Source organism: Dactylosporangium sp. NPDC005555 (genome assembly GCF_040605635.1).
In the GTDB taxonomy this organism is placed as follows: Bacteria; Actinomycetota; Actinomycetes; order Mycobacteriales; family Micromonosporaceae; genus Dactylosporangium.
In genome coordinates this window covers 1-100,234 of the sequence record NZ_JBEXDG010000037.1, presented here as the reverse complement: position 1 = coordinate 100,234, position 100,234 = coordinate 1, and the positions used below count along the sequence as shown (strand labels likewise).

The window sequence follows — 100,234 nt, the reverse complement described above, 5'->3', positions numbered from 1 at the left end:
CCCGGCCGCAAACAACGAAGCTGGACAGCAACCTTCACAGTCACCATCCAGCCCCATCCATCACCCTGAACGCTTAACTCACCGGCATTGCGTCATAGCAGCACAACCTCTTCCGGATCACGGAAAACCGTGCCCGGTCAGGGGAGGCGGCTGCCCCAGAGGAGGCTCAGGCCGCCGGCGAGGAGGGCGAGGAGGAAGCCCGCGCCGAGGTACCACTGGGTGATCTCGCGGGGTTTGGTCTTGAAGCCGATGGAGCTGCCCATGTCGGTGTAGACCCGCTTGAGCTCCTCCTTGCTGGCCGCCTCGTAGAAGTAGCCCTTCGTCGTCTCGGCGACCTGCTGCAGCGACGCGCGGTCGACCGGGACCCGCTGCGGGGTGTTGCCGATGCGGACCACACCCTCGTCGGTGCCGAAGGCGATGGTCGACACCGGTACGTTGGCGGCGGAGGCGGCGGCGGAGGCGTCCTCCAGCGAGCGGCCGGCGGTGCGGAAACCGTCGGACAGCAGGACGATGCGGGCCGGGGGCGGGCCCGCGGCGCCGTCGGCGGGGACGGTGCGGATCGCGTCCAGGCTGGTGAAGACGGCCTCGCCGGTGGCGGTCGACTCCTGCAGGGTGAGGCCGTCGATCGCCTGGAGCACCGAGTTGCGTTCCTTCGTCGGGGAGACCAGGACGCTCGCGGTCTTCGCGAAGGACACCAGGCCGACGTTGAAGGACGCCGGCAGCTGCTTCACGAAGTCGGTCGCCGCGGACTTGGCCGCCTCGATGCGGGTCGGCTGCACGTCGGTCGCCTGCATCGACAGTGAGACGTCGATGGCGAGCATGATGGTGGCCCGCTCCAGGGGCTCCTTCGTGTCGACCGACGGGCGGGCCATGCCGAAGCTCAGCACGAGCAGGCTCAGCAGGAACGCGGCGGCGCTGACGTGCCGGCGCACCCCGATGCCCTTGGGCACCAGGCTGCTGAGGAGGTCCACGTTGGTGAACTTCACGGCGAAGGCGCGCCGGTGCAGCTGGCGCCAGATGTACACGCCGATGACGGCGAAGACGGGCAGCAGCGACAGCAGCCACCACGGTGAAAGCAAACGGATCATCGGGTCGTCCCCCTCGTCCTGGCATGCCGCTGGGCCGCGACGAACCGGACGATGTCGAGCAGCCAGTCGGAGTCGGTGCGCAGTCTCAAATGCGCGGCGTTGGCACCGCGCAGTGCCGAGGCTATCTCGGCGCGCTGGGCGGCCGCCGCGTGTGCGTAGCGGTGGCGCAGTTTCGGGTCGGCCGTCTGCACCTCGTGCATCCGGCCGGTCTCCGGGTCGACGAGGGCGATCACGCCGACGTTGGGTAGTTCGAGCTCGCGCGGGTCGACGATCTCCACGGCCAGGAGGTCGTGGCGGACGCCGAGCTTGCGCAGCGGGCGGGCCCACTGGCTGACCGGGGTCATGTAGTCGGAGATGACGACCGCCATGCCCCGCCGCCGGGGCGGCCGGTTGAGCATGTCGATGAGCGCGCCCAGGTCGGCGCGGCCGGGCTGGGCCGGCGTGTGGGCGATCGCCCGCAGCAGACCCTGCGCGTCCTTGCGTCCGGGGCGGGCCGGCAGGCGGTGCATGTCGCCGGCCGTCCCGACGACGGCGCCGATCCTGTTGCCGCCGCGGACGGTGAGGTGGGACACCGCGGCGGCCGCGGCGATCGCCAGGTCACGCTTGAGGTAGCGGGCGGTGCCGAAGTCCAGGCTCGCGGACAGGTCGACGGCGAGCCACGTCTCCAGCTCGCGGTCGGCGACGGTCTGCCGGACGTGGGGCAGCGTCGTGCGGGCCGTGACGGGCCAGTCCATGCGCCGCACATCATCGCCCGGCCGATACTCCCGGGACTCCCCCGCCTCGGTGCCGGGGCCGGGCAGCAGGCCCAGGTAGTCACCCTGGAGCAGCCCGTCGAGCTTGCGGGTGACGAGCAGCTGCATGCGGTTGAGGACAACCTCGGCGCGGGCGTCGTCCGTGGCCATGGATCAGCGGCCCGGCCACGTGGTGATCGTGGTCGGCGGCGGCCCCGCCGGACCGGCCCCCTGCGCGACGGCCTGCTGGCGCGGCGCCACGGTCGGTGGCGGCACGGCGGCGAGGACCCGCTTGACGATGTCGTCGGCCGGGATGTCGTCGGCGAGCGCGTCGTAGGACAGCACCAGCCGGTGCCGGAGGATGTCGGGGGCGATGTCCTGCACGTCCTGCGGCAGCGCGTAGTCACGGCCGCGCAGCAGCGCCAGGGCCCGCGACGCGCGGACGATGCCGAGCGAGGCGCGGGGGCTCGCACCGTACTGGATGAACTGCGCGATGTCGGCGAGCCCGTGCTCGGCGGGCGCGCGGGTGGCGACCACGAGCCGGACGGCGTAGTCGACGAGCGCGTTGTGCACGAACACGTCGTCGGCCTTGTCCTGCAACGCCATCAGCTCGGTCGGGGTGAGCACGGCGACGGGCTCCGGGGTCTTGACGCTGACCCGGTAGACGATCTCGCGCTCCTCGCTGTCGGTGGGATACCCCACCTGGATCTTCATCAGGAAGCGGTCGCGCTGCGCCTCGGGCAGCGGGTAGACCCCCTCCTGCTCGATCGGGTTCTGCGTGGCCATGACCAGGAACGGCCGGGGCACCTCATAGGTCTGCCCGCCGACGGACACCTGCTGCTCGGCCATGACCTCGAGCAGCGCGGACTGCACCTTGGCGGGCGCGCGGTTGATCTCGTCGGCGAGCAGGAAGTTGACGAACACCGGGCCGAGCTCGACGTCGAACTTCTCGTTGGACTGCCGGTAGATGCGCGTCCCGACGATGTCGGCGGGCACCAGGTCCGGGGTGAACTGGATGCGGGAGAACGTGCCGCCGACGACCCGCGCGAGCGTCTCCACCGCGAGGGTCTTCGCCACGCCGGGCACGCCTTCGAGCAGCACGTGGCCGCGCGAGAGCAGCGACACGAACATGCGCTCGATCATGCGGTCCTGACCGACGATGACCCGCTTGACCTCGAACAGTGCGCGCTCCAACACGGTCGCGTCCTGAGCGGGTGTCGAGACCTGCCCGCCTGGCGGCGAGACGGGGTTGCTCGGCTGGGTCACCGGTCCTCCACTGCATGCTGGCGATCAGAGCCCTCCAAGCCTCGCACGCCGGACCAACCGAACGCGATCCGACGTCACTGGGAAGCTTCTGAGAGTCCTACTCGCGACCGATTTTTACCGATTTATCGGCTAAGTGACCAGTGATTGTGCGGGATTTTCGGATCGGACACCTCGGGTGACTGGACATCACCCGTACCCGGGTGGGTACGATTCACCCCGTCGCCGGGCGGCTTCCCCCGTGGCCGCCCGGCGCTCATCCTCCATTCGCACGCTGGCAGACTTGCCGTGTGGATCCCCTCATCTGCTCCGCCAAGGGCTGCCGCGCCGAGGCGATGTGGCAGCTGCGCTGGAACAATCCGAAGCTGCACACCCCCGAGCGCCGCAAGATCTGGCTCGCGTGTGACACCCACCGCACGACTCTCGGTGACTTCCTGACCGCACGCGGTTTCCTCCGCGACGTCATCCCCGTGACTCCGGATACGCTCGACACGTGATGGGACCGGAGCGCGGCGGAGTGGCCAGTCACCATGGGCGCGGCACCTGGTCGCGGCGGCACCGGGGCGCGGCGGCACCGGGGCGCGGCGGCACCGGGGCGCGGCGGAGATGACGGCGTGACCGCGCCGCCGCTCGACATCGCCTGGAGATCGATCTCCCCCCGCTATCTCTGGCTGCGCCTTTCGGTGCTGGCGCTGTGGACCCTCGCGTCCGCGGTGGCGGCGACCGTCGCGGCGCTGCTCGTCAGCACGTGGTTCTTCGTGCTCGCCGTCGCCGTGCTGGCACTGGGTGCGCTCCGCGCCGTCTTCATGCGCCGCTCGGTCCGCGCCTGGGGCTATGCGGAGCGCGCCGAGGACCTGCTCGTCCGCCATGGACTGCTCGTGCGGCGGCTGTCGATCGTGCCGTATGCCCGCATGCAGTTCGTCGACGTCACCGCCGGCCCTCTGGAGCGCGCCGCCGGCCTCGCCACCGTCACCCTGCACACGGCCGCGGCGGCCAGCGACGCCAGCGTCCCGGGCCTGGAGGCCGCCGAGGCGACCCGGCTGCGGGACCGGCTGGCCGCCCTCGGCGAGATCCGCGAAGAGGGCCTGTGAGACAGCGCCTCCACCCGCTGACCCCCCTACTGAAGGGGGCGAAGCTGGTGGCGTTCGCCGCCGTCGCCGTCTCCTGGCGCGGCCTGTCGGACCTGGGCCCGCTGCACTGGCTCCTCGCGATGGGCGCGATCCTCGTCGCCGCCGTGCTCGTCTCCGCCGTCGTCTGGACCGTCACCGGCTACGAGGTCGTCGGCCGGGAGCTGCGCGTGCACGAGGGGCTGATCTCCCGGCGTACACGAACCATCCCCCTGGAGCGGGTCCAGGCCATCGACGTCGTCCGGCCGCTCCTTGCCCGCATCTTCGGCCTCGCCGAGCTGCGGCTGGAGGTGATCGGCGCCGGCAAGACCGAGGCGCCCCTGGCCTACCTCACCGTCGCCGGCGCCGCCACCCTCCGCGCGCGGCTCATCGGCCTGTCCACCGGCATCCCGCACACCCCCGCCGCCGACACGGACGTGCCCGCCACCTTCACCGTCGTCAACCGCCGCCTCCTGCGGGCGCAGCTGCTCACCCCGCAGGCGCTCGCGGTGCCCGTCGGCATCGTCTTCGTCGCCTGGCAGGCCTCCCTCGACCCCACCTGGACGCTGATCGGCGCCGCCAGCACGATCACCGCCTTCCTCGGCGCCTTCCAGGTCCCCGTCCGGCGCGTCCTCGACGAGTGGGACTTCACCATCGGCACCGACGCCGCCGCCCTGCGCGTCCGCCAGGGCCTGCTCAACAAACGCAGCCAGACCGTCCCGCCCCGCCGCATCCAGGGCCTCAAGGTGACCTGGCCACTCCTGTGGCGCCTCCCCGGCTGGGCCCGCGCCCGCATCGACGTGGCCGGCTATGCCGGCGACGGCGAGCAGCAGCTGCGCGCCGGCACCCTCGTCCCGGTCGCCGCCTCCGCCGACACCCTGGTGGTGGCCGCCGCGATCCTCGGCACCGCCGTGCACGCCGCCGTCACCGCACCCCCGCTCGACGCCGCGGCCCTTCCCGTCTCCGGCCCGCCCCGCCGCGCCCGCTGGCTCGCGCCCCTGGCCTGGTCCCGGATCGGCGTCGCCGTCACCGACGCCGTCGTCGCCGTCCGCGAGGGGGTCCTGACCCGCGAGCTGGTCGTCGTGCCCCTCGCCCGTGTGCAGAGCGTCCGGGTCGTCCAGGGTCCGCTGCAACGCGCCCTGGACCTGGCGACGGTCCACGTGGACACGGCGGGCGGGCTGCACGCGGTGGCCAGGCACCGTGCCGCCGCTGAGGCGTATGCGCTCGCCACCGACCTCGCCACCCGCTCCCGCACCGCCCGCCGCGCGGCCGCACCCCGGCTTTCGTTGCTGAAGTCCCCTGCGGCACCGCTCCCCGACGGGACGCCCGCAGGCAGGGTCACGGACCAGCACCCCGCGCCGCATCCGGCCCAGCCGCCGACGCCGTCCACCGACCGGGGTGCGCACGAGCCGCCCGCAGGCCCGGTCACGGACCAGCACCCCGCGCCGCATCCGGCCCAGCCGCCGACGCCGTCCACCGACCGGGGTGCGGACGGGCCGCCCGCCGCACCGCGTCCGGGACAGGTGCCGGGTCCGTCCGCCGACCGGGGTGCGGACGGGCCGCCCACGGCACCGCGTCCGGGGCAGGTGCCGGCGGCCGGCCACGGACAGCACCCACGGCCGGACACTGACCGCTGACCGTCCGCACCCGTCGCGCTTGCCCGGGGCGACAGACGCCGAAGCCCCCGGTCAGGTCAGCGGGCCGCTGGGACCAGCGTGGGGAGGAGCTCGCCGATCGGGGTGCGGATGACCAGGTCGGCGACGGGGTCGTACGGGGTTTCGGCGGCGTTGACGATGACGATCATCGCGCCGGATCTGCGGGCCACGTCGACGAGGCCGGCGGCCGGGTGCACGGTGAGGGAGGTGCCGACGGTGAGCAGGACATCGCAGCCCATGGCGGCCTCCGCCGCCGCTTCGAGCGTGGTCAGGTCCATGGCCTGGCCGAAGGAGATCGTGGCGGACTTCAGCAGGCCGCCGCAGGCGAGGCAGGCGGGGTCCGGGTCGCCGGCCGTGACCCTGGCCAGCGTCTGCGGCATGGGGAGGCGCTGGGCACAGCCGAGGCACTCGGTTTCGGACAGGGTGCCGTGCAGCTCGATGACATTGACGGCGCCGGCGCGCTGGTGGAGGCCGTCGATGTTCTGGGTGACGGTGGCGGTGAGTTTGCCGACGCGCTCCAGAGCGGCGAGGGCGTGGTGGGCGGCGTTGGGCTCGGCGGTCCACGCGGGGTTGTGCAGGCGCTCCTGCCAGGCGCGGCGGCGGACCGCGGGATCGGCGACGTAATGGTCGATGGAGGAGAGCTTCATCGCCTCGGGGTCGCGGGTCCAGACGCCGTCGGGGCCGCGGAAGTCGGGGATGCCGGAGTCGGTGGAGATGCCGGCGCCGGTGAGGGCGACGACCGAGCCGGCGTCGATCCAGGCCGCGAGGTTGCGCATGCGCCGACTGTAACCACGGCGTTGTCGGCACGAAACCGCAATACCGCGGGGATACGCGGCGGCCGGACACCCGGTGCCACGCGCATGCAACAGTCTCGAAGTTCACTAGTCTGGTAGGTATGGGCATCTCTGTGGACGCGGCACCCTGGGTCGGCGCGGTCGCCCGGGTCGAGCTGACCGTCACCGACGCCGACACGGCGCAGGCGCTGGGGTCGGGTGACGTGCCGGTGCTCGGCACGCCGAAGGTGCTCGCGCTCGCTGAGGCGGCGACGGTCGGCGCGCTGGTCAGGCGGCTGCCGCCGGGGTGGACGACGGTCGGGACGCGCGTGGAGCTGGAGCACCGGGCGGCGACCCCGATCGGCGGCCGGGTCACCGTCGAGGCGCGCCTGGCGAAGACCGACGGCCGGAAGCTGGTGTTCGAGATCGTCGCCCGCGACGGCGGCAGGACCGTCGCGGAGGGCCGGGTCGAGCGGATGCTCGTGGACCGCCACACCTTCCTGGAGAAGGCGCTAGGCGGGGACTGACGACACGTCCCGGTCGAAGTTGCGGTGCCTCCCGAGCGCCGCGATCAGCGCGTCCGACGAGAAGTCGGACAGCAGCGCGACATCCGGGACGTCGAGCGGGATCTGCGCCCGCAGCAGCACGTCCGAGCCGGTGCCGGCGAACGCCAGCGTCTTGCCGTGCTTGTACGCCGAAGCCACGAAGTGCACGGCCAGACCGTCGGCGGCGAGACCGAGCGCGCCGTCGGGGACCACGACCGCGTCGTACAACACGGAGGCGACGGTCTCGAGGGCGCGCGTCACCTCCATCGGCAGCCCGTCGTCCGTCGTGACCGTCCCGTCGACCGGGCCGAGCAGGTCCACGACGACACCCCGCGCGGTGAGGTCGTCGCGCAACCGGGCCACCCACCGGGCCGGCACCCCGTCCCCCACGAGCACGGCGACCTTCCGGGTGGCGACCGGCCCCGGCGCGGTGACCGCCTGGCTCAGGGCGGCCGACGACCGCCCGTGGTTGTCGACCGACTTGACGGGCTCCTCCACGCCGATCCCCCCGGCGACCGCGACCGCGAGATCGTGGTCGATCCGGTTGAGGTGCTCCACCATCCGCACCCGGATCGCCATCGAGGTCACCTTGCCGAGCTCGAACCGGTACGCGGCGACGATGTGCGACCGCTCCCACCCGGACATGCTGTTCCAGAACAAGGTCGCCTGGCTGTAGTGGTCGGCGAAGGTCTCGCTGCGCTTGCGCTCCTTGGGCCCGTCGACCGTCTCCGGGAACGGGACGAAGCCACCGGACGACTCGCCGGCCGATGAGCTGGGCGAGTAGTTGACCGGGGAGACCGGCACCCGCTGCTGATGGAACCCGTCCTGCTGATGGTTGTGCACCGGCGCGAGGGGCCGGTTGATCGGCAGCTGCGCGAAGTTCGGGCCGCCGAGCCGGGTCAGCTGCGTGTCGAGGTACGAGAAGAGCCGCGCCTGCAGGAGCGGATCGTCGGTGAAGTCGACGCCGGGCACGATGTTGCCGACGCTGAACGCCACCTGCTCGGTCTCGGCGAAGAAGTTGTCCGGGTTGCGGTTGAGTGTGAGCCGCCCGATCGGCGTGACGGGCACGACCTCCTCGGGCACCAGTTTCGTCGGATCGAGGAGGTCGACGTCGTCCAGGACGAACTCGCCGAGCAGCTGCACGCCCAGCTCCCACGACGGGAAGTTGCCCGACGCGATCGCCTCCCACAGGTCCCGGCGGTTGAAGTCCGGGTCCTTGCCGGAGATCTGCTGCGCCTCGTCGAAGACCAGGGAGTGCGTGCCGAGCGCCGGCGTCCAGTGGAACTTCACGAAGGTGCTCCGGCCGTGGCCGTTGACGAGCCGGAAGGTGTGCACGCCGAAGCCCTGCATCATCCGGTACGAGCGCGGCAGGGCCCGGTCGGACATGAGCCAGATCAGGTGGTGCATCGTCTCGGGCTGCAGCGTGACGAAGTCCCAGAACGAGTCGTGCGCGGACGCCGCCTGCGGCATCTCGTGACGCGGCTCCGGCTTGAGCGCGTGGACGAGGTCGGGGAACTTGATGCCGTCCTGGATGAAGAAGACGGGCATGTTGTTGCCGACGAGGTCGAAGTTGCCCTGCCGGGTGTAGAACTTCGTGGCGAAGCCGCGCACGTCGCGGGGCGTGTCGGTGGAGCCGCGGGAGCCCTGCACGGTGGAGAACCGCACGAAGACCGGCGTCTCGGCGTCGGGGTCGGTGAGGAAGTCCGCGGTCGTGTACTCGTCCAGCGGTTCGTAGACCTTGAACACGCCGTGCGCGCCGGCGCCGCGGGCGTGCACGACACGCTCCGGGATCCGTTCGTGGTCGAAACGCATGAGCTTCTCCCGGAGGTGGAAGTCCTCCAGGAGGCTGGGTCCGCGGGCCCCGGCGCGCAGCGAGTTGCCGGTGCCGGCGACCGGGATGCCCTGGTCGGTGGTCAGCACGGTCATACTCCAGGGCTACCGCGATCCGCCGGTTTTACACACGTTTCGCGGCGGCTTCCCCGGTCCGGAGGCCGTCCGCCACCTCCAGCAGCGCTGCCGCCAGCCCGGCGCCGTCGATCCCGCGGCCCGGTGCCAGGAGATGCTGCACGACCACGCCGGTGAGCATCGCCTGATAGAGCGCGCCGGTGCCGGGGCCGCCGCCGAAGAGCGCGGCGAGCCCTTCCTGGGCCTGCGCGAGGGAGTGCTGCCAGCGCTCGTGCAGCTCGGGCAGGACGGCGAGCTGCGCGACGACCTCGAACTGGAGCTTCCACAGCGCCGGCTGCGCCTCGACGGAGGCGATGATCCGCGTCCAGATGGCCTCGAACCTGGCGGCCGGCCCCAGCAGTGCGTCGCCGTCGTCGACCAGCGCGGCCTCCAGTGCGCCGCCCCACGCCTCCAGGGCCTGGTCCAGGGCGGCGTTGAGCAGCGCGTCGGTGGTGCCGAAGTGGTAGCCGATCGCGGCGAGGCTGACCCCGGCGGCGGAGGCGACGTCGCGGGCGGTGGTGCGGGCGTAGCCCTTGTCGAGGAGGCACTGCAGGGCGCCGTCGAGGAGCTTCTCCTTATTTCCCATGCGGTCGAGCATAGCGCGCGTCTGACACGGACGTCTCACACAATCATCTTGCACATCTGTGTGAGACGTGCGTACAGTTCTGGGCATGACGCTGATGCTGATCGCCCCCGCCGCCATCGCCGCCCTCGCCGCCGCTCCCCTCGCCGTCCGGGCCGTCCTCAAGCACCGCACCGCCGCCCGGGCACGCATCACCTCCCTCAACGGCATCGTCGAAAGTCGCTACGTGACGATCGGCGGCGTCGAGCAGTGGCTGCAGATCCGCGGCGAGGACCGGGCCAACCCGGTGCTGCTGGTCGTGCACGGCGGCCCCGGCTCGCCCTACTCGGTGTTCACCGCCGCGCTGCGCGAGTGGGAGCGGCACTTCACGGTCGTGCACTGGGACCGTCGCGGCTGCGGGCGCACCCTGCGCCGCAACGGCACCCCCACCGCCGAGGAGCTCACCTTCGAGCGCCTCGCAGCCGACGGCATCGAGGTCGCCGAGCACGTCCGGGCCCACCTCGGCAAGGACAAGGTGATCCTGATGGCGGGCTCGATGGGCACGATCGTCGGCCTGCCGATGGCCCGGCAGCGGCCCGACCTCTTCAGCGCCTACGTCGGCACCGACTTCTACGTGAACATGCTCGACAACGAGCGCCAGGGCCGGCTCGACACCCTGCAGCGGCTCCGCGCGGCGGGCAACCAGCGCGGCGTGCGGACCCTGGAGGCCCTCGACGAGGACCCGCGCACCTGGGACGTGAAGGCGTGGGGCAGGCGCATGCAGTGGTCGATGGGCACCGACCCGGCCAACCCCAACGGCGGCCTGAAGACGCTGTTCAAGCTGCTGCTGACCAAGCCCGACTACTCACTGCTGGACGTGTTCGCCTGGCTGAAGGGCTTCGCCGCGGTCCGCGACGCGATGTTCGACCAGTTCATGCGCTTCGACGCCCGCGCGGCGGGCACCCGCCTGGAGATCCCGTTCCACCTGTTCCAGGGCGCCCGGGACGTGGTCACCCTGACCGGCCCCGCAGTGGAGTTCTTCGCCGAGGTCGACGCCCCGGCGAAGTCCCTGGTCCTCATCGACGGCGCCTCGCACTTCGCCGCCTTCACCCACCCCGCCGAGTTCCTGGCGGCACTTCGTTCCAACGCCGCCCGCGTCTAACCGTCGGACATCGGGCCGACGGCGGTGACGCGGATCGCCGCGAAGCCTGTGGCGTCGGACTCGGCGAGGTCGACCTCGGCGGTGATGCCCCAGTCGCGGTCGCCGGCCGGGTCGTCGAAGATCTGGCGGACGAACCACCGGTCCGGCTTCTGCTCGATGACGAGCAGGGCCGGACCTCTGGCGTCGGGGCCGACGCCGAGCGAGTCGTACTCGTCGAAGTAGTCCTCGATCGCGTCCTGCCAGTCGTCGGCGTTGAAGCCGTGCTCGCCGTCGATCTCGCCGAGCTCGTCGAAGCGGCGCAGCGCGGCGAGCTCGACCCGGCGGAAGAGGGCGTTGCGGACGAGGACGCGGAAGGCGCGCAGGTTGCGGGTGACGGCCGGCGGCCGGTCGTCGAGCACGGCGCGCTCGTCCTCGGCGCCGGGGTTGCGCAGCCGCTCCCACTCGTCGATGAGGCTGGAGTCGACCTGCCGGACGAGCTCGCCGAGCCACTCGATGATGTCGGTGAGCTCCTCGGTCCGCGCGTCCTCGGGCACGGTCTGCCGCAGCGCCTTGAACGCGTCGGCGAGGTAGCGCAGGACGAGTCCCTCGGAGCGGGACAGGCTGTAGAAGCCGACGTACTCGACGAACGTCATCGCCCGCTCGTACATGTCACGGACGACGGACTTCGGGTTCACCTGGTAGTCGGCGACCCACGGATGCCCCTGCTTGTACAGGTTGTACGCGTTGTCCAGCAGCTCGACGAGCGGCTTCGGGTGCGTGACGGAGTCCAGGAGCTCGAGGCGCTGCTCGTATTCGATGCCCTCGGACTTCATCGCGGCGACGGCCTCGCCGCGGGCCTTGAACTGCTGCGCGGACAGGATCTGCCGCGGGTCGTCCAGCGTCGACTCGATCACCGACAGCACGTCCAGCGCGTACGCCGGCGCCTCCTTGTCGAGCAGCTCGATCGCGGCGAGCGCGAACGGCGACAGCGGCTGGTTGAGCGCGAAGTCCATCTGCAGGTCGACGGTGAGCCGGACCCGCCGGCCCTCCTCGTCGGGCTCGGGCAGCTGCTCGACGACACCGCCGGCCAGCAGCGCCCGGTAGATCGCGATCGCGCGGCGGACGAGGCGGCGCTGCGAGTGGACGTCCTCGTGGTTAGAAGTCAGCAGGTGCCGCATCGCGGCGAACGCGTCGCCGGGGCGGCCGATGACGTTGAGCAGCATCGCGTGGGAGACGTGGAAACTGGAGCGCAGCGGCTCGGGCTCGGCGTCCACCAGGCGGTCGAACGTCGGCCTGCCCCAGCCGATCGAACCCTCCGGCGGCTTCTTCCGCACGACCTTGCGGCGCTTCTTCGGGTCGTCGCCGGCCTTCGCCAGGGCGCGCTCGTTGTCGATGACGTGGTCGGGCGCCTGCACGACGACGGTGCCGATCGTGTCGAACCCGGCGCGGCCGGCCCGGCCGGCGATCTGGTGGAACTCCCGCGCGTACAGCAGGCGCGTCTTCTGCCCGTCGTACTTGGACAGCGCGGTGAACAGCACCGTGCGGATCGGCACGTTGATGCCCACACCCAGGGTGTCGGTGCCGCAGATGACCTTCAGCAGCCCGGCCTGGGCCAGGGTCTCCACGAGTCGCCGGTACTTGGGAAGCATGCCCGCGTGGTGGACGCCGATACCGTGCCGGACGAGCCGGGACAGCGTCTTGCCGAACCCGGCGGTGAACCGGAACCGGCCGATCGCCTCGGCGATCATGTCCTTCTCGGCGCGGGTCGACACGTTGATGCTCATCAGCGCCTGCGCCCGCTCCAGGGCGGCGGCCTGCGTGAAGTGCACGATGTAGACCGGCGCCTGCTTCGTGCTCAGCAGCTCCTCGATCGTCTCGTGCAGCGGGTCCATCGAGTAGCTGAACATCAGCGGCACGGGCCGCTCGGCGTTTTTCACCACCGCGGTCGGCCGCCCGGTGCGCCCGGTCAGGTCGTCGACGAAGCGGGTGACGTCGCCGAGCGTCGCCGACATGAGCACGAACTGGGCCTGCGGCAGCTCGATCAGCGGCACCTGCCACGCCCAGCCGCGGTCGGGCTCGGCGTAGAAGTGGAACTCGTCCATGACCACGACGCCGACGTCGGCGGTCGCGCCGTCGCGCAGGGCGATGTTGGCGAGGATCTCCGCCGTGCAGCAGACGATGGGCGCGTCGGCGTTGACGGACGCGTCGCCGGTGAGCATCCCGACGTTCTCCGGGCCGAACATGGCGACGAGGGCGAAGAACTTCTCCGAGACCAGGGCCTTGATCGGCGCGGTGTAGAACGTCGTGCGGTCGCTGGCGAGGGCGGCGAAGTGCGCGCCGGCCGCGACGAGGCTCTTGCCGGAGCCGGTGGGCGTGGACAGGATCAGGTTGGCCCCGGAGACGATCTCCATCAGGGACTCTTCCTGGTGCGGGTACAGCTCCAGACCCTGCTCCTTGGCCCACCCGGCGAACGCATCGAAGACTGCGTCGGGGTCACCACCACGCGGCACCCGAGCCGCGAGTCCCCCGCTCATGCCTTCACGAACATGAGGTCGGCCGGCGCGCGGCCGACGGCGAGGGCCCGCTGCTCGAACTTCGTGACCGGCCGGTGGCCCGGCCTCGGCGCGTAGCCGTCGTGCCGGTTGCGCAGCACCGGCGAGGCGGTCAGCGTCTCCAGCATCCACTCGGCGTAGCCGGCGTCGTCGGTCGCGCAGTGCAGCAGCCCACCGGCGCGCAGCTTCGCGCTCAGCAGTGCCACGTTGGCGGGCTGGATGAGCCTGCGCTTGTGGTGCCGGGCCTTCGGCCACGGGTCGGGGAAGAACACGTGCACCGCTTCCAGGGACGCGTCCGGGATGTGCTCCCGGCACAGGTCGAGGGCGTCCACGCTGACGACGCTCAGGTTCGTCAGGGCGCGCTGCTCGATGTTGGCCAGGAGGTTCGCCACTCCCGGCGTGTGGATCTCGACGGCCAGGTAGCGCCGCCCGGGGTCCGCGGCGGCCATCTCCAGGGTCGCCTCGCCCATCCCGGACCCGATCTCCAGGACGTCGACCCGGTCGCCGGGGGTGAACCCGTAGGTCTGCGTGAGCCGGTCCAGGGCGTCGAAGTGCCGACCACTGAGCCGCCCCCGGCGCGGATGATATGTCCGGATGGGCTTACGGATGCGCTCGATGGTCTTCACGGGGTCCAAAGCCTACCTGGCCCTGACCCTCCCACCGTTCGTGCGCCGTATTGTGGGCTTATGTCCTACCCACCGCCGTACTATCTCGGACCAGCCGGTGAGATCTCCGCCACCTACCGGCCGGCGGACACTCCGCCGGAGTTCACGTACGCCAACGGCAACACCGTGCACTACCTCGCGAAGGGCACGACGACCCACGGGCAGTTCGGCCTCTACCGCTGGGAGATGGGCCCGCAGCCGAGCGGCCCCGACCCGCACTACCACCGCTCGATCTCCGAGTCGTTCTACATCCTGTCCGGCTCGGTGCGCATCTACGACGGCAAGGAGTGGATCACCACCCGGCCGGGCGACTGGGTCCACGTCCCGGAGGGCGGCGTCCACGCCTTCCGCAACGAGTCCGGCGAGCCCGCCTCGATGCTGCTGCACTTCTCCCCCGGCGCACCCAGGGAGGCCTACTTCGAGGGCCTGCCGGCCCTGGGCGGCCTGACCCCACTGGAGCGCGACGAGTTCATGCTCGCCCACGACACCTTCTGGATCGAGTAGCCCCTAACCGGGCAGGCGGGGGCCCGCCTCGCGCTGGGCGGCGAGCCACGACTCGACGGCGTCCGGGGAGCGGGGCAGGCCCTGCGACATCACGACGGTGCCGGTCGGGGTGACCAGGACGTCGTCCTCGATGCGGACGCCGACGCCGCGCAGCTCGGCCGGCACCAGGTCGTCGTCGGGCTGGAAATACAGGCCGGGCTCGACGGTCAGGACGTAGCCGGCCTCCAGGACGCCCTCGCGGTAACGCTCCTTGCGGGCCGCGCCGCAGTCGTGGACGTCGATGCCGAGCATGTGCCCGAAGCCGTGCAGGGTCCAGCGGCGGTAGAAGACGCAGGCCGGGTCCATCGCCTCGTCGACGGTGACCGGGAGGATTCCCAGGTCGGCCAGGCCCTCGGCGAGCACGCGCATGCAGGCCTGGTGCACGTCGTCGAACCTCGTGCCGGCCCTGATGACGTCGATGCCCGCCTGCTGGGAGCGGAAGACCAGGTCGTAGACCTGGCGCTGCAACGGGGTGAACGTGCCGGTGACGGGGACGGTCCTCGTGACGTCGGCGGTGTACAGGTTGCGGTTCTCCACGCCCATGTCCATGAGCAGCAGGCCGCCGGGGCGGGTGCGGCCGTCGTTGCGGGTCCAGTGCAGGACCGCGGCGTGGGCGCCGTTGCCGACGATCGAGTTGTAGCCGACGGTGTTGCCGTCGTGGCGGGCACGCAGGTTGAACACGCCGTCGATGAGTCGCTCGCTGACCGGGCGGTCCGCCGGCAGGACCCGGGCGACGTCCTCGAAGCCGCGGGTGGTCGCGTCGATGGCGTCCTGGAGCTGCTCCACCTCCCAGGCGTCCTTCACCAGGCGCAGCTCCGCCAGGACCGTGACGAGATCCGCGTCACGATCGGCGGAAGCGGACCGGACGGCCCCGTCGACCGACGGGTCGTAGCCGCGCAGGACCCTGGTCCGGCCCGGGGCGGCGTCGTCGAGGGCGGTGCCGAGCTCGTCGAGGTGCGCGGTCTGCAGCTGCAGCTCGGTGGCCTTCTCCGCGAGGGTGTGCCGGCGGCCGATCCACAGCTCGCCGGCGTTGCGGTCGCGGAAGAACTCGTCGGTGTCGCGGGGCGAGCGCGGCCGCATGTAGAGCGTCGCGTCGTGGCCGCCGTCGGTGGGACGCAGGACGAGGACCGCGTCGGGGTCGTGCCCGCCGGTCAGCCACACGTGCTCGGTGCCGGGCCGGAACAGGTGATACGCGTCGTTGGAGCGGACCTTCTCCACGCCGGTCGGGATGATCAGCGTCTCACCGGGGAAGGCCGCGGACAGGTCCGAGCGGCGTTTCGCATGGTCGGGCGCCTCGGGGCGGGGTGTCACGTCGAGCGTCGAGTCGCGCCAGCCGGTGCGCATGAACTCGACGAACCGGTCCGGAAAGTCCGGATCGTGCGACTGGCCACCCGTTGACTCGCCCATCTCCGCCCGTCCTATCGCTGCGAATTCGTGCTCCTCCTGCGACGGTACCGCGTGCGAGACTTTCTCCCGAACGAGCGGAGGACGGATGGCTGGGCTGCTCACCTTCGTCAGCGCCCGCGGGCGGGCGGCGGCGCACCGGGACGCGGTCGCCGACGCCCTCGAACTGCTGCGGCACCGGGGGCCCGACGACAGCAACGTGGTCGTCACCGACGACGTCGTGTTCGGCGCGGCCCGCCTCGCCGTGCGGGACCTCACCGGCGGGCGGCAGCCGATGTCGTTCCCGCCGATGGGCGTGACCCGCGGGCGGTATCTCATCGCGTTCGACGGCGCGGTCTACAACGCCGACGCGCTGCGCGCCGAGCTGGTCGAGGACCGGGGCGCCGATTTCGCCACCGAGTCCGAGGCCGAGGTCATCCTCGCCGCCTACCACCACTGGGGGCCGAGCGCGGTCAGCCGGTTGCGGGGCATGTTCGCGTTCGTGATCTGGGACGGCTCGGCGCGCCGCGCGTTCGGCGCCCGCGACCCGTACGGTGTCAAACCGCTGTACCAGCTGACCACCGACGACGGCGTCTACCTCGCGTCGGAGCGCAAGGCGCTGCTGCCGTTCGTCGCGCAGGAGCGCCGCGCCGAGGTCGACCCGGCCAACCTCCAGCACTACCTGACCATGCAGTACGTGCCGGAGCCGGCCACCATGCACCCCGACATCCGGCGGCTCGGGGCCGGCGAGTCGTTCGTGTACACGCCCGGCGGCCCCCTCGCGAACCGCCGCTACAGCCAGCTGGACCTGCGCCCCACCCCGTCCGGCGACGAGGACGGCCTGGTCCGGCGGATCACCGAGAGCCTCCGCGACAGCGTCCACGCGCACCTCAAGGCCGACGTGCCGGTCGGCGCGTTCCTGTCCAGCGGCATCGACTCGACCGCGATCGTCGCCCTCGCCGCCGAGGTCGACCCGCGCATCCGCACGTACACCGTCGGCTACGACCTCACCCAGTTCTCCGAGATCGAGATCGCCGAGCAGTCGGCCCGGGCGCTGGGCGTGCCGAACACGGCGACGGTCGTCGGCCCGGCCGACCTGATGCGGGCGCTGCCGCGGATCGTCTGGCACCTCGACGACCCGGTGGCGGATCCGGCGCTGGTGCCGCTGTTCCTGCTGGCGGAGCGCACCGCCCGGGACGTGACCGTGGCCCTCGGCGGCGACGGCGCCGACGAGCTCTTCGGCGGCTACCCGATCTACCGGGAGCCGTTGTCGCTGTCGAGCGTCACCCACCTGCCGGACTCCATGCAGCGGGGCCTGCGGGCGGTCTCGCGCGTGATCCCGCAGGGCATGAAGGGCAAGAGCTTCCTGGAGCGGGGCACCACCCCGATCGAGGAGCGCTACTACGGCAACGCGCGGGTCTTCACCGAGGAGGAGAAGGCGGCGCTGCTGCGGCACTACACCGCCGGCATCCGGCACACCGACGTCACCGCACCGGTCTTCAAGGAGGCCAGCGCCCTGGACGACGTCACCACGATGCAGTACATCGACCTGTACACCTGGCTGCGCGGCGACATCCTCGTCAAGGCCGACCGGATGACGATGGCGCACGGCCTGCAACTGCGGACGCCCTTCCTCGACAAGGCGGTGTTCGAGGTCGCCTCGACGCTGCCGAGCGACCTGAAGGTGCCGCCGCGCACGCAGGAGACGAAGGCGGCGCTGCGCCGGGCCCTGGCCGGGATCGTGCCGGAGCCGATCGTCAACCGCAGGAAGCTCGGCTTCCCGGTGCCGATCGGGCCGTGGCTGCGCGCCGAGATGCACGACTGGGCGCACGGCATCCTCGACTCCTCCGGCGCCGGCGACCTGATCGACCTCGACGTCGTGCGGGGGCTGCTCAAGGCGCACCGCAAGAAGGAGGACGACCACGCCCGCAAGATCTGGACGGTCCTGGTCTTCTGCCTGTGGCACGCCGTGTTCGTCACCGGCACGCTCAAACCGGTCGTCCCGGACACCGTACGGCTGGGGTTAGATCCCTGGTGATCTTCACGCCTTCGTCGCCGGGTGCTCAGCGAGGGGCCTAGCGTCGCTAGGCGATGCTGCTCAAGTTCAGGCTTCAGAACCACCGCTCGGTCCGGGACATCCAGGAGCTGACGCTGCTGTCCGGGCCCGACGCCGGCTTCGGCGTGCCCCTCGGCCATGGGGGCACGCTGCGGGTGTCGCCGCTGTGCGGCGTGTTCGGCAGGACCGCCGCCGGCCGGTCGACCGTGCTGCGCGCCCTGGCCACCACCCGGGACCTGGCGGTGTCCGGCAGCGACGTCCAGGCCGCCACGCAGCGCTTCGACCCGTTCCAGCTCGACCCGGCCGCGCGGCTGCTGCCGACCCGGTTCGAGGTCGAGTTCCTCGTCGACGGCGTCCGGTACGTCTACGGCTGCGCCTACAAGCGCGACGAGATCGCCGGGGAGTGGCTGCACGCCACCGACCGCGACCGGCGGCGGGTCTGGTTCGAGCGGGACCGCTCCGGCATCCGCTGCCTGCCGGAGAGCCGCCTGGAGCGGCTCGCCGCCGCCTGCGACCCCGGCGTGACCCTGCTGTCCATGGGCGCCGACGTCGAGCACCCGTGGCTGGCGCCCGTCGCCGCCTGGCTGCACGGCATCCGGACGGTCCGGCTGACGCCCGGCACCCGGCTGTCCGGCGGTCTCGCGCACCTCGCGGACCGCTGGAGCGAGCAGCTGACGCTGCTGGTCAGCCACGCGGACCTCGGCATCGTCGGGGTCGAGCAGGACCTGCTGCGCCTCGTGCACGCCGGCCGGTCCGGGCCCGTGCCGCTCGGCGGGTGGGCGGAGTCCGACGGCACCGTCGCCTGGCTCGACCTCCTCGCGGCCCTGCTGCCGATGCTGGAGCGCGGCGGGGTGCTCCTCGTCGACGACCTCGACGCCGCCGTGCACCCCGACCTGGCCACGGAGGCGCTGCGGCTGCTGCGCGACCGGGACCTCAACCCGGCCAGGGCGCAGCTGGTCTTCACCGCGCGGGCCCCGTTCGGGCCGGGCAGCGACGGCCTGCCGGTCCTGGACCCGGAGCAGATCTGGTACGCCACGAAGGACACCGACGGCGCCACCGTGCTCAGCCGTGCCCCGGCCGCCGGCCAGCTCGGCCCAGGTGACCTCGCGCGCGAACTCTGGCTGGCGCGTCAGCCGAAATGATGTACTGGCGCGATGACGGGACATGCGGTGGTCATCGGTGAGGCGCTGGTCGACCTGCTGGAGTCCGGCGCTCCCATCGTCTACCACCCGGCGATCGGTGGGGCGCCGCTGAACGTCGCCGTCGGCGTCGCCCGCCTCGGCGCGCCGAGCGAGTTCGCCGGGTCCGTCGGCGACGACCCGTGGGCCGGCCGCATCCTCGACTTCCTCGCGGGCAACGGCGTCGGCACGAGCGGCGTGGTGACCGTGCCCGGGGTCGCGACGACCCTGGCGGTGACGACGTTCCGCGGGATCGAGCCGACGTTCCGCTTCTACGGCGACCCGCCGTCCTACGGCCTGCTCGACGCCGGCGACGTCGACACCGGCCTCATCGGCGCGGCGGGCCTGCTGTACTGCGGCTCGATGTGCCTGCTCAGCCCGCCGGTCCTCGCCGCCGCCCGCAAGGCCTGGTCGACCCCCGGGCCGGTGCGCGTCTTCGACCCCAACGTGCGCCCCGTCGTCGGCGTCGACCCGGACGTGGTCGCCGAGTTCGCCGCGACCGCCGACCTGGTCAAGCTCAGCTCCGCCGACGCCGCCGCCCTGTGGGGCGAGTCCCCCGACCGGGCCGCGGCCCGCCTGCTCGCGCTCGGCGCGGGCGCGGTCGTCGTGACGATCGGCGCGGAGGGCGCGCTCGTCGCGCACGACGCCGCCACGGTACGGGTGGCCGCCCCGTCCGTCACGGCGGTCGACGCCACCGGCGCGGGCGACGCGACCATGGCCGGCCTGTCCTGGGGCATCCTCACCCGGGGCCTGCCCGCCGACCTGGCCGGCTGGGAGGCGCTGACCCGGGTCGCGGTGCACGTCGCGGGCCTGGTCTGCGAGTCGCGCGGCGGCGCCGTGTCCATGCCGACCGTCGCCGCCCTGCGCGCCCGTTTCCCCGCACTGGAGCTGTGACCCGGCCGAACCACAGCGTGATCCATGCCGGCGGATGGGCAGGTTCGTACACTGGCCGATGTGACACCTGAGCAGCTGGGTCGGTACGTGCGGGGCAGCCGGATCGCCGCCGCCGCTGTGGCCGTGGCGCTCGTCGGGCTGCGGGTCGGCTACGAGTTCGGGGTCGACGAGGCCGACACGCCGGTGTGGCTGGCGGTCACCCTGCTGCTGGCGCCGGTCGTGCTGCTCAGCGGGGCGTTCGTCGGGTTCGGGATCGCGTTGCGGCCGGTCATGCAGCCGCCGCCCTCGGCGCTTCGCGTGCGGGGCGACGCGTTCGTGGTGCCCGGGTCGCCGGTGTGGCTGGGCCGGGCGACGATGGCGTGGGCGCTGCTCGGCACGCTGTTCCTGGACAGCGACCCCGCCACGCCGCCCGGTCTGAAGATTACGCTGAACGCGGTCGCGGTGCTGCTCATCGGGCTCGCCGCGGTGCCGTTGCTGCGCGGGCCGCGCATCGTGGTGAGCCCGGAGGGGCTGACGATCCGGGCCGGCGGCCGGCGCAGGGTGCGGTGGGACGACCTCGTCCGGGTGCCGCAGCGACCACTGCCGCTGACGGTGCGCAGCCCGAAGCTCGCCCTGAGCATCCGGCGGCCCGGGCGGCACGAACCCGGATGGCTGCTGGTGCCGCTGGAGATGCTCGCCGTCGAGCCGGTGTTCCTCGGATCGGTCGTCGAGCACTACGTGGAGCACCCGGACCGGCGCGCGGCGATCGGGACCGAGGCGGAGTACGCGCGCCTCACCGGCGTCACGTGAGGCTTCCGGTCGTTGGGTATGAGGATCTGGTTCAGGACTAAAGCCCCAGCACTAGGAGAGTGCGCATGACCGACCGACTCCGCCCGCCGTCGCCCTTCGACTCCCTGCCCGCGGTGCCGGCATTCGCGGCGACCAGCGAGGACCTCACCGACGGCGGCACGCTGCCGGACGCGCAGGTCTACGAGCGCGGCAACACCTCACCCCACCTGAGCTGGTCGGGCTTCCCGGCCGGGACGAAGAGCTTCGCGCTGACCTGCTACGACCCGGACGCGCCGACCGGCGGTGGGTTCTGGCACTGGATCGTCTACAACCTGCCGGCGGACGCCACCGAGCTGCCGACGGGCGCCGGCACCGGCGACAAGGACGGCCTGCCCGACGAGGCGATCCACGCCCGCAACGACTACGGCACCCGCGACTTCGGGGGTGCGGCGCCGCCGCCGAAGGACGCCCCGCACCGGTACTTCTTCGCGGTGCACGCCCTGGACGTCGACGCGCTCGACATCGGCGCGGACGCGTCGGCGAACGTGGTGGGCTTCAACGTCACCGCGCACACGATCGCCCGCGCGGTGCTGGTCTCCGAGTTCGGGTTCTGACGGTTGCCACCTGGCCGGGGCTTCCCGCCGCGGCCAGGTGGCAAATCGATGGCAAGGCTCCTGCAAGACCCGTCCCACACAGTGGTGGTGTGGATCCCCTGCTCCTCGTCCGGCGTGTGCCGGCGCACCGTCTCGCCGTGACCCGGCGCATCACCGCCCACTGGGGCGCGCCGGCCGCGTCCGGAGCACGGTCCGGGGTGCAGTGGTGGGAGCTCATCGACCCCGCCGCCGGTGACGAGGACCCGGCCGCCGCCCTCGCCGCGGTCCGGCCGGACGGCTCCACGGTCAGGCTCGTCGGGGTCGCCGCGCCGCCGGGGCGGCACGACCTCGCCGTCCAGGTGCTGCAAGGGCTCGTCGACGCGCTGCGCGCAGGCTCCGCGCACCGCCTCGCGGCGGCGCTGCCCCCGGACGGTCACGACCTCCTGCGGCGGGCGGGTTTCCACCCCGTCCCGGGCGACTGGTGGTCCGTCGACCTCTAGCGGCCCGGAGCCCGCCCGGCGGCCACTCCGGGCGTGGTGAATCATGTTTCACAGCTTGGTACACGCTTGCGGGTTTAACAAGACGGACGTACGGTTTTCTTGGTTGATGACGACCGGGCGTCCCGGTTACGGAAGACTTGCCGTGAGACACCCGCCTGATGACTTAAGGGAGCAACGCCGTGGCGAGCCTCGACACGTTCGGAGCCAAGAGCCAGCTGAGCGTCGGTGACGCCAGCTACGAGATCTTCAAGGTCGACAAGGTCGAGGGCGCCGAACGCCTTCCGTACAGCCTGAAGATCCTCCTCGAAAACCTGCTGCGCACCGAGGACGGCGCCAACATCACCGCCGACCACATCCGTGCGCTCGGCGCGTGGGACGCCACCGCGGAGCCCAGCGTCGAGATCCAGTTCACCCCCGCCCGGGTGCTGATGCAGGACTTCACCGGCGTGCCGTGCGTCGTCGACCTCGCCACCATGCGCGAGGCCGTCGTCGAGCTCGGCGGCGACCCGACCCGGGTCAACCCCCTGGCCCCCGCCGAGCTGGTCATCGACCACTCGGTCATCGCCGACCTCTTCGGCCGCCCCGACGCCTTCGAGCGCAACGTCGAGCTGGAGTACGGGCGCAACAAGGAGCGCTACCAGTTCCTGCGCTGGGGCCAGACGGCGTTCAACGAGTTCAAGGTCGTGCCCCCGGGCACCGGCATCGTGCACCAGGTCAACATCGAATACCTCGCCCCGGTGGTCATGCCGCGCAAGGGCCAGGCCTACCCGGACACGGTCGTCGGCACCGACTCGCACACCACGATGGTCAACGGCCTCGGCGTCGTCGGCTGGGGCGTCGGCGGTATCGAGGCCGAGGCCGCGATGCTCGGCCAGCCCGTGTCGATGCTGATCCCGCGGGTCGTCGGCTTCAAGCTCAGCGGCGAGCTGCCCGAGGGCTGCACCGCCACCGACCTGGTCCTCGTCATCACCGAGAAGCTGCGCAAGCACGGCGTCGTCGGCAAGTTCGTCGAGTTCTACGGCCCCGGCGTCAGCGCCGTCCCCCTGGCCAACCGGGCCACGATCGGCAACATGAGCCCCGAATACGGCTCGACCGTCGCGATCTTCCCCGTCGACGACGAGACCATCAAGTACCTGCGCCTGACCGGCCGGGACGAGGCGCAGGTCGCGCTCGTCGAGGCGTACGCGAAGGAGCAGGGCCTCTGGCACGACCCGGCCGCCGAGCCCGACTACTCGGAGCGTCTCGAGCTGGACCTGTCGACGATCGAGCCCTCCCTCGCCGGCCCGAAGCGCCCGCAGGACCGGGTGCCGCTGAAGAGCGCCAAGCCGCTGTTCCGCGGCGTCCTGGGCGACTACGTCACCCCCTCCGCTTCCGGCGGCATCGAGGGCCCGGCGGACGAGGCGAGCGCGGAGTCCTTCCCCGCGAGCGACCCGCCGGCGAACCACATCCAGTCCAACGGCGACAAGCCGCACGATCTGGTGTCCGCCGCCCGCGGCGCACGGGGCCGGCACTCGCAGCCGGTCAAGGTCGGCGACTTCGAGCTCGACCACGGCGCCGTCGTCATCGCCGCCATCACGTCCTGCACCAACACGTCCAACCCGCAGGTCATGATCGGCGCCGGGCTGCTCGCCCGCAACGCCGTCGAGCGGGGCCTCACCACCAAGCCGTGGGTGAAGACGACGCTCGCGCCCGGCTCGAAGGTCGTCACCGACTACTACGAGCGGGCGGGGCTCACCGCGTACCTGAACAAGCTCGGCTTCAACCTCGTCGGGTACGGCTGCACCACCTGCATCGGCAACTCCGGCCCGCTGCCGGAGGCGGTCAGCGCGGCCGTCAACGAGCACGACCTCAGCGTCGTGTCGGTGCTGTCCGGCAACCGCAACTTCGAGGGCCGCATCAACCCCGACGTGAAGATGAACTACCTCGCGTCGCCGCCGCTCGTCGTCGCGTACGCCCTGGCCGGCACGATGGACCTGGACCTCACCAGCGAGCCGCTCGGCACCGGCTCCGACGGCGAGCCCGTCTACCTGCGCGACATCTGGCCCACGCCGAAGGAGGTCGAGGACACCATCGCCGCGGCCATCGGCAGCGACCTGTACACCTCCCGCTACGCCGACGTGTTCGCCGGTGACGAGCAGTGGCAGTCCCTGCCCACCCCGACCGGCAACACGTTCGAGTGGGATCCTTCCTCGACCTACGTGCGCAAGCCCCCGTACTTCGAGGGGATGGCCACGTCGCCGTCGCCGGTCACCGACATCAGCGGCGCCCGGGTCCTGGCGAAGCTCGGCGACTCGGTCACCACCGACCACATCTCGCCCGCCGGCTCGATCAAGGCCGACTCCCCCGCCGGCAAGTACCTCGCTTCGCACGGCGTGGACCGTAAGGACTTCAACTCGTACGGCTCCAGGCGCGGCAACCACGAGGTGATGATCCGCGGCACCTTCGCGAACATCCGCCTGCGCAACCAGCTCGCCCCCGGCACCGAGGGCGGCGTGACCGTCAACCACCTCACCGGCGAGCAGACCACGATCTACGACGCCTCGGTCGCCTACGCCTCCTCCGCCACGCCGCTGGTCATCCTGGCCGGCAAGGAGTACGGCTCGGGCTCGTCCCGCGACTGGGCCGCCAAGGGCACCGCCCTGCTGGGCGTCCGCACCGTGATCGCGGAGAGCTACGAGCGCATCCACCGCTCCAACCTCATCGGGATGGGCGTGCTGCCGCTGCAGTACCCGCAGGGCCAGAACGCCGAGTCCCTGGGCCTCACCGGCACCGAGACCTTCACGGTCACCGGCGTCGTGCAGCTCAACGACGGCACCACACCCCGCACCGTCACCGTCACCACCGACACCGGCGTCTCCTTCGACGCCGTCGTCCGCATCGACACCCCCGGCGAGGCGGACTACTACCGCCACGGCGGCATCCTCCAGTACGTCCTGCGCAAGATGATCGAGGCGTAATCAGGGGTTTTCCAGACCCGACGGGCCGGTCACCAGCACGGTGACCGGCCCGTCCGCTGCTCAGATGTAACTGCAGGGCGCATTCTTGCCGGGGAACAGAATGGTGCTGGCCGCACAACACTTCGCCCCGCGTAAATATTCACATCGAACAGTGTCACCGGACAGGCCGCGGCCCACCGACCGCCCCGGCAAACCGCGCGATTCCGGCGCCCGGCGTCAGGTCGGGATGGTGTAGCGCTGGACGACGCGGGTTTTCGGGTTCAGGGCAACGACGGTGTTGTCGGTCATCGAGACCTCCTGAATGATGTCGTCCTTCGCGACATCGGCGGCACCGACGATCTTGTTGTCGGCGACGTTGACGATCGCGACCTGCACGGCGGAGGCGGCGTTGCGGAAACAGACGATGGCGACGCGGCCCGCGGCGGTGGCGGCGACGTCGTGCGCGGCGAGGCTCTCGCCGAGGTAGAACTGGTTGTTGCCGTTGCCCGGGTCGATGACCGCACCCTCGCCGATCTCGCCGGACGAGCCGAAGCCGCCGATCAGCTTGCCGCCGACCGCGGCCCACTCACCTTCGCTGGTGATGAGGCTCTTGCCGTCGGCGGGCGGGGTCTTGGTCCATTTCGCCGTGCCGGTGGCGGTGTCGACGGCGACGATGGCGTCCTTCGAGGACGACAGCTCCGCCTGCACGCAGACAAGTTTCTCGCCGCAGGGCCGCACGTCGCCGAGCTTGGTGCCGGCGGTGCCCCGGTATTGCCACTTCTGTTTCATGTCGGACAGGCCGTAGGCAACGATGGCGTTGCCGTCGTTCTCGGGTTTCACGATCGCGAGGTCGTTGTAGACGGTCCACGCCTTGTCGCCCTTGGTGATGGCGCCGGTCGCCTTGACCTTGCCCGAGCTGAGATCGATCGTGCTCGCCTTGCCGTCCCCCTGCAGCTGCACGGCGACTGCGGTGTCGGCTGTGAGCGACTGCCTGTAGGGCACCCGGCTGGCGAATGTCAGCGAGTAGGTGGGCACGATCACGTCGGCGGGCGACTCGGCGGTCGCCCACCGCACCGAGGGGCGCACCGCGCGGTCGCCCAGCGTGTAGACGCCCTTGCCCCCGGGGTGCGACCAGCGGGCCTTGCCGTCGAGCAGGTTGACGCGCTCGAGTGCCGGGGTGTTGAAGCCCCGATACTCGGTGATCGCGTCGGTGCCGATGTACAGGACGTCGAGGCGGTCGATCCAGGGGCCCAGCCACTGCTGGGAACCGGTCGCGATGTCGATCACCGCGCGACTGTTCTTCTTCTCGGCCTGCTTGATGTCCCCCTCGCCGTCGACGATCAGGAGGCCGCCCACGACGGTGAGGTGCACCTCCTTCGGCTCCATCCCGAGCTTGGCGCGGAACTTCTCGCCGCCGGTGGCCTCATAGCCGACCACGTCGGTCGAGCCGACGGTGACCGCGGCCGTGAAGATCATGCCGTTGCCCGCGACCGCGGCGACGGCACCGTCGCTCGGCAGCGTGATCGGGGTGCCGGCCTTGAGGCCCTGGATCTTGGGGTCCTTGACGGTGCCGTCGTCGTTGCCGGAGGTGGTGTCGGGGATGCCGTCCTTCAAGGACTCGAACTGGTTGCCGATCCAGCTGAAGATCTGGGTGCCGCCCCAGAGGCAGCCGCCGATCAACGACAGGACGATGATGAGGGCGATCCACGGGCCGGTGCGGCGGCGGGGGCGGACGATGACCGGCGGGGGCGGGGTGAACGTGGGCTGGCCGGCCGGCGCGAACGGGGCGCCGCCGAAACCGCCGGGTCCGCCCGGGCCGCCAGGACCGCCGAAGCCACCCGGACCGCCCGGGGCACCGGGTGCGCCGATGCCGGCGGGGACGCCGGGGCGGGCCAGGTTGACGGGTGGGGGCTGAGCGCCGGGTCGGGTGAGGTTGACCGGCGGGGGCGGAGCGCCGAACGCCGCAGGGCCGCCGTAACCGGGGCCGCCGGGCATGCCGCCGCGAACTCCGGGGCCGCCGGGGACGGTCTGGTTGGGGATGTAGGCGCCCGGGGAGACCGGGGGTGAGACGTTGTAGGTCTGGGCCAGGCCCGCCGGGGAGCCGTGGGCGGCCGGCGAGATCGGGGACGTGACGCCGCCGCCGGTCGCGGCGAACTGGACCGAGATCGGATAGGGGCCGGGGCCGCCGGAGGAGACCGGGGTGCCGGAGACCGGGTGGGGCGCGGGCGCCTGGCCGCCGTCGAAGAGCTGCTGCGGCGGGGTGGCCACGGCGAGCATGCCGCCATAGGCGACGGGCAGCTCGGGCTGCTCGGGCACGACGGGGGCGACGCCGAAGCGGGCGTGCAGCCGGCTCGCGACGAGCGGGATGCGGGACGAGCCGCCGACGAGGAAGATGCCGGCGAGCTGGCGGACGTCGACGCCGGCGCGCTCCAGGACGCGGCGGGTCTCGTCGACGGCACGGTCGATGAGGGGGCCGGCGACGCGCTCCAGCTCCTCGCGGGTGATGTGCAGTGCCTCTTCGGTGCCGGGGACGTGGATGGGGGCGGACGCGGCGCGGGACAGCATCTCCTTCGCGGCGCGGACCTCATTCCACAGGGCGCGGCGGTCGCGGTGGGCGGCGGTGCTGTCGGGATTGGCCAGGCGCTGCCAGATCTCGGGGTTGCGCAGGTTGATGAGCTGGCCGAGGTGGCCGACGAGGGCCGCGTCGATGTCGATGCCGCCGAGGTCGTCGAGTCCGCCGACGCCGAGGACGCGCAGGCCGCCGCCGCCGGGGCCGGTGGGCTCGCGGCGGACCACGGACACGTCGAGGGTGCCGCCGCCGAAGTCGAAGACGGCGAGGGACTGCAGCGGCGCGACCTGCTGGCCGAGGACGCGCAGGCAGTAGGTCGCGGCGGCGATGGGCTCGTCGACGAGGACGACGGGGCCGAGGTTGGCGGCGCGGGCGGCCTCGAGCAGGACCCCGCGGCGCTGGCCGCCCCAGTCGGCGGGGCAGGTGAGGACGGTGGAGCCGACCGGGTTGACCCCGGCCTGCAGCGACTCGTCGGCGACCCGCTTGAGCAGCGCGGAGAGCATCTCCACGACGGTGACCTCGGAGTCGCCGAGCAGGACGGCGCCCTCGTCGACGCTGCGCTTCGGGAAGGGCTCGAACCGCGACGGCGAGACCTGGGCGAGCCGCTCGGCGTCCCGGCCGACGGACAGCCGGCCGCTCTCGTCGGCGTAGATGCCGGACGCCATGACCGGTGAGCCGTCGAACAGCAGCGCGCGCGGGGCGTCGTCGCCCCGGCGGACGACCGCGACGGTGTGGCAGGTGCCCAGATCGATCGCGAGACGATGGGTCGGCCCCACGTGCTCACCTCCAAAGACCCCGGGATCGTACGGCAGCGGTACGACATTTCCGATCGGCGGTTTGGGGTAGACAGGAAGCCGACATGATGAAGAGCTTCAGTGCGACGCTCGCGGCGCATGGGGGGTGTGGGGTGGGAACCCCCCACGGAACCGCGGGCGTCAGCCCGGGGAGCTAGGAACAGGGGGCTCGATGCGCGCGGTGGTGTTCGAGGAGCACGGCGACCGGGACGTGCTGCAGGTACAGGAGAAACCGGTCCCGGAGCCCGGACCGGGTGAGGTCCTGGTGCTGGTGGAGGCCAGCGGGGTCAATTTCATCGACGTGTACCAGCGCACCGGCACCTACCAGATGCGGCTGCCGAGCGCGCTGGGCAGCGAGGGCGCCGGCACCGTGCTCAGCTACGGCGCCGGGGTCGAGGGCCTCTCCCCCGGCGACCGGGTCGCGTGGACAGGCATCCTGGGCAGCCACGCCGAGCAGGCGGTCGTCCCCGCCGAGCGGCTCGTGCCGGTGCCGGAAGGGATCAGCACGGAGCAGGCCGCCGCCGCGATGCTGCAGGGCCTGACCGCGCACTACCTGACGCACGACTCCTACCCGGTCCGCGCCGGCGACACCGTCCTCGTGCACGCCGCCGCCGGTGGCGTCGGCCGCCTGCTGACCAGGATCGTCACGCACCTCGGCGGCCGGGTCGTCGCCACCGCCGGCACACCCGCGAAGCGGGAGATCGCCCTCGCCGACGGCGCGGTGCGGGCCGTCGCGTACGACCAGGCGCTGCAGGCGGTCAAGGAGGTCAGCGAAGGCGTCGCGGCCGCGTACGACGGCGTCGGCAAGGACACGTTCGACATCAGCCTGGCGGCGCTGCGCCCCCGCGGCGCGATGGTGCTGTTCGGCGCGGCCAGCGGGAAGGTGCCGCCGTTCGACCCGTTGCGCCTGATGGCAGGGTCGTACACGCTGACCCGCCCGACCCTCGGCCACTTCATCGCGAAGCGGCACGAGCTGCTCGAACGCGCCGACACGCTGTTCGGGTGGATGGCCGACGGCGTGGTCACGGTCGACGTCAGCGGGAAATACGGACTCGACGCCGTCCAGGACGCATATGCCGACCTTGAGGGGCGCAGATCGACCGGGAAGCTGCTCGTTATTCCGTGATCGTGATCTCAGGCGCCAGACCTGCGTGAAGACCGGAAAAGGTCCCCGACTAGACCTTGCAGACGACGTGCCCGCGGAGGGCACGGTCCACATGGGCTGAGCCGGGTTCGACACCCGGCACAGACGGAAGCGGCGGAACGACCCTCCCCGCCGCTTTCAACCGCGGCCCGCCCGGCCACAACACCGGGCGGGCCACGCGCTTCTCTAGACCCGCATGCCCGCGTCGTGCAGCAGCTCCACGATCAGCGGCTCCGGGTCGACCGGGAAGCCCTTGCCCGTGAACCACTTCGCCATGGTGGCGACGTCGCGGGCCAGGAACTCCGGGCCCTTCGGATTGATCACCACGTCGACGATCTGCGGCAGGTCGATGATGACCAGCCGCCCTTCGTGGACGAGGGTGTTGTACGGCGAAAGGTCCCCGTGCGCGACGCCGGCGCGGGCGAGCACCCGCAACGCGTCGACCAGCTGCCACCACAGGTCGGTGAGGAGATCGGCGTCCGGCCGGGTCTGTGCCAGCCGGGGCGCGGCCGTGCCGTCGTCGGCGCCGATGAACTGCAGCATGAGCTCGGTGCCGAGCAGCTGCACCGGGTACGGGACGCAGACGCCCAGCTCCCACAGCGAGGCGAGCGCGCCGAACTCGGCGTTGGCCCACTGCCCGGCGATCGCCTCCCGGCCGAAGGCGGTGCGGCCCGCCATCGCCCGGGTGACCCGGGACTCGCGGACCCGGCGGCCCTCGAGATAGCCGGAGTCGCGGTGGAAGAGGCGGTGCTCGGCGGCCCGGTAGCGCTTCGCGGCGAGCAGGACCCGCCGGTCGGTGCCGGGGACGGCGCGCTCCACCAGGTGGACGTCGGCTTCCTTGCCGGTCTTGAGGATGCCGCGGTCGGTGTCCTTGGCGGCGTGTTCGGTGATCACCCAGTCGGGGATCGGGTCAGGTCCGTGCTGCACGCCGGGCGCGCTCCACGAGGACCAGCCGGTCTCCTCCTCCACGACGTCCCAGACGGGATCGGTGGACGGTGAGGAGCGCTTTACGAAGGTCGGGTCGTCGTCGTCGAACTTGCGACGGCGGCGGGCTGACGCACCAGAAGAGTCGTTGTCGCGCAACGCGAGGTCTCCAGAGCTGGAAGGAAAACGGCAGTCGGCATGATCGATCGCGCCGTGACGGCAGCCATGCGAACCAACCCCCTTCCAACTCGAAGTACCGACGCACCTTCTCCCACGGGTCGCGGACGCGCAACCGATTTATCGCGCCGCCATGACCTCGGCGATCGCGGCGATCACGCCGTCGGCGGTGCGGGTCGGCGCGTAGCGGGGCTCGGACCAGCGCCGCCCCCGGTGCAGCCAGACGCTGCGCAGCCCGACCCCGGCCGCGCCGCCGATGTCGGCCTCGGGGCTGTCGCCGATGAGCCAGGCGCCGCCGAGGCGCATCCGCGCCCGCTCCGCCGCGATGGCGAAGATCCGCGGGTTGGGCTTGCGCACGCCGACGTCCTCGGAGATGACCCAGTCGGCGAGGTACCGGTCGAGCCCGGTCTTGCGCAGCTTCTCCTCCTGCTGACGGGTGTCGCCGTTGGTGACGACGACCGGCACCCAGCCGGTGTCCTCGGCGATCGCCAGTGCGCACGCGGTCAGCGGGTCGAGCCGGACCCTGGCCATCAGCTCGCCGCGGATCTCCTCGACCAGGTCGATCGCGGCCTCGCGCATCCCGTACCGCTCGCGGATGGCCTCGGCGACGTCCCAGGTCGAACCCATCCCGTCGGCGTCGACGGACAACAGCCAGTCCAGGTCGTATTCGGGCGCGCCGATGCCGCGCAGGAAGTCGGCCGCCCATGCGCGGAACGCCCCGGCCCTGTCCAGCAGGGTGTCGTCCAGGGAGAGCAACAACAGGGGCACGCGGGCAGGTTACGTGACCGGAATGACATAAAACAGATCCCGATTTTCCGGCGGTCGCCGCGGGACCGTGAAACCGCTCAAACCGGACCGAACCGCACGCCGTACACCGGAGGATGTGCCAAACCGTATGTACGGCTTGCATAATCAGTCCCGTGCCCAGGGTGAGCCAGAACCAGCTCGACGCACGCCGGAAGGAGATCCTCACCGGCGCGCGGACCTGCTTCGCTCGCCACGGCTACGAAGGGGCGACGGTCCGGCGGCTCGAAGAGGAGATCGGCCTGTCCCGCGGCGCGATCTTCCACCACTTCCGGGACAAGGACTCGCTCTTCCTCGCCGTCGCCGAGGACGACGCCGCGACCATGGTAGCCACGGTCGCCGAGCACGGCCTCGTCCAGGTCATGCGGGACCTCCTGGAGCGGGCCGGCACCGAGGACGTCGCCGGCTGGCTCGGCAGCCAGCTGGAGGTCTCACGGCGGTTGCGCACCGACCCCGAGTTCGCGAAGCGGTGGGCGGCCCGCTCCGAGGCCGTCGCCGAGGCGACCCGCGAGCGGCTCCAGCGCCAGCGGGAGGCGGGCGTGCTGCGCGCCGACGTCCCGATCGGGATCCTCGCCCAGTTCCTCGAGCTCGCCTACGACGGCCTGGTCCTGCACCTCGCGACCGGCCGGCCCGTCCAGGACCTCGAGGCCGTCCTCAACCTGGTGGAAGCCGCCGTCCGAAGGTCCTGATGATCTGGGTCACAAGGTTGCTCAAGTGTCCTTACGGTGACAGGCGCTTCTGGACAGCCGCATCCACACTGACCCCATGAGGACATCGATCGTGGCGGGACCCGGGGACACCTGGGGCATCGCCGGACCGGACTTCCTGTGGCTGTACGCCGGCCTCGCCGGCCTCGCGATCGTCACCGCGTTCGTGTGGCGCCGCACGTACCTGCGCGGGCCGTCCCTGCGCAAGGCGAAGGACCTGACCCCGACCCAGGCCGCGCTGCTCAACGGCGACCGGCGGCTGGCCGTCTACAGCTCCCTCGCCGCCCTGCGCGCCGGCGGCGCCGTCAGCTCCGACCAGCGCGGCACGCTCAAGCAGAGCGGCGGCCTGCCCGCGGGCGCCGGCGAGCTCGACCGAGCCGTGCTCGACACCGCCCGCCGGACGCTCAAGGTCAAGAACGTGCTGAAGGACCGCGGCGTCGTCGACGTGCTGGAGCGCACCGAGGAGCAGCTGACCCTGGCCGGCTGGCTGCTCGACGCGGACCGCCGGCGCGGCGTGAAGATGGCCGCGATCATCGTCTTCGCCGCCGTCGCCATCGGCGTCGCCCGCCTCGTGGCGGGCATCATGAACGGCAGGCCGGTCGGATTCCTGGTGCTGATGGTCATCCCGGTCGTCATCATCGCGTTCCTGTTCCTGCGGGTGCCCCGGGTCAGCAGCAACGGGCGGCGGCTGCTGACCCGCATGCGGATGGCGACCCAGCACCTCTCGCCGCGCCAGTCACCGTCCTGGTCCACGTACGGCCCGGAGGCCGCGGCGCTCAGCATCGGGCTCTTCGGCGCGGCCGCGTTCTTCGCCGCCGACCCGGCGTTCGCCGCCGAGGCCGAGCTGCAGCGGCACGTCGCCACCAGCGGCGGCGGCTTCTCCGACGGCGGCAGCAGCAGCTGGAGCGGCGGCTCCGACTCCGGCTCGTCGTCCAGCAGCTGCTCGTCGGGCAGCTCCTGCGGCGGCGGATCCAGCTGCGGAGGCGGCGGCGGAGGGTGCGGAGGATGACCGGACCGGAGCGCGGCGGCATCAGCGGTCCGGCGGTCGGCATCGGCTGGCGGCCCGAGATCGTCGGCTACGTCGCCGGGCTGCCGGGGCTGCGCTTCACCGAGGTCGTCGCGGAGTCGGTACACCTGACGCATCCGCCGCAGATGCTCCTCGACCTGGTCGAGCGGGGCGTGCGGGTCGTGCCGCACGGCGTGAAGCTGTCCCTCGGCGGGGCCGACCCCGTCGACGACGACCGCGCCGCGCACCTCTTCCGATGCGCCGAGCTGCTGCGGTCGCCGCTGGTCAGCGAGCACCTCGCGTTCGTGCGCGCGGGTGGCGTCGAGGCGGGGCACCTGCTGCCGGTGCCCCGCACCCGGGAGGCGGTCGACGCGGTCGTCGCCAACGTCCGGCGCACCCAGGCCGCCCTCGGCGGCGTCACCCTCGCCCTGGAGCCGATCGCCGCGCTGTTCGACTGGCCCGACCCCGAGCTCACGGAGGCGCAGTTCCTCACCGAGATCCTCGACCGGACCGGCTGCTCGCTCCTGCTCGACGTCGCGAACGTCTACGCCAACGCCCGCAACCGCGGCCTCCGCGACGGCGACCTGCTCGACGGGCTGCCCCTGGAGCGGATCGCATACGTGCACGTCGCCGGCGGCGCCGAACACGACGGCTTCTACCACGACACGCACACCGACGCGACGCCGCCGGAGGTCTTCGACCTGGTCAAGGAGCTGTGCGCGCGGGCCCGGCCGCCGGCGCTGATGCTCGAACGCGACGGTCACTACCCGCCCGCCGCCGAGCTCACCCGCGAGCTCGACGCCCTCTGCGCCGCCGCGGGCGTTTCCCGGATCACGGCATGAGCACCGGGCGTTCGCTCGCCGACCAGCAGCGGGCGCTGGTGGAGGCGCTCGTCGCCGGTGGTGACGTCCCTCCTGGTTTCGCCGCGGCAGGTGTACGGGCGACGCGCATCGCGCTGCGCCGCAAACGGGCCGGCGAGGTGGCCCGGACGTGGCCGTTCCTGGCCGCTTCGTTCGGGGACTCCTGGACCGCCACGTTCGCCGCCTGGGCCGACGGGCGCCCCCCGCAGGGTTCGCTGCGGGACGGCTGGGACTTCGCCCGGTCCGCCGGGGACACGCTGCCGCCCCTGGCGCGCGAGGAGCTCGCCGGCCGCGAGGCCGCCTTCACCTACGACGGCCACCGCGCCCCCGTCCCCCGCGGCCGGGTCGCCGCCTGGCTCAGACGCCTCGGGTCCCGCACCGGCTGACCGGGCTGCTGCCCGGACGCTCCGGGTGACCGGGCGGCACGCCTAGGATTCCGGGCGTGGACCTCGGGCTGCGTGACCGTGTCCACGTCCTGACCGGCGCGTCGCGCGGGCTCTGCCGCGCCACCGCGGAGGCGCTCGTCCGCGACGGTGCCAAGGTCGTCGTCTCGGGCAGGACCGCCGAGACCGTCGCCGCCGCCGTCGACACGCTCGGCACCGAGCACGCCGCGGGTGTCACCGGCGACGGCGGGATCATCAGCGCGTTCTGAAATTTTTGTATCAGGGTCGTCCCGTACACCCTCCAGTCAAGTGAGACGGCGCTGTCATCAGTCGGGCGGCGCCCACACGGGGATGGAGAGCCACCATGCAGTTACGCTGCCGGCGGATGACGGGGGACGCGCCTGCCGACCTCGGCGACGACAACGGCACCCCACCGTCGACGCCCTGGCTGCCCTCCACCGCGGTCCTGCGCCGGCACGGCGCCCGGGTCCTGGAGCCCGGGGACGGCGCCTCCGCGCCGACCGTCTACCGCGCCGGCGTCCTGCTGTCGACGTCACCACCCGACGAGCCACCGGACGCCCTCTCGGACAGTCTGGAGCGCTGCAACCGGACCCTCGCCGGGACCGGCATGCGCCTCGCCGCCTCGCCCCCCGGCCCGGCCGGTCCCGGCGGCCACGACCCGGGCGGGCGCGGGCCCGACGGGCCGGTCCGGGAGCGGGCCGTGCGCCGGCGGGTGCGGGCCGTCCAGCTCGTCGCGGCGCAAGGGGCCGACCCCGAGGCCGTCGACGCATGGGCCGCCCTGAAGGCGCTCCGGGCCAGTGGCCACGGGGGCCATCTGTCCCTGGACCACCTGCTCTTCGGCGCGTCCATCGGCGGCGTACCGATGACCGAAGGCTCCCCCATGACCGAAGGCTCGCCGATGACGGAGGGGTCGCCGATGACGGAGGGGTCGCCGATGACGGAGGGGTCGCCCATGACCGAGGGCTCCCCGATGACGGAGGGGTCCCCGATGACCGAGGGCAGCGCCTGGCGCTTCGCCGGGGAGGCCGGCCGCCGGCCGGTCGACCTGGTCCTCGCGCCGCCCCGCCGGCGCACCACCGCCGAGCTCGGCGACCGGCGGCCCGTCGTCGCGATCCTCGACACCGGCATCGCCCCGCACGAGTGGCTCGACGTCCCCGCGGCCGGGTCGGCGCTGCCCGAGGACGGGTTCACCGCCGTCGACACCGAGCTGCAGGCCATGATCCTGGCCGCGCAGGAGCAGCTCATCGCCGCCGGTCACCCGCTGCAGCGGCTCCGCGACGCATGGGAGCGGCAGATCCGGACCGGCTCCGTCGCCGGCGAGCTCGGCACCCACACCGGGCACGGCACGTTCATCGGCGGGCTCGTCCGCCAGGTCGCCCCCGACGCGACCGTCCTGCAGATCCGGGTCATGCACAGCGACGGCGTCGTCTACGAGAGCGACCTGCTCATCGCCCTGGACCGGCTCGCGGACCAGGTCGAAGCGGCACAGGCGGGCAACGGCGGCCAGCTGGTCGACGTCGTCTGCCTCTCACTGGGGTACTACCTGGAGAGCGCGGCCGACAGTTCGTACACCATCCGCATCCAGGAACACGTGGACCGGCTCCTGGCCGCCGGGGTGGTCGTGGTCGCCGCCGCCGGGAACCACGCGACGTCCCGCGAGTTCTACCCCGCCGCTCTGACCTGCGACGGGGACCTGCCGGTGATGAGCGTCGGCGCCTTCCAGCCCAACGACGCGAAGGCCATGTTCAGCAACGACGGGCCCTGGGTCCGCTACTGGGCACCCGGTTCGGCGCTGGTCAGCACGCACCCGAAGATCCAGGGCAGCCGGGGCGCCGCCTACGCCACCCCGGCGGGCAACGCGGGAGGCCGCCCGGCCCGCCGCGAGACCCTCGACGCCGACGACTACACCCGCGGCTTCGCCTCGTGGAGCGGCAGCTCGTTCGCCGCCGGGCTCGGCGCCGCCGAGGTCGCCGCGCTGCTGCTCGCCAACGCCGCCGACGACCCGCAGCTGCGCCTCGACCGGATCGACGCGAAGTCCACCACGCAACGGGCGCTCCGGGCCCTCGACGGATTTCCGGGATAGGCCGGCGATGGACTCCTCAGCTCAGGACCTCCCCGGCGACGTCCCTGACGGCGCCGCTCAGGACCGTGCCGACGACGCGCTGCTGGCCGACCTGCGCCGCGTCGCCGGCCGGGTCGACCCCGTCCCGGCCGACCTGCTCTTCTCCCTCAGCGTCACCGGCTTCGGCATCGAGATCTGCCGGTACGTCCCGGAGCCTCCCGCCGGTGCCCTGGCCGGAGTCCGCGGCGACGAGGAGACGACCCGCGCCACGTTCGAGTCCGCCAGCCTCACGATCATGGTCGAGTGGACCGCCGGCACCAACGGCACCGTCCGCCTCGACGGCTGGCTCGCCCCGCCCTCGCCCTGCCGCATCGAGCTGCGCACCGTCGACGGCCCGCAGACGATGGACACCGACGAGGGCGGCCGCTTCGCCGCCCAGCGCGTCACCCGCGGCGAGGTGCAGATCCGCGTCCATCCCACGACCGACCAAGAAGCCGATGGCGCCCGGACGGTGGTGACGCCATCGTTCGTCGTATAGCCGAGAAACCACCCATTCCGGTCGCCCCGCGCGAACCCGCGCGGGCCGCACGCGTGTCCGCGACCGATCCGGCGCGGCTGGCGGCGCGGGTGGTGCGCCTGCATCGCTCCGCGGTGCGGGCCGGGGCCGCCGGGCACCCCGCGACCGCGGCGCGGCACGCCACCGACGCGCTGCGGCTGCTCGGCTGGCCGGGCGCCGAGCCGTCCACGCCCGGCCTCGCCGCCCGGCTCCTGCTGACGCTCGCGCACGCCGAGGCCGAGCAGGGCCGCACCGAGCTCGGAATCGAGCTTCTCGACCGGGCCGAGACCCTCGCCGACCTGACCGACGTCGGCACCGTCCTGCAGCAGCGCGGCCTGCTCCTGCTCCGCGTCGGCGAGATCGACGCCGCCCTGAAGCTGCTCGACGCCGCCGTGCCCGTCCTGCAGGAGCACGGCGAGCCGGCCGTCCTCGCCCGCACCCTGCTCAACCGCGGCGTCGTGCACCTCACCGCCGGGCGGGTCCGGCTCGCCCGTGCCGACCTGCGCCTGTGCCGGGACCTGGCCGGCACCCACGGCCTCGACCTGCTCGCCGCGAAGGTCGAGCACAACCTCGGCTACTGCGCCCTCGCCGGCGGCGACGTACCCACGGCACTGCAGACGTTCGACACGGCCGCCGACTCCCTGCGCCGCCTCGGCGCCGACGGGTTCCTCGCCATCTCGATGCTCGACCGGAGCCGCGCCCTGCTCGGCGCCGGCCTCGACACCACCGCCGCCGAGGAGCTCGACCAGGCCATCGAGCTGCTCAAACGCCACCGCCTCAGCCAGGACCTCGGCGAGGCCGAGCTCGCCCGCGCCCAGGCCGCCCTCGGCAGCGGCGACCTGACGGCCGCGGCCCTGTGGAGCGCCCGCGCCAGGGCCCGCTTCACCCGCCGGCGCAACCGAGCCTGGGCCGCCCTCGCCGCGCTGCTCCAGGTCCGCGTCGACCTGGCCACCGCCACCCGCGTCGACCCCACCACCGTCCGCGACGACCGCGCCGCCGCCGCGACCGCTCATGTCGGACCCACCGCTTCCCGTGGGCCGGCCGTGGCCGCCCACACCGATGCCGCCCGCCCCACCGCCGCACGCGACGACCCCGCCGCGCCCGGCCGCCTTGATGGCGGTGCGATCGCTCGTGTCGGGGGCGGGGCCGGTCGGGGCGGACCGGCCGATGGCGGCGGCGGTGGCGCGGCCGGGGGCGGGGGGCGGGCTTTGGTGGTACACCCGCCGCGAAAGGAACAACGTCGGAGGCTGCTGGGCGTCGAGCGGCGCGCGGCGCGGCTGGCGGGGGCGTTGCGGGACCTCGGGTTGCGGCACGATGCGGGCAGTGCCGAGCTGCTCGCGGTGCGGGCCAGGGTCGCGGCCGGTGACAGCCCGTCGGGCGAGCAGCGGGCTCCGGCGCGACGGCCGCCGCGTGCCGACGTCCCGCTCGATCTGCGGCTGCTGCACCGGCTCACCCGCGCCGAGCTGCATCGGGCCGACGGGCGGCTCCGGGCCGCGCTCGACGAGCTGCGCAAAGGACTCGCGACGTTGCAGGAGCACCGGCGGCGGTTCGGGAGTCTCGAGCTGCAGAGCAGCGTGGCGTCGCTGGGTGCGGACCTCGGCGCGTGCGGGCTGGACATCTCCTGGTCGCTCGGGCCGCCGAGCCTCGTCTTCAACTGGTCGGAACGCTCCCGGGCGCAGTCGTTCCGGATCCGGTCCGTCCTGCCGCCGCAGGACCCGCAGATCGCGGAGGCGCTCGCGGAGCTGCGGCAGCTGCGGCGGGCGGTCCGGCTCGCCGAGCTCGAAGGCCGGGCCGAGCCGCTGCTGCGGGCCCGGTGCGGCGAGCTCGAGCAGACCATCCGCCGGCAGGGCTGGTGGGCCGGCGACACCGAGGAGGGCCACGGCGCCGCCACCGACGCCGAGGTGACCGCCGAGCTCGCCCGCGCCGGCCGTTGCATGGTCAGCTACCTCATCCGCCGCGACCGGCTGCACGCGCTCGTCCTCGCCGGTGGGGTGATCACGTCGGTGGAGCTCGGCGCGTACGCCCCGGTGGCCGAGGCCGTCCGCCGGCTCCTCAGCGACCTCGACACCGCCGCCGACCGGCGCCTGCCACCGAAACTCGCGGCGGTGGTGCGGGCCAGCGCCGACCGGCAGGCCGCCACCCTCGATCGTGCTTTGATCGCTCCGGTACTGGCAGCGCTCGGCACCCGCGACGTCGTCCTCGTGCCGACGAGACAGCTCGCCGTGCTGCCGTGGGGGCTCCTGCCCAGCCTGCGGGGCCGGCCCGTGACGGTGGCGCCGTCCGCCTCGGTGTGGCTCGCCGCCCGCGCGGCGTGCTCCACGGGGTCTGCCGCGACGGGCGCGCCGCTCCTCGTGGCCGGCCCCGATCTCGTGCACGCCGACGCCGAGATCGACGCGATCGCCGCCCTCTACCCCGGCGGCCGGGTCCTGCGCGGCGCCGCCGCCACCGCCACCACCGTCCTGGCCGGGATGGACGGCGCGCCGGTCGTCCACGTCGCCGCGCACGGCCACCACGACACGCAGAACGTCCTGTTCTCCAGGCTGGAGCTCGGCGACGGGCCGCTGCTGGCGTACGAGCTGCAGCGCCTCGGCACCGCTCCCGGCCAGGTCGTCCTGTCCGCGTGCGACGTCGGCCGGGCGGTCGTCCGCGCCGGCGACGAGCTCGCCGGCTTCACCGCGGCGCTGCTGCACGCCGGGACCGCCAACGTCGTGGCCAGCGTCGCCCGCATCCCCGACGAGCTGGGCCCCGCGGTCATGGCGCACTACCACCGCGCCGTGGCGCTCGGGGTGTCCCCGGCCCGCGCCCTGGCCGACCTGCCGGAGGCGACGCCGTTCGTCTGCTTCGGCGCCGGCTGAACCTTTCCAGCGCTCCGTGACGCCTTCACTACAGAAGGCTTCATCGATTCACGGGGGTACATCATGAAACTCGCGCTCTGCGTCGGCATCAACGACTACCCGGGCGTCTCGAACGACCTCTACGGCTGCCGCAACGACGCCGCGGACTGGACGGCGGCGCTCGCCGCCCGCGGTTTCGAGGTCCGCACGCTGCTCGACAGCGCCGCCTCGGGTCTTGCGATCCGCACCGGCATCACCGACCTGCTCGGCCGCGCCTCGGCCGGCGACGCGGTGGTCATCACGTACTCGGGGCACGGCACCTGGGTCCCCGACCTCGACGGCGACGAACCCGACCACCGCGACGAGGCGATCTGCCCGCACGACATCGCCGCCAACGGGCCGCTGCTCGACGACGAGCTCTTCACGCTGTTCGCCACCGCCGCGCCGGGCGTCCGCACCGTGCTCATCTCCGACTCGTGCCACTCCGGGACCCTGACCCGGCTGAGCCGCCCGCTGGGCGACAGCCGCTGCTCGAGCCGCTTCCTGGCGCCGTCGTCGTTCCTGCCCGCCGGGTCGCTCGGCGGCGGAGCTCGTTTCCGTGGGGCGCGGCCCCGCTCGGCCGCGCTGCTGCTGGCCGCGTGCCGGGACACCGAGTACTCGTACGACGCCACGTTCGCGGGCCGCCCCAACGGCGCGTTCACGTATGTGGCGCTGGCCGCCCTCGCCGACCTGCCGACCGGCGCCACGTACCGGGACTGGCTCAGGGCCATCAGGGCGCAGCTGCCGAGCCAGAACTACCCGCAGACCCCCGCCCTGCAGGCAAGCGCCGCACAGCACGCCTGGCCGGTGCTCGCCTGACCTTTCCCGTTCCACAAAGCAGTGACGTACAACACATTTCCAAATACCATTCCGTCCGCTTGCCACCCTTGAGCGCGCATTGACCAATGTCGACGTACGGCGGGGCCGGGCGGTGGTTGTCGCGCAGTTGTCCGGATGGGCGGCGCGGTGCTTTTGTCGGCCAATCGCGCCGAACGTCCGGACACGCCGCACCCGCACTACTTCCCGCTCCCCGGCCACGGAGCCCCCCAACGGCTTGGCCGTCCCGGGTCCGGCTCCGCGATGCGCCCGGGTAGAGGTCGGCCCCGGGCCGGCTCTTCGGCGGTGTTGACAGCACGCCTGGCTCGAGCGAGCCCGACGCCGAGGCGCCAGATGACCACGGCCCGCCCGGAACACGGAGAAAACGGAACTTCGCACGGGTGGCGACATGGGTCGGCGACCTCGCGGAACCGCCCGGCGAGGACCGCGACAATGCGGGCGTACCGGACACGAACCGCATCGACGTCGAGCCGGTGGCGTCGAGGCCGAACACGCGGCGGGCAGGGCAGCGTCCACGGCGGCCGGGGCTTGAGCACGGGTCGCGCGAAGCCGCCGGGCGGTCGTGTCCACGTCGGTGGTGTACGAGCGGCGCCGTCCCCACCGCCACACGACGCCCCGGATTCGTCATGCGGTCGAACCAGCCGGCCCGAAGATCACCGTCCGAACCGTGGTACTCCCCGGTCCAGTCATCGACACTGACCCATTTCCCATGATCCGGAAGACTTTGTGTCGCTATAGCAGCACAAAGTATTCCGGATCATCCAGAACCCCACCGAACCATTGCAGACCACGCAAGCGCACGTTCGCCCGGCTGAGAGGGTTCGCGTGCGGCCCACCCGCCGCCGGGCGGCGCGGCGACCGTGACCACCGCGCCCGAACTGGCGTCCCCGCCGTCCCCGCATCGCCGCCGAGGCACCCGTCGTCCAGCGCACCACCACCCACGACTCCAGCAGGCGCGGCCAGACCGGAGCCCCTGTCCTCACTGATCGCCCACCAGAGACGCAGGGCGACGACGACCTCGAGACCGACGGGCCGCACGGCCGTCGTGGTGCCACTCGTACACCGCCGAGGCGGACGTGACCGAGCCGACGGCAGGCGCAGACCGACCGCGCCGAGCGGGGCAGCGGCAAAGGCCACGGCACACCGCCCGAACCGAAGGCGGGCAAAGGAAGACCACGCGGCCGGCAACGGCGTCAGCCACGACGGGGACTACGGTCGGGGCAAGCCCGCGACCAGCAACAAGGCGAGCCAGCAGCCGACCGGAGGCGGAGCCAGGTCGTGGGGGAAGCACACGAACCACACGGTCGGCCCGGCGAAACCAACGACGGGCACAGACCGGCCACGCCGGAACAGGGCAGCGGCAAAGGGCCGCGGCACGCCTGACGGAGCCCTAGGTGGGCGGCAAGCAGCAGCACACGGCCGAGGGGGACGGCGTCAGCCATGACGGGCCAGGGCGGAGCACGCGATCCGTCACAGGGTATTCACAGGGTATTCGGTGCGGAGACCGAGTCCCCGGCGGGTCGGTGGCGGGTCGGCGGGGTTACGGGATCGGGGTCGGCACGGGATCGGGGGGTGGGGTGTCGGCGAGGGCGAACTGGGTCCTGTACAGCTCCGCATACAGCCCGCCGGACGTGATCAGGGTGTCGTGGGTGCCTTGCTCGACGAGGCGGCCGGCATCGAGGACGAGGATCTGGTCGGCGGCGCGGATGGTGGAGAGGCGGTGGGCGATGACGAGGGCGGTGCGGCCGACGAGGGCCTCGGCGAGGGCGCGCTGGACGGCGGCTTCGGACTCGGAGTCGAGGTGGGCGGTGGCCTCGTCGAGGATGACGATGGAGGGGGCGCGGAGCAGGAGGCGGGCGATGGCGATGCGTTGCTTCTCGCCGCCGGAGAAGCGGTAGCCACGCTCGCCGACGACGGTCTCGAGGCCGTCGGGGAGGGACTCGACGAGGGGGGCGACCTGGGCGCGGCGCAGGGCGGTCCAGAGCTCGGCGTCGGTGGCGCCGGGCTTCGCGTAGCGCAGGTTTTCGGCGATGGTCTCGTGGAAGAGGTGGGAGTCCTGGGTGACGACGCCGATGGTGTCGCGCAGGGACTGCAGGGTGGCGTCGCGGACGTCGACGTCGCCGACGAGGACGGTGCCGCCGGTGGTGTCGTAGACGCGCGGGACGAGCATGGCGGTGGTGGACTTGCCGGCGCCCGAGGGGCCGACGAGGGCGACCATCCGGCCCGGCTCGACGGTGAACGAGATGCCCTTGAGGACCTCGTCGGTGACGGTGCGGTCCAGCGACGTGACGTCCTCCAGGGACGCGAGGGAGACCTCGGCGGCGCTCGGATAGCGGAAGCGGACGTCGCGGAACTCGACCTTCGCGGCGCCGGGTGGCAGGGGGCGGGCGTCGGGGCGCTCGGCGATGCCGGGGGCGAGGTCGAGGACCTCGAAGACGCGCTCGAAGGAGACGAGGGCGCTCATCACGTCGACCCGGACGTTGGACAGCGCGGTCAGCGGACCATAGAGCCGGGTGAGCAGCAGCGCGAGGGTCACGACAGTGCCGGCGGTGATGCGGCCGTGGACGGCGAACCAGCCGCCGAGCCCGTAGGTCAGCGCCTGGGCGAGGGACGCGACGAGCAGCATGCTGACGAAGAACACGCGGCTGTACATCGCGGACTGGATGCCGATGTCGCGGACCCGGCCGGCCCGGTCGGCGAAGCGGGCCGCCTCGGTCTCCGGGCGGCCGAACAGCTTGACGAGCAGGGCGCCGGCGACGCCGAAGCGCTCGGTCATCGTGGCATTCATGGTGGCGTCGAGCTGATACCCCTCGCGGGTGATCGCGGCGAGCCGCCGGCCGACGCGGCGGGCCGGGAGGATGAAGACCGGCAGCATGGCCAGCGACAGCAGGGTCACCTGCCAGGACAGGGTGAGCATCACGGCGGCGGTGAGGACGAGCTGGATGACGTTGCTGACGACGCCGGACAGGGTCGAGGTGAACGCCCGCTGGGCGCCCTGGACGTCGTTGTTGAGTCGGCTGACCAGCGCGCCGGTCTGCGTGCGGGTGAAGAACTGCAGCGGCATGTGCTGCACGTGACCGTAGACCTGGGTGCGCAGCGACAGGATGATGCCCTCGCCGATGCGGGCGGAATACCACCGCTGGACCAGCGACAGCAGCGCGTCGACGACGGCGAGCGCGCCGATGAGCAGCGCGACCCGCACGACGGCCGTGCCGGCGTCGGGGCCGCCGGCATTGATCTTGTTGATGACGTCGCCGGCGAAATATGGCGTGGCGACGCCGATGGCCGCGCCGAGCACGACGGTGACCAGGAAGACGCTGATGTCACCGCGATAGGGCCGGGCGAAGGCGAGGATCCGCTTGCCCGTGCCGCGGGCCAGGCGTTTGCCGGCCAGCTCGTCGGCCTTGCGCAGGGAGCGCAGCGTTTCCCAGCCCGCCATGCCGCTCGGCGTCATCGAAGAACCCCCCGGTCGGAAACCTGAAGCCCAAGCATGCCCGGGGGGTACGACAAATTATTCGCCCAGGCCCGCCAGATCCTGGATCCGGCGCACCTGCGCGGCCCGCTCGACGGCCTCCTGCTCGGCGAAGGTGTGTCCACCGGCCGCCGCGATCAGGGCCTTGATCTCCACGACCGCGTCCCTGGAGCCGGCGAGCACCGCGGCCGTCAGGTCCGACACCGCGTCGGACAGCGTCGCGGCCGGCACCACCACGTTGGCGAGGCCGATCTGCGACGCCTCCGAGGCGAGGACGCGCCGGCCGGTGACGCACAGCTCCAGGGCCCGCGCGTAACCGACCAGCTCGACGAGCCGCTTCGTGCCGCCGAGGTCCGGGACGAGCCCGAGCGAGACCTCGGCCATGCAGAACTTGACGTCCTCGGCCGCGACCCGGAAGTCGCAGGCGAGGGCGAGCTGGAAGCCGGCACCGATGGCGTGGCCGTGGACCGCCGCGATCGAGATGAGTGACGGCTGTCGCAGCCAGGCGAACGCCTCCTGGTATTGCGCGATCTGCGCTTCGGAGACGCCGCCGAGGATCGACGCGGCGACCGAGGTGTCGAGCCCGGCTGAGAAGGCCCGCCCTGAGCCGCGCACGACGACCACCCGCACGTCGCCCGGCAGTGACCGGCCGAACGTCCGGAGGTCGGCCCACAACGCGGGGGTCTGCGCATTGAGGACCTCGGGCCGGTCCAACGTCACCGTCGCGACCGGCCCTTCGACGTCGAAACGCACTTCTCCCGACGTGGGAGCGGCGTTCACGCCTTCTTGCGGCGCCGGGCACCGCCACGCTGACGAAGCTGAACGCCAGATTCGGTCAGCACCCGGTGCACGAATCCATAGGAACGACCGGTGGAAGCGGCGAGCGCGCGGATACTCTCACCGTTGGTGTACCGCTTCACGAGGTCCTTCGCCAGTGTCTGCCTTTCGGCGCCGACGATCCGGCGACCCTTCTCGGTGCTGGTGGTGGCGGTGGCTGCCATGCTGATCCCTCACGTCCCAGACAGAGCGGTTGGTGCGGTCCCACCTATTAGACCGCCTCGAACGATCATGCGCTAGATATCGACGGCACGCCAACCGACACGCACAGCATTGTCGCCTACCCGATACCGTGATGCGCCGTGATGAGCGAACCCCCCACCGACCGGCCGTGGACTGCGCATCGTGAGCGTCGCGATGCGCTCCGTTGGGTTGTCCTCGCCCTGCTCGGGCTCGCGATCGCCGCGCTCGCGGTGCAGCTCGACGCGCGTCTCGGCACCGCGAGCGCCCCCTTCCTCGGCAGGTACAAGATCAGGGTCGGACCGGGCAGCGTGCTGGCGCCACTGGTGGCCGCGGCAGTACTGTGGTCTGCGTCACACGAGCCCCGGAGGCCGCGATCCTGGCGAAAAATTCAGCTATTCGGGTACACCGCCGGCCTGACGTGGGCTATCGCTTTGGCGCTTGTCGATGGCTGGTCGGGTCTTACGAAAGCTCTGGGTTCACCGGAGGAATATCTGGGCGACGTTAGGCGGGTCGGTGCCGATCCCCTCGCATACCTCAGACATTTCACGGCCGACGCGGCGACCCACTCGGTCGCCTCCCGGGGGCATCCGCCGGGCCCTGTCCTGTTTTTGTGGCTGGCCGACCAAATCGGTGTCGACAACCACGTCGTCCTCGGATTCCTGATCACCGCTCTATCGGCGCTGACGATTCCGTTGGTGTTGTCGGCGGTACGCGACTCGGTCGGCGAGGCGGCCGCACGGCGGTACCTGCCGGTGCTCGTCCTCGCCCCGTACGCGATCTGGGTGGCCGTGAGCCTCGACGGCCTGGTGGCGACCCTCGGCGCGGCCGCGATCGTGGCCGGCCTGCGGGCAAGTCGCACCGAGGTCCGGAAAAGGGCGGCATGGGCGCTGGCGGCCGGCCTGCTCATCGGCATCGCCGCCCTGTTCTCGTACTCCGCGCCGTGGCTGGGCCTGTCGATCGTGTTCATCTACTTCGCCAGGCGGCGGGCGTTCCTCAACGTCGTGACGGGCGTCGGCGCGCTCGCGCCCGTGCTCGGGGCGCAGCTGCTCGGCTTCGGATGGGCCGACGGCCTGGTCGCCGCGGAGACCGACTACGCGAGCCGGGTCGCGCCCTACCGGTCGGTGCTGTGGTGGAGCGCGATCAGCGTCGTCGTGCTGCTCCTGGCGACCGGCCCGGCGATCGTCGCCAGCGCCCGCAAACTGCGCAACACGGCCGCCTGGCCGTTCCTGGTGGGCGCGGGGGCGGCCGTGGTGTTCTCGATCGCGGCGGGCCTGGCCCGGGGCGGTGTCGAGCACGCCTGGCTGCCGTTCTTCCCCTGGCTCACGGTCGCCGCCGTCGCGCCCGAGAAACCGGGCGGCGAGCCGCCCCCGACCCCGCTGCTGCTCACGGCGGTAGGGGCGGCGCTGGCCGTCGTCATCGAAGCGCTGCTGATCACACCCTGGTGATCAGGCGAGCTCGACCAGCTCGAGAAGGTCGTCGCTCCACGCGTCCTCCACGCCGTCCGGCAGGAGGATCGCGCGGTCCGGCTTGAGCGCGGTCACCGCGCCGGGGTCGTGCGTGACCAGCACGATCGCCCCGGGGTAGCGCGCGATCGCGTCCAGGACCTGCTCGCGGCTGATCGGGTCGAGGTTGTTGGTCGGCTCGTCGAGCAGCAGCACGTTGGCGCCGGAGCAGACCAGGGTCGCCAGAGCGAGCCGGGTCTTCTCGCCGCCGGAGAGGACCCCGGCGGGCTTGTCGACGTCGTCGCCGGTGAACAGGAACGCGCCGAGGATCTTGCGCAGCTCGGTGTCGTTCTGGTCCGGGGCGGCGGAGCGCATCAGCTCCAGGATCGTCCGGTCGACGTCGAGCTGCTCGTGCTCCTGGGCGTAGTAGCCGCGCTGCAGGCCGTGCCCGGCGTGCACCGCACCGGTGTCGGGCTCCAGCTCACCGGCGAGCATCCGCAGCAGCGTGGTCTTGCCGGCGCCGTTGAGCCCCAGGATCGCGACCCGGGAGCCGCGGTCGACGGCCACGTCGACGTCCATGAAGATCTCGAGCGACCCGTACGTCTTGGAGAGCCCGGAAGCGGTCAGCGGGGTCTTGCCGCACGGCTTCGGGTTGGGGAAGCGGACCTTCGCGACCTTGTCGGAGACGCGGACCTCTTCGAGGTCGCCCAGCATCCGCTCGGCGCGGCGGGCCATGTTCTGCGCGGCGATGGTCTTGGTGGCCTTGGCCCGCATCTTGTCGGCCTGGGCGAAGAGCGCACCGGCCTTCTTCTCCGCGTTGGCGCGCTCCCGCTTGCGGCGCTTCTCGTCGGTCTCGCGCTGCTGCTGGTACAGCTTCCAGTTCAGGTTGTAGAAGTCGATCGTGGCGCGGTTGGCGTCGAGATACCACACCTTGTTGACGATCGCGTCGAGCATCTCCACGTCGTGGGAGATCACGACCAGGCCGCCCTTGTGGCTGGACAGGAAGTTGCGCAGCCAGGCGATGGAGTCGGCGTCGAGGTGGTTGGTCGGCTCGTCGAGCAGCAGGATGCCGCCGCCGGTCGCCGCCGCGTCGCGGAACAGGATGCGGGCCAGCTCGATGCGGCGCCGCTGACCGCCGGACAGGGTGCCGATGGTCTGCGCGAGGACCCGGTCGGGCAGGCCCAGGTTGGCGCAGATGCGGGCGGCCTCGGCCTCGGCCGCGTAGCCGCCCAGGCCGGCGAACTGGTCCTCGAGCTGCCCATACCGCCGGATCAGCCGCTCATCGTCGCCGAGCCGCTCCTCGAGGGCCTTCATCTCGGCATAGATGGTGTCCAGCCCGCGCGCGGACAGGACCCGGTCGCGGGCGGTCACCTCCAGGTCGCCGGTGCGCGGGTCCTGTGGCAGATAGCCGACGGGGCCGCGGCGGTCGACAGCGCCCGCGTGCGGGGTGCCCTCGCCCGCGAGGACCTTGAGGGTGGTGGTCTTGCCCGCGCCGTTGCGGCCGACGAGACCGATGCGGTCGCCGGGCTGGATGCGCAGGCTGATGTCGCTGAGGAGGATGCGCGCACCCGCGCGCAGCTCAAGACCCGTGGTCGTGATCACAGGAAGGACTCGCTCTCGCAATATTCAAGGGAAAGATGGACAGACTCCTGGTGCTGGACCGGGGGTCACTCCCTCTGGGTGCGAGGCGCAAAAGTCACCGGCATATCCTACCGTGCGCACCGGCCGAAGCCGCCACACGATTACGTCACAAGATCATCGGGTACCGCTCGGAGCAGACACCGGTCGATCCCCCGCGAAGGTCCCCCCGTAAAAAGAGGTGTGCCATGGAGTTCAACGACGATGCCGATCTCGACAGCAGCCAGGTCAACGACCGGCGCGGGTCGACCAGTGGTGGCGGCGGTGGCGGTGGTGGCCTCGGCGGCATCCCGATCCCGATCCCCGGCGGCGGGGGCGGCAAGATGGGCCTCATCATCACGCTGATCGTCCTTGCCCTGGTCGTCTGCGGCGGCGGTGGCCTCTTCGGCAGCGGCATGCTCGGCGGCGGTGGTGGTGGCGGCGACCAGCAGGCCGACAACTCCGACATCGACAAGCGCTGCGACAAGTCCAACAAGGACCGCTTCAACGACGTCGACTGCCGCAACCTGCTCTACATCAACTCCGTCCAGGCGTACTGGAAGACCGAGCTGCCCACGGCGTTCGGCAAGCAGTACCAGCAGGCCAAGACGAACTACTTCAACGGCGCCGTCAACACCGGCTGCGGCCAGGCGGACTCCGGCGTCGGCCCGTTCTACTGCCCGGCGGACAGCCAGGTCTACATCGACCTCACGTTCTACAACGAGCTGTCCAGCCGCTTCGGCGCCAAGGGCGAGTTCGCCGCGCCGTACGTCATCGCGCACGAGTACGGCCACCACATCCAGAACCTGCTCGGCACCAACGCCAAGGTCCAGCAGGGCGACACCGGCCCCACCTCGGGTTCGGTGCGTCTGGAGCTGCAGGCCGACTGCTACGCCGGCACCTGGGCCTCCCACGCCACGGAGACCAAGGACAAGGAGGGCGACGCCGTCCTCTTCAAGTCGATCACGCAGAAGGACATCGACGAGGCGATCGAGGCGGCCGAGGCGATCGGCGACGACACGATCCAGAAGAAGTCCGGCGGCGGCGTCAACCCCGACGGCTTCACCCACGGCACGTCCGCGCAGCGCAAGAAGTGGTTCTCGCAGGGCTTCAGCAAGGGCGACCCGAAGACGTGCGACACCTTCGCCACCAACAACCTGTAAGCGTGCGGCTGATCGAGGACCTCGCCGCGGTCTACCGGGACCACCAGGATCCCGGTAAGGCCGCGGCGATGCGCGCCTACATGCGCGACCAGTTCGACTTCTTCGGCATTGCGTCGCCGGTACGGCGAAAGCTCGACAAACCGTTCCGCGACGCCGCCGATCCGCTCCGCCTGGCCCAGGAGTGCTGGGCCAGGCCCGAGCGGGAGTTCCAGTACTTCGCCTGCGACCTGCTGACCAGGCACGCGAAACGCCTCGAAGACCCGTTGCCGGTGCTGCGCACCCTCATCACGACCAAGCCGTGGTGGGACACCGTCGACGCCCTCGCCGCCAACGTCGTGGGCCCGGTCGTCCGCGAGGACCAGACCCCGATGGACGCCTGGATCGAGGACCCCGACCTGTGGGTGGCACGGACCGCGATCCTGCACCAGCTGCGGTACCGCGCCGCGACCGACCCCGCCAGGCTCTTCTCGTACAGCAGCCGATGGAAGCACGAGCAGGATTTCTTCATCCGCAAGGCCATCGGCTGGGCTCTGCGCGAATACGCGAAGACCGATCCGGAAGCGGTGCGCGACTTCGTCACGACACATCCGGACCTGTCCGGACTGTCCAAGCGGGAGGCGCTGAAGAATATCGGTCGCGGCGACGAGCCCCCGTCGGCATGATGCACGCCATGAGCCGACACCTGATGCCAGTCCCCGCCGGATCCGGCGAGCGGACGGCGCGACAGACCGGCCTCCCGACAGAAGCGAGCCGCAAGCAGCAGTCGTGAGCCCCGGCATCGGCGAGGTCGTCCTGGAGGGGATGCTCGCCGGCTACGGGGTCGCGGTCCCGGTCGGCGCGATCGGCGCCCTGATCGCCGGCCTCGCCGCCCGCACCGGCTGGCGGACCGGTGCCGCCGCCGCGCTGGGCGTCGCCACCGCCGACGGGATCTACGCGGTCGTCGCGGTCCTCGGCGGCGCGGCCCTCGCGGGGCTCATCGCGCCGGTTTCCGCTCCCCTGCGTTGGATCGCCGCCGGTGTACTGGTGGCCCTCGCCGTCAAGACCGCCACCGACGCGTTGCGGCGCCGCGGTGACCCCGCCGACGCGAAGGCCGCCGACGGACGGATGGCCCGCCCCACCGGGGCCTACTTCGCGCTGCTCGGCCTCACCCTGCTCAACCCGGCGACGATCGTCTACTTCGGCGCGCTCGTGCTCGGACGGCGCGCCGACGACGGGCTGTCCGCGGCCGGCGAGGCGGTCTGGGTCGCGGCGGCGTTCGTGGCGTCGGCGAGCTGGCAGCTGCTGATCGCCGGCGGCGGCACCCTGCTCGGCAAGGTCCTCACCGGCCCGCGCGGCAGGCTGTGGACGGCGCTGACCTCCAGCGCGGTGATCACCGTCCTCGCCGTCATCCTTGTCGTGTGACCTTCGAGCGGGCCCGCGCGTGATGTGTGCATGAGGGATGCCGATGGCTTCGCCGAGTGTTACGCGCTGCAGTTCCGGCAGATCGCCGCGCAGCTGAGCGTGTACCTCGGCGACCTGGACGAGGCCCGGGACCTGACCCAGGAGGCGTTCACGCGCGCCTGGCAGCGCTGGGACCGGATCAGCCGCTACGAGGAGCCCGCCACCTGGATCCGCCGGGTGGCGTGGAACCTTGCCACGTCGCGGCTGCGCCGGCTGCGGGTCGCGCTGCGCCACCAGCGCTCCACCAGGACGGAGGTGGTGCAAGGCCCTGAGGTGCACAGCGAGCACGGCGTGGCGATCCGCGACGCGCTCGCCGCGCTGCCCGACGGTCAACGCCGGGCCGTGGTCCTGCACTACCTGGTGGGGCTGCCGGTGGCGGAGATCGCCGAACTGTGCCGGATCAAGGAGGGCACGGTGCGCACCTGGCTGTACCGGGCCCGGCAGACCCTCGCGGGAACCCTGGACGACTTCCGAGAGGCACGCCGATGACACGAGACCTGCAGGACGCGCTCCGCGCGGAGTACGAGCTCGCCCACGACACCATCAGGCCCGAAGGGGTGGCCGCGGTCCGCTCCGGCGCGGCCCGCAAACGGCGCCGCAAGCTCCTCGCGGGGACGGCGGCCCTCGCGCTCGCCCTGGCCGGCGGCGCCGTCGCGTGGCGGCTGGCCCCGGGCGACGACCCGGCGCAGCAGGTGGCCGGCGGGGAATGCGACCGGCCCGGCGTCGACGTGTCGGTCTTCCTCAAGGTCGACATCACCGCCGAGCAGGAGGAGCGGCTGGAGCAGGCGCTGCGCGACTCCCCCGAGGTCTACTGCCTGGCCCACGTGAGCAGGGAGGCGGCCTGGGAGGACTTCAAGGTGAAGTTCAGCGACGCGCCGAAGCTCGTCGCGGCGACCAGGGCGGACTCGGTCGCCGCGTCGTTCCGCTTCAGGGTCGCCGAGCAGGACCAGGCCGGCACCGTCGAGCAGCGGCTCCACGCCGTCGAAGGAATCTCCGACTACATCTGCCAACGGTGCCGGCCCCGGCCCAGCTAAACGTTGAAGCCGAGGGCCCGCAGCTGGTCGCGGCCCTCGTCACTGATCTTGTCCGGCCCCCACGGCGGCAGCCACACCCAGTTGATCCGGATGTCGTTGACCAGGCCGCCGCCCGGTCCGGTGCACAGCGCCTGGCGGGTCTGGTCCTCGATGACGTCGGTCAGCGGGCACGCCGCGGACGTCAGTGTCATGTCGAGGGTCGCGACGTTCTCCTCGTCGACGTGGATGCCGTACACGAGGCCAAGGTCCACGACGTTGATCCCCAGCTCGGGGTCGACGACGTCCTTCATCGCCTCTTCGATGTCGGCGAGCACCGCGGTCATGCGTTCTCCTCGTTCGGGACGGCCCGGCTGAGCGCGTCCTTGTAAGCCATCCACGGCAGCAGCGCGCACTTGACGCGAGCAGGGTATTTCGCGACGCCCGCGAACGCCACCGCGTCCTCCAGCACCGCCTCGTCCGGCTCGACCTGGCCCCGGCCGCCCATCAGCTCGGCGAACGCCTCGTGCCGGCGCAGCGACTCCTCGACGGTGCCGCCCTTGAGCAGCTCGTGCAGCACGCTCGCGGAGGCCTGGCTGATCGAGCAGCCCATGCCCTCGTAGGAGACGTCGGCGACGGTGCCGTCCTTGATCGAGACGCGGAGGGTCACCTCGTCACCGCAGGTCGGGTTGACGTGGTGGGCCTCCGCGTCGAACGGCTCGCGCAGCCCACGGCCGTGCGGCCGCTTGTAGTGGTCCAGGATGATCTCCTGGTAGAGCTGGTCGAGCTTCATGCGAAGACCTTCCGCACCCGCTCGAGCCCCCGGACGAGCCCGTCGATCTCGCCGGTCGTCGTGTACAGGTAGAACGACGCCCGCGTGGTCGCCGGCACGCCGAAGCGGACACAGGTCGGCCGCGCGCAGTGATGCCCGACGCGGACCTGCACACCCTCGTCGTCGAGGATCTGCCCGACGTCGTGCGGGTGGATCCCGTCGACGGTGAAGGAGATCGTCGCGCCCCGGTCGGCGGTGTCGGTCGGGCCGATGACCCGCACGTCCGGCGTCGCCGCGAGGGCGTCGAGGGCGTAGGCGGTGAGGTGCTTCTCGTACTCCTGGATCGCGTCCATGCCGACGGTGCTCAGGTAGTCGACGGCCGCACCGAGACCGACCGCCTCGGCGATCGGCGGGGTGCCGGCCTCGAAGCGGGCGGGCGGGGGCATGAACGTCGAGCCGGTCATCGCGACCGTCTCGATCATCGAGCCGCCGCCGAGGAACGGGGGCATGGCGTCGAGCAGCTCGAAGCGGCCCCAGAGCCCGCCGATGCCGGTCGGGCCGAGCATCTTGTGGCCGGTGAACGCGACGAAGTCGGCGCCGAGCGCGGTCACGTCGACCGGGATGTGCGGCACCGACTGGGAGCCGTCCAGCAGCACCAGCGCGCCGACCTGCCGGGCCCGGGCGACGAGGACGTCGACGGGGTTGATCGTGCCGAGGATGTTGGAGTAGTGCACCACCGAGACGAGCTTGGTCCGCTCGTTGATCAGCTCGTCGAGCCGCGACAGGTCGAGCCTGCCGTCGTCGGTGAGGCCGAACCAGCGCAGCGTCGCGCCGGTGCGCTGCGCGAGCAGCTGCCACGGCACGATGTTGGAGTGGTGCTCCATCTCGGTGATGACGATCTCGTCGCCGGGCCCGATCCGCAGGCGAGGGTCATCGGAAACCGCCGTGAAGGCGTGCGCGACGAGGTTGATCGCCTCGGTCGAGTTCTTCGTGAAGACGATCTCGGCGGCGGTGCCGGCGCCGACGAACGCGGCGACCTTCTCGCGGGCGCCCTCGAACGCCTCGGTCGCCTCGGTGCCGAGCGTGTGCACGGACCGGGCGACGTTGGCGTTGTGCAGCTCATAGTGCTCCCGGACCGCGTCGATCACCTGGCGAGGCTTCTGCGACGTGTTCCCGGAGTCGAGGTAGACGAGAGGCTTGCCGTTGACCTCCCGATCGAGGATCGGGAAGTCCTTCCGTACGGCGTCGACATCCAGCGCGTTCATGATTCCCCTATGCGTGGGTCACGGGTTCCGCACCCGCCAGGTAGCGCTCGTAGCCTTCGGCCTCGAGCTGCTCGGCGAGTTCCGGCCCGCCCTCTTCGACGATGCGGCCACCGACGAAGACGTGGACCTGGTCGGGCTTGATGTACTTCAGGATCCGGGTCCAGTGGGTGATCAGCAGCAGACCGGTGTCACCGTTCTCACGGACCCGGCCGACGCCCTCACTGACCACGCGCAGCGCGTCGATGTCGAGGCCCGAGTCGGTCTCGTCGAGCACCGCGATCTTCGGCTTGAGCAGCTCCAGCTGCATGATCTCGTGGCGCTTCTTCTCGCCGCCGGAGAAGCCCTCGTTGACGTTGCGCTGGGCGAACGCCGGGTCCATGTGCAGCTTCTCCATGGCGCCGCGCAGCTCGCCGGCCCAGGTGCGCAGCTTGGGCGCCTCGCCGTCGATCGCGGTCTTCGCGGTGCGCAGGAAGTTGGCGACGGAGACGCCGGGCACCTCGACCGGGTGCTGCATGGCCAGGAACAGCCCGGCGCGGGCCCGCTCGTCGACGGTCATCGCGAGCACGTCCTGCCCGTCGAGGGTCATCGAGCCACCGGTGACCTCGTAGCGCGGGTGGCCGGCGATCGCATACGCCAGGGTGGACTTGCCGGAGCCGTTGGGGCCCATGATGGCGTGGGTCTCCCCCGCACGGACGGTCAGATCGACCCCGGCGAGGATCGGCTTCAGCTCGCCGTCGGGCAGCTTCACCGACACCTGCAGGTTGCTGATCTCCAGCGTGCTCACTTCGTCACTCCGTTACTGGGATTCAAGTCGATGTACACGTCGCCGTCGCGGATCTCGACGGGGTAGACCGGGACCGGTTCGGTCGCCGGCAGGCCGGTCGGCGCGCCGGTGCGCAGGTCGAAGCGCGAGCCGTGCAGCCAGCACTCCAGGGTGCAGCCCTCGACCTCGCCCTCCGACAGCGGGACCGCGGCGTGCGAGCACTCGTCGTAGACGGCGTAGAAGTTGTCGTCGTCGGCGTGGACGAGCGCGATCTCGGTCCCTTCGACCTCGACCTGCCGCACCGTCCCCTTCGCCACGTCGGCGACCGCGCAAACCTTGATCATGTGCCGGCCGCCTCGAGCCGCGCGTCGATGGCCTCGCCGAGGCGGTCGCGCAGCGACTCGACCGGGATCTTGTGCAGCAGCTCGGCGAAGAAGCCGCGGACCACGAGCTTGCGGGCCTGGTCGTCCGGGATGCCCCGGGACATCAGGTAGAACAGTTGCTCGTCGTCGAAGCGGCCGGTGGTGCTGGCGTGGCCGGCGCCGACGACCTCGCCGGTCTCGATCTCCAGGTTAGGCACCGAGTCGGCGCGCGCCCCGTCGGTCAGCACCAGATTGCGGTTGATCTCATATGTGCTGGTGCCGGTCGCCTCGGCCCGGATGAGCACGTCGCCTACCCACACCGTGTGCGAGTCCTGGCCCTGCAGCGCCCCCCGGTAGGAGACGAAGCTGCGGCAGTCCGGCACCGAGTGGTCGATCAGCAGCCGGTGCTCGATGTGCTGGCCGGCGTCGGCGAAGTAGAGGCCGAACGCGTCGATCTCGCCGCCGCGACCGGTGTAGTCGACGCTGGTGTACTGCCGCACGACGTCGCCGCCGAGGGTCACCTGGATGTGCGTGACCGCGGCGTCGCGGCCGAGCCGGAAGCGGAGGTGCTGCGCCTGGACGGCGTCGGCGTCCCAGTCGGTGACGGTGACCAGCGTGAGCCGGGCCGCGTCGCCGACGATCACCTCGACGTTGTCGGCGAGGGTGACCGTGCCGACCTGCTCCAGCACGACGGTCGCCTCGGCGAGCCGGCCGACCTCGACGACGGTGTGGCCGAACGCGACCTCCGTGCTCGAGCCGACGAGCCGCACCACGGCGGCGGTCTCCGGCACGGCGTCCGCCGCGACGGACACCAGAAGCGCCTCGGTCGCCGAGCCGGCGGCAAGGGCGCTGATCCGGTCGAACGGGGTCAGCGCCGAGCCGACCCGCGCGTCGCTGCGGTCGACGGTCGCGACGGCGACGCCCTCGGGCAGCTCACCGACCTCGACCTTCGGGGCGGTGCCACCGTCCGTCGCGAGTGCCGTCTGCAGGCCGCGCAGCCGCTTGAGCGGAGTGAAGCGCCACTCCTCCTCGCGCCCGGTGAGGGCGGGGAAGTCGGCGACGTCGAACGAACGGACCTGCTGCGCACGGGTCTTCGGTGGGACCAGAACAGGAGCGCTCATCCGACAGCGCCCTCCATCTGCAGCTCGATGAGCCGGTTGAGCTCCAACGCATACTCCATGGGAAGTTCCTTGGCGATCGGCTCGATGAAGCCGCGCACGATCATCGCCATCGCCTCGTCCTCGGTGAGGCCGCGGGACATCAGGTAGAACAGCTGGTCGTCGCTGATCTTCGAGACCGTCGCCTCGTGCCCCATCGACACGTCGTCCTCGCGGATGTCCACGTACGGATACGTGTCGGAGCGGGAGATCGTGTCGACGAGCAGCGCGTCGCACTTCACCGTCGAGCGGGAGTGGTGCGAGCCCTCCAGGATCTGGACCAGGCCGCGGTAGGAGGTGCGGCCGCCGCCACGGGCGATCGACTTCGACACGATGGTCGACGAGGTGTGCGGCGCGGCGTGCACCATCTTGGCGCCCGCGTCCTGGTGCTGGCCCTCGCCGGCCATCGCGACCGACAGGACCTCACCCTTGGCGTGCTCGCCCAGCATGTAGACCGCCGGGTACTTCATGGTGACCTTGGAGCCGAGGTTGCCGTCGATCCACTCCATGGTCGCGCCCTCGTGGCACACGGCGCGCTTGGTGACCAGGTTGTAGACGTTGGTCGACCAGTTCTGGATCGTGGTGTAGCGGCAGCGGGCGCCCTTCTTCACGACGATCTCCACGACCGCGGAGTGCAGCGAGTCGGAGGAGTAGATCGGCGCGGTGCAGCCCTCGACGTAGTGGACGTAGGCGTCCTCGTCGACGATGATCAGCGTCCGCTCGAACTGGCCCATGTTCTCGGTGTTGATCCGGAAGTAGGCCTGCAGCGGGATCTCCACCTTCACGCCCTTGGGCACGTAGATGAAGCTGCCGCCGGACCACACCGAGGTGTTGAGCGCGGCGAACTTGTTGTCGCCGACCGGGATCACGGTGCCGAAATACTCCTTGAACACGTCCTCGTGCTCGCGCAGCGCGGTGTCCGTGTCGAGGAAGATGACGCCCTGCTCCTCGAGATCCTCACGGATCTTGTGGTAGACGACCTCCGACTCGTACTGCGCGGCGACGCCGGCGACGAGGCGCTGCTTCTCCGCCTCGGGGATGCCGAGGCGGTCATAGGTCGCCTTGATGTCGTCGGGAAGGTCTTCCCAGCTCGCCGCCTGCTTCTCGGTCGAGCGGACGAAATACTTGATGTTGTCGAAGTCGATGTGCGACAGGTCCGCGCCCCAGGCCGGCATCGGCTTGCGGTCGAACAGACGCAGGCCCTTCAGGCGCAGGTCGAGCATCCACTGCGGCTCGCTCTTCTTCCCCGAGATGTCGCGCACGACGTCCTCGTTGAGGCCGCGGCGTGCCACGGCACCCGCGCTGTCCGAGTCGGCCCAGCCGTACTCGTACCGGCCGAGGCCGGCAAGCTGATCGGCAGTGGTCATCTCACGTTCCTTTGCCTATCGGGACGGGCGCCGGAGATCGGCGCCGGAATGTGGGTGGTGCAGATGCCATCGCCGTTGGCGATGGTCGCGAGACGCTGGACGTGCGTGCCGACCAGGCGGGAGATGACCTGGGTCTCGGCCTCGCACAACTGGGAGAACTCGGCGGCGACGTGCGCCACCGGGCAGTGGTGCTGGCACAGCTGGCCGCCGGTGGCGATGGTCGTCGCGCCGGCCGCATACCCCTCGGCGGTCAGTGCCTGGGCGAGCGCCTCGGCCCTGGCCAGGGGGTCGTCGCCGGCCTCGGCCATGGCCGCCTTGCAGCGCTCCTCCAGGCCGGCGACCTGCGCCATCGCGAACGCGGCCACCGCGGACTCGCCGTCGTGCTCGGCGATCCACCGCAGCGCGGACGTGGCCAGGTCGTCATAGGTGTGCGGCAGCGTCTCGCGGGCCGCCGCGGTCAGTGTGAAGACCTTCGCCGGCCGTCCCCTGCCGCGCCGGCCGCGGTCGGGCCGCTCCCGGCTCTCGACCAGGCCCTCGGCCAGCATGGCGTCGAGGTGCCGGCGGATCCCTGCCGCGCTCAGCCCGAGGGCGAGCCCCAGCTCGGTCGCCGTCGCCGACCCCTGCTGCAGCAGCAGCTCCGTGACCCGGTCACGGGTGCGCACATCGAGCGGCGGGCACGCGTCGGCGACGGCAGAGCTCTGCGCCACCTCCACGTTTTTCACAACACCAACGTTACGTAATTCACCCGACGCAGGCAAACCGCCCTGCGGGTGATCCAACGCACGAAAGGTAAGCCTCTCCTTACTAAACCCGGCGCCGGTGCCATATGTAGCCGCGCGTAGTATCTGCCGGGTGCTTGGGAAGCTGTCATCGCTGCTCGATCGGCCCGTGGTGCTGCGCCGGGCGGCTCTCGCGTCGCTGGTCGCCAACGTCGGGATCGTGTGCACCGGTGGGCTCGTCCGGCTGACCGGGTCGGGCCTGGGCTGCCCGACGTGGCCGCGGTGCACCGAGGAGTCCTACGTGACGACCCAGGAGATGGGGCATCACGGGATCATCGAGTTCGGCAACCGGACGCTGACGTTCGTGCTCGGCCTCTTCGCGGTCGTCGCGCTGCTCGCCGCGTGGCGGCAGCGCCGGCGCGTCGCCGGGCTCCTGCCGGCCGCCGTGTGGATGATGGCCGGCATCGCGTTCCAGGGCGTGCTCGGCGGGATCACGGTCCGGATGGCGCTCAACCCGTGGACGGTGATGGCGCACTTCCTCGCCTCGATGGTGCTGATCGCCCTGGCGTACGTGTTCTGGCACCGCACCCGCGACGTGCCGCCGCGCTGGACCGCGCCGCGGGCGATCCGCACGGCCGGGATCGTGGTCACGGCGGTGTCGGCGGCGGTGCTCGTGCTGGGCACGGTCGTCACGGGCAGCGGCCCGCACTCCGGCGACACGAAGGCGGCCCGGACCGGCTTCGACCCGGAGACGGTCTCCCAGCTGCACGGCGACGCCGTGTTCGTGCTCGTCGGGCTGACCCTGGCACTGTGGCTGGGCCTGCGCGCGCTGGGCGCGCCGCTGCGGGTGACCCGCGCCGCCGGGCTGCTGCTGCTGGTCGAGCTCGGGCAGGGCGTGGTGGGCTTCGTGCAGTACTTCACCGGCCTCCCCTGGCCGGTCGTGCTGCTGCACATGCTCGGCGCCTGCCTGGTGTGGACGGCGACCCTGGGCCTGCTGCTGGCCGTGTCACCCCGCCGGGAGCCGGAAGCGGAGCCCGCGCCGGAGGTCCACGACGCCCACTCGGACGCGAGCACCGCGTAAGCGCGGGCCGGCCGCCCGGCGAGGGCCGGGAAGCAGCGGCCGCGCCCCGGGCACCGCGTAGAGCGGGCGCCGGCCGGGCGGAAGACTGCGACGCCACCCGGACGCGGGCACCGCGTAAGCGCGGGCCGGTCGCCCGGCGAGGGCCGGAAAGCGGCGGCCGCGCCCCAGGCACCCACGTAGAGCGGGCGACTCGGCCGTCGGCCGGGCGGAAGACCTGCGACGCCACCGGGACGCGGGCACCGCCCTGACAGACGAAGCCCGGACGCGGGCACGGCCCTCGAACGGGAGACCTACGACGCCCACTCCGACGCGAGCACCGCGTAGAGCAGGTCGTCGGTCCACTCGCCCTTCCAGTAGCTGGCGCGCACGAGCAGGCCCTCGCGGCGGAAGCCGAGCCGCTCCAGCAGCCGGGCGGAGCGCTCGTTGCGCGCGTCGAGCGACGCGTGGACCCGGTGCAGGCCCTCCTCGACGAGCAGGTGCCGCACGACCCGCCCGACGGCCTCGGTCGCATAGCCCTGGCCCTGGAAGGCGGGCGCGAACGTGAAGCCGATCTCCGCCTGCCGGCCGCCGTCGCCGCGGTTGACGCCGACGTCGCCGAGGAGCAGCCCGGTGTCGCGGCCCTCCACCGCGTACTGGAACCAGCCCTCCCGCTCAGGGTCCAGGCGCGCGGTCTCGGTGACGAACGCGAGCGCGTCGCCGAGCGGATAGGGCGCGTCCCACGACTGATACCGGGCCACGTCCGGATCCGAACGGTAGGCGGCGAGGGCGGCGGCGTCACCCGCGTGGAACCGCCGCAGCGACAACCGGTCTGTCTCCAGGAGCACGCACGCAGTGTAGTGCCAGACAGGCCATCAGCAGAGCGATCATCGCCGATACGATGAGCCGCACGACGAACACGTGCGGGCCGCCGTAGCTCAACCCGGCGGTGACGAACGCACCCGCCGCGAACACCTCGACGGCGACGGACCAGAACAGCAGCGGACGGCACTGGACCACCGGTGCCGCCCCGTGCCATTCGCGGATGAGGTGGCGGCGTCCCACGTACACCATGAAGAGCGGCAACAGCAGCAGCGCGGCGTAGTCGCTGACGTCACGGACCAGGCGCCACGAGCCGATCGCGCCGGGATGGGTGACGAGGTCCCACAGCAGGTGACTGGCGTCGCCGAGCAGCGCCGACGTGGCCGTCACCCACCATCGGTGCCGGACCTTCCGCAGCGCGCCGTATTCGCGCAGCGCCCCCGGCAGGTGCGCGGCGACCATGGGCGCGCCGAGCCGGATCAGCCACGCGGTGAGCACCGTGACCGGCAGCCCCCACCAGAACGCGGCGGCGACCGTGTGGCTGCGGATGACCACGGCGTCACCGGCCGCGTAGGCGATGTCGGGTGCGGTGGCGCCGACCGCGAGGGCGACGCCGTCGAACCAGCGCGGCCGCCACAGCTTCAGCGGCAGGACGGCCAGGGGATGCGTGGGGAGGGTCGCGGGCACACGGCCGACCCTGCCGCACCGCCTCCCGGATCGGGGCCGCCTGCACCACACCCGCACACAACGTTCACGCGGGCCGCCCGGCCCCGGGCCCGCAGCTTCAGAGGAACGACACCTTAGCCGCGTCTATTGCCGGGCTGTAAATTCATCTGCACCTTCTTTGGTCGCGGTTCTTTCGTGTGCAACTCTTCTACAATGGGTCAACCGGAACCGCTCATCATGCAGATCTACTGCCGCCTGGAGGTCGCGGTCAACGACCCCGACGTGATCGCCAAGCTGGCCGGACAGCAGCTCCGCGAGGCCGATATCGACTGGTCACGCAAGGATGAGAACCTTGAGGAAGCGATCCATCAGCTCGAATCAGACCTGCAAGAGGCATTGTCTTGTGTCGTTGAACAGCAGCGTATGACCGAGCACCTTCCCGGGGTCGAGCCGCGCGGCGGGCTGGTGTTCACCACGATCGGCGCCCCGGACGACCGCTTCCGCCCCGGCTTCACCGACTTCCTGTGAGCGAGCCCCGGAAAGGGTAGGGGGCGATCGTGCCGCGGACCGTGTTCCAGCGCAGGCCGGTGCAGGCGTCCGCGTTCGATCCGCCCCCGCCCGCGACCCGTTGCGCGGGTCGCGGACCCCGCCGAACGGTGCGACCGCCTCGGCGTTGACGGTCTGGTCGTTGACGTGCACGGTCCCGCCGGGACCCGCTCGGCGAGCCTGGGCCCCGCGGCGGGTCGCCGGTGAGGACGCCGGGCGACAGCCAGCAGACAGCCCGTCGCCGGTGTCGGTGCCCGGGGGCGCCCGGCCGTCGTTCGCGCAGGGCTACCACGACCGCGACATCGACGCCTACCGGACCGGCCTGGGGATTCTCGCCCCCGACCCGGAGACGTGCGCACTGCGGCTGACCCACCCGCACCCAGGCGTCACCGTCGCACGGACGCGCGCCGCGACCGGGTGGAACCGGCCGTCGCACGAACCCGCGCCGCGACCAGGTGGAACCCTGCCGTCGCACAGACCCGCGCCGCGACCGGGTGGAACCCGGCCGTCGCGCCGGGGCCGGCGGGCGCCCCGCCGCCGGCCCGCGAAGCGCCCGCCACCCCGCGCGCTCCCGCAAACGACGACATCACCGCAGGCCGCGCCGATAGAGTCGACACCAGACCAGTGACCGGAGGCGGCCATGAACCCCAGCGCTTCCAGCCTGTTCGACGGCGTCCTGGCCCGCGGTGAGGTCGCCGCCGCCGTCGGCGACGACGCGTGGCTGACCGCGATGCTGCAGGTCGAGGCGGCGCTCGCGCAGGTGCAGGCGTTCAGCGGGCTGATCCCGCAGGCGCACGCCGACACGATCGCCGGCTGCGCCAGGCCCGAGCGCTTCGCCGCCGCCGACCTCGGCGCCCGCGCCGCCGCCAGCGGCAACCCCGTCGTGCCGCTCGTGGAGACGCTGCGCGCCCTCGCCGGGGACGCCGGGCCGTCCGCGCACCTCGGCGCCACCAGCCAGGACATCCTCGACACCGCCGGGATGCTGGTCGCGTCGCAGGCGCTGCGGCCGCTGCTCGGCGACCTCGCCGGATGCGCCGAGCAGGCCGCCCGGCTGGCCCGCGAGCACCGCGACACCCGCATGATCGGCCGCACGCTGCTGCGCCAGGCGGCGCCGACCACGTTCGGGCTGAAGGCCGCCGGCTGGCTCGGTGGCCTCGACGCAGCCCGCCGGCGCCTGGAGCAGGTGCGGCGGGAGCGCCTCGCGGTGCAGTTCGGCGGCACCGCGGGGACCCTCGCCCCGTTCGGCGAGGACGGCCCCGACGTCGTCGAGGGTCTTGCCACCCTCCTCGGCCTCGCCGAGCCGGTCCTGCCCTGGCACACGGAGCGCACCCGCGTCGCCGACCTCGCCGGGGCGCTCGGCTCCGCCGCCGGGGTCGTCGCGAAGATCGCCCGGGACCTGATCCTGCTGGCTCAGGACGAGGTCGACGAGGCCTCCGACGCCACCACGGGCGGCTCGCCGGCGATGCCGCACACGCGCGGACCCGTCGCCGCCGTCTGCGCCCTCGGCAGCGCCGCCTCCGCGCCGGGGCTCGTCGCCAGCCTCCTCGCCGCGATGGCCCACGAACACGAACGCGCCGCCGGCGCCTGGCACGCGGAGTGGCGGCCCCTGCGCGAGCTGCTCGTCTGCACCGGCTCGGCCGCGTCGTGGCTGCGCGCGGCCCTGGAGCGGCTGCTCGTGCACCCCGACGTGATGCGTGCCAACCTGGCCCGCGCCACCGCCGCGTCAGGAGCGGCCGACGAGTCCCTGGATGCCGCCGGTGTACTGGTGGACCGCGCACTCCAGGCGCACGCGAAAGGCCTCTGACGGAGCCCGGTTCGGAGCGCGCCCCCGCCGTCGTCCTGGCCTTCGACGCGTCCCGGCCGGAACCCACCTGACCGACGCCGGCGCCGGGCCGCTTCCGAGGTGCTACGTCCTGCCGAAGATCCTGGTGGCGTGCTCGGCCGCGGCGATCTCGTCGAGGCCGGCCGGGCCGGAGCACAGGATGATCGAGGCGCCCACCGACAGCGGGGCGAGGAGCCACTTCACCGGGTGCTCGTGCTCGGCGGCGTCGATGACGACCCGGTCGCCGGCGCGCAGGTCCTGCATGCCGGCGATCTCGCGGGCGATGCCGCCCCACTGCCCATACGTGGTGCCGTCGCCGCTCGCCGCCGCGCCTGTCCGGACCAGGGCGGGCGCGGGGACGTCCGCCGGATAGGGGGCGACGGCCGTCTCGAAGTCGCGGTAGCCGATGACGTCGCGGGGGTCGCCGGTGCCCGCGCCGAACACGAACCGGTGCGGGGCCTCCGGGATGTCCTCCAGCCACGAGCCGAGCCGCTCGCGGGCCACGAACACCACGTCGAACGGCACGCCCGCGTCCGGGCCGGCGTCGGGCAGGCCCGCGGTCGCGGCCAGTTGGAACGACACCGTGACGCCGAGCGACCACGCGCCGAGCAGTGCGCCGGCGGTGCGCCAGTGCGGTGGGAGCAGGGCCGCGGCGCGGCTGCCGGAGCCGAGGCCGCAGTCGTGCAGCAGGCCGGCGGTCCGCGCGGCCAGGCCGCCGAGCTGCGCCGCGGTCAGCGCGGTGCGCCGGCCGGCCGGGTCGTAGTGGGTGAGCAGCGGCGCGCTGTCGCCGGCGACGGCGGACGGTCGCGCCGGCCGGAGGGCGTCGGGCACCGCCCCACGATAACGTCACAGCATCCGCACGGTCTCGGAGCGGGCGATCTCGGGCTCCGTGGGCGGCAGCGTCTCGTACTTCTTCAGCACCGCGTGCACGACGAAGACGTACGGGGTCTGCGAGATCAGGCCGGTGACCGTCGCCGTGACCCGCGTGCAGCCCTTGCCGGGCGGGACAGACTGCCACGTCCAGCCCGGCTGCGGCCCGATGAGCAGTTCCTGCGACATCGCGGTCAGCCTGTACTCCACGATGGAGGGGTCGCCGACGTTCCACCAGCTGACCGTGGCGGAGGCGGTGCCGGGGACGACGTCGACGCCGTTGATGACGCCCTGGCGCACGACGCCGGTGCAGTCGGTGGGGCTCAAGCTCGGGGTGGGGTAGCTGCGGCTGACCTTGGGCAGCGGCGAGATCGACGCGAGGGGGCCGCGGACCGGGGCGCCGGTGGTCATGCCGGCGGACGGGTTGACGGCGTCGCCCTTCGAGTAGACCGTCTTCTGCGGCAGGTCGAGCACCTTGCCCTTCTGCTGCTTCGTGGAGCCGTTGCCGGCACCGCCGAGGCCGGGCAGGACGCTGCAGCCGGCGACACCGCAGAGCAGTGCCGAGGCCAGGACGAGCGCCGTGCCGAGCCGCCGTTTCACGTCCGGTACATCGGCGGCCCGGAGCGGGAGCTTAGGTCGCTTCGATCGTGCCCGTGCCGACGAGGACGAGCAGGAGGGTGCCGAGGGCGACCCGGTAGACGATGAAGACCGTGTAGGTGTGCCGCGCCACGAATTTCAGCAGCCACGCGACGGCCAGGTAGCCGACGATGCCGCTGACGAGGGTGGCGGTGATCGTCGCGGGCCAGCCGACGCCGGTGGCGATGTTGTCGTGCTCGTCGGCGATCTGCAGGGCGCCGGCCGCGAGCAGCGCCGGGATGGACAGGAAGAACGACAGCCGGGTGACGGTGACCCGGTCGAAGTCGCGCAGCAGGCCCGCCGACATCGTCGCGCCGGAGCGGGAGACGCCGGGGATGAGGGCGAGGGCCTGGGCGGTGCCGATGATGAGCGTGTCCTTCCACGTCACGTCGGCCTCGTGGCGCTGCTGGGTGGCGGCGCGGTCGGCGAACCACATGACGCCGGAGAACGCGATGAGGGCGCCGCCGACGAACCAGAGGCTGCGCAGCGTGGTCTCGATCTGGTCCTTGAAGAGCAGGCCGATGACCGCGACGGGGATCGAGCCGAGGATCACCGACCAGCCGAAGCGGTAGTCGGCGTTGTCGCGCCGGGACTTGTCGAACAGCCCCCGGAAGAACGCCGGGACGATCCGGGCGATGTCGCGGCGCAGGTAGATCGCGGTCGCGAGGACGGCGCCGGTCTGGATGATCGCCGTGAACGCGGTGATGTCCGGGTCGTCGATCGAGTAGCCGAGGAGTTTCTCCAGGATGGTGAGGTGGCCGGTGCTGGAGATCGGCAGGAACTCGGTCAGACCCTCGACGAAGCCGAGGAGGACCGCCTCGAAGATGTTCACGGGCGGCCCGCCGGGAGGCGGCCGGCGATGGCGCGGGCGAGCCGGTCGGCGGCGCCGCCTGCGGTGGTCAGGAACAGCGACGGCTCGGTGAGCTCGACCTCGATGACCACCGGGTCGCCGGACGGGGTCGGCAGCAGGTCGACGCGGGCGTAGAGCAGGCCGGACCGGTCGAACGGCAGCGCCGTCAGGACCCGTTCGGCGAGGGCGTGCTCGGCCGGCGACGGTGTTCTCGGTGTGATGGATTCCTCCTGGTACAGCGTGTCGACGCCCTCATCGGGTCCGGTGAGGATCGGGCCTTTGCGGATCGCGTGGCTGAACTGTCCGGCGACGAACAGCAGGGCGGTCTCCCCCGCGGTGTCGACGTCGGCGAGGTACGGCTGGACCATGACCGTGCGGCCGGCCTCCTGCAGGCGCCGGACGTGCCCGGCGGCGAGGTCCGCCTGCTCGGGCAGACGGTAGCGGCCGGTGTCGACGCTGCCGACGCTCACGGCCGGCTTGACCACGATCTCGCCGCTGTCCTGCAGCTCGACCGGGTCGCCCGGGTCGATCCAGGCGGTGGGGACGATCGGGATGCCCGCCTCGGCGAGCTCGCGCAGGTAGCGCTTGTCGGTGTTCCAGGCGATGACCTCGGGCGCGTTGGCGAGGTGGGGCACGGTGCCGGCCCAGGCGGTGAACTCCGCGCGGCGTCTGGGGTAGTCCCAGGTGTTGCGCACGACGGCGAGGTCGAACGCTTGCCAGTCGACGGCGGCGTCGTCCCAGACGGCGGGGACGCCGGTGATCCCGATGGCGGCGAGCGCCGGGATGAGGCTCTGGTCGTCCGCGTCGAGGTCGGGCAGCTCGGCGCAGGTAACGAGAGCGACCCGGGCACCGGCCCGGGTCGCGGAATATGACTGTTCGATGATCACTCAGCGAAGATAGGCGACCCTAGCGGGAAAGGACACGCCGCCCCATGGAGCGCCAGAGGTCGTTGCTGGGCCGCATCTGCTCGAGCAGCTCGCGCTCCCAAGCATTCTCGATCTTGACTCCGGCCTGCGCGCAGGCGGAACGCGCGATGTCGGTGCCCTCAGCCATCTGGTCGCCCCAGACGCCGTCCTCCCCGACGAGCACGATGCGAGCACCGCGCCGGCCGACGTACTCGATGACTGCCTTGGCGCCGCCGTGGTCGTCCGCGAAGGACTTGATGCCGGAGATCAGGCTGCCCGGCACCGGGCGGCTCAGGGTCATCGTCGTATCGGAACCATCTGCCATGACGGCCACACTAAAGGGGTCGCCCGCCACTTGTGAGTGAACTGCGGTACTGATGTGATCGTAGTTACTGACAGGTTTCGTTCATCGCACGTTCGTTTTGCCCCGACAGAGCCAGCTAAAAGCGGATATTCAGGTGCCCGATTCCGCGACTGAACGAGAGACATGCATCACGTGACGTAGAGCGCCGCGCGGTGTGCCAAAAATTCGGGCGTTTCCGGGGCAAGTTCGGGCTTAGCTCGACAATTGACTGCCGTGTCCCGGGCAACAAAAAGCGCCGCGGGGAGCAACGAAATCACTGGATGAAGACGTCTACTCCGACCGCCACGCACAGCAGCGTCAGGTACGTGACCGACCAGTGGAACAGCCGCATCGGCTTGAGCGGCTCGCCCCGGCGCGCCCGGCCGTCCAGCCGGTGGGCCTCCAGCAGCAGCAACGCGCCCACGACGACGGCGACGACCCCGTAGACGGGGGTCATGCCGAACGGCCACAGCGCGATCGACGCGGCGACCGTCAGCCAGCTGTAGACGACGGTCTCCAGGCCGACCCGGCGCATGCTCGCCACGACGGGCAGCATCGGGATGCCGGCGCGGGCGTAGTCGTCCTTGAACTTGATCGCCAGGGCGTAGAAGTGCGGCGGCTGCCACAGGAACACGACGGCGAACATGACCCATGCCGGCCAGGCGAGCGAGCCGGTGACCGCGGCCCAGCCGATCAGCACGGGCGCCGCGCCGCACGCGCCGCCCCACACCGTGTTCTGCGGCGTGGTGCGCTTCAGCCACAGCGTGTAGACGAGGTCGTAGTAGGCGATCGCGCCGACGGTCAGCAGCGTGGCGAGAAGGTTGGTGAAGACGGCCATCAGCACCGTGGACAGCGCCGCCAGGGTCAGCCCGAAGACGAGCACGGCCCGCGGCGTGATGCTGTGCGTGGCGAGGGGACGGCGCGACGTCCGCTTCATCAGCGGGTCGATGTCACGGTCGATGTAGCAGTTGAGCGCGTTGGCGGCACCGGCCGCGAGCGAGCCGCCGACGAGCACCACGGCCATCAGCCACAGCGAGGGCACGCCGCGGTCGGCGAGGAGCATCGCGGGGACCGTCGTGATGAGCAGCAGCTCGACGATCCGGGGCTTGGTCAGTGAGACATAGGCCTTGACGACGGCGCCGAAACCGGCGCGGCGGCCTGCCGCCTGCTCCCGCTGCGCCCTGGCGAGCGCGGCCGCGGTCGTGGGGCGGACCGGCCGGGAAACATCCGTCGCCGCGCTCTGGGGGACCGCCGCACCGTCGACGAGCTGCGTCACGTCTGGAGAGCCACCTTCCGGCATCGGCCGCACCTGGGGTCCGCCTGCCGCAGAGGCCCGGCCGGGTGACGGCACGGGAGGGGCACGGTGGCACCGAGGGTCCCGCCGAGACCGGCGGGCTCTCGCATCCTAGAACAGGATCAACGCAGGCCAGACCGGGACCCCACCACCTGCCCCGTCACATCGGCGCGCACCTTCGTCCGGGGCGCCGCGCGTACCACATCTGCAAAAGTTTCGCGCAGGGCTGAATCGATACAGGTTTACCATCGGGGGCACACATCGTCGCAGTCGCGCGGCGGTCGGACGCGCGGCGGGCATCGACTACCGTTACCGCAGGCAGCGTCGCCGATGTCCGAAACACGGTCGACTGCGCGTGGGCCTACCCGTTCGTGGGTAGGGTCGATCTGAACAGCCTTGCTATCCCTCGTTCGACAGGAGCAGCACAGCCGTGAGCGCTGAAGAGGTCAAGGGTCCCGAGCTTTCCTGGTCCGACGTCGACCGGCGGGCGGTCGACACGGTGCGGGTCCTCGCCATGGACGCCGTCGAGAAGTCCGGCAACGGCCACCCCGGCACGGCGATGAGCCTGGCGCCCGCGGCATACCTGCTGTTCCAGAAGGTCATGAAGCACGACCCGACCGACCCCAACTGGCTCGGCCGCGACCGCTTCGTGCTCTCCTGTGGACACTCGAGCCTGACCCTGTACATCCAGCTGTACCTCTCGGGCTACGGCCTGAGCCTCGACGACCTCAGGTCGCTGCGGCAGTGGGGCTCATTGACCCCCGGCCACCCCGAGCACGGGCACACCGCCGGTGTGGAGACCACCACCGGCCCGCTCGGCCAGGGCCTCGGCAACGCCGTCGGCATGGCGATGGCGGCCCGCCGCGAGCGCGGTCTCTTCGACCCCGAGCCGGCGACCGGCGAGAGCCTGTTCGACCACCACGTCTACGTGCTGTGCTCCGACGGCGACATCGAAGAGGGCATCAGCCACGAGGCCAGCGCGATCGCCGGCCACCAGAAGCTCGGCAACCTCGTCGTCATCTACGACGACAACGAGATCTCGATCGAGGACGACACCAAGGTCGCCAAGAGCGAGGACGTCGCCGCCCGCTACGAGGCGTATGGCTTCCACGTGCAGACGGTCGACTGGCGCGCCGGGCACGACGCCGGCGACGGCGTCTACACCGAGGACGTCGAGGCGCTGTGGGTCGCGCTCGAGGCCGCGAAGGCCGAGACGAGCCGCCCGTCGTTCATCGCGCTGCGCACGATCATCGGCTGGCCCGCCCCGAAGAAGCAGAACACCGGCAAGATCCACGGCTCGGCGCTCGGCGCCGACGAGGTCACCGCCACCAAGCAAATCCTGGGCTTCGACCCGACGCTGACGTTCGAGGTGTCCGACGAGGTCCTCGCGCACGCCCGCGGCGCCATCGAGCGCGGCCGCGAGCTGCACGCCCGGTGGGACAAGGAGTTCGAGGCGTGGCGCGCCGGCGCCGGTGACCGCGCCACGCTGCTCGACCGCCTCCTCGCCGGCCGCCTGCCCGAGGGCTGGGCCAAGGCGCTGCCGGAGTTCCCCGCGAGCGAGAAGGGCATCGCGACCCGCAAGGCGTCCGGCGACGTCCTCGGCGCGCTGGCCCCGGTGCTGCCCGAGCTGTGGGGCGGCTCCGCCGACCTCGCCGAGAGCAACAACACCACGATGGAGGGCGAGCCCTCGTTCCTGCCGGCCGAGTTCGCCACGAAGGCGTTCCCCGGCAACGAGTACGGGCGCACCCTGCACTTCGGCATCCGTGAGCACGGCATGGGCGCCATCCTCAACGGCATCAAGCTGCACGGCCCGACCCGGCCCTACGGCGGCACGTTCCTCGTCTTCTCCGACTACATGCGGCCCGCGGTGCGTCTCGCGGCCCTCATGAAGCTGCCGGTCGTCTACGTGTGGACGCACGACTCGATCGGTCTCGGCGAGGACGGCCCGACGCACCAGCCGGTCGAGCACCTCACGGCGCTGCGCGCGATCCCCGGCCTGTCCGTGGTCCGCCCCGCCGACGCCAACGAGACCGCGTGGGCCTGGCGCCGCGCCCTGGAGGTCACCGACCACCCGGTCGCCCTGGCGCTGAGCCGGCAGAACCTGCCGACCCTCGACCGCACCGAGTACGCCCCCGCGGAGGGCACCGCCAAGGGCGGGTACGTCCTCAAGGACGCCTCCGACGGCCAGCCGCGGGTCATCATCGTGGCCACCGGCTCCGAGGTGCAGCTCGCGGTCGCCGCGCAGAAGAGGCTCGAGGAGGAGGGCACCCCGACCCGCGTCGTGTCGATGCCCTGCCAGGAGTGGTTCATGGAGCAGGACCTGGCCTACCGCCAGCAGGTCCTCCCGACCGGCGTCAAGGCGCGGGTCACCGTCGAGGCCGGCATCGCCATGTCGTGGCAGCACATCCTCGGCGACCACGGCGTGGCCGTCAGCATCGAGCACTACGGCGCGAGCGCCCCCCACACGGTGCTGTTCGAGCAGTTCGGCTTCACCCCCGACACGGTCGTCGCGGCCGCGCACGCCTCGCTCGCCAAGGTCGGCGAGATCACCGGCACCACCACCGGCAACTGAGTCTCTATCCCCTGAGGAGCATTGCGATGAGTTCCGATCGGCTGGCCGAGCTCTCCGCCGCGGGTGTGGCGGTCTGGCTCGACGACCTCTCCCGCTCACGGCTGAGCGGTGGCGGCCTCGACAAGCTGCGCCGTGAGCAGCATGTCGTGGGCGTCACCACCAACCCCACCATTTTCGCCAAGGCGCTGACCTCCGCCGAGGACTACGCCGGCGCGGTCAAGGACCTCGCCCTGCGCGACGCGCAGGTCAACGAGGCGATGCGCGCGCTCATGACCTATGACGTGCGCTGGGCCTGTGACGTCATGAAACCCGCCGCCGACGCCAGCAAGGGCATCGACGGCCGGGTCTCCATCGAGGTCGACCCGGGTCTCGCCGCCGACACCGCACGCACCGTCGCCGAGGCGAAGGCGCTGTGGTGGCTGGTGGACCGCGACAACCTGTTCATCAAGATCCCCGCGACCAAGGAAGGCCTGCCGGCGATCACCGCCGTGCTCGCCGAGGGCATCAGCGTCAACGTGACCCTGATCTTCTCCCTGGAGCGCTACGAGTCCGTCATGAACGCGTACTTCGCCGGCCTGGAGCAGGCGAAGGCCAACGGCCACGACCTGTCGAAGATCGGGTCGGTCGCGTCGTTCTTCGTGTCGCGCGTCGACACCGAGTACGACAAGCGCCTCGACAAGATCGGCACCGAGGAGTCGAAGGCGCTCAAGGGCAAGGCCGCGATCGCCAACGCCAAACTCGCGTACAAGAAGTACGAGGAGCTGTTCTCCTCCGAGCGCTGGCAGGCCCTCGCCGACGCGGGCGCGCATCCGCAGCGGCCGCTGTGGGCGTCCACCTCGACGAAGAACCCCGAGTACCGTGACGTGATCTACGTCGAGGAGCTTGTCGCCCCCGGCACCGTCAACACGATGCCCGAGGCGGTCATCCACGCGTTCGCCGACCACGGCGAGGTCCGCCTCGACGCGATCACCGGCTCCTACGCGGAGGCGCAGCAGGTCATGGACGCCCTCGCCGCGGCCGGCATCGACTACGACGACGTCGTGCAGGTCCTGGAGCGCGAAGGCGTCGAGAAGTTCAGCGTCAGCGGCAACGAGATGATCGAGACCGTCCGGTCGGCCCTCGAAGCCGCCAAGTAGGCCTCGCGTCTTCAGTAGGCTGAAGTCCTGCTGGTCATCTGTGGAGGGTGCGGGTGCCTGATCTTCTCGACGACGTCACCGCGGCGGCCGGGCTCACGGTGTTCGGCGCCGCGGCCGTCGCCGGTGCGATCTCCACCCGCACCCCTTCCAGTTCCCCTGTCAGTCCCCCTTCCGGTCCCCCGGACTGGTCTCCTGACTACGACGTGGTGCCGAGGGTCACGATGCTCCGCACGGAGCTGCGGGCCCTCGGGCTCGACCGGGTCGTGCTCGTCGGCGACGGCGCCCCGGCCCGTGCCGCCGACGCGATCGCCCGCACGCTCGGCGTGCCGCTGACCGTCCTGGACGGCACCGACCCGCACAGTGTCGCGGCCGCCGTCGCCGACCGGCTGCGGCGCACCGTGGTCGTGCTGACCTCCTCGTCGCCGACGTCGGTGCCCCTGGCCGTCGACAGCCATCGCCGGGCGTTCCTGCAGGCGTTCGAGGACCACGGGATCCACGACCTCGGGCGCCGCTTCGTCTTCGTCACCCGGCCCGGCTCACCCCTGGCGACGACGGCGCTGGAGATGGGCGCGCAGCTGTTCCTCGCGCAGCCCGTGCCGTTGTCGGCCTATTCGCTGGTGCCGGCCGGGCTCGCCGGAGCGGACATCAACGACCTCGTGGAGCAGGCGTTCGCCCTGGCCGCTCCGCCGCGGCACACGCCGGCGGCCGGCTTCTCGCTGCCGTCCCAGAGCTCCGCCCCCACCGGCCTCCGGGCGCCCGCTCCCGCTCCTGTGTCCTCCGCCGCCGGGCCCGTGTCCCGGTTCGAGCATCCTGCCGTCGCGCTCGGTGCGGCGCTCGCCGCCGCCGTGGCCGCCGGGCGGGACAAGATCGCGCTGGCGCCCGACGGCAGCGGGATCGTCGGGATCGGCGAATGGGTCGCGGCCCTGCTCACCACGGCCGGGTCCCGGGCCGTGCCGGTCGTGCTGGAGACGCCGGGCAGCTGGGGACACGAGGGTCCCGACGTGCTCAGCGTGACCACCGGCGGATCGCTCGTCGCGGGGATCATGCCCGGTGGCGGCATCGCGCCCGACCTCGCCGTCAACGGGCCGCTCGGCGCGCAGCTGCTCGCCTGGGAGCAGGCACTCACCATCGCCGGTCTCATCGGCCCCGGGCAGACCGCCGCCGAACCCGCCGGCGCCACCGCAGGCTTCGGATCCGCCGGTTTCCCGGCCGGCGGCGCGGGACAGGGCGACCCGTCGTCGCAGGAAGGCGTGCTGCGGGTCCTCGACACCGGGTTGCCGCCGCAGGCGCCCGCGTTCGTCGACGGAGCCGTCGAGGTGCACGGGGCCGTCACGGCCACGACGCTCATCGGGGCGATCGACGAGTTCGCGCGGGCGGTCCCGCCCGGTGGCGCGCTCGTCGTCCGGGCGCACCTCGACCGGACCGCCGACGCCGCTGCCCTCGAGGTGCGGACCGGGCTTGCCGGGCGGGTCGACCGGGCCGTGAGCTTCGCCTGGGGCGGTGGACCGGTCCAGGCCGTTACGGGTGTCGGAGGCGCCGGCGGTACACCTGAATCCTCCGCGATCCAGATCACCGGCGCGGTCTTCGGGGACCTCGGCGTTCCCGGACGCCCGTATACGTTCGGCGAGCTGCAGGCCGCCGAGGCCGCCGACGATCGGCAGGTCCTGATCGACCAGGGCCGGCCGTTGCTACGACTGCACCTGACCGACCGGAATTCCGGTATCGACCAATTGTTGGCCGCCCTCGGAGGGTGAGTGTGATGACCAATCCCTTGCGGGACCCGCAGGACCGGCGACTGCCTCGGATTCCCGAGCCGTGCGCGCTGGTCATCTTCGGCGTCACCGGTGACCTAGCCCGCAAGAAACTCATCCCGGCGGTCTACGACCTGGCCAACCGGGGACTGCTGCCGCCGAGCTTCGCGGTGCTCGGCTTCGCCCGGCGCGACTGGGGCGACGGCGACTTCGAGGACCTCGCCCGCAAGGCCGCGCAGAACGGCGCGCGCACCACGTGGCGGGAGGAGGTGTGGTCGCGCCTCGCCGGCAACATCAAGTTCGTGCCCGGGTCGTTCGAGGACGACGCCGCGTTCGACCATCTCGCGCAGACCCTCGACGACCTGCACGACGAGGGCGGCATCCCGGGCAACGCGGCGTTCTACCTGTCGATCCCGCCGTCGGCGTTCCCGGTCGTGCTCAAGCAGCTCGAGCGCACCGGCATGTCGGACAACGCGAAGTCCGGCGGCTGGCGCCGCGTCGTCGTCGAGAAGCCGTTCGGCTACGACCTCACCTCCGCGCGGCAGCTCAACGACCTCGTCGACGACGCGTTCACCGCGCAGGACGTGTTCCGCATCGACCACTACCTGGGCAAGGAGACGGTCCAGAACATCCTGGCGCTGCGCTTCGCGAACAACCTGTTCGAGCCGGTGTGGAACTCCAACTACGTCGACTCGGTGCAGATCACGATGGCCGAGGACGTCGGCATCGGCACCCGCGCCGGCTTCTACGACACCGTCGGCACCGCCCGCGACGTCGTGCAGAACCACCTGATGCAGCTGCTCGCGCTGGTCGCGATGGAGGAGCCGACCGCGTTCGACGCGACCGCGATCCGCACCGAGAAGCTCAAGGTGCTCAACGCGATCACCGTGCCGACCGACGTGTTCACCAACACGGTCCGCGGGCAGTACCTGACCGGCTGGGTCGCGGGCGAGCGCGTCGCCGGCTACCTGGAGGAGAAGGACGTCCCCGCGGAGTCGAAGACGGAGACGTACGTGGCGATCCGCCTCGGCGTCCAGAACCGCCGCTGGGCCGGGGTGCCGTTCTACGTCCGCGCCGGCAAGCGCATGCCGCGCCGGGTCACGGAGCTCGCCATCTCGTTCAAGAAGGCGCCGCACCTGCCGTTCCACCAGACGGACGTGGAGATGCTGGGTCACAACCAGCTGGTCATCCGCGTCCAGCCCGACGAGGGCGTGATGCTGAAGTTCGGCTCGAAGGTGCCCGGCACGACGATGGAGGTCCGCGACATCGCGATGGACTTCCAGTACGGCGAAGCGTTCACCGACGCCAGCCCCGAGGCGTACGAGCGGCTCATCCTCGACGTCCTCGTCGGCGACAAGACCCTGTTCCCCGACTCGGCCGAGGTCGAGGCGAGCTGGAACGTGATCGACCCCCTTGAGGAGGCGTGGGCGGGCTCGACGCCCGAGCCGTACCGCGCGGGCGAATGGGGTCCGCGAGCAGCTGACGAGATGCTGGCCCGCGAGGGCCGCGCCTGGCGCCGGGCCTAGTGGGGGGATATCCGTCATGATCGGACTTTGGGACACCACCGGTATCGAGGTCGTCAAGGCCCTCGCCAACGAGCGTCGCAGCGCCGGCGGGCTGACCAGCGGCCTCGCCCTCACGCTCGTCGCCGTCGTCGACGAGCGGCAGGTCCGGGAGGCGGAGGCGGCCGCGACGATCGCCGCGTCCGCGCACCCGTGCCGGCTGCTCATCATCGTGCGCGCCGACGTCACCCAGCAGCGGTCCCGCCTCGACGCGGAGATCGTCGTCGGCGGCCGCCTCGGGCCGTGCGAGGCCGTCGTCATGCGCATGCAGGGCCGGCTCGCCCTGCACGCCGAGTCGGTCGTCATGCCGCTGCTCGCCCCGGACGTGCCGGTGGTGACGTGGTGGCAGTGCACGCCGCCGGAGCGGATCGCCTACGACCCGCTCGGCGTCGTCGCGGACCGCCGCATCACCGACAGCTCCCAGGCCGCGGACCCCGTCGGCAACCTGCGCACCCGCGCCGACGACTACGTGCCCGGCGACACCGACCTGGCCTGGTCACGGATCACCCCGTGGCGCACGCTCCTCGCGGGCGCGTTCGACGCCACCACCGTCGGCGTCAAGGCCGTCGAGATCGTGGCCCCCGACACCGACCCGACCGGCCCGCTGCTCGGCGGCTGGCTCGAGGCCCGGCTCGGCGTGCACCCGACCCGCCGCAGCGGCTCCGGCAAGATCATGGAAGCGGTGCACCTGGAGCTCGCCGACGGCAGCACCATGAGCCTCAACCGCGACCTGAACGCCGGCAGCGCCACCCTGCAGCGCACCGGGCAGCCCGACCGGATCCTGCCGCTGAGCCGCCGCCCCCTCGGCGAGGAGCTCGCCGAGGAGCTGCGGCGCCTCGACCCGGACCAGCCCTACGCGGCGGCCCTGGCCGCGGCCACCGGCAAGCGCAGCCTGGAGGAGCGGGTCGCGCCGCGGGTGCACATCTGGAAGGACCCGGCGCTCGCCGAGCGCCCGGAAGCCTCCTCGTCCACGCTGGAGACCGTCTCTTCATGACCGTCGTCGTGCACGGTGACCCGAAACTGCTCGCCGAGGCGACCGCCGCCCGCCTGATCGTCCGGCTCACGGACGCGCAGGCGGAGCGGGGCGTCGCGTCGCTCGTCCTCACCGGCGGGCGCATCGCCGCGCAGATCTACGCCGCGGTCCACGCCAGCTCGGCCCGCGACGCCGTCGACTGGTCACGGGTCGACTTCTGGTGGGGCGACGAGCGCTTCCTGCCGTCCGGCGACCCCGACCGCAACGAGACCCAGGCCCGCGAGGCCTTCCTGGCGGCACTGCCCGTCGACCCGGGCCGGGTGCACCCGATGCCCGCCGCCGACGGCGCGGACCCGGCCGCGGCCGCCGCCGCGTACGAGCGCGAGGTCGCCGGGGCGCAGTTCGACCTGGTGCTGCTCGGGGTGGGCGAGGACGGGCACGTCGCGTCGGTCTTCCCCGGCCACCCGGTCGGCGACGACCCGCGTCCGGTGGCGGACGTGCACGACAGCCCGAAGCCCCCGCCGGTGCGCATCACGCTGACCCTGCCGACCCTCAGCACGGCCGCCGAGGTCTGGCTGCTCGCGTCGGGCGCAGGCAAGGCGGACGCGGTGCGGGACGCCTTCGCGGCCGGCTCGTCGCTGCCGGCGGCGCGGGTGCACGGCCGGGACCGCACGCTGTGGCTCGTCGACACCGACGCCGCCCAGTTCCTGCGCTCGTAGCCACGTCGCTGCCGTCGCTCACCCGGCCGCCTCTACCCGCCGGCGCTGCTCGGCGGTGCGGCGGAGGGTGAGCGCCCGTCCGGCCGCGTAGCGGACCATGGATGCGCGGTGCCGTGGCCCCGGCGGTCTTGACGGTCACGGCGACACGGTCACCGCGAAAGGGCAGACTGCGGCACCCCGTGGCGGTGCCGCTGGGTGCCGGGCGGGTGGGTCAGCCGCGGCGCTGGCGGAGGCGGGCCAGGGCCTCGGCCAGGATGGCCTCGCCGTCCTCTTCGGAGCGGCGTTCCTTCACGTAGGCCAAATGGGTCTTGTACGGCTCGGTGCGCGGGCGCTCCGGCGGGGCCTGCTCGTCCTGACCCGCCGGGAGTCCGCACCGCGGGCAGTCCCAGGTGGCCGGGGGCGTGATCTCGGCGGCGAAGGCGGGCTCGGTCATGTGCCCGTTGGCGCACCAGTAGGTGATGCTGCGGCGGGGGGCCTGTTCACCGCGCTCGGCCCAGCGCATGGGACCGGAACCGACTCGGGTCCCGCGGATGGCGTTACCAGCTGCCACGGCTGCTCGCTCCTGTTCGTCGGGGGGTGCGACGTCGTGCGGAGGCAGGAGTGTGGGCGAAAAACACCTGCGCGCGGCCCGCCGAACGGACCGCGCGCATGAGTCTAGGACCCGGAGCGTGCTCAGGCACCACCGTTTTCGACAATTTTCAGCCAGAGGCCAAGACCAACGATGCAGGCGAACCAGATGATGCCGACCAGCAGCGTGTAGCGGTCGAGGTTCTTCTCGGCGACCGACGAGCCGGCGAGGCTGGACGAGACGCCGCCGCCGAACATGCTCGACAGGCCACCGCCCTTGCCGCGGTGCAGCAGCACGAGCATGGTCAGCAGCACGCTCGTGATGAGGAGCAGCACGATCAGGGTGTAGGCGAACGCCGTCATGGCGCGGTCGTCCTCTCGATGGGCGGTCAAGTCTGCAAAACAGACGCCAGCTTACTGGAACGGGTTCGTTACGCGAGCCCCAGGGCACACAGGTCCGGCTGGCCGAACTGCGGGTGGATGAAGCCGCCCCGGACCTTCGTGCCGGACATCCGCAGCGCCTTCATGTAGATGATCGGGATGGCGACGGCCCTGCTCGCGATCTTCTCGTCCAGCTCGCCCCAGAGGAGGTACTGCCGCTCCGGCACCGACTCCTCCAACGCCGACGTGATGTCGTTGTTGATCTCCGGGTCGTTGAGGAGGGCGTAGTTCTGGTTGTTGGTCGCGTTCGCCTTCGTCGGGATGAGGCGGCCGTCGAAGAGCGGCGGGATGACGGCCGAGCCGTTGGCCCAGTCGGGGATCCAGCCGGCCCACAGCAGGTCGTTGGTGTTGGCGGGGTTGCCGATGACGTCGAAGTACGTCTCCGGGTCGATGCCGTTGACCTTGATCTGGATGCCGATCTGCTGATACGTCTCGACCATGGTGGTGGCCAGGCGCCGGATGTCCTTCTGCTCCGGGATCGCCAGGGTCAGCGTCGTGGCGCACGGCTTGCCCTTGTTGCGCTGGTCGTCCATCAGCTTGGTCGCGACGTCGGGCTTGCCCTCGACGTTGGCGGTGCTGTCGTACAGGTCGAAGTCCTTGTGGGCCTTCAGCTGGGGAGCGATGATCGTGTTCGCGTAGTCGCCGAAGACCGAGCCGCCGAGCGCCGCGCGGAACTTGCGCTTGTTGAAGGCGAACACGAGGGCCCGGCGGCAGTCCAGCTCCGGCATGCGCTTGGTGTTGAGCGACAGGTACCGGATGCCGCCATAGCTGCCCTGAACGGCCCTGGAGGACAGGGCGGCGTCGTTGACCACCTGCTGGACGAAGTTCGGCGCGACGTTCTTGTCCAGGTCGATGGTCTCGGCCCAGTCACCCTCGCTCTGGATCAGGTTGGACGTGACGGTCGGCAGGTCGCCGTTCGCCTCGATGACGATCTTGTCCGGGTAGGCCTTGCGGACGCTGTCGGTCTTGCGGTCCCAGTACTGGTTGCGCACGTAGACGAGCTGCTGGTCGGTGTTCTCCTGCAGCTTGTACGGGCCGGAGGAGAACGGCTTCTTGTCGTACTCCGCCTTGGTGTCCTGCTTGGCGAGGACCGGCGCGAACACGGTCATCGCGACGGTGTAGCCGAAGTCGCCGATGGGCTGGGACAGCGTGAACTTGATGTTGCGGTTGTCGACGCACTGCACGGACTGCAGGCCCTTGCCGTTGTTGTTGCCGCCGACGAACGGCCCCGCGTAGTTGTCGGTGCCCGCGAGGTACGTCTTCGCGTACGGCTGGGCGACCGAGTACAGGCTGGAGAAGCTGCGCTCCACGCCGTACTTCACGTCGGCGCAGGTGATCGGGGAGCCGTCCTCCCAGCGGATGTCGTCCTTGAGCTGGAAGTCCCAGACGCGGTTGCCCTCGCTGGGCCGGCCGGCGTCGGTGGCGAGGTCGCCGACGATCTCGCTGGCGGCCGCGCCGGGCTCGGAGCGGAACGTCGTGAGGGTCCGCGTGGTGAGGCGGCTGACGTTGGCCTCGGTGGCGGTCGCGATGCGCTGCGGGTCCAGGTGGGCCGGTTTGGCGCTGACGACGACGCGGAGGGTCCCGCCGGTCCTCGGCGGCTGCGGGCGGTCCTCGGCGCCGGCGTCGCTGCACGCAGCCGCGCTCGCGAGCAGGGACAGACCGACCAACGACGCGACGAAACGCTTGGCGAGCATGCTCGTTCCCCACTGGTCATGGTCGGCCCGTTCGTGGCGGGCGGCCGTGGCTCGGTCCCGCGGCGTGCGCGGGGTGTGTGCCCTCGCGGTGCGCGGGCAGGTCCGGCAGCCCGGTGTAGGGGCTGCGGACCAGGCCACTTTAGGCGTCGTTCATGCCGTGCGGAACCTGGGGTGGGATACAAAACAGCGTCGCGCCGCCCTGGTCAGGGCCGCGCGACGCTGCGTTGAGGAGCGGTTACTTGCCGAGACGGCAGATGCGGACAAAACCCTCCGCATCGATGCTGGCGCCACCGACGAGCGCGCCGTCGATGTCGGGCTGCTCGATGATCGACGCCACGTTGTCGTGCTTGACCGAGCCGCCGTACAGGATGCGCACCCGGTCGGCCGTGCCGCCGGTGTACTTCTCCGCGAGGCGGGTCCGGATCGCGCCGATGACCTCCTGCGCGTCCTGCGGGGTCGCGACCTTGCCGGTCCCGATGGCCCACACCGGCTCGTACGCCACGACGATCTTCTCGATCTCGTCGGTCTTGACCTTCTCGAGCGCGGCGTCGAGCTGGGCGAGGGTGTAGCCGACGTGCTCGCCCGCCTCACGGACGGCGAGACCCTCGCCGACGCAGAGGATCGGGGCGATGCCGTTGGCGAGGGCCGCCTTCACCTTGGCGTTGACGAGCGCGTCGTCCTCGCCGTGGTACTGGCGGCGCTCCGAGTGCCCGACGACCACGTACTGGCAGCCGAGCTTCGCCAGCATCGCGCCGGAGATCTCGCCCGTGTAGGCGCCCGACGTGTGCTGCGACAGGTCCTGCGCGCCGTAGCCGATGTTGAGCTTGTCGCCGTCGGTCAGCGTCTGCACGCTGCGGATGTCGACGAACGGGGGCAGCACGACGACCTCGACGGCCTCCAGCTGCGCCTCGTTGAGGCTGAATGCCAGCTTCTGCACCAGGGCGATGGCCTCGAGGTGGTTGAGGTTCATCTTCCAGTTGCCGGCCATGAGCGGCCTGCGGCCGGTTGCTTCTGCCATCGCTCAGCCCTCCAGTGCGGTGATGCCGGGCAGGGCCTTGCCCTCGAGATACTCCAGGGACGCGCCACCACCGGTCGAGATGTGGCTGAACCCGTCCTCGGGGATGCCGAGGGCGCGCACGGCCGCGGCGGAGTCGCCGCCGCCGACGACGCTGAAGCCGTCGATCTTCGTGATGGCCTCGGCGACGCCGCGCGTGCCGGCCGCGAACGGCGCCAGCTCGAAGACGCCCATCGGACCATTCCAGAACACGGTCTTCGCGGACTCGACGGCCTGCGCGAACAGCGTCACCGACTCCGGTCCGATGTCGAGGCCGAGCTCCTCGGCCGGGATCGCGTCGGCGGCGACGACCTGGGTCGCCGCGTCGGCCGCGAACTTGTCGGCGGTCACCACGTCGACGGGCAGCACGATCTTGTCGCCGCCGCGGGCGAGCAGGTCCGCGCAGGTGCCGACCATCTCGTCCTGCAGCAGGCTCTTGCCGACCTCGTGGCCCTGGGCCTTGAGGAAGGTGAAGCACATGCCGCCGCCGATGAGCAGCTTGTCGACCTTCGGCAGCAGCGCCTCGATGACGGCGAGCTTGTCCGACACCTTCGAGCCGCCGAGGATGACCACATACGGCCGCTCGGGGTCGCCGGTGAGCTTCGACAACACGTCGAGCTCGCGTCGCACGAGGCCGCCGGTGTACCGGGGCAGCAGCGCTGCGACGTCGAACACGCTGGCGTGCTTGCGGTGCACGGCGCCGAAGGCGTCGTCGACGTAGACGTCGGCGAACTGGGCCAGCTGCGCGGCGAACGCGCCCCGCTCGGCCTCGTCCTTGCTGGTCTCGCCCGCGTTGAAGCGCAGGTTCTCCAGCAGGGCGACGTCACCGTCGCCGAGCCCGGCGACCGCGGCCTGCGCGCTCTCGCCGACGGTGTCGGTGGCGAACGCGACGGGCTTGCCGAGCAGCTCCCCGAGCCTTTGTGACACCGGCTGCAGGGTGTACTTCGGGTCGGGCGCGCCCTTCGGGCGGCCCAGGTGCGACACCACGGTGACCCGCGCGCCGGCCTCACGCAGGGCGTTGAGGGTCGGCAGGACCGCCCGGATGCGCCCGTCGTCGGTGATCTTGTCTCCGTCGAGCGGAACGTTCAGGTCGGCGCGCAGGAGCACGCGCCGACCTTTGACGCCCTCGCTCAGGAGGTCGTCGAGCGTCTTCACAGGCCGGTGCCCACCAGCGTGACGAGGTCGACGAGACGGTTGCTGTAGCCCCACTCGTTGTCATACCAGCCGACGACCTTGACCTGGTTGCCGATGACCTTGGTCAGGCCCGCGTCGAAGATGCACGACGCCGGGTCGGTGACGATGTCGCTGGAGACGATCGGGTCCTCGGTGTAGACGAGGATGCCCTTCAGCGGGCCGTCAGCGGCGGCCTTCATCGCGGCGTTGACCTCGTCGACCGTGGTCTCGCGACCCACGGTGACGGTCAGGTCGGTGGCCGAGCCGGTCGGGATCGGCACCCGCAGCGCGTAGCCGTCCAGCTTGCCCTTGAGCTCGGGCAGGACCAGCGAGACCGCCTTGGCGGCACCGGTCGAGGTCGGCACGATGTTGAGGGCGGCGGCGCGGGCGCGACGCAGGTCCTTGTGCGGGGCGTCCTGCAGGTTCTGGTCCTGCGTGTACGCGTGGATCGTGGTCATGAGGCCACGCTCGATGCCGAACGTGTCGTTGATGACCTTGGCCATCGGCGCGAGGCAGTTCGTGGTGCACGACGCGTTGGAGATGATGGTGTGGTTCGCCGCGTCGTACTTGTCCTCGTTGACGCCCAGGACGACCGTGACGTCCTCGCCCTTGGCCGGCGCCGAGATGATGACCTTCTTCGCGCCGGCGGCGACGTGGACCCTGGCCTTGTCCGCGTCGGTGAAGATGCCGGTCGACTCGATGACGACGTCGGCGCCCAGGTCGCCCCAGGGCAGCTTCGACGGGTCGCGCTCGGCGAGCGCCTTGAAGGTCTTGCCGTTGACCGTGATCTCGTCGGTGGTCGCCTTCACCTCGTAGGGCAGGCGGCCCAGGATGCTGTCGTACTTCAGCAGGTGCGCCAGCGTCGCGTTGTCGGTGAGGTCATTGACGCCCACAACCTCGATGTCAGCGCCCTTGGCCAGCGCCGCACGGAAGAAGTTGCGGCCGATGCGGCCGAAGCCGTTGATGCCAACCCGGATGGTCACTTCGACACATCTCCTCGCCTCGTCGCGGCCGGCCGTTGCCGATGCCGGTCGCCCGTGAGTGATCATGGCTCGCCCGGTCGGGGGCCTGATCGGTGAGGCCCATGAGCGGGGAGCGGCCGCGTGGAGCGGCATACGGACGGCTTCGTCGCCGAACAGGAAAACCCTATCGCCTGCGGGCCGCCGAACTCCCGCCGGGGTGTCTGAGCACACAGCGGTTTCACCCCGGCTGAGCGTCCGTTCAGCTCACCAGCATCTCCGGTGTGACCGCCGACTCGGTGTCGGGGATCCCCAGGTCGCGGGCGCGCTTGTCGGCCAGGGCCAGGAGACGCCTTATGCGTCCGGCGATCGCGTCCTTCGTGAGCGGCGGGTCGGCGAGCGCCCCGAGCTCCTCCAGGGACGCCTGCCGGTGCTCCAGCCGCAGCGTACCGGCGCTGAACAGGTGCTCGGGGGCGTTGTCGGCGAGGATCTCCATCGCGCGGGCGACCCGGGCGGCGGCGGCCACCGCGGCGCGGGCTGAGCGGCGCAGGTTGGCGTCGTCGAAGTTGGCCAGCCGGTTGGCGGTGGCCCGGACCTCGCGGCGAACCCGGCGCTCCTCCCACGTCAGCACGCTCTGGTGTGCGCCGATGCGGGTGAGCAGGGCGGCGATCGCGTCGCCGTCCTTGACCACGACCCGGTCGACGCCGCGGACCTCGCGGGCCTTCGCGGTGATCCCGATGCGCCGGGCGGCGCCGACCAGCGCGAGCGCGGCCTCCGGCCCGGGGCAGGTGATCTCCAGCGCGCAGCTGCGGCCCGGCTCGGTCAGCGACCCGTGCGCCAGGAACGCCCCGCGCCAGGCGGCGACGGCACAGCACATGTTGGCCGACACGACATGCGGGGGCAGGCCACGCACCGGACGGCCACGGACGTCGAGCAGGCCGGTCTGCCGGGCGAGGGCCTCGCCGTCCTTCACCACACGCACGATGAAGTGGCTGGCCTTGCGCAGGCCGCCGCTCGCGAGGACGTGGATCTCGCTCTGGTACCCGTACACCTCGGAAACCTCGCGGCGCAGCCGTCGGGCGGCCGCGTTGGTGTCGAGCTCGGCCTCGACGACCACCCGGCCGGAGACGATGTGCAACCCGCCCGCGAAGCGGAGCAGCGCGGCCATCTCGGCGCGCCGGCAGCAGGGTTTGGCTACATCCACCCTGCTCAGCTCGTCCTTGACCGCAGCGGTCATCGCCATTCTGTCGTCACCTCGCGGGGCTCATTCGAACTGTCGGTGGTGCTGCTGTCGGTGCCGCTCAGCCGTGGTGCTCTCAGCAGTGGCTCCAGAGCCGTGGCCAGCGCGTGCGGGTCGTGCTGCGGTGCTCCGTCCGCGACGGCCACCGGCGCGAGCACCAGACGGGCACCCAGCGATTCTGCCGCACGATGGACCGGTTCGGGGTCGCCTACGGCTTTCCCGTCGGCAAGAACTACATCGACGTGCAGCCCAGGTAGGTAACGACGCAGGGCGGCAAGGTGTTCCGGCAGGGTCAGCCCCGCCGTCTCGCTGTCGGGTGCCAGATTCAGCGTGACCAGGCGCTTCGCGGCACTCATGGAGATCGCTGCGGCCAGCTGCGGCACCAGCAGGTGCGGGATCACGCTGGTGAACCACGACCCGGGCCCGAACAGCAGCCAGTCCGCGTCGGTGGTCGCCTGCACCGCCTCCGCGCACGCCTCGGGCGCCGCCGGCACCAGCCGCACCCGGTCGATCGTCTTGGAGGTGACCGCAACAGCGTGCTGACCGCGCACCGTGACCACCTCGCCACCCTCCGACAGGTCGGCCTCGATGTGCAGCGGCCGGCGCGACATGGGCAGCACCCGCCCGTCGCAGCGCAGCATCTCCGCCGCCCGGTCCAGCGCGACGACCGGGTCGCCGGCGAGCTCCATCATGGCGCACAGCACCAGGTTGCCGACGGGATGCCCGGCGAGGTCGTCGCTGCCGGCGAACCTGTGCTGGAACACCTCCGCGATCGCCTCCTCGTCGGCGAGCGCGGCCAGTGCCTGACGCAGGTCGCCGGGCGGCAGGATGTCGCGGGTCGCCCGCAACCGCCCACTGGACCCCCCGTCGTCGGCGACGGTGACGACCGCGGTGATGTCCAGCGGCAGGTCCTGATGGATCCGCCGGAGCGCCCGCAACGAGGCGGAAAGCCCGTGCCCCCCACCGAACGCCACCACCCGCACCGGCCGCCGTCCTTCGAGCCGCACGCCCTTGCGATGCGCCCCCGGGACACGGGACCCGTCCAGCGCATCAGCACCGTCCGGTTCACCCTGTCCGCCGGCCCGGCCACGATGCGAACCCGCGCCGTTGCCGCTCACCGCACCGTGCACGCTGCTCCTACCCGCCGCGCCGTGCACGCCGTCGCCGCTCGCCACACCGCTGCCGGCGGCCGCGCCGTGACTGCCTGCCGTGCCGTTACCGATCGCCGCGCCGTGGCTGGTTGACGCGTCAGGGTCGCCTGACACGTCGGTGCTGTCCGCCGGGCCGGGGGATGCGCCGTTCTCGCGGCGCCGGGCAACACTCATTCGCGCCCCAGGTCGCGGTGCTGCGGCGCGGCGGCGAGACGCATCTCGCGGAGCCGGCGGGCGAGCTCCTCGGCGATCGCGACGCTGCGGTGCTTGCCACCGGTGCAGCCCACGGCGATCGTCAGGTAGCGCTTGCCCTCCCGCTCGAAGCCGGGCGCCGTGGCGTTGATCAGCCGCGCATACGTCTCCACGAACGTCACCGCACCCCGCTGCCCGAGCACGTAGCGGCTCACGTCGGTCTCGCGGCCGGTGTGCTCGCGCAGCTCAGGCACCCAGTACGGATTCGGCAGGAACCTCGCGTCGAGGACGAAGTCGGCGTCGGGCGGCAGCCCGTACTTGAACCCGAACGACAGCACCGTGACCCTGATCTGGGTGGTGTCCTCCTCGCCGAACATCTCCTCGATGCGCCCGCGGAGCTGGTTGACGTTGAGGTGGCTCGTGTCGATGAGCACGTCGGCCTGCTCGCGCGCCTCCTGCAGCAGCTTCCGCTCCGCGGCGATGCCGTCGGAGAGCCGTCCGCCACCCTGCAGCGGATGCGACCGGCGCACGCTCTCGAACCGCCGGATCAGCACCTCGTCATCGGCGTCGACGAACACCATCCGGGGGTTGAACCCCCGCTCCCGCAACGACTTCACCGCCCCCGGCAGATCCGTCGAGAACGCGTGACTGCGCACGTCGAGCACCATCGCGGTCCGCCGCGCCGCGCCCCGTGCCGCGAACGCCAGCTCCGCCATGTCGAGCAGCAACGCCTGTGGCAGGTTGTCCACGACGTAATACCCGACGTTCTCCAGCGCCCGGGCGACCGTGCTGCGGCCGCCGCCGGAGAGCCCCGTCACGATGACCAGGTCGGTCGCCGTGCGGTCGGGCGCTGCCGGCGCTTCTTCGCTCACCACGTCGACGAGTTTATGTCGTGCCGTGCGCCGGTCTGGCCGCTCGGTCGCTTTGTACCTTTTCAGGGTCACCGATCGCCCCGCCCGACACCGCCCCCGCACCGTCCGCCCCCATACGACCGCCGCCATCGCCCCTGCTGGCGGTCTCCCCCGGCTCGCCTGGACCGTGCGCCGTGACCTCGACCACCGTGACGACCCCCGAACCCCCGGCCGCCCGGTCAACGCCCGCGGACCGGTCAACGCCCGCGGAATCGGATGCGCCACCTGAAGCCACGACACCGATGGGCTCCTCCGCGGCGGAGCGCTCCCCCACCACGGAAGGAGACGGGAAACCACCAGTGCCCACGACGCCGGAAGGCACCGAAATGCCCGCGAGCAGTCCGGCGCCGCCGGGACCCTCGACGCCTGACGCCGGTGCCTGAGGAACCGGAACCACCCGCTCGGACCGCATCCGCCCGCTGACGTCCTCACCGGCCGACCCCGCGCGCTCATCGCCGGACTCATCGCCGGACTCAGCGGCAGGCTCACCGGCGGACGAGATCGGGGCCGGGCCTGCCGGTGACTCGCCCTTCCCGCGAGGCCCGGACGGGGCCGGCGGACCGTTGAGGGCGGCGAGGATCGCCTCCGCGGTGCGGCGGCCGATGCCCGGGACCTCGGCGATCTCGTCGGTGCTCGCCGACTTCAGCCGCTTCAACGAGCCGAAGTGCCGCAGCAGCGCCTTGCGGCGGATCTCGCCGAGGCCGGGCACGTTGTCCAGCGTGGACGCGGTCATGCGCTTCGAGCGCTTCTGCCGGTGATAGGTGATGGCGAAGCGATGGGCCTCGTCGCGGGCGCGCTGGAGCAGGTAGAGCCCTTCCGAGGAGCGGGGCAGGATCACCGGGAACTCGTCGTCGGGGAGCCAGACCTCTTCGAGGCGCTTTGCCAGGCCGCAGATGGCGATGTCGTCGATGCCGAGGTCGAGCAGCACCTGCGCGGCGGCGTTGACCTGGGGCTGACCGCCGTCGACCACGACGAGCTGCGGCGGATAGGCGAACTTGCGGGGCCGCCCCGTCGTCGGGTCGATGCCGGGGCGGGACGGGTCGACGTCTTCGGCGGCGAGCGAGTCGATCTCCACCTTGGCGTCGAGATAGCGGGCGAACCTGCGGCGCAGCACCTCCGACAGGGCCGACACGTCGTCGGTGGCGCCGTTGACCGCGAAGCGGCGATATTCACTCTTGCGGGACAGGCCGTCCTCGAAGACGACCATGCTGGCGACGACGTCGGTGCCCTGGATCTGGGAGATGTCATAGCACTCGATGCGCAGCGGGGCGGTCTGCATGCCGAGCGCCTCGGCGATCTCCTCCAGGGCCTTGCTGCGGGTGCTGAGGTCACCGGCGCGGCGCAACTTGTGCTGCTGGAGGGCCTGCTCGGCGTTGCGCGCGACGGTCTCGGCGAGGGTCTTCTTGTCGCCGCGCTGCGGCACGCGGATCGCCACCCGGCTGCCGCGCAGGTTGCTGAGCCAGTCGGCGAGCGCGTCGGCGTCGGCCGGCAGCTCCGGGACGAGCAGCTCCTTGGGCAGGTCGGCGGGGTCGGTGCCGGCCTCGGCACCGTAGATCTGGCTGCAGAAATGGTGGACGAGGTCGCCGGCGCTGAGGTCCTCGGTCTTCTCCACGACCCAGCCGCGCTGGCCGCGGACCCGGCCGCCCCGCACGTGGAACACCTGGACGGCCGCCTCCAGCGGGTCGTCGGCGAACGCGACCACGTCGGCGTCGGTGCCGTCGCCGAGGACGACCGCCTGCTTCTCCACGGCGCGGCGCAGCGCGCCGAGGTCGTCGCGGATGCGGGCGGCGCGCTCGAAGTCGAGCTCGTCGGACGCGGCGAACATCTCCCGCTCCAGGCGCTTGACCATGGTGTCGGTCTTGCCGGCCATGAAGTCGCAGAAGTCGTCGACGATGTGGCGGTGCTCCTCCTCGCTGACGCGGTCGACGCACGGCGCGGAGCACTTGCCGATATAACCGAGCAGGCACGGGCGGCCGATCTGCCCGGCGCGCTTGAACACGCCGGCGGAGCAGGTGCGCGCCGGGAAGACGCGCATCAGCAGGTCGAGGGTCTCGCGGATCGCCCACGCGTGCGCATACGGGCCGAAATAGCGCACGCCCTTGCGCTTCGCGCCACGCATCACCTGCAGGCGCGGATAGGCCTCGTCGAGCGTGACCGCCAGATAGGGATAGCTCTTGTCGTCGCGATAGCGGACGTTGAACCTGGGGTCGTATTCCTTGATCCAGTTGTATTCGAGCTGGAGTGCCTCGACCTCGGTGCCGACCGTGACCCAGTCGACCTTCGCCGCGGTGGTGACCATCTGCTGGGTGCGGGCGTGCAGGGTCCACACGTCGGCGAAATACGAATTGAGCCGCTGCCGGAGGCTCTTGGCCTTGCCCACATAGATGACACGGCCCGACGGATCGCGGAACCGGTAGACCCCCGGCGTGTCGGGAATGGTCCCCGGCGCGGGTCGATACGTGGACGGATCTGGCACTCTTCGAGACTATCCGGGGGGTACGACAGAAACAGCGACCGCCGTCCCCCCGGAAGACCGGGAAACCCGGCAGACGTCACGCCAGGGAGATGTTGTCCCCGTCGACCTTCAGCGCCTTCTCGGCCAGCCCCTTGGTGGCCGGCCCGTTCTTCACCGAGCCGTCTGCGGCGGAGAACACGCTGCCGTGGCACCGGCAGTTGATCGCGTTGCCGGTGACGTCGGACACGACGCACGACTGGTGCGTGCAGATCGAGCTGAACGCCTTGAACTGCCCGGACTCCGGCTGGGTGACGACAACGCCGCCGCCGTCCTTGAAGATCTTGCCGCCGCCGACGGGGATGTCGGCCTTGGTCGTCAGGACGCCCGCGGCGGCCCCGCCGGTGTTGTTGCTGTCCCCGGTCGAACCGCTGTCGTCACTGTCGTCTCCACAGGCTGCGAGCGCCGTCACGGCCGTGATTCCGGCCGCGCCGGCGAGCACCGCGCGGCGAGTCGTGTCACTCATAGGCTCCTCCAAGGTCGTTGGCCTGCTGGCTACGCCAGGAAATACGTAGATCATGGAGCGTACGGTTCAATGCTCAACGAAGTCTGGGAATCCGTTACCCGCACGTGACCTTGCGTCACAGGGCGAAACGGCGGCTCACGCCTCGACGACGTAACCCGCCTGCACCTTCACCGGCACGCCGTTCAGCCCGCGCGTCGCCGGCCCTCGCGCCAGGCTGCCGTCCGCGATCTTGAACTGCGAGTTGTGGCCCGGGCACATGATCATCGTCGCTCCGGCGGACGGCGGGTCGACGAGGACGCCCTGATGGGGGCAGCTCGCCTGGTACGCCTTGAACGTCCCCTGCTTCGCCTGCACGACGAGAATCGTGTCCTTGGCGATCACTCCGCCGCCGACGGGCACGTCCTTCACCGCGACGAGCGCGCCGGGTGGCGGCGCCGCGTCGCTGGAGCCCGTCGCGGGCGCGGTGTTGTCGAACGGGTTGGCCGCGGTGGTCGGCGCGGCCGTCGGCGGCGGCTGACTGCCCGCGGCCTCCGGGGTCTTCTCGTCGTCCCCGCAGCCCGCGAGCACCGTCACGCCGAGCGCACCGGCGCCCAGCAGCAGCGCCCGCCGGGCCGAGCAGGGGTTGAACACGTCCTGGACCGGCACGTCTTCCTCCTGGGGGTGAGGCCTTGCCAGCGGCCACCGTAGCAGCGCACGATCTCCGCCGCCGCTCGATCGGCCCCACCCGCCAGGAGGCGCAGCTCAGCCCTTCGAGGCCGCCTTCTTCGCCGGAGCCCGCTTGGCGGGCGCCGTCTTCTTGGCCGCGGCGGTGCCCTTCGAAGCGGCCGCCGCCCGCGTGCCGGTCGTCTTCTTCGGCGGCGCCGGCTCACCGGCGGAAGGGAGGTCGTCAGGCTCGACCGTGACCGCCGCCGACCGCGTCCGCGCCCCCGCAGGCCTGCGTGCCGGCGCACCGCCACCGTTCGGTCCGTTGGCCTTCGCCGCCCGGTCCCGCGCCGCCGTGTCGCCGCCCGGCTCGCCCTTCAGCCCCAGGACCGGCCGCAGGAACTGTCCCGTGTGGCTCTCGGCGATCTCCGCGACCTCCTCCGGCGTGCCCACGGCGACGACGGTGCCGCCCTTGTGCCCGCCCTCGGGACCCATGTCGATGAGCCAGTCGGCGGACTTGATGACGTCGAGGTTGTGCTCGATGACGATGACGGTGTTGCCCTTGTCCACGAGGCTCTGCAGCACCAGCAGCAGTTTGCGGATGTCCTCGAAGTGCAGGCCCGTGGTCGGCTCGTCCAGCACGTACACGGTGCGGCCGGTGGAGCGCTTCTGCAGCTCGGACGCGAGCTTCACGCGCTGCGCCTCACCGCCGGACAGCGTCGGCGCGGGCTGGCCGAGGCGCACATACCCCAGACCGACGTCGTTGAGCGTCTTCAGGTGCCGGTGGATCGCCGGGATCGCCTCGAAGAACCCGGCCGCCTCCTCGATCGGCATGTCGAGGATCTCCGCGATCGTGCGGCCCTTGTAGTGCACCTCGAGGGTCTCGCGGTTGTACCGGGCACCCTTGCAGACCTCGCACGGCACGTACACGTCCGGCAGGAAGTTCATCTCGATCTTGATCGTGCCGTCACCGGCGCACGCCTCGCAGCGGCCGCCCTTGACGTTGAACGAGAAGCGGCCGGGCCCATACCCCCGGACCTTGGCCTCGGTGGTCTCGGCGAACAGCTTCCTGACGTTGTCGAACACGCCGGTGTAGGTCGCCGGGTTGGAGCGGGGGGTGCGGCCGATCGGTGACTGGTCGACGCCGACGACCTTGTCGACCTGGTCGAGCCCGGAGATGCGGGTGTGCCGGCCGGGGACCATGCGGGCGCCGTTGACGACATTGGCCAGGACGGCGTGCAGGATGTCGTTGACCAGGGTCGACTTGCCGGAGCCGGACACGCCGGTCACGGCGACGAACTGCCCGAGCGGGAACGGCACCGTCAGGTTGTGCAGGTTGTGCTCGCGGGCGCCGACGACGACCAGCTCGCGGCCCGGCGTGCGCGGCCGGCGGATCTCGGGCATCGGGATGCTGCGGCGGCCGGCGAGATACGCACCGGTCACCGACTCGTCCGCCGTGAGCAGGTCGTCGAACGTGCCGCTGTGCACGACCCGGCCGCCGTGCTCGCCGGCGCCCGGGCCGATGTCGACGACCCAGTCGGCGGTGCGGATCGTGTCCTCGTCGTGCTCGACCACGATCAGCGTGTTGCCCAGGCGCTTGAGCCGGGTCAGGGTCTCGATCAGCCGGTGGTTGTCGCGCTGGTGCAGGCCGATGCTGGGCTCGTCCAGCACATACAGGACGCCGACGAGACCGGAGCCGATCTGCGTGGCGAGCCGGATGCGCTGCGCCTCACCACCGGACAGGGTGCCGGACGCCCGGTCGAGGGACAGGTAGTCGAGGCCGACGTCGACGAGGAACCGCAGTCGCGCGTTGATCTCCTTGAGGACCCGCTCGGCGATGAGCTTCTGCCGGTCGGTGAGGGTCATCGCGCCCAGCAGGTCGGCGCAGTCACCGACGGACAGGTTGCAGATGTCGGCGATGCTGTGCCCGGCGATGGTGACCGCGAGGATCTCCGGCTTGAGCCGGGACCCGCCGCAGGTGCCGCAGGGCACGTCGCGCATGTATCCCTCGTACTTGTCGCGGGACCAGTCGCTCTCGGTGTCGGAGTGCCGGCGCTCGATCCACTGCACCACGCCTTCGAAGCCGGTGTAGTAGGAGCGCTCGCGCCCGTACTTGTTGCGGTAGCGCACGTGCACCTGGTCCTCTGACCCGTACATGACGGCCTTCTGCGCCCTGGAGGACAGTGCGCGCCACGGGGTGTCGAGGTTGAACCCGGCCTCCGCGCCCAGCGCTTCGAGCAGGCGCAGGAAATACTCCAGGGTGTGGCCGGTGGCCCACGGTGCGATCGCGCCGCCGCGCAGCGTCTGCTCCGGGTCGGGCACGATCAGCTCCGGGTCGACCTCCTTCTTGGTGCCGATGCCGGTGCAGTCCGGGCAGGCGCCATAAGGAGCGTTGAACGAGAACGAGCGCGGCTCGAGATCCTCGATCGACAGCGGGTGCTCATTGGGGCAGGCGAGGTGCTCGGAGAAGAGCCGCTCGCGGTGCTCGTCGTCCTCGGGGACATCGACGAACTCCAGGATGACGATGCCGGCCGCCAGCTTCAGCGCGGTCTCGACCGAGTCGGTGAGGCGCTGCTTCGAGCTCGCCTTCACCGAGAGCCGGTCGACGACCACCTCGATGGTGTGCTTCTCCTGCTTCTTGAGCTTCGGCGGCTCGGTGAGCGGGTGCACGACGCCGTCGATGCGGGCCCGCGCATAGCCCTTCGACTGCAGCTCCTGGAACAGGTCGAGATATTCGCCCTTGCGGCCGCGCACGACCGGGGCGAGCACCTGGAAGCGGGTGCCCTCCTCCATGGCGAGGACCCGGTCGACGATCTGCTGCGGCGTCTGCCGCGTGATCAGCTCGCCGCAGACGGGGCAGTGCGGCTCGCCGATGCGCGCATACAGCAGCCGCAGGTAGTCATACACCTCGGTGATCGTGCCGACCGTCGAGCGCGGGTTGCGCGAGGTCGACTTCTGGTCGATGGACACCGCCGGCGACAGACCCTCGATGAAGTCGACGTCGGGCTTGTCCATCTGGCCGAGAAACTGCCGTGCGTAGGACGACAGCGACTCCACATACCGCCGCTGCCCCTCGGCGAAGATCGTGTCGAACGCCAGGCTCGACTTCCCCGAACCGGACAGCCCGGTGAACACGATCATCGCGTCGCGCGGCAGGTCGAGACTGACGTCGCGGAGGTTGTGCTCCCGAGCGCCACGGATGATCAGACGATCCGACATGCTTCCCCTTGGCAGTGAATATGTCTGGCAGCAGTGTTTTGTCCGTTTGGAACACCGTCACGGTGCCAGCCGACAACTCTAGCCAGGGGGTATGACAATTTTCCGCGCCCGAACGAGGGAACCTCCGCTACGGACGTGCCAGTCGTCGCCGGTCGCGGCTCTCACGTTTCAGCCGCCGCACCGATGCAAGCTTCTGCTCTTTCTGCAGTTTCTGCCAGCTCGCGAAGCGGCGGGGGCTGAGCTCGCCGTCCTCGACCGCGGCCCTGACCTCGCAGCCGGGCTCCTCACCGTGCCGGCAGTCGTCGAAGCGGCACAGCGTCGCGAGCTGCGTCACGTCGGCGAACGCCCGGTCGAGCCCAGCCACGGTGTCGAACATGCCGACGAGCCGCACCCCGGGCGTGTCGAGGACCGCCCCGCCACCGGGCATCGGGATCAACGCCCGATATGTGGTGGTGTGCCGGCCCCGTCCGTCGCCCCGCAGCGTCTGCGTCTGCATGACGAGCGCGCCGGCGAGGGCGTTGACGAGGCTCGACTTGCCGGCACCGGACTGCCCCAGGAGGCCGAGCGTCCGCCCGTACGCCACCAGCGGCCGCAACGCGTCGAGACCCATCCCTGTCCGGGCGCTGACCGCATGGACCTCCACGCCGCCGGGCATCTGCTCCGCCAGAGCCTCCGGGTCCGCGGCCAGGTCACATTTGGTCAGGACGAGCACCGGTTCCGCCCCGGACTCCCAGGCCAGGGCCAGGAGGCGTTCGATACGGCCGAGGTCCGGCGACGGGTCGACCGGCTCCACCACCGCGACCGTGTCCACGTTGGCGGCCAGGACCTGCCCGAACGACTCCTCGCCGGCGACCGCCCGCACGATCGCGGTGCGCCTGGGCAGCACCGCCTCCGCCGTCAGCCGGCCGTCGGGCCACGTCCGCACGACGAGCCAGTCACCGGCGCACGGCAGCGAGCCCGGGTCCGCGGCGGCGCGCGCCAGCAGGCCACCGGACAGGCTCGCCCGCAGCGGGCCGTCGGCGGCCAGGGCCGTGCAGACGCCCCGGTCGACGCGGCTGACCCGCGCCGGTCGCTGACCGGGCTGGTCGAACCGGCCGGAGTACAGCGCGGCGTAAGCGTCGTCCCAACCCAAGGCAGCCAGGTCAATAATCATGAACATCCTTCCGAACCCGTGTTCGGAAATCCACGGTAGGTAGCGCGGCAGGCGCGCGAAACCGAATATCGGGGTTATCGTCGGGTGCGTGCTCCCCTCGCATGTGCTGGCCAGCGCCGTCGGACTGCGCCTGGACCGGGCCGACGTCCAGTGGCACGTCTCACCCGGCCAGGACGACTCGCTCATGCGCTTCTGGCTGACCTTCGGCGGCGTCTCCTACGGTTTCCACGTCGGCGCCGAGGACGAGATCCTCGACGTCATCGTGGAGGATCGCGGCACCGACGCCGACATGGGCGTCTACGGCCGGCTCGAGGTCAGGACCGCCCGTCCCGACGATCCCGCCGCCGCCGCCGTCGGGCAGCGCCTGGTCGTCGTGCACGACCTGTACGCCGGCTACCTCGGCAAACCCATCGGCGCGAGGCTCAGCTTCGAGCACGTCGACCTCAGCGTCGCCGACTGGGAGGACGAGCTGCACTGGGCGACCGGTGACCTGCCCCCTGCCGTCGGGGTCCGCCAGCGCTGAGCGTTTCGCGGTTTCGGCGTCGGTACAGCCACTGTCCGCTTTGTCATGTCGGTGGTCTTGTCGGTGCGCGGCGGTAGGGTTGGGCGGTGACGGCTGATCCGCTCGTGCTGAGCGCGGAGCTCGACCGCGCCACCGCCCGCCTCCTCGACACCGTCCGCACCCTCGACGGCAACGGGCTGACCGCGCCGTCCCGGTGCGCCGGCTGGACCCGCGGGCACGTCGTGACCCACCTCGCCCGCAATGCCGACGCCTATCGCAACCTGCTGAGCTGGGCCAGGACCGGGGTGAAGACCCCCGCCTACACCAGCCGCGAAGCGCGCGAGGAAGGCATCGCCGCCGGCGCCGCCCGCCCGCACGACGAGCAGCTCGCCGACCTCACCACCGCCTGCGACCTGCTGCGCGAGTCGATCGACACGATGCCCGCCCAGGGCTGGAGCGCGCAGGTCGAGTGGGGCACCACCGGCCCGGCCCCGGCCGCCCGCGTGGTCTGGTCCCGCATCTGCGAGGTCGAGCTGCACCACGTCGACCTCGACGCCGGCTACGGTCCGGCGAACTGGCCCGAGTCGTTCACCCTGCGCGTCCTTCATGACCCCGCCACCCCGCACGCGGCGACCCTCGTCTCCGACGACGGCACGACGCTGCTGTCCGCTTCCGATGACGCCCCGGTCGTCACGGGCCCCGTGCACCTGCTCGCCGCCTGGCTCACCGGCCGCGGCGACGGCACCGGCCTCACCGGCGACCTGCCGAGCCTGGAGGCCTGGAAATGAGCACAATGACCTTCACCAAGCTGTCCGTCGGCCCGATGGACAACAACGCATACCTGCTGCGGTGCACGACCACCGGCGAGGCCCTGCTGATCGACGCGGCCAACGACGCCGAGCGCCTGCTCCAGCTCATCGCGACCGCCCCCGCGGGCATCTCCACCGTCGTCACCACCCACCGCCACCAGGACCACTGGTTCGCCCTCGAGGAGGTCGTCGCCGCCACGGGCGCCGCCTCCCTCGCCCACGCCGCCGACGCCCCGGAGATCCCCGTCGTCACCGGCACCCTCGCCGACGGCGACACCCTCCCCCTCGGCGACTGCGCCCTGACCGTCATCCACCTCGTCGGCCACACCCCGGGGTCGATCGCCCTGTACCACGACGGCCACCTCTGGACCGGAGACTCCCTCTTCCCCGGGGGTCCTGGACGGACCACAAACCCAGCGGACTTCAAGTCTCTGATGGACGACCTAGAAGCCAAGATCTTCGACGTCTTCCCTGACGAGACGGTGATCTACCCGGGACACGGCAAGGACTCGACGCTGGGCACGGAGCGCCCGTCGATCCCGGAGTGGCGCGCCAGGGGCTGGTAGTCATCGGCTCAGGACTCCCGACCTGGTTCCCGACTTCCTAGCGTGGGCCGACACGCCTCCGGCGACTACGCTCGATGCTGAGGGGGTGATCGCTATGCCCAGATTCCTTATCCAGGGGACCTTCACGCTCGACGGGCTTCGCGGGCTGCTCAAGGAAGGAGGCAGCGGGCGCGTCGAGGCAGTCCGGAAGATGGCCGAAAGCGTGGGCGGGCGACTTGAGTCGTTCGACTTCTGCTTCGGCGACAACGACACGTATGTGATCTGCGAACTGCCGGACAACAAGGCCGCCGCGGCCGTCGCTCTCGCGGTTGGTTCATCTGGTGGAGCCACCACCAAGACCGTAGCGCTGCTGACCCCGGAGGAGGTCGACCAAGCGGTTCACCAGAGCGTCGACTACCGCGCGCCGGTCGCCTGATCCGGCCACCGGCGGCCGGCCCGGTCGCGTTCATGAAGTCCATATCCCTATGTCCCCATCGATGCACCCGACGCAGACCGGCGGGAGCACGTCGACGGAGTGACCGGCTCGCTCGGCGACCTCCGGCGCGTGGACACCAGCGTTGAAACGCCCGCGTGCCGCAGGTCGTACGGGCGGGGCCGCAGCGCGGTGGTCCGGCTGCTGCGCGACCGCGACGTCCGCGCCCGGTGGCAGCCACAGATCACCGCGGGCGTCATGGGCATCTGCCCGATCACCGAAACGGCAAGGACTCGACCCTGGGCGCGGAGCGCCCATCACTGCTGGAGTGGCGCGCCCGCGGCTGGTGGCCCGAGTTTTTTGTCGGTGCCTGGCGATAGATTGCCGGCCATGACCACATCGGCGAAGCCTGTGTATCTGCTGGACTTCATGCCCGACGACTGGCGAGAGGCGGTCGCCCCGTTCGTCGACCCGGCCACGGTGGCGGCGCTGTCGTCGTTCGTCGTCGGGGAGTATCAGGCGGGCCCGGTGTATCCGCGGAAGCAGGACATCTACGCCGCGTATCGGCTGAGCCCGCTCGCCTCCACTCGGGTCCTGATCCTCGGCCAGGACCCGTACATCAAAGCCGGCCAGGCGCACGGGCTGAGCTTCAGCGTCCCGCAGGGCGTGCCGGTCCCGCCGTCGCTGCAGAATGTGTACAAGGAGATGCGCGACGACCTTGGCGTGACCCCGCCGCCGTCGGGCGACCTGACCCCGTGGTGCCGCCAGGGCGTCATGCTGCTCAACGCCGTCCTGACCGTCCGCGCCGGCAGCTCCAACTCGCACAAGGGGCGCGGCTGGGAGAACATCACCGACGCCACGATCCAGGCCCTGAACGCGAAGACCGACCGCGTCGTGTTCGTCCTGTGGGGCGCGGCGGCCAAGGCGAAGGCGCCCCTGGTGACGAACGACCGGCACGTGGTGCTGCGCGCCGGTCACCCCAGCCCGATGAACCAGACCGGCTTCCTCGGCAGCCGCCCGTTCAGCCGCATCAACGCCGCCCTCACCGCCACCGGCACACCCCCGGTCCGCTGGTCCCCCGCAATGCCCCGGCAATGACGCGATGCATCAAGTTCGATCCAGAAGTCCATACGGAGCGTGACCATAGAATTAGCAGAACGTGAGATCGTTCGATAGAGTCCGGCGTCATGCCGACCTATGTGCACGAGACACTCATCGAGATGTTCCGGAAAAGACCGGCGCTGGCCGCCGAGATCCTGGGTGGCCAGCTGCACGTCGCGGTGCCCGAGTTCGACACCGCGCGACTGTCGTCGAGCGAGCTCACCGACGTCGTCCCGACCGAATACCGGGCCGACGCCGTTGTGACGCTCAACAACGGGTTCAGCACGAAAATGGCAGTCGTGGTCGAGGTGCAACTGCGGGCCGACGCGCGAAAGCGTCGCAGCTGGCCGGTATACATCACCACGTTGCACGCCCGGCTGGACTGCCCGGTCGCGTTGCTGGTGGTCTGCCCCGTCCAGGCCGTTGCGAACTGGGCCTCGGCGCCGATCCCCATCGGGCCGCCCGAATCCGTGATGACGCCGGTCGCGCTCGGGCCCGAGCAGGTCCCCGTCATCACCGACCCCGCGACAGCCCGGCAGGCACCCGAGATGGCGGTCCTCGCGGCACTCGCGCACGGCACCCGTGAAGACCCCGAACCGATCTTCGACGCCATGCTCCACGGACTCGACGCAACCGATCCTGACCATGCCAGCCTGTACACTGACCTCGTACTTTCGGTGCTGCCAGCGGCGGCCCGGCGCCTCCTGGAGGAAATCATGACCACCACGGGCCACAAGTACCAGAGCGACTTCGCCCGGCGGTACTTCGACTCCGGCAAAGCCGAGGGGAAGGCCGAGGGGAAGGCCGAGGGCGAGGCGGAAGGCGAAGCCCATGGCAAGGCCGATGCCGTGCTGATGGTCCTCGGCACCCGCGGCGTCGCGATCCCGGACGAGCACCATGCCTTTATCGCCGGCTGCACCGATCTCGCCCAGCTCGACATCTGGCTCCGGCGGGCCATCAGCGCCGACAAGATCCAGGATCTGGGCGACGAGTTCGCCGGCTGACCGGCGCGGAAGCGGCTGCGGCACGTCGGGCGGCTCGGCGAGGGGTTCCGTTGTGGGCAAGGACCAGCGAACCGAGACGGCCTTGCGGAGCCTGTTGCGGCGCGACGAGATGTTCACCGAGCGCGTAAAGGCGCAGGTTCAGCAGCTCAAGTTGCCGTTTGTCGAGGTCAACGGCGGGCTGAGTGAGGACGGGCTCGTAATAGCAGTGGCCGCCGGCTTCGGGTTGCGCATGCTGAACAACCACTAGGCTTGTGGCATGCGGATCCTGATCGTCGGGGGCACCAGATTCGTCGGCCGGCACATCACCGAGGCCGCGCTCGCCGCTGGGCACGACGTGACACTGCTGCACCGGGGACAGACCGGCGCTGACCTGTTCCCGGCGGCCAAGCACCTGCACGCCGACCGTAACGCGCTGCCCGACGGCCTGTTCGAAGGCGTTTGGGACGCGACGGTCGACGTCAGCGCATACTTCCCGCGGCAGGTGCACGAGCTGGCCGACGCACTGGACGGCAGCGGCGGGCGCTATGTGTACATCTCCAGCGTCTCGGTCTACGACGTGCCGGCCGGGCCCGGGTTCGGCGAGGATTCGCCGCTGCGGGAGCTTGACGACCCGGCGGTCGAGGAGATCACCGACGACACCTACGGGCCGTTGAAGGCCGCGTGCGAGCGGGTCGCCGAGGAGCGGTTCGGCACCTCGACGTTGATCGTGCGGCCGACCTATGTCGTGGGCCCGCACGACCACCTGTCGCGGTTCACGTTCTGGGTCGAGCGGATCGCCCGCGGCGGCGAGATCCTCGCGCCCGGCCCGCGCGACGCCGCGATCCAGGTCATCGACGCACGCGACATGGCGGACTGGACGATCCGCCTGCTGACCCGCCCCGGCGGCGTGTTCCACGCGGTCAGCCCCGCGCCACCGTTCTCGTTCGGCGAGCTCCTGGAGGCGATGGCCGTCGAGGTCGGCCCGCCCGGCACGACGCTGACCTGGATCGACGCCGACTTCCTCGGCGAGCGCGGCATGGACGCGGAGAGCCTGCCGCTGTGGGCCGCGTTCGACCCCGAGGCAGCGTCCAACGCGGCGGACCCGGCGGCGGCGTTTGCGGCGGGCCTGACCCCACGCCCGCTCCGGCAGACGATCCGGGAGACGTATGAGTCCGCGCTCCTCGACCCGCTGCCGCCGCCCGCAGAGCGCTTGACCCCGGAGAAGGAGACCCAGCTGCTGCGCGAATGGCACCAACGCACGTCCTGAGCCGCACCCATTTTCCCGATTTCGGCGACTGTACGGGCAGCAGACAGCCCCGACACCACCCCGGTAGCGGTATTTGCCCAGCTGGCAGGCCACCTCGTCAACATGCGGCTGTGGCATTGCCCAGCTGACGACCGGCTCGTCAGCATGAGGCTGCGGCGCCCCGTCCGGGCGCGACGGCCGCCTGGGGGCGACGCCTGCCCGAGCACGACGCCTGCCCAGGGCGGCACCAGGCCGGGTGGGAGACCGCCTTCGATGCGCTTGTACGCAGAGGGAAGGGTCGTGTCCACGTTGGTGGTGTGCGAGTAGTGCCGTCCCCACACCACGCCCCCGAAATCGGCATGCGGTCGAACCCGCCGACCCGAAGATCACCGCCCGTGCCGTGGTACTCCCCGGTCTATCCATCTACACCAACCTATTTCCCATGATCCGGAAGACTTTGCGTCTTGGCGTTTAACGTCTTGTTGGTTTTGTGGGGGTGTTGGTGTCGTTGGTTTTGTGTGGTGGGTGGCGGGTTGCGGGTGTTGTGTGGCTGCC

General features: G+C 71.6%; 87 protein-coding genes and 5 pseudogenes. 46 read left to right on the top strand and 46 right to left on the bottom strand.

The features are described 5' to 3' along the window. Positions 1-137: 137 nt before the first annotated feature. The 3 genes from ABZS58_RS33370 to ABZS58_RS33360 are packed head-to-tail and all read right to left on the bottom strand — an operon-like array spanning position 138 to position 3,085. A complete protein-coding gene (locus tag ABZS58_RS33370; RefSeq protein WP_354787222.1) occupies positions 138-1,088 on the bottom strand; it encodes a VWA domain-containing protein in 951 nt (316 codons plus the stop codon). After that, positions 1,085-1,990, bottom strand: coding sequence for a DUF58 domain-containing protein (locus ABZS58_RS33365; RefSeq protein ID WP_354787221.1), 906 nt, complete (start codon positions 1,988-1,990; stop codon positions 1,085-1,087). The genes ABZS58_RS33370 and ABZS58_RS33365 overlap by 4 nt, the downstream gene beginning before the upstream one ends. Before the next feature lie 3 nt (positions 1,991-1,993). Continuing rightward, positions 1,994-3,085, bottom strand: a complete 1,092-nt coding sequence (locus tag ABZS58_RS33360) for a MoxR family ATPase (RefSeq protein WP_354787220.1) — start codon at positions 3,083-3,085, stop codon at positions 1,994-1,996. Positions 3,086-3,417: 332 nt separating this feature from the next. Here ABZS58_RS33360 and ABZS58_RS33355 point away from each other — a divergent pair, with 332 nt between their 5' ends. The 3 genes from ABZS58_RS33355 (at position 3,418) to ABZS58_RS33345 (ending at position 5,825) form a co-directional block, all read left to right on the top strand. Next, positions 3,418-3,579 carry an acetone carboxylase gene (locus tag ABZS58_RS33355; protein ID WP_354787229.1) on the top strand — a complete coding sequence of 54 codons (162 nt, stop codon included), beginning with the start codon at positions 3,418-3,420 and terminating at the stop codon, positions 3,577-3,579. Between the two features lie 117 nt (positions 3,580-3,696). Then, positions 3,697-4,173 carry a PH domain-containing protein gene (locus tag ABZS58_RS33350; protein WP_354787219.1) on the top strand — a complete coding sequence of 159 codons (477 nt, stop codon included), beginning with the start codon at positions 3,697-3,699 and terminating at the stop codon, positions 4,171-4,173. Beyond that, positions 4,170-5,825 (top strand): PH domain-containing protein, encoded by a 1,656-nt coding sequence (locus tag ABZS58_RS33345; RefSeq protein ID WP_354787218.1) that lies wholly within the window; start codon positions 4,170-4,172, stop codon positions 5,823-5,825. Before ABZS58_RS33350 ends, ABZS58_RS33345 begins: the two co-directional genes overlap by 4 nt. Positions 5,826-5,881: 56 nt before the next feature. Here the strand turns inward: ABZS58_RS33345 and ABZS58_RS33340 are convergent, their stop codons facing one another. Further along, positions 5,882-6,619: a Sir2 family NAD-dependent protein deacetylase gene (locus ABZS58_RS33340; RefSeq protein ID WP_354787217.1), complete on the bottom strand. Its 738-nt coding sequence runs from the start codon at positions 6,617-6,619 to the stop codon at positions 5,882-5,884. A 119-nt stretch (positions 6,620-6,738) separates the two neighbouring features. On the opposite strand from ABZS58_RS33340, the gene ABZS58_RS33335 reads away from it, so the two are divergent. After that, positions 6,739-7,143: a hotdog domain-containing protein gene (locus tag ABZS58_RS33335; protein WP_354787216.1), complete on the top strand. Its 405-nt coding sequence runs from the start codon at positions 6,739-6,741 to the stop codon at positions 7,141-7,143. On the opposite strand, the gene ABZS58_RS33330 is transcribed toward ABZS58_RS33335, so the two are convergent. Further along, on the bottom strand, positions 7,129-9,087 hold the full coding sequence (locus ABZS58_RS33330; protein WP_354787215.1) for a catalase: 1,959 nt from the start codon (positions 9,085-9,087) through the stop codon (positions 7,129-7,131). The genes ABZS58_RS33335 and ABZS58_RS33330 overlap by 15 nt on opposite strands. A gap of 28 nt (positions 9,088-9,115) precedes the next feature. Further along, complete coding sequence (locus tag ABZS58_RS33325) at positions 9,116-9,691, bottom strand: TetR/AcrR family transcriptional regulator (RefSeq protein ID WP_354787214.1); 576 nt, start codon at positions 9,689-9,691, stop codon at positions 9,116-9,118. Positions 9,692-9,776: 85 nt separating this feature from the next. Between ABZS58_RS33325 and ABZS58_RS33320 the strand changes: the two genes are divergently transcribed. Beyond that, a complete protein-coding gene (locus ABZS58_RS33320; RefSeq protein WP_354787213.1) occupies positions 9,777-10,829 on the top strand; it encodes an alpha/beta hydrolase in 1,053 nt (350 codons plus the stop codon). On the opposite strand, the gene ABZS58_RS33315 is transcribed toward ABZS58_RS33320, so the two are convergent. Further along, a complete protein-coding gene (locus ABZS58_RS33315; RefSeq protein WP_354787212.1) occupies positions 10,826-13,342 on the bottom strand; it encodes a DUF3516 domain-containing protein in 2,517 nt (838 codons plus the stop codon). The two genes, ABZS58_RS33320 and ABZS58_RS33315, sit on opposite strands and share 4 nt — an antisense overlap. Next, positions 13,339-13,986 carry a tRNA (guanosine(46)-N7)-methyltransferase TrmB gene (gene trmB, locus ABZS58_RS33310; RefSeq protein ID WP_354787211.1) on the bottom strand — a complete coding sequence of 216 codons (648 nt, stop codon included), beginning with the start codon at positions 13,984-13,986 and terminating at the stop codon, positions 13,339-13,341. The genes ABZS58_RS33315 and trmB overlap by 4 nt, the downstream gene beginning before the upstream one ends. 60 nt (positions 13,987-14,046) lie before the next feature. Between trmB and ABZS58_RS33305 the strand changes: the two genes are divergently transcribed. Then, entirely contained in the window at positions 14,047-14,529 is a 483-nt protein-coding gene (locus ABZS58_RS33305; RefSeq protein ID WP_354787210.1) for a cupin domain-containing protein, read from the top strand. Positions 14,530-14,532: 3 nt separating this feature from the next. Here the strand turns inward: ABZS58_RS33305 and ABZS58_RS33300 are convergent, their stop codons facing one another. Then, positions 14,533-15,975 carry an aminopeptidase P family protein gene (locus ABZS58_RS33300; protein WP_354787209.1) on the bottom strand — a complete coding sequence of 481 codons (1,443 nt, stop codon included), beginning with the start codon at positions 15,973-15,975 and terminating at the stop codon, positions 14,533-14,535. Positions 15,976-16,060: 85 nt separating this feature from the next. On the opposite strand from ABZS58_RS33300, the gene asnB reads away from it, so the two are divergent. From asnB to ABZS58_RS33265, 7 genes are all read left to right on the top strand, one after another. Continuing rightward, positions 16,061-17,989 carry an asparagine synthase (glutamine-hydrolyzing) gene (gene asnB / locus ABZS58_RS33295; protein ID WP_354787208.1) on the top strand — a complete coding sequence of 643 codons (1,929 nt, stop codon included), beginning with the start codon at positions 16,061-16,063 and terminating at the stop codon, positions 17,987-17,989. A 53-nt stretch (positions 17,990-18,042) separates the two neighbouring features. Further along, a complete protein-coding gene (locus ABZS58_RS33290) occupies positions 18,043-19,149 on the top strand; it encodes an AAA family ATPase (protein ID WP_354787207.1) in 1,107 nt (368 codons plus the stop codon). Positions 19,150-19,161: 12 nt separating this feature from the next. Then, positions 19,162-20,079: a PfkB family carbohydrate kinase gene (locus tag ABZS58_RS33285; protein WP_354787206.1), complete on the top strand. Its 918-nt coding sequence runs from the start codon at positions 19,162-19,164 to the stop codon at positions 20,077-20,079. Positions 20,080-20,139: 60 nt separating this feature from the next. After that, positions 20,140-20,868, top strand: a complete 729-nt coding sequence (locus ABZS58_RS33280) for a hypothetical protein (protein WP_354787205.1) — start codon at positions 20,140-20,142, stop codon at positions 20,866-20,868. Between the two features lie 65 nt (positions 20,869-20,933). Continuing rightward, positions 20,934-21,461, top strand: a complete 528-nt coding sequence (locus tag ABZS58_RS33275) for a YbhB/YbcL family Raf kinase inhibitor-like protein (RefSeq protein ID WP_354787204.1) — start codon at positions 20,934-20,936, stop codon at positions 21,459-21,461. A gap of 89 nt (positions 21,462-21,550) precedes the next feature. Beyond that, on the top strand, positions 21,551-21,940 hold the full coding sequence (locus tag ABZS58_RS33270) for a hypothetical protein (protein WP_354787203.1): 390 nt from the start codon (positions 21,551-21,553) through the stop codon (positions 21,938-21,940). 179 nt (positions 21,941-22,119) lie between these two features. Beyond that, positions 22,120-24,897 (top strand): aconitate hydratase, encoded by a 2,778-nt coding sequence (locus ABZS58_RS33265; RefSeq protein WP_354787202.1) that lies wholly within the window; start codon positions 22,120-22,122, stop codon positions 24,895-24,897. Between the two features lie 216 nt (positions 24,898-25,113). Here the strand turns inward: ABZS58_RS33265 and ABZS58_RS33260 are convergent, their stop codons facing one another. Next, entirely contained in the window at positions 25,114-28,221 is a 3,108-nt protein-coding gene (locus ABZS58_RS33260; protein WP_354787201.1) for an Hsp70 family protein, read from the bottom strand. Positions 28,222-28,411: 190 nt separating this feature from the next. On the opposite strand from ABZS58_RS33260, the gene ABZS58_RS33255 reads away from it, so the two are divergent. Further along, on the top strand, positions 28,412-29,365 hold the full coding sequence (locus ABZS58_RS33255) for a quinone oxidoreductase (RefSeq protein ID WP_354787200.1): 954 nt from the start codon (positions 28,412-28,414) through the stop codon (positions 29,363-29,365). A gap of 204 nt (positions 29,366-29,569) precedes the next feature. Here ABZS58_RS33255 and ABZS58_RS33250 read toward each other — a convergent pair whose 3' ends face one another. Continuing rightward, positions 29,570-30,466, bottom strand: a complete 897-nt coding sequence (locus ABZS58_RS33250) for an RIO1 family regulatory kinase/ATPase (protein ID WP_354787199.1) — start codon at positions 30,464-30,466, stop codon at positions 29,570-29,572. Between the two features lie 138 nt (positions 30,467-30,604). Then, entirely contained in the window at positions 30,605-31,252 is a 648-nt protein-coding gene (locus ABZS58_RS33245) for an HAD family hydrolase (RefSeq protein WP_354787198.1), read from the bottom strand. Positions 31,253-31,404: 152 nt separating this feature from the next. Here ABZS58_RS33245 and ABZS58_RS33240 point away from each other — a divergent pair, with 152 nt between their 5' ends. The 9 genes and pseudogenes from ABZS58_RS33240 (at position 31,405) to ABZS58_RS33200 (ending at position 40,575) form a co-directional block, all read left to right on the top strand. Continuing rightward, entirely contained in the window at positions 31,405-31,977 is a 573-nt protein-coding gene (locus tag ABZS58_RS33240; protein ID WP_354787197.1) for a helix-turn-helix domain-containing protein, read from the top strand. Between the two features lie 76 nt (positions 31,978-32,053). Further along, positions 32,054-33,004, top strand: coding sequence for a TIGR04222 domain-containing membrane protein (locus tag ABZS58_RS33235; protein WP_354787196.1), 951 nt, complete (start codon positions 32,054-32,056; stop codon positions 33,002-33,004). 20 nt (positions 33,005-33,024) lie between these two features. Beyond that, the gene (locus tag ABZS58_RS33230) at positions 33,025-33,843 is read left to right on the top strand and encodes a DUF692 domain-containing protein (protein WP_354787228.1); all 819 of its coding nucleotides are present in this window, start codon (positions 33,025-33,027) and stop codon (positions 33,841-33,843) included. Next, positions 33,840-34,247 carry a hypothetical protein gene (locus ABZS58_RS33225; protein WP_354787195.1) on the top strand — a complete coding sequence of 136 codons (408 nt, stop codon included), beginning with the start codon at positions 33,840-33,842 and terminating at the stop codon, positions 34,245-34,247. Before ABZS58_RS33230 ends, ABZS58_RS33225 begins: the two co-directional genes overlap by 4 nt. A 56-nt stretch (positions 34,248-34,303) precedes the next feature. Next, positions 34,304-34,480, top strand: a pseudogene (locus ABZS58_RS33220) (SDR family NAD(P)-dependent oxidoreductase); the annotation flags it as partial. 149 nt (positions 34,481-34,629) lie between these two features. After that, complete coding sequence (locus ABZS58_RS33215; protein ID WP_354787194.1) at positions 34,630-36,348, top strand: S8 family serine peptidase; 1,719 nt, start codon at positions 34,630-34,632, stop codon at positions 36,346-36,348. A 7-nt stretch (positions 36,349-36,355) separates the two neighbouring features. Further along, entirely contained in the window at positions 36,356-36,865 is a 510-nt protein-coding gene (locus tag ABZS58_RS33210; RefSeq protein ID WP_354787193.1) for a hypothetical protein, read from the top strand. 53 nt (positions 36,866-36,918) lie between these two features. Then, positions 36,919-39,738, top strand: coding sequence for a CHAT domain-containing protein (locus ABZS58_RS33205; protein WP_354787192.1), 2,820 nt, complete (start codon positions 36,919-36,921; stop codon positions 39,736-39,738). A 63-nt stretch (positions 39,739-39,801) separates the two neighbouring features. Continuing rightward, positions 39,802-40,575 (top strand): caspase family protein, encoded by a 774-nt coding sequence (locus tag ABZS58_RS33200; protein ID WP_354787191.1) that lies wholly within the window; start codon positions 39,802-39,804, stop codon positions 40,573-40,575. Between the two features lie 1,558 nt (positions 40,576-42,133). Here the strand turns inward: ABZS58_RS33200 and ABZS58_RS33195 are convergent. Genes ABZS58_RS33195 through ABZS58_RS33185 form a run of 3 tightly spaced genes read right to left on the bottom strand, consistent with a single transcriptional unit; the run spans position 42,134 to position 45,066 of the window. Further along, complete coding sequence (locus ABZS58_RS33195; protein ID WP_354787190.1) at positions 42,134-44,047, bottom strand: ABC transporter ATP-binding protein; 1,914 nt, start codon at positions 44,045-44,047, stop codon at positions 42,134-42,136. A gap of 57 nt (positions 44,048-44,104) precedes the next feature. Further along, positions 44,105-44,845: an enoyl-CoA hydratase/isomerase family protein gene (locus tag ABZS58_RS33190; RefSeq protein ID WP_354787189.1), complete on the bottom strand. Its 741-nt coding sequence runs from the start codon at positions 44,843-44,845 to the stop codon at positions 44,105-44,107. After that, positions 44,842-45,066, bottom strand: a complete 225-nt coding sequence (locus ABZS58_RS33185; protein ID WP_033359767.1) for a helix-turn-helix domain-containing protein — start codon at positions 45,064-45,066, stop codon at positions 44,842-44,844. The genes ABZS58_RS33190 and ABZS58_RS33185 overlap by 4 nt, the downstream gene beginning before the upstream one ends. Before the next feature lie 714 nt (positions 45,067-45,780). Between ABZS58_RS33185 and ABZS58_RS33180 the strand changes: the two genes are divergently transcribed. Continuing rightward, positions 45,781-46,530 carry a hypothetical protein gene (locus tag ABZS58_RS33180; protein ID WP_354787188.1) on the top strand — a complete coding sequence of 250 codons (750 nt, stop codon included), beginning with the start codon at positions 45,781-45,783 and terminating at the stop codon, positions 46,528-46,530. Here the strand turns inward: ABZS58_RS33180 and ABZS58_RS33175 are convergent, their stop codons facing one another. Continuing rightward, positions 46,531-48,129 carry an ABC-F family ATP-binding cassette domain-containing protein gene (locus ABZS58_RS33175; protein ID WP_354787187.1) on the bottom strand — a complete coding sequence of 533 codons (1,599 nt, stop codon included), beginning with the start codon at positions 48,127-48,129 and terminating at the stop codon, positions 46,531-46,533. 224 nt (positions 48,130-48,353) lie between these two features. Here ABZS58_RS33175 and ABZS58_RS33170 point away from each other — a divergent pair, with 224 nt between their 5' ends. From ABZS58_RS33170 to ABZS58_RS33150, 5 genes are all read left to right on the top strand, one after another. Then, on the top strand, positions 48,354-49,307 hold the full coding sequence (locus ABZS58_RS33170) for a neutral zinc metallopeptidase (protein ID WP_354787186.1): 954 nt from the start codon (positions 48,354-48,356) through the stop codon (positions 49,305-49,307). A gap of 2 nt (positions 49,308-49,309) precedes the next feature. Then, a complete protein-coding gene (locus tag ABZS58_RS33165; protein ID WP_354787185.1) occupies positions 49,310-49,969 on the top strand; it encodes a DNA alkylation repair protein in 660 nt (219 codons plus the stop codon). A gap of 139 nt (positions 49,970-50,108) precedes the next feature. After that, positions 50,109-50,708 carry a LysE family transporter gene (locus tag ABZS58_RS33160; protein WP_354787227.1) on the top strand — a complete coding sequence of 200 codons (600 nt, stop codon included), beginning with the start codon at positions 50,109-50,111 and terminating at the stop codon, positions 50,706-50,708. A 30-nt stretch (positions 50,709-50,738) separates the two neighbouring features. Further along, positions 50,739-51,236: a sigma-70 family RNA polymerase sigma factor gene (locus ABZS58_RS33155; RefSeq protein WP_354787184.1), complete on the top strand. Its 498-nt coding sequence runs from the start codon at positions 50,739-50,741 to the stop codon at positions 51,234-51,236. Then, entirely contained in the window at positions 51,233-51,781 is a 549-nt protein-coding gene (locus ABZS58_RS33150; RefSeq protein ID WP_354787183.1) for a permease-like cell division protein FtsX, read from the top strand. Before ABZS58_RS33155 ends, ABZS58_RS33150 begins: the two co-directional genes overlap by 4 nt. Here ABZS58_RS33150 and ABZS58_RS33145 read toward each other — a convergent pair. The 8 genes and pseudogenes from ABZS58_RS33145 to ABZS58_RS33110 form a co-directional block, all read right to left on the bottom strand. After that, positions 51,778-52,092, bottom strand: a pseudogene (locus ABZS58_RS33145) (metal-sulfur cluster assembly factor); the annotation flags it as partial. The gene ABZS58_RS33150 and the pseudogene ABZS58_RS33145 overlap by 4 nt on opposite strands. A gap of 8 nt (positions 52,093-52,100) precedes the next feature. Continuing rightward, positions 52,101-52,550 carry a Fe-S cluster assembly sulfur transfer protein SufU gene (sufU, locus tag ABZS58_RS33140; RefSeq protein ID WP_354787182.1) on the bottom strand — a complete coding sequence of 150 codons (450 nt, stop codon included), beginning with the start codon at positions 52,548-52,550 and terminating at the stop codon, positions 52,101-52,103. After that, complete coding sequence (locus ABZS58_RS33135) at positions 52,547-53,794, bottom strand: cysteine desulfurase (RefSeq protein WP_354787181.1); 1,248 nt, start codon at positions 53,792-53,794, stop codon at positions 52,547-52,549. Before ABZS58_RS33135 ends, sufU begins: the two co-directional genes overlap by 4 nt. A 7-nt stretch (positions 53,795-53,801) precedes the next feature. Further along, entirely contained in the window at positions 53,802-54,578 is a 777-nt protein-coding gene (gene sufC, locus ABZS58_RS33130) for a Fe-S cluster assembly ATPase SufC (protein WP_354787180.1), read from the bottom strand. Beyond that, positions 54,575-54,901: a non-heme iron oxygenase ferredoxin subunit gene (locus ABZS58_RS33125; protein ID WP_354787179.1), complete on the bottom strand. Its 327-nt coding sequence runs from the start codon at positions 54,899-54,901 to the stop codon at positions 54,575-54,577. The genes sufC and ABZS58_RS33125 overlap by 4 nt, the downstream gene beginning before the upstream one ends. Next, complete coding sequence (gene sufD / locus ABZS58_RS33120; RefSeq protein WP_354787178.1) at positions 54,898-56,040, bottom strand: Fe-S cluster assembly protein SufD; 1,143 nt, start codon at positions 56,038-56,040, stop codon at positions 54,898-54,900. Before sufD ends, ABZS58_RS33125 begins: the two co-directional genes overlap by 4 nt. After that, the gene (sufB, locus tag ABZS58_RS33115; protein WP_354787177.1) at positions 56,037-57,443 is read right to left on the bottom strand and encodes a Fe-S cluster assembly protein SufB; all 1,407 of its coding nucleotides are present in this window, start codon (positions 57,441-57,443) and stop codon (positions 56,037-56,039) included. The genes sufD and sufB overlap by 4 nt, the downstream gene beginning before the upstream one ends. Then, entirely contained in the window at positions 57,440-58,156 is a 717-nt protein-coding gene (locus ABZS58_RS33110) for an ArsR family transcriptional regulator (protein ID WP_354787226.1), read from the bottom strand. Before ABZS58_RS33110 ends, sufB begins: the two co-directional genes overlap by 4 nt. A gap of 139 nt (positions 58,157-58,295) precedes the next feature. Between ABZS58_RS33110 and ABZS58_RS33105 the strand changes: the two genes are divergently transcribed. Further along, entirely contained in the window at positions 58,296-59,243 is a 948-nt protein-coding gene (locus ABZS58_RS33105) for a COX15/CtaA family protein (RefSeq protein WP_354787176.1), read from the top strand. Between the two features lie 290 nt (positions 59,244-59,533). On the opposite strand, the gene ABZS58_RS33100 is transcribed toward ABZS58_RS33105, so the two are convergent. Both ABZS58_RS33100 and ABZS58_RS33095 read right to left on the bottom strand, forming a co-directional pair. After that, positions 59,534-60,067, bottom strand: a complete 534-nt coding sequence (locus tag ABZS58_RS33100) for a GNAT family protein (protein WP_354787175.1) — start codon at positions 60,065-60,067, stop codon at positions 59,534-59,536. After that, positions 60,018-60,728, bottom strand: a complete 711-nt coding sequence (locus ABZS58_RS33095; RefSeq protein ID WP_354787174.1) for a DUF4184 family protein — start codon at positions 60,726-60,728, stop codon at positions 60,018-60,020. Before ABZS58_RS33095 ends, ABZS58_RS33100 begins: the two co-directional genes overlap by 50 nt. A gap of 192 nt (positions 60,729-60,920) precedes the next feature. Here ABZS58_RS33095 and ABZS58_RS33090 point away from each other — a divergent pair, with 192 nt between their 5' ends. Next, entirely contained in the window at positions 60,921-61,235 is a 315-nt protein-coding gene (locus tag ABZS58_RS33090; protein WP_354787173.1) for a hypothetical protein, read from the top strand. A gap of 658 nt (positions 61,236-61,893) precedes the next feature. Beyond that, entirely contained in the window at positions 61,894-63,057 is a 1,164-nt protein-coding gene (locus ABZS58_RS33085; protein ID WP_354787172.1) for a lyase family protein, read from the top strand. 102 nt (positions 63,058-63,159) lie between these two features. Here ABZS58_RS33085 and ABZS58_RS33080 read toward each other — a convergent pair whose 3' ends face one another. From ABZS58_RS33080 to ABZS58_RS33055, 6 genes and pseudogenes are all read right to left on the bottom strand, one after another. Further along, on the bottom strand, positions 63,160-63,906 hold the full coding sequence (locus ABZS58_RS33080) for a TIGR03089 family protein (RefSeq protein ID WP_354787171.1): 747 nt from the start codon (positions 63,904-63,906) through the stop codon (positions 63,160-63,162). 15 nt (positions 63,907-63,921) lie between these two features. Continuing rightward, a complete protein-coding gene (locus ABZS58_RS33075; protein ID WP_354787170.1) occupies positions 63,922-64,545 on the bottom strand; it encodes a hypothetical protein in 624 nt (207 codons plus the stop codon). A 31-nt stretch (positions 64,546-64,576) separates the two neighbouring features. Further along, on the bottom strand, positions 64,577-65,413 hold the full coding sequence (locus tag ABZS58_RS33070; protein ID WP_354787169.1) for an undecaprenyl-diphosphate phosphatase: 837 nt from the start codon (positions 65,411-65,413) through the stop codon (positions 64,577-64,579). Beyond that, on the bottom strand, positions 65,410-66,312 hold the full coding sequence (locus ABZS58_RS33065) for a hypothetical protein (protein WP_354787225.1): 903 nt from the start codon (positions 66,310-66,312) through the stop codon (positions 65,410-65,412). The genes ABZS58_RS33070 and ABZS58_RS33065 overlap by 4 nt, the downstream gene beginning before the upstream one ends. A 25-nt stretch (positions 66,313-66,337) precedes the next feature. Continuing rightward, positions 66,338-66,661 (bottom strand): hypothetical protein, encoded by a 324-nt coding sequence (locus tag ABZS58_RS33060; RefSeq protein ID WP_344502999.1) that lies wholly within the window; start codon positions 66,659-66,661, stop codon positions 66,338-66,340. Between the two features lie 292 nt (positions 66,662-66,953). Next, positions 66,954-67,844, bottom strand: a pseudogene (locus ABZS58_RS33055) (heme o synthase); the annotation flags it as partial. 559 nt (positions 67,845-68,403) lie between these two features. Here ABZS58_RS33055 and tkt point away from each other — a divergent pair. The 6 genes from tkt to pgl are packed head-to-tail and all read left to right on the top strand — an operon-like array spanning position 68,404 to position 76,686. Beyond that, positions 68,404-70,545: a transketolase gene (gene tkt, locus ABZS58_RS33050; RefSeq protein WP_354787168.1), complete on the top strand. Its 2,142-nt coding sequence runs from the start codon at positions 68,404-68,406 to the stop codon at positions 70,543-70,545. Positions 70,546-70,571: 26 nt separating this feature from the next. After that, entirely contained in the window at positions 70,572-71,681 is a 1,110-nt protein-coding gene (gene tal, locus ABZS58_RS33045; protein WP_354787167.1) for a transaldolase, read from the top strand. A 53-nt stretch (positions 71,682-71,734) separates the two neighbouring features. Continuing rightward, on the top strand, positions 71,735-73,435 hold the full coding sequence (locus tag ABZS58_RS33040; RefSeq protein ID WP_354787166.1) for a glucose-6-phosphate isomerase: 1,701 nt from the start codon (positions 71,735-71,737) through the stop codon (positions 73,433-73,435). A 5-nt stretch (positions 73,436-73,440) separates the two neighbouring features. After that, positions 73,441-74,958, top strand: a complete 1,518-nt coding sequence (gene zwf / locus ABZS58_RS33035; RefSeq protein ID WP_354787165.1) for a glucose-6-phosphate dehydrogenase — start codon at positions 73,441-73,443, stop codon at positions 74,956-74,958. Between the two features lie 16 nt (positions 74,959-74,974). Then, positions 74,975-75,988, top strand: coding sequence for a glucose-6-phosphate dehydrogenase assembly protein OpcA (locus ABZS58_RS33030; protein ID WP_354787164.1), 1,014 nt, complete (start codon positions 74,975-74,977; stop codon positions 75,986-75,988). Then, entirely contained in the window at positions 75,985-76,686 is a 702-nt protein-coding gene (gene pgl / locus ABZS58_RS33025) for a 6-phosphogluconolactonase (protein WP_354787163.1), read from the top strand. Before ABZS58_RS33030 ends, pgl begins: the two co-directional genes overlap by 4 nt. A 211-nt stretch (positions 76,687-76,897) precedes the next feature. Here pgl and ABZS58_RS33020 read toward each other — a convergent pair whose 3' ends face one another. From ABZS58_RS33020 to rsgA, 14 genes and pseudogenes are all read right to left on the bottom strand, one after another. Beyond that, positions 76,898-77,236: an RNA polymerase-binding protein RbpA gene (locus tag ABZS58_RS33020; RefSeq protein ID WP_354787162.1), complete on the bottom strand. Its 339-nt coding sequence runs from the start codon at positions 77,234-77,236 to the stop codon at positions 76,898-76,900. Positions 77,237-77,358: 122 nt separating this feature from the next. Beyond that, the gene (gene secG / locus ABZS58_RS33015; RefSeq protein WP_033359745.1) at positions 77,359-77,616 is read right to left on the bottom strand and encodes a preprotein translocase subunit SecG; all 258 of its coding nucleotides are present in this window, start codon (positions 77,614-77,616) and stop codon (positions 77,359-77,361) included. Between the two features lie 68 nt (positions 77,617-77,684). Then, positions 77,685-79,388 carry an ABC transporter substrate-binding protein gene (locus ABZS58_RS33010; protein ID WP_354787161.1) on the bottom strand — a complete coding sequence of 568 codons (1,704 nt, stop codon included), beginning with the start codon at positions 79,386-79,388 and terminating at the stop codon, positions 77,685-77,687. Between the two features lie 235 nt (positions 79,389-79,623). After that, complete coding sequence (gene tpiA / locus ABZS58_RS33005; RefSeq protein WP_354787160.1) at positions 79,624-80,406, bottom strand: triose-phosphate isomerase; 783 nt, start codon at positions 80,404-80,406, stop codon at positions 79,624-79,626. A gap of 3 nt (positions 80,407-80,409) precedes the next feature. After that, positions 80,410-81,597, bottom strand: a complete 1,188-nt coding sequence (locus tag ABZS58_RS33000; protein WP_354787159.1) for a phosphoglycerate kinase — start codon at positions 81,595-81,597, stop codon at positions 80,410-80,412. After that, the gene (gap, locus tag ABZS58_RS32995; RefSeq protein ID WP_354787158.1) at positions 81,594-82,598 is read right to left on the bottom strand and encodes a type I glyceraldehyde-3-phosphate dehydrogenase; all 1,005 of its coding nucleotides are present in this window, start codon (positions 82,596-82,598) and stop codon (positions 81,594-81,596) included. The genes ABZS58_RS33000 and gap overlap by 4 nt, the downstream gene beginning before the upstream one ends. 238 nt (positions 82,599-82,836) lie before the next feature. After that, complete coding sequence (gene whiA / locus ABZS58_RS32990) at positions 82,837-83,817, bottom strand: DNA-binding protein WhiA (protein WP_033359740.1); 981 nt, start codon at positions 83,815-83,817, stop codon at positions 82,837-82,839. Then, positions 83,808-84,821, bottom strand: coding sequence for a uridine diphosphate-N-acetylglucosamine-binding protein YvcK (gene yvcK / locus ABZS58_RS32985; protein WP_354787224.1), 1,014 nt, complete (start codon positions 84,819-84,821; stop codon positions 83,808-83,810). Before yvcK ends, whiA begins: the two co-directional genes overlap by 10 nt. Positions 84,822-85,135: 314 nt before the next feature. Then, positions 85,136-86,032, bottom strand: a complete 897-nt coding sequence (gene rapZ / locus ABZS58_RS32980; protein ID WP_354787157.1) for an RNase adapter RapZ — start codon at positions 86,030-86,032, stop codon at positions 85,136-85,138. 601 nt (positions 86,033-86,633) lie between these two features. Continuing rightward, positions 86,634-88,544 (bottom strand): annotated as a pseudogene (gene uvrC, locus ABZS58_RS32975) (excinuclease ABC subunit UvrC); the annotation flags it as partial. Positions 88,545-88,620: 76 nt separating this feature from the next. Beyond that, positions 88,621-89,046, bottom strand: a complete 426-nt coding sequence (locus ABZS58_RS32970) for a Rieske (2Fe-2S) protein (RefSeq protein ID WP_354787156.1) — start codon at positions 89,044-89,046, stop codon at positions 88,621-88,623. Positions 89,047-89,181: 135 nt separating this feature from the next. Beyond that, positions 89,182-89,691: a Rieske (2Fe-2S) protein gene (locus tag ABZS58_RS32965; protein WP_354787155.1), complete on the bottom strand. Its 510-nt coding sequence runs from the start codon at positions 89,689-89,691 to the stop codon at positions 89,182-89,184. Positions 89,692-90,009: 318 nt separating this feature from the next. Further along, positions 90,010-92,907, bottom strand: a pseudogene (gene uvrA / locus ABZS58_RS32960) (excinuclease ABC subunit UvrA); the annotation flags it as partial. 127 nt (positions 92,908-93,034) lie between these two features. Then, the gene (gene rsgA / locus ABZS58_RS32955) at positions 93,035-94,060 is read right to left on the bottom strand and encodes a ribosome small subunit-dependent GTPase A (protein WP_354787154.1); all 1,026 of its coding nucleotides are present in this window, start codon (positions 94,058-94,060) and stop codon (positions 93,035-93,037) included. Between the two features lie 88 nt (positions 94,061-94,148). Between rsgA and ABZS58_RS32950 the strand changes: the two genes are divergently transcribed. From ABZS58_RS32950 to ABZS58_RS32915, 8 genes are all read left to right on the top strand, one after another. Further along, positions 94,149-94,583, top strand: coding sequence for a hypothetical protein (locus ABZS58_RS32950; RefSeq protein ID WP_354787153.1), 435 nt, complete (start codon positions 94,149-94,151; stop codon positions 94,581-94,583). A gap of 86 nt (positions 94,584-94,669) precedes the next feature. Beyond that, entirely contained in the window at positions 94,670-95,350 is a 681-nt protein-coding gene (locus tag ABZS58_RS32945; protein ID WP_354787152.1) for a maleylpyruvate isomerase family mycothiol-dependent enzyme, read from the top strand. Next, the gene (locus ABZS58_RS32940) at positions 95,347-95,937 is read left to right on the top strand and encodes an MBL fold metallo-hydrolase (protein WP_354787151.1); all 591 of its coding nucleotides are present in this window, start codon (positions 95,347-95,349) and stop codon (positions 95,935-95,937) included. Before ABZS58_RS32945 ends, ABZS58_RS32940 begins: the two co-directional genes overlap by 4 nt. 94 nt (positions 95,938-96,031) lie before the next feature. Beyond that, on the top strand, positions 96,032-96,352 hold the full coding sequence (locus tag ABZS58_RS32935) for a GYD domain-containing protein (protein WP_354787223.1): 321 nt from the start codon (positions 96,032-96,034) through the stop codon (positions 96,350-96,352). Positions 96,353-96,739: 387 nt separating this feature from the next. After that, a complete protein-coding gene (locus ABZS58_RS32930) occupies positions 96,740-97,447 on the top strand; it encodes a uracil-DNA glycosylase (protein ID WP_354787150.1) in 708 nt (235 codons plus the stop codon). Between the two features lie 89 nt (positions 97,448-97,536). Beyond that, entirely contained in the window at positions 97,537-98,454 is a 918-nt protein-coding gene (locus ABZS58_RS32925; protein ID WP_354787149.1) for a hypothetical protein, read from the top strand. A 52-nt stretch (positions 98,455-98,506) separates the two neighbouring features. Further along, the gene (locus ABZS58_RS32920) at positions 98,507-98,701 is read left to right on the top strand and encodes a hypothetical protein (RefSeq protein ID WP_354787148.1); all 195 of its coding nucleotides are present in this window, start codon (positions 98,507-98,509) and stop codon (positions 98,699-98,701) included. 9 nt (positions 98,702-98,710) lie between these two features. After that, positions 98,711-99,700, top strand: a complete 990-nt coding sequence (locus tag ABZS58_RS32915) for an NAD-dependent epimerase/dehydratase family protein (protein ID WP_354787147.1) — start codon at positions 98,711-98,713, stop codon at positions 99,698-99,700. Positions 99,701-100,234 lie beyond the last annotated feature (534 nt).

Excerpts from the sequence above, each read along its gene's own strand:
- ABZS58_RS33155 (WP_354787184.1), top strand. The coding sequence starts at position 50,739 with ATGAGGGATGCCGATGGCTTCGCCGAGTGTTACGCGCTGCAGTTCCGG.
- ABZS58_RS32935 (WP_354787223.1), top strand. The coding sequence starts at position 96,032 with ATGCCCAGATTCCTTATCCAGGGGACCTTCACGCTCGACGGGCTTCGC.
- ABZS58_RS33255 (WP_354787200.1), top strand. The coding sequence starts at position 28,412 with ATGCGCGCGGTGGTGTTCGAGGAGCACGGCGACCGGGACGTGCTGCAG.
- sufB (WP_354787177.1), bottom strand. The coding sequence starts at position 57,443 with ATGACCACTGCCGATCAGCTTGCCGGCCTCGGCCGGTACGAGTACGGC.
- ABZS58_RS33210 (WP_354787193.1), top strand. The coding sequence starts at position 36,356 with ATGGACTCCTCAGCTCAGGACCTCCCCGGCGACGTCCCTGACGGCGCC.
- ABZS58_RS33030 (WP_354787164.1), top strand. The coding sequence starts at position 74,975 with ATGATCGGACTTTGGGACACCACCGGTATCGAGGTCGTCAAGGCCCTC.
- ABZS58_RS33090 (WP_354787173.1), top strand. The coding sequence starts at position 60,921 with ATGGGTCAACCGGAACCGCTCATCATGCAGATCTACTGCCGCCTGGAG.
- ABZS58_RS32930 (WP_354787150.1), top strand. The coding sequence starts at position 96,740 with ATGACCACATCGGCGAAGCCTGTGTATCTGCTGGACTTCATGCCCGAC.
- ABZS58_RS33320 (WP_354787213.1), top strand. The coding sequence starts at position 9,777 with ATGACGCTGATGCTGATCGCCCCCGCCGCCATCGCCGCCCTCGCCGCC.
- ABZS58_RS33355 (WP_354787229.1), top strand. The coding sequence starts at position 3,418 with ATGTGGCAGCTGCGCTGGAACAATCCGAAGCTGCACACCCCCGAGCGC.
- ABZS58_RS33300 (WP_354787209.1), bottom strand. The coding sequence starts at position 15,975 with ATGGGCGAGTCAACGGGTGGCCAGTCGCACGATCCGGACTTTCCGGAC.
- ABZS58_RS33290 (WP_354787207.1), top strand. The coding sequence starts at position 18,043 with ATGCTGCTCAAGTTCAGGCTTCAGAACCACCGCTCGGTCCGGGACATC.
- ABZS58_RS33225 (WP_354787195.1), top strand. The coding sequence starts at position 33,840 with ATGAGCACCGGGCGTTCGCTCGCCGACCAGCAGCGGGCGCTGGTGGAG.
- ABZS58_RS33135 (WP_354787181.1), bottom strand. The coding sequence starts at position 53,794 with ATGAACGCGCTGGATGTCGACGCCGTACGGAAGGACTTCCCGATCCTC.
- ABZS58_RS32915 (WP_354787147.1), top strand. The coding sequence starts at position 98,711 with ATGCGGATCCTGATCGTCGGGGGCACCAGATTCGTCGGCCGGCACATC.
- asnB (WP_354787208.1), top strand. The coding sequence starts at position 16,061 with ATGGCTGGGCTGCTCACCTTCGTCAGCGCCCGCGGGCGGGCGGCGGCG.
- ABZS58_RS33335 (WP_354787216.1), top strand. The coding sequence starts at position 6,739 with ATGGGCATCTCTGTGGACGCGGCACCCTGGGTCGGCGCGGTCGCCCGG.
- ABZS58_RS32925 (WP_354787149.1), top strand. The coding sequence starts at position 97,537 with ATGCCGACCTATGTGCACGAGACACTCATCGAGATGTTCCGGAAAAGA.
- ABZS58_RS33340 (WP_354787217.1), bottom strand. The coding sequence starts at position 6,619 with ATGCGCAACCTCGCGGCCTGGATCGACGCCGGCTCGGTCGTCGCCCTC.
- ABZS58_RS33150 (WP_354787183.1), top strand. The coding sequence starts at position 51,233 with ATGACACGAGACCTGCAGGACGCGCTCCGCGCGGAGTACGAGCTCGCC.
- tal (WP_354787167.1), top strand. The coding sequence starts at position 70,572 with ATGAGTTCCGATCGGCTGGCCGAGCTCTCCGCCGCGGGTGTGGCGGTC.
- ABZS58_RS33325 (WP_354787214.1), bottom strand. The coding sequence starts at position 9,691 with ATGGGAAATAAGGAGAAGCTCCTCGACGGCGCCCTGCAGTGCCTCCTC.
- ABZS58_RS33185 (WP_033359767.1), bottom strand. The coding sequence starts at position 45,066 with ATGGCAGCCACCGCCACCACCAGCACCGAGAAGGGTCGCCGGATCGTC.
- ABZS58_RS33370 (WP_354787222.1), bottom strand. The coding sequence starts at position 1,088 with ATGATCCGTTTGCTTTCACCGTGGTGGCTGCTGTCGCTGCTGCCCGTC.
- tpiA (WP_354787160.1), bottom strand. The coding sequence starts at position 80,406 with ATGGCAGAAGCAACCGGCCGCAGGCCGCTCATGGCCGGCAACTGGAAG.
- ABZS58_RS33275 (WP_354787204.1), top strand. The coding sequence starts at position 20,934 with ATGACCGACCGACTCCGCCCGCCGTCGCCCTTCGACTCCCTGCCCGCG.
- ABZS58_RS33010 (WP_354787161.1), bottom strand. The coding sequence starts at position 79,388 with ATGCTCGCCAAGCGTTTCGTCGCGTCGTTGGTCGGTCTGTCCCTGCTC.
- ABZS58_RS33285 (WP_354787206.1), top strand. The coding sequence starts at position 19,162 with ATGACGGGACATGCGGTGGTCATCGGTGAGGCGCTGGTCGACCTGCTG.
- ABZS58_RS33330 (WP_354787215.1), bottom strand. The coding sequence starts at position 9,087 with ATGACCGTGCTGACCACCGACCAGGGCATCCCGGTCGCCGGCACCGGC.
- sufU (WP_354787182.1), bottom strand. The coding sequence starts at position 52,550 with ATGAAGCTCGACCAGCTCTACCAGGAGATCATCCTGGACCACTACAAG.
- ABZS58_RS33060 (WP_344502999.1), bottom strand. The coding sequence starts at position 66,661 with ATGGCAGATGGTTCCGATACGACGATGACCCTGAGCCGCCCGGTGCCG.
- rsgA (WP_354787154.1), bottom strand. The coding sequence starts at position 94,060 with ATGATTATTGACCTGGCTGCCTTGGGTTGGGACGACGCTTACGCCGCG.
- ABZS58_RS33085 (WP_354787172.1), top strand. The coding sequence starts at position 61,894 with ATGAACCCCAGCGCTTCCAGCCTGTTCGACGGCGTCCTGGCCCGCGGT.
- ABZS58_RS33365 (WP_354787221.1), bottom strand. The coding sequence starts at position 1,990 with ATGGCCACGGACGACGCCCGCGCCGAGGTTGTCCTCAACCGCATGCAG.
- ABZS58_RS33215 (WP_354787194.1), top strand. The coding sequence starts at position 34,630 with ATGACGGGGGACGCGCCTGCCGACCTCGGCGACGACAACGGCACCCCA.
- ABZS58_RS33235 (WP_354787196.1), top strand. The coding sequence starts at position 32,054 with ATGAGGACATCGATCGTGGCGGGACCCGGGGACACCTGGGGCATCGCC.
- ABZS58_RS33195 (WP_354787190.1), bottom strand. The coding sequence starts at position 44,047 with ATGACGCCGAGCGGCATGGCGGGCTGGGAAACGCTGCGCTCCCTGCGC.
- ABZS58_RS33160 (WP_354787227.1), top strand. The coding sequence starts at position 50,109 with ATGCTCGCCGGCTACGGGGTCGCGGTCCCGGTCGGCGCGATCGGCGCC.
- pgl (WP_354787163.1), top strand. The coding sequence starts at position 75,985 with ATGACCGTCGTCGTGCACGGTGACCCGAAACTGCTCGCCGAGGCGACC.
- ABZS58_RS33200 (WP_354787191.1), top strand. The coding sequence starts at position 39,802 with ATGAAACTCGCGCTCTGCGTCGGCATCAACGACTACCCGGGCGTCTCG.
- sufD (WP_354787178.1), bottom strand. The coding sequence starts at position 56,040 with ATGAGCGCTCCTGTTCTGGTCCCACCGAAGACCCGTGCGCAGCAGGTC.
- ABZS58_RS33305 (WP_354787210.1), top strand. The coding sequence starts at position 14,047 with ATGTCCTACCCACCGCCGTACTATCTCGGACCAGCCGGTGAGATCTCC.
- ABZS58_RS33315 (WP_354787212.1), bottom strand. The coding sequence starts at position 13,342 with ATGAGCGGGGGACTCGCGGCTCGGGTGCCGCGTGGTGGTGACCCCGAC.
- zwf (WP_354787165.1), top strand. The coding sequence starts at position 73,441 with ATGACCAATCCCTTGCGGGACCCGCAGGACCGGCGACTGCCTCGGATT.
- ABZS58_RS32940 (WP_354787151.1), top strand. The coding sequence starts at position 95,347 with ATGAGCACAATGACCTTCACCAAGCTGTCCGTCGGCCCGATGGACAAC.
- ABZS58_RS32970 (WP_354787156.1), bottom strand. The coding sequence starts at position 89,046 with ATGAGTGACACGACTCGCCGCGCGGTGCTCGCCGGCGCGGCCGGAATC.
- whiA (WP_033359740.1), bottom strand. The coding sequence starts at position 83,817 with ATGGCGATGACCGCTGCGGTCAAGGACGAGCTGAGCAGGGTGGATGTA.
- ABZS58_RS33170 (WP_354787186.1), top strand. The coding sequence starts at position 48,354 with ATGGAGTTCAACGACGATGCCGATCTCGACAGCAGCCAGGTCAACGAC.
- ABZS58_RS33125 (WP_354787179.1), bottom strand. The coding sequence starts at position 54,901 with ATGATCAAGGTTTGCGCGGTCGCCGACGTGGCGAAGGGGACGGTGCGG.
- secG (WP_033359745.1), bottom strand. The coding sequence starts at position 77,616 with ATGACGGCGTTCGCCTACACCCTGATCGTGCTGCTCCTCATCACGAGC.